Annotated in this window: 124 protein-coding genes, 4 tRNA genes and 1 pseudogene (2 of these 129 running past the window's edge); 53 read left to right on the forward strand and 76 right to left on the reverse strand. The window is 38.2% G+C overall.

From position 1 onward, the window contains the following. From murA to CVT05_RS02700, 15 genes are all read left to right on the forward strand, one after another. Positions 1-6: the final stretch of a UDP-N-acetylglucosamine 1-carboxyvinyltransferase gene (murA, locus tag CVT05_RS02630; RefSeq protein WP_107697741.1), read on the forward strand. Its footprint begins 1,263 nt before the window's first position; only the last 6 of its 1,269 coding nucleotides appear in the window; its start codon lies beyond the left edge, outside the window; it ends in the stop codon at positions 4-6. Between the two features lie 2 nt (positions 7-8). Beyond that, positions 9-1,169: a molybdopterin molybdotransferase MoeA gene (locus tag CVT05_RS02635; protein WP_087585867.1), complete on the forward strand. Its 1,161-nt coding sequence runs from the start codon at positions 9-11 to the stop codon at positions 1,167-1,169. Between the two features lie 50 nt (positions 1,170-1,219). Continuing rightward, positions 1,220-1,294: transfer RNA gene (locus tag CVT05_RS02640), tRNA-Gly, on the forward strand. A 65-nt stretch (positions 1,295-1,359) separates the two neighbouring features. Continuing rightward, positions 1,360-2,166, forward strand: coding sequence for a flagellar basal body P-ring formation chaperone FlgA (flgA, locus tag CVT05_RS02645; protein ID WP_107697742.1), 807 nt, complete (start codon positions 1,360-1,362; stop codon positions 2,164-2,166). Further along, the gene (locus tag CVT05_RS02650) at positions 2,163-2,714 is read left to right on the forward strand and encodes a UbiX family flavin prenyltransferase (protein WP_107697743.1); all 552 of its coding nucleotides are present in this window, start codon (positions 2,163-2,165) and stop codon (positions 2,712-2,714) included. Before flgA ends, CVT05_RS02650 begins: the two co-directional genes overlap by 4 nt. Beyond that, positions 2,711-3,181 (forward strand): pantetheine-phosphate adenylyltransferase, encoded by a 471-nt coding sequence (gene coaD, locus CVT05_RS02655; protein ID WP_012001782.1) that lies wholly within the window; start codon positions 2,711-2,713, stop codon positions 3,179-3,181. Before CVT05_RS02650 ends, coaD begins: the two co-directional genes overlap by 4 nt. A gap of 1 nt (position 3,182) precedes the next feature. Continuing rightward, positions 3,183-3,770, forward strand: a complete 588-nt coding sequence (tmk, locus tag CVT05_RS02660) for a dTMP kinase (protein WP_107697744.1) — start codon at positions 3,183-3,185, stop codon at positions 3,768-3,770. A 28-nt stretch (positions 3,771-3,798) separates the two neighbouring features. Next, entirely contained in the window at positions 3,799-5,025 is a 1,227-nt protein-coding gene (gene hisS, locus CVT05_RS02665; RefSeq protein WP_107697745.1) for a histidine--tRNA ligase, read from the forward strand. Further along, a complete protein-coding gene (gene speA / locus CVT05_RS02670; protein WP_107697746.1) occupies positions 5,022-6,857 on the forward strand; it encodes a biosynthetic arginine decarboxylase in 1,836 nt (611 codons plus the stop codon). The genes hisS and speA overlap by 4 nt, the downstream gene beginning before the upstream one ends. A gap of 11 nt (positions 6,858-6,868) precedes the next feature. Next, positions 6,869-8,047 carry a pyridoxal phosphate-dependent aminotransferase gene (locus CVT05_RS02675; RefSeq protein WP_107697747.1) on the forward strand — a complete coding sequence of 393 codons (1,179 nt, stop codon included), beginning with the start codon at positions 6,869-6,871 and terminating at the stop codon, positions 8,045-8,047. Then, complete coding sequence (thiS, locus tag CVT05_RS02680; protein WP_103628245.1) at positions 8,047-8,250, forward strand: sulfur carrier protein ThiS; 204 nt, start codon at positions 8,047-8,049, stop codon at positions 8,248-8,250. The genes CVT05_RS02675 and thiS overlap by 1 nt, the downstream gene beginning before the upstream one ends. A gap of 7 nt (positions 8,251-8,257) precedes the next feature. After that, positions 8,258-9,109, forward strand: coding sequence for a sulfur carrier protein ThiS adenylyltransferase ThiF (thiF, locus tag CVT05_RS02685; protein WP_107697857.1), 852 nt, complete (start codon positions 8,258-8,260; stop codon positions 9,107-9,109). Beyond that, a complete protein-coding gene (locus CVT05_RS02690) occupies positions 9,110-9,874 on the forward strand; it encodes a thiazole synthase (protein ID WP_107697748.1) in 765 nt (254 codons plus the stop codon). Further along, positions 9,874-11,028: a 2-iminoacetate synthase ThiH gene (gene thiH, locus CVT05_RS02695; RefSeq protein WP_107697749.1), complete on the forward strand. Its 1,155-nt coding sequence runs from the start codon at positions 9,874-9,876 to the stop codon at positions 11,026-11,028. The genes CVT05_RS02690 and thiH overlap by 1 nt, the downstream gene beginning before the upstream one ends. Next, entirely contained in the window at positions 11,021-11,629 is a 609-nt protein-coding gene (locus CVT05_RS02700) for a thiamine phosphate synthase (protein ID WP_107697750.1), read from the forward strand. Before thiH ends, CVT05_RS02700 begins: the two co-directional genes overlap by 8 nt. A 36-nt stretch (positions 11,630-11,665) precedes the next feature. On the opposite strand, the gene CVT05_RS02705 is transcribed toward CVT05_RS02700, so the two are convergent. The 11 genes from CVT05_RS02705 to CVT05_RS02755 all read right to left on the reverse strand — a co-directional run bounded on the left by CVT05_RS02705 (position 11,666) and on the right by CVT05_RS02755 (position 23,136). Then, positions 11,666-12,106: a hypothetical protein gene (locus CVT05_RS02705; protein WP_199906725.1), complete on the reverse strand. Its 441-nt coding sequence runs from the start codon at positions 12,104-12,106 to the stop codon at positions 11,666-11,668. Between the two features lie 130 nt (positions 12,107-12,236). Beyond that, the gene (gene mog, locus CVT05_RS02710; protein ID WP_107697751.1) at positions 12,237-12,776 is read right to left on the reverse strand and encodes a molybdopterin adenylyltransferase; all 540 of its coding nucleotides are present in this window, start codon (positions 12,774-12,776) and stop codon (positions 12,237-12,239) included. An 11-nt stretch (positions 12,777-12,787) separates the two neighbouring features. Then, positions 12,788-14,440, reverse strand: coding sequence for an ATP-dependent metallopeptidase FtsH/Yme1/Tma family protein (locus tag CVT05_RS02715; protein WP_107697858.1), 1,653 nt, complete (start codon positions 14,438-14,440; stop codon positions 12,788-12,790). Next, a complete protein-coding gene (gene mtaB, locus CVT05_RS02720) occupies positions 14,427-15,665 on the reverse strand; it encodes a tRNA (N(6)-L-threonylcarbamoyladenosine(37)-C(2))-methylthiotransferase MtaB (protein WP_103604616.1) in 1,239 nt (412 codons plus the stop codon). Before mtaB ends, CVT05_RS02715 begins: the two co-directional genes overlap by 14 nt. Continuing rightward, on the reverse strand, positions 15,665-17,254 hold the full coding sequence (locus CVT05_RS02725) for a mechanosensitive ion channel domain-containing protein (protein ID WP_103604615.1): 1,590 nt from the start codon (positions 17,252-17,254) through the stop codon (positions 15,665-15,667). The genes mtaB and CVT05_RS02725 overlap by 1 nt, the downstream gene beginning before the upstream one ends. Beyond that, positions 17,251-18,288, reverse strand: a complete 1,038-nt coding sequence (gene aroB / locus CVT05_RS02730; protein ID WP_107697752.1) for a 3-dehydroquinate synthase — start codon at positions 18,286-18,288, stop codon at positions 17,251-17,253. Before aroB ends, CVT05_RS02725 begins: the two co-directional genes overlap by 4 nt. A 2-nt stretch (positions 18,289-18,290) precedes the next feature. Next, the gene (locus CVT05_RS02735; RefSeq protein ID WP_107697753.1) at positions 18,291-19,709 is read right to left on the reverse strand and encodes a COG3400 family protein; all 1,419 of its coding nucleotides are present in this window, start codon (positions 19,707-19,709) and stop codon (positions 18,291-18,293) included. A 93-nt stretch (positions 19,710-19,802) separates the two neighbouring features. After that, positions 19,803-20,363, reverse strand: a complete 561-nt coding sequence (locus tag CVT05_RS02740) for an ABC-type transport auxiliary lipoprotein family protein (protein WP_107697754.1) — start codon at positions 20,361-20,363, stop codon at positions 19,803-19,805. After that, positions 20,360-21,292, reverse strand: a complete 933-nt coding sequence (locus tag CVT05_RS02745) for an MlaD family protein (RefSeq protein ID WP_084107989.1) — start codon at positions 21,290-21,292, stop codon at positions 20,360-20,362. Before CVT05_RS02745 ends, CVT05_RS02740 begins: the two co-directional genes overlap by 4 nt. Then, entirely contained in the window at positions 21,293-22,033 is a 741-nt protein-coding gene (locus CVT05_RS02750; RefSeq protein WP_107697755.1) for an ABC transporter ATP-binding protein, read from the reverse strand. It lies immediately after the preceding gene. Next, positions 22,030-23,136 (reverse strand): MlaE family ABC transporter permease, encoded by a 1,107-nt coding sequence (locus tag CVT05_RS02755; RefSeq protein ID WP_107697756.1) that lies wholly within the window; start codon positions 23,134-23,136, stop codon positions 22,030-22,032. Before CVT05_RS02755 ends, CVT05_RS02750 begins: the two co-directional genes overlap by 4 nt. 79 nt (positions 23,137-23,215) lie before the next feature. Between CVT05_RS02755 and tgt the strand changes: the two genes are divergently transcribed. Further along, positions 23,216-24,346, forward strand: coding sequence for a tRNA guanosine(34) transglycosylase Tgt (gene tgt, locus CVT05_RS02760; protein WP_107697757.1), 1,131 nt, complete (start codon positions 23,216-23,218; stop codon positions 24,344-24,346). Continuing rightward, a complete protein-coding gene (locus CVT05_RS02765; protein WP_107697758.1) occupies positions 24,336-25,034 on the forward strand; it encodes a CorA family divalent cation transporter in 699 nt (232 codons plus the stop codon). Before tgt ends, CVT05_RS02765 begins: the two co-directional genes overlap by 11 nt. Before the next feature lie 162 nt (positions 25,035-25,196). On the opposite strand, the gene rplS is transcribed toward CVT05_RS02765, so the two are convergent. The 17 genes from rplS to CVT05_RS02850 all read right to left on the reverse strand — a co-directional run bounded on the left by rplS (position 25,197) and on the right by CVT05_RS02850 (position 37,904). Further along, complete coding sequence (gene rplS, locus CVT05_RS02770; RefSeq protein WP_021090978.1) at positions 25,197-25,553, reverse strand: 50S ribosomal protein L19; 357 nt, start codon at positions 25,551-25,553, stop codon at positions 25,197-25,199. A gap of 8 nt (positions 25,554-25,561) precedes the next feature. After that, positions 25,562-26,254, reverse strand: coding sequence for a tRNA (guanosine(37)-N1)-methyltransferase TrmD (trmD, locus tag CVT05_RS02775; protein ID WP_107697759.1), 693 nt, complete (start codon positions 26,252-26,254; stop codon positions 25,562-25,564). Continuing rightward, entirely contained in the window at positions 26,251-26,781 is a 531-nt protein-coding gene (gene rimM, locus CVT05_RS02780; protein ID WP_107697760.1) for a ribosome maturation factor RimM, read from the reverse strand. Before rimM ends, trmD begins: the two co-directional genes overlap by 4 nt. Next, complete coding sequence (locus tag CVT05_RS02785; RefSeq protein WP_021091005.1) at positions 26,774-27,016, reverse strand: KH domain-containing protein; 243 nt, start codon at positions 27,014-27,016, stop codon at positions 26,774-26,776. The genes rimM and CVT05_RS02785 overlap by 8 nt, the downstream gene beginning before the upstream one ends. Further along, complete coding sequence (gene rpsP, locus CVT05_RS02790) at positions 27,016-27,243, reverse strand: 30S ribosomal protein S16 (protein ID WP_009293992.1); 228 nt, start codon at positions 27,241-27,243, stop codon at positions 27,016-27,018. Before rpsP ends, CVT05_RS02785 begins: the two co-directional genes overlap by 1 nt. 72 nt (positions 27,244-27,315) lie before the next feature. Next, a complete protein-coding gene (ffh, locus tag CVT05_RS02795; RefSeq protein WP_107697761.1) occupies positions 27,316-28,656 on the reverse strand; it encodes a signal recognition particle protein in 1,341 nt (446 codons plus the stop codon). 62 nt (positions 28,657-28,718) lie between these two features. After that, complete coding sequence (locus CVT05_RS02800) at positions 28,719-29,477, reverse strand: RluA family pseudouridine synthase (protein WP_107697762.1); 759 nt, start codon at positions 29,475-29,477, stop codon at positions 28,719-28,721. Continuing rightward, positions 29,474-30,610, reverse strand: a complete 1,137-nt coding sequence (gene waaA / locus CVT05_RS02805) for a lipid IV(A) 3-deoxy-D-manno-octulosonic acid transferase (RefSeq protein ID WP_107697763.1) — start codon at positions 30,608-30,610, stop codon at positions 29,474-29,476. The genes CVT05_RS02800 and waaA overlap by 4 nt, the downstream gene beginning before the upstream one ends. An 8-nt stretch (positions 30,611-30,618) precedes the next feature. After that, positions 30,619-31,326, reverse strand: a complete 708-nt coding sequence (locus CVT05_RS02810; RefSeq protein WP_087576996.1) for a zinc ribbon domain-containing protein — start codon at positions 31,324-31,326, stop codon at positions 30,619-30,621. A gap of 17 nt (positions 31,327-31,343) precedes the next feature. Further along, entirely contained in the window at positions 31,344-32,066 is a 723-nt protein-coding gene (locus tag CVT05_RS02815) for a Nif3-like dinuclear metal center hexameric protein (RefSeq protein WP_107697764.1), read from the reverse strand. Between the two features lie 12 nt (positions 32,067-32,078). Further along, positions 32,079-32,933, reverse strand: a complete 855-nt coding sequence (glyQ, locus tag CVT05_RS02820; protein ID WP_107697765.1) for a glycine--tRNA ligase subunit alpha — start codon at positions 32,931-32,933, stop codon at positions 32,079-32,081. Between the two features lie 18 nt (positions 32,934-32,951). Next, positions 32,952-34,490, reverse strand: a complete 1,539-nt coding sequence (locus tag CVT05_RS02825; RefSeq protein ID WP_107697766.1) for an AbgT family transporter — start codon at positions 34,488-34,490, stop codon at positions 32,952-32,954. A 5-nt stretch (positions 34,491-34,495) separates the two neighbouring features. Next, the gene (locus CVT05_RS02830) at positions 34,496-34,915 is read right to left on the reverse strand and encodes a GyrI-like domain-containing protein (RefSeq protein ID WP_107697767.1); all 420 of its coding nucleotides are present in this window, start codon (positions 34,913-34,915) and stop codon (positions 34,496-34,498) included. A gap of 3 nt (positions 34,916-34,918) precedes the next feature. Further along, positions 34,919-35,392: a DUF3972 domain-containing protein gene (locus CVT05_RS02835; protein WP_107697768.1), complete on the reverse strand. Its 474-nt coding sequence runs from the start codon at positions 35,390-35,392 to the stop codon at positions 34,919-34,921. A 12-nt stretch (positions 35,393-35,404) separates the two neighbouring features. Then, positions 35,405-35,899 carry a 5-(carboxyamino)imidazole ribonucleotide mutase gene (gene purE / locus CVT05_RS02840; protein WP_107697769.1) on the reverse strand — a complete coding sequence of 165 codons (495 nt, stop codon included), beginning with the start codon at positions 35,897-35,899 and terminating at the stop codon, positions 35,405-35,407. After that, positions 35,896-37,155, reverse strand: a complete 1,260-nt coding sequence (locus tag CVT05_RS02845) for a peptidase U32 family protein (protein ID WP_107697770.1) — start codon at positions 37,153-37,155, stop codon at positions 35,896-35,898. The genes purE and CVT05_RS02845 overlap by 4 nt, the downstream gene beginning before the upstream one ends. Beyond that, positions 37,155-37,904, reverse strand: a complete 750-nt coding sequence (locus CVT05_RS02850) for a chemotaxis protein (protein ID WP_107697771.1) — start codon at positions 37,902-37,904, stop codon at positions 37,155-37,157. Before CVT05_RS02850 ends, CVT05_RS02845 begins: the two co-directional genes overlap by 1 nt. A 135-nt stretch (positions 37,905-38,039) precedes the next feature. On the opposite strand from CVT05_RS02850, the gene CVT05_RS02855 reads away from it, so the two are divergent. Both CVT05_RS02855 and glnA read left to right on the forward strand, forming a co-directional pair. Next, positions 38,040-38,819, forward strand: a complete 780-nt coding sequence (locus tag CVT05_RS02855; RefSeq protein WP_107697772.1) for a histidinol-phosphatase — start codon at positions 38,040-38,042, stop codon at positions 38,817-38,819. Between the two features lie 88 nt (positions 38,820-38,907). Beyond that, a complete protein-coding gene (glnA, locus tag CVT05_RS02860) occupies positions 38,908-40,338 on the forward strand; it encodes a type I glutamate--ammonia ligase (RefSeq protein ID WP_107697773.1) in 1,431 nt (476 codons plus the stop codon). Between the two features lie 162 nt (positions 40,339-40,500). On the opposite strand, the gene CVT05_RS09615 is transcribed toward glnA, so the two are convergent. Both CVT05_RS09615 and CVT05_RS09620 read right to left on the reverse strand, forming a co-directional pair. Continuing rightward, positions 40,501-40,836, reverse strand: a complete 336-nt coding sequence (locus tag CVT05_RS09615; protein WP_265094341.1) for a LysE/ArgO family amino acid transporter — start codon at positions 40,834-40,836, stop codon at positions 40,501-40,503. Further along, on the reverse strand, positions 40,776-40,964 hold the full coding sequence (locus CVT05_RS09620; protein WP_265094340.1) for a hypothetical protein: 189 nt from the start codon (positions 40,962-40,964) through the stop codon (positions 40,776-40,778). Before CVT05_RS09620 ends, CVT05_RS09615 begins: the two co-directional genes overlap by 61 nt. A 291-nt stretch (positions 40,965-41,255) precedes the next feature. Between CVT05_RS09620 and CVT05_RS02870 the strand changes: the two genes are divergently transcribed. Continuing rightward, positions 41,256-42,893, forward strand: coding sequence for a DNA polymerase III subunit gamma/tau (locus CVT05_RS02870; RefSeq protein WP_107697774.1), 1,638 nt, complete (start codon positions 41,256-41,258; stop codon positions 42,891-42,893). On the opposite strand, the gene ccoS is transcribed toward CVT05_RS02870, so the two are convergent. Together ccoS and CVT05_RS02880 are read right to left on the reverse strand one after the other, a co-directional pair. Then, positions 42,890-43,120 carry a cbb3-type cytochrome oxidase assembly protein CcoS gene (ccoS, locus tag CVT05_RS02875; RefSeq protein ID WP_087578757.1) on the reverse strand — a complete coding sequence of 77 codons (231 nt, stop codon included), beginning with the start codon at positions 43,118-43,120 and terminating at the stop codon, positions 42,890-42,892. The two genes, CVT05_RS02870 and ccoS, sit on opposite strands and share 4 nt — an antisense overlap. After that, entirely contained in the window at positions 43,120-45,501 is a 2,382-nt protein-coding gene (locus CVT05_RS02880; protein WP_107697775.1) for a heavy metal translocating P-type ATPase, read from the reverse strand. Before CVT05_RS02880 ends, ccoS begins: the two co-directional genes overlap by 1 nt. Before the next feature lie 300 nt (positions 45,502-45,801). Between CVT05_RS02880 and rho the strand changes: the two genes are divergently transcribed. Continuing rightward, positions 45,802-47,142, forward strand: a complete 1,341-nt coding sequence (rho, locus tag CVT05_RS02885; RefSeq protein ID WP_107697776.1) for a transcription termination factor Rho — start codon at positions 45,802-45,804, stop codon at positions 47,140-47,142. A gap of 129 nt (positions 47,143-47,271) precedes the next feature. On the opposite strand, the gene CVT05_RS02890 is transcribed toward rho, so the two are convergent. Continuing rightward, positions 47,272-47,484, reverse strand: coding sequence for a transcriptional regulator (locus tag CVT05_RS02890; protein WP_107697777.1), 213 nt, complete (start codon positions 47,482-47,484; stop codon positions 47,272-47,274). A gap of 160 nt (positions 47,485-47,644) precedes the next feature. Between CVT05_RS02890 and CVT05_RS02895 the strand changes: the two genes are divergently transcribed. Next, entirely contained in the window at positions 47,645-48,244 is a 600-nt protein-coding gene (locus tag CVT05_RS02895; protein WP_107697778.1) for an outer membrane beta-barrel protein, read from the forward strand. Positions 48,245-48,311: 67 nt separating this feature from the next. Here the strand turns inward: CVT05_RS02895 and CVT05_RS02900 are convergent, their stop codons facing one another. Next, positions 48,312-48,782 carry a GNAT family N-acetyltransferase gene (locus CVT05_RS02900; RefSeq protein WP_107697779.1) on the reverse strand — a complete coding sequence of 157 codons (471 nt, stop codon included), beginning with the start codon at positions 48,780-48,782 and terminating at the stop codon, positions 48,312-48,314. Continuing rightward, positions 48,782-49,885, reverse strand: a complete 1,104-nt coding sequence (gene nusA / locus CVT05_RS02905; protein WP_085657417.1) for a transcription termination factor NusA — start codon at positions 49,883-49,885, stop codon at positions 48,782-48,784. Before nusA ends, CVT05_RS02900 begins: the two co-directional genes overlap by 1 nt. A 172-nt stretch (positions 49,886-50,057) precedes the next feature. Here nusA and CVT05_RS02910 point away from each other — a divergent pair, with 172 nt between their 5' ends. The 8 genes and pseudogenes from CVT05_RS02910 to CVT05_RS09450 all read left to right on the forward strand — a co-directional run. Then, positions 50,058-50,300, forward strand: a complete 243-nt coding sequence (locus tag CVT05_RS02910) for an HP0268 family nuclease (RefSeq protein WP_002941786.1) — start codon at positions 50,058-50,060, stop codon at positions 50,298-50,300. Continuing rightward, a complete protein-coding gene (miaB, locus tag CVT05_RS02915; protein WP_107697780.1) occupies positions 50,300-51,601 on the forward strand; it encodes a tRNA (N6-isopentenyl adenosine(37)-C2)-methylthiotransferase MiaB in 1,302 nt (433 codons plus the stop codon). Before CVT05_RS02910 ends, miaB begins: the two co-directional genes overlap by 1 nt. After that, positions 51,582-52,361 carry a lysophospholipid acyltransferase family protein gene (locus CVT05_RS02920; protein ID WP_107697781.1) on the forward strand — a complete coding sequence of 260 codons (780 nt, stop codon included), beginning with the start codon at positions 51,582-51,584 and terminating at the stop codon, positions 52,359-52,361. Before miaB ends, CVT05_RS02920 begins: the two co-directional genes overlap by 20 nt. After that, on the forward strand, positions 52,351-52,797 hold the full coding sequence (locus CVT05_RS02925) for a hypothetical protein (RefSeq protein ID WP_103582729.1): 447 nt from the start codon (positions 52,351-52,353) through the stop codon (positions 52,795-52,797). The genes CVT05_RS02920 and CVT05_RS02925 overlap by 11 nt, the downstream gene beginning before the upstream one ends. Positions 52,798-52,857: 60 nt before the next feature. Next, positions 52,858-53,862, forward strand: coding sequence for a hypothetical protein (locus CVT05_RS02930; protein ID WP_107697782.1), 1,005 nt, complete (start codon positions 52,858-52,860; stop codon positions 53,860-53,862). Then, positions 53,859-54,380 (forward strand): hypothetical protein, encoded by a 522-nt coding sequence (locus CVT05_RS02935; RefSeq protein WP_107697783.1) that lies wholly within the window; start codon positions 53,859-53,861, stop codon positions 54,378-54,380. The genes CVT05_RS02930 and CVT05_RS02935 overlap by 4 nt, the downstream gene beginning before the upstream one ends. Next, on the forward strand, positions 54,373-54,909 hold the full coding sequence (locus CVT05_RS02940) for a hypothetical protein (RefSeq protein WP_087580004.1): 537 nt from the start codon (positions 54,373-54,375) through the stop codon (positions 54,907-54,909). The genes CVT05_RS02935 and CVT05_RS02940 overlap by 8 nt, the downstream gene beginning before the upstream one ends. A 417-nt stretch (positions 54,910-55,326) precedes the next feature. Beyond that, positions 55,327-55,479 (forward strand): annotated as a pseudogene (locus CVT05_RS09450) (2-hydroxyacyl-CoA dehydratase family protein); the annotation flags it as partial. Between the two features lie 171 nt (positions 55,480-55,650). Here the strand turns inward: CVT05_RS09450 and CVT05_RS02955 are convergent. Genes CVT05_RS02955 through CVT05_RS02970 form a run of 4 tightly spaced genes read right to left on the reverse strand, consistent with a single transcriptional unit; the run spans position 55,651 to position 58,602 of the window. Next, on the reverse strand, positions 55,651-56,274 hold the full coding sequence (locus CVT05_RS02955; RefSeq protein WP_107697784.1) for a tetratricopeptide repeat protein: 624 nt from the start codon (positions 56,272-56,274) through the stop codon (positions 55,651-55,653). Further along, on the reverse strand, positions 56,275-56,928 hold the full coding sequence (locus CVT05_RS02960; RefSeq protein ID WP_021090816.1) for a tetratricopeptide repeat protein: 654 nt from the start codon (positions 56,926-56,928) through the stop codon (positions 56,275-56,277). It abuts the gene before it with no gap. 10 nt (positions 56,929-56,938) lie between these two features. After that, positions 56,939-58,279: a dihydrolipoyl dehydrogenase family protein gene (locus CVT05_RS02965; protein ID WP_107697785.1), complete on the reverse strand. Its 1,341-nt coding sequence runs from the start codon at positions 58,277-58,279 to the stop codon at positions 56,939-56,941. A 2-nt stretch (positions 58,280-58,281) separates the two neighbouring features. Continuing rightward, the gene (locus CVT05_RS02970; protein ID WP_021090811.1) at positions 58,282-58,602 is read right to left on the reverse strand and encodes a hypothetical protein; all 321 of its coding nucleotides are present in this window, start codon (positions 58,600-58,602) and stop codon (positions 58,282-58,284) included. A 77-nt stretch (positions 58,603-58,679) separates the two neighbouring features. On the opposite strand from CVT05_RS02970, the gene CVT05_RS02980 reads away from it, so the two are divergent. Further along, a complete protein-coding gene (locus CVT05_RS02980; protein WP_087578743.1) occupies positions 58,680-59,231 on the forward strand; it encodes a tetratricopeptide repeat protein in 552 nt (183 codons plus the stop codon). A gap of 24 nt (positions 59,232-59,255) precedes the next feature. On the opposite strand, the gene prfB is transcribed toward CVT05_RS02980, so the two are convergent. After that, positions 59,256-60,356, reverse strand: a complete 1,101-nt coding sequence (prfB, locus tag CVT05_RS02985; RefSeq protein WP_107697786.1) for a peptide chain release factor 2 — start codon at positions 60,354-60,356, stop codon at positions 59,256-59,258. A gap of 121 nt (positions 60,357-60,477) precedes the next feature. Between prfB and panC the strand changes: the two genes are divergently transcribed. From panC to tilS, 3 genes are read left to right on the forward strand one after another with little or no spacing between them, the layout of a single operon-like run. Further along, positions 60,478-61,299, forward strand: coding sequence for a pantoate--beta-alanine ligase (gene panC / locus CVT05_RS02990; RefSeq protein ID WP_054196548.1), 822 nt, complete (start codon positions 60,478-60,480; stop codon positions 61,297-61,299). Between the two features lie 2 nt (positions 61,300-61,301). Then, a complete protein-coding gene (rimO, locus tag CVT05_RS02995) occupies positions 61,302-62,612 on the forward strand; it encodes a 30S ribosomal protein S12 methylthiotransferase RimO (protein WP_107697787.1) in 1,311 nt (436 codons plus the stop codon). After that, on the forward strand, positions 62,609-63,598 hold the full coding sequence (gene tilS, locus CVT05_RS03000) for a tRNA lysidine(34) synthetase TilS (protein WP_107697788.1): 990 nt from the start codon (positions 62,609-62,611) through the stop codon (positions 63,596-63,598). Before rimO ends, tilS begins: the two co-directional genes overlap by 4 nt. Positions 63,599-63,645: 47 nt before the next feature. On the opposite strand, the gene CVT05_RS03005 is transcribed toward tilS, so the two are convergent. Further along, positions 63,646-64,572, reverse strand: coding sequence for a ribose-phosphate pyrophosphokinase (locus tag CVT05_RS03005; RefSeq protein ID WP_072594149.1), 927 nt, complete (start codon positions 64,570-64,572; stop codon positions 63,646-63,648). 227 nt (positions 64,573-64,799) lie between these two features. Between CVT05_RS03005 and CVT05_RS03010 the strand changes: the two genes are divergently transcribed. Next, a complete protein-coding gene (locus tag CVT05_RS03010) occupies positions 64,800-65,159 on the forward strand; it encodes a DUF488 domain-containing protein (RefSeq protein WP_087579994.1) in 360 nt (119 codons plus the stop codon). A gap of 9 nt (positions 65,160-65,168) precedes the next feature. Here the strand turns inward: CVT05_RS03010 and CVT05_RS03015 are convergent, their stop codons facing one another. From CVT05_RS03015 to gmhB, 14 genes are all read right to left on the reverse strand, one after another. Further along, positions 65,169-65,990, reverse strand: coding sequence for a pyridoxamine kinase (locus CVT05_RS03015; RefSeq protein ID WP_107697789.1), 822 nt, complete (start codon positions 65,988-65,990; stop codon positions 65,169-65,171). Then, a complete protein-coding gene (locus CVT05_RS03020; RefSeq protein WP_107697859.1) occupies positions 65,991-66,857 on the reverse strand; it encodes a radical SAM protein in 867 nt (288 codons plus the stop codon). A 46-nt stretch (positions 66,858-66,903) separates the two neighbouring features. Then, the gene (gene hemE / locus CVT05_RS03025) at positions 66,904-67,926 is read right to left on the reverse strand and encodes a uroporphyrinogen decarboxylase (protein ID WP_107697790.1); all 1,023 of its coding nucleotides are present in this window, start codon (positions 67,924-67,926) and stop codon (positions 66,904-66,906) included. Between the two features lie 92 nt (positions 67,927-68,018). Continuing rightward, the gene (locus tag CVT05_RS03030) at positions 68,019-68,525 is read right to left on the reverse strand and encodes a YqhA family protein (RefSeq protein WP_087578735.1); all 507 of its coding nucleotides are present in this window, start codon (positions 68,523-68,525) and stop codon (positions 68,019-68,021) included. Between the two features lie 16 nt (positions 68,526-68,541). After that, positions 68,542-69,567: an aspartate-semialdehyde dehydrogenase gene (locus tag CVT05_RS03035; protein WP_021090917.1), complete on the reverse strand. Its 1,026-nt coding sequence runs from the start codon at positions 69,565-69,567 to the stop codon at positions 68,542-68,544. Between the two features lie 49 nt (positions 69,568-69,616). Beyond that, positions 69,617-70,771: a sigma-54-dependent transcriptional regulator gene (locus tag CVT05_RS03040; protein ID WP_107697791.1), complete on the reverse strand. Its 1,155-nt coding sequence runs from the start codon at positions 70,769-70,771 to the stop codon at positions 69,617-69,619. Positions 70,772-70,782: 11 nt separating this feature from the next. After that, positions 70,783-71,175 carry a hypothetical protein gene (locus CVT05_RS03045; RefSeq protein ID WP_107697792.1) on the reverse strand — a complete coding sequence of 131 codons (393 nt, stop codon included), beginning with the start codon at positions 71,173-71,175 and terminating at the stop codon, positions 70,783-70,785. Further along, positions 71,151-71,651 (reverse strand): LPP20 family lipoprotein, encoded by a 501-nt coding sequence (locus CVT05_RS03050; RefSeq protein WP_087576955.1) that lies wholly within the window; start codon positions 71,649-71,651, stop codon positions 71,151-71,153. Before CVT05_RS03050 ends, CVT05_RS03045 begins: the two co-directional genes overlap by 25 nt. A 44-nt stretch (positions 71,652-71,695) precedes the next feature. Next, positions 71,696-74,317: a DNA gyrase subunit A gene (gene gyrA / locus CVT05_RS03055; RefSeq protein ID WP_107697793.1), complete on the reverse strand. Its 2,622-nt coding sequence runs from the start codon at positions 74,315-74,317 to the stop codon at positions 71,696-71,698. A gap of 98 nt (positions 74,318-74,415) precedes the next feature. Continuing rightward, positions 74,416-74,811 (reverse strand): SseB family protein, encoded by a 396-nt coding sequence (locus tag CVT05_RS03060; RefSeq protein ID WP_107697794.1) that lies wholly within the window; start codon positions 74,809-74,811, stop codon positions 74,416-74,418. Between the two features lies 1 nt (position 74,812). Further along, complete coding sequence (gene gmhA / locus CVT05_RS03065) at positions 74,813-75,382, reverse strand: D-sedoheptulose 7-phosphate isomerase (RefSeq protein ID WP_107697795.1); 570 nt, start codon at positions 75,380-75,382, stop codon at positions 74,813-74,815. Next, complete coding sequence (gene rfaE1, locus CVT05_RS03070) at positions 75,357-76,775, reverse strand: D-glycero-beta-D-manno-heptose-7-phosphate kinase (RefSeq protein ID WP_107697796.1); 1,419 nt, start codon at positions 76,773-76,775, stop codon at positions 75,357-75,359. Before rfaE1 ends, gmhA begins: the two co-directional genes overlap by 26 nt. After that, positions 76,768-77,757 (reverse strand): ADP-glyceromanno-heptose 6-epimerase, encoded by a 990-nt coding sequence (gene rfaD / locus CVT05_RS03075; RefSeq protein ID WP_107697797.1) that lies wholly within the window; start codon positions 77,755-77,757, stop codon positions 76,768-76,770. Before rfaD ends, rfaE1 begins: the two co-directional genes overlap by 8 nt. Next, positions 77,754-78,269, reverse strand: a complete 516-nt coding sequence (gmhB, locus tag CVT05_RS03080) for a D-glycero-beta-D-manno-heptose 1,7-bisphosphate 7-phosphatase (protein ID WP_107697798.1) — start codon at positions 78,267-78,269, stop codon at positions 77,754-77,756. The genes rfaD and gmhB overlap by 4 nt, the downstream gene beginning before the upstream one ends. A 91-nt stretch (positions 78,270-78,360) precedes the next feature. Between gmhB and CVT05_RS03085 the strand changes: the two genes are divergently transcribed. Then, positions 78,361-78,663 (forward strand): c-type cytochrome, encoded by a 303-nt coding sequence (locus tag CVT05_RS03085; protein ID WP_103582705.1) that lies wholly within the window; start codon positions 78,361-78,363, stop codon positions 78,661-78,663. A 605-nt stretch (positions 78,664-79,268) separates the two neighbouring features. Here CVT05_RS03085 and CVT05_RS03095 read toward each other — a convergent pair. The 4 genes from CVT05_RS03095 to flgL all read right to left on the reverse strand — a co-directional run bounded on the left by CVT05_RS03095 (position 79,269) and on the right by flgL (position 84,089). Continuing rightward, positions 79,269-79,343 (reverse strand) — tRNA-Met (locus CVT05_RS03095). 26 nt (positions 79,344-79,369) lie between these two features. Beyond that, positions 79,370-79,444, reverse strand: a tRNA-Gln gene (locus tag CVT05_RS03100). 107 nt (positions 79,445-79,551) lie between these two features. Further along, the gene (locus CVT05_RS03105; RefSeq protein WP_413784137.1) at positions 79,552-81,732 is read right to left on the reverse strand and encodes a DNA translocase FtsK 4TM domain-containing protein; all 2,181 of its coding nucleotides are present in this window, start codon (positions 81,730-81,732) and stop codon (positions 79,552-79,554) included. A 41-nt stretch (positions 81,733-81,773) separates the two neighbouring features. After that, positions 81,774-84,089 (reverse strand): flagellar hook-associated protein FlgL, encoded by a 2,316-nt coding sequence (flgL, locus tag CVT05_RS03110; RefSeq protein WP_107697801.1) that lies wholly within the window; start codon positions 84,087-84,089, stop codon positions 81,774-81,776. 139 nt (positions 84,090-84,228) lie between these two features. Here flgL and CVT05_RS03115 point away from each other — a divergent pair, with 139 nt between their 5' ends. The 12 genes from CVT05_RS03115 to CVT05_RS03165 all read left to right on the forward strand — a co-directional run bounded on the left by CVT05_RS03115 (position 84,229) and on the right by CVT05_RS03165 (position 94,059). Further along, a complete protein-coding gene (locus CVT05_RS03115) occupies positions 84,229-84,975 on the forward strand; it encodes a YaaA family protein (RefSeq protein WP_107697802.1) in 747 nt (248 codons plus the stop codon). Positions 84,976-85,099: 124 nt separating this feature from the next. Further along, complete coding sequence (locus CVT05_RS03120; protein ID WP_012001719.1) at positions 85,100-85,402, forward strand: HU family DNA-binding protein; 303 nt, start codon at positions 85,100-85,102, stop codon at positions 85,400-85,402. Between the two features lie 68 nt (positions 85,403-85,470). Continuing rightward, a tRNA-Leu gene (locus tag CVT05_RS03125) sits at positions 85,471-85,557 on the forward strand. A 66-nt stretch (positions 85,558-85,623) separates the two neighbouring features. Continuing rightward, on the forward strand, positions 85,624-85,929 hold the full coding sequence (locus CVT05_RS09455) for a hypothetical protein (RefSeq protein WP_234400532.1): 306 nt from the start codon (positions 85,624-85,626) through the stop codon (positions 85,927-85,929). Positions 85,930-85,971: 42 nt separating this feature from the next. Further along, positions 85,972-87,393 (forward strand): response regulator, encoded by a 1,422-nt coding sequence (locus CVT05_RS03130; protein WP_234400533.1) that lies wholly within the window; start codon positions 85,972-85,974, stop codon positions 87,391-87,393. 98 nt (positions 87,394-87,491) lie between these two features. Further along, positions 87,492-88,397, forward strand: a complete 906-nt coding sequence (locus CVT05_RS03135; protein ID WP_021090876.1) for an AEC family transporter — start codon at positions 87,492-87,494, stop codon at positions 88,395-88,397. Positions 88,398-88,459: 62 nt separating this feature from the next. Next, positions 88,460-88,714, forward strand: coding sequence for a hypothetical protein (locus tag CVT05_RS03140; protein ID WP_021090687.1), 255 nt, complete (start codon positions 88,460-88,462; stop codon positions 88,712-88,714). A 9-nt stretch (positions 88,715-88,723) separates the two neighbouring features. Then, a complete protein-coding gene (locus CVT05_RS03145) occupies positions 88,724-89,386 on the forward strand; it encodes a response regulator transcription factor (protein ID WP_107686448.1) in 663 nt (220 codons plus the stop codon). Then, positions 89,379-90,548: a sensor histidine kinase gene (locus tag CVT05_RS03150; protein ID WP_107697803.1), complete on the forward strand. Its 1,170-nt coding sequence runs from the start codon at positions 89,379-89,381 to the stop codon at positions 90,546-90,548. The genes CVT05_RS03145 and CVT05_RS03150 overlap by 8 nt, the downstream gene beginning before the upstream one ends. 128 nt (positions 90,549-90,676) lie before the next feature. After that, positions 90,677-92,152, forward strand: a complete 1,476-nt coding sequence (locus tag CVT05_RS03155; protein ID WP_107697804.1) for an aldehyde dehydrogenase family protein — start codon at positions 90,677-90,679, stop codon at positions 92,150-92,152. Positions 92,153-92,330: 178 nt separating this feature from the next. Next, positions 92,331-93,047, forward strand: coding sequence for a metallophosphoesterase (locus tag CVT05_RS03160; RefSeq protein ID WP_107697805.1), 717 nt, complete (start codon positions 92,331-92,333; stop codon positions 93,045-93,047). Further along, a complete protein-coding gene (locus CVT05_RS03165; RefSeq protein ID WP_107697806.1) occupies positions 93,034-94,059 on the forward strand; it encodes a hypothetical protein in 1,026 nt (341 codons plus the stop codon). Before CVT05_RS03160 ends, CVT05_RS03165 begins: the two co-directional genes overlap by 14 nt. An 84-nt stretch (positions 94,060-94,143) precedes the next feature. Here the strand turns inward: CVT05_RS03165 and CVT05_RS03170 are convergent, their stop codons facing one another. Together CVT05_RS03170 and CVT05_RS03175 are read right to left on the reverse strand one after the other, a co-directional pair. Next, positions 94,144-94,971 (reverse strand): YihY family inner membrane protein, encoded by an 828-nt coding sequence (locus CVT05_RS03170; RefSeq protein WP_107697807.1) that lies wholly within the window; start codon positions 94,969-94,971, stop codon positions 94,144-94,146. Between the two features lie 3 nt (positions 94,972-94,974). Beyond that, on the reverse strand, positions 94,975-95,697 hold the full coding sequence (locus CVT05_RS03175; protein ID WP_107697808.1) for a plasminogen-binding N-terminal domain-containing protein: 723 nt from the start codon (positions 95,695-95,697) through the stop codon (positions 94,975-94,977). A gap of 113 nt (positions 95,698-95,810) precedes the next feature. Here CVT05_RS03175 and CVT05_RS03180 point away from each other — a divergent pair, with 113 nt between their 5' ends. The 4 genes from CVT05_RS03180 (at position 95,811) to CVT05_RS03195 (ending at position 101,208) form a co-directional block, all read left to right on the forward strand. Then, a complete protein-coding gene (locus tag CVT05_RS03180) occupies positions 95,811-96,980 on the forward strand; it encodes a peptidoglycan DD-metalloendopeptidase family protein (RefSeq protein ID WP_107697809.1) in 1,170 nt (389 codons plus the stop codon). A 9-nt stretch (positions 96,981-96,989) separates the two neighbouring features. Further along, positions 96,990-98,357, forward strand: a complete 1,368-nt coding sequence (gene mgtE, locus CVT05_RS03185; RefSeq protein ID WP_107697810.1) for a magnesium transporter — start codon at positions 96,990-96,992, stop codon at positions 98,355-98,357. Beyond that, positions 98,342-98,926 (forward strand): NUDIX domain-containing protein, encoded by a 585-nt coding sequence (locus CVT05_RS03190; RefSeq protein ID WP_107697811.1) that lies wholly within the window; start codon positions 98,342-98,344, stop codon positions 98,924-98,926. Before mgtE ends, CVT05_RS03190 begins: the two co-directional genes overlap by 16 nt. Before the next feature lie 161 nt (positions 98,927-99,087). Continuing rightward, positions 99,088-101,208 (forward strand): RNA degradosome polyphosphate kinase, encoded by a 2,121-nt coding sequence (locus CVT05_RS03195; protein ID WP_265094342.1) that lies wholly within the window; start codon positions 99,088-99,090, stop codon positions 101,206-101,208. A 144-nt stretch (positions 101,209-101,352) separates the two neighbouring features. Here the strand turns inward: CVT05_RS03195 and CVT05_RS03200 are convergent, their stop codons facing one another. The 11 genes from CVT05_RS03200 to CVT05_RS03250 form a co-directional block, all read right to left on the reverse strand. Beyond that, the gene (locus CVT05_RS03200) at positions 101,353-103,161 is read right to left on the reverse strand and encodes a menaquinone biosynthesis decarboxylase (protein ID WP_107697813.1); all 1,809 of its coding nucleotides are present in this window, start codon (positions 103,159-103,161) and stop codon (positions 101,353-101,355) included. 331 nt (positions 103,162-103,492) lie between these two features. Further along, positions 103,493-103,858: an Imm10 family immunity protein gene (locus CVT05_RS03205; RefSeq protein ID WP_107697814.1), complete on the reverse strand. Its 366-nt coding sequence runs from the start codon at positions 103,856-103,858 to the stop codon at positions 103,493-103,495. 2 nt (positions 103,859-103,860) lie between these two features. After that, positions 103,861-104,790, reverse strand: a complete 930-nt coding sequence (gene hemC / locus CVT05_RS03210) for a hydroxymethylbilane synthase (protein WP_107697815.1) — start codon at positions 104,788-104,790, stop codon at positions 103,861-103,863. Between the two features lie 8 nt (positions 104,791-104,798). Then, positions 104,799-105,230 (reverse strand): FxsA family protein, encoded by a 432-nt coding sequence (locus CVT05_RS03215; protein WP_107697816.1) that lies wholly within the window; start codon positions 105,228-105,230, stop codon positions 104,799-104,801. Then, positions 105,227-106,927, reverse strand: a complete 1,701-nt coding sequence (locus CVT05_RS03220; protein WP_107697817.1) for a proline--tRNA ligase — start codon at positions 106,925-106,927, stop codon at positions 105,227-105,229. Before CVT05_RS03220 ends, CVT05_RS03215 begins: the two co-directional genes overlap by 4 nt. Continuing rightward, entirely contained in the window at positions 106,917-108,200 is a 1,284-nt protein-coding gene (gene hemA, locus CVT05_RS03225) for a glutamyl-tRNA reductase (protein WP_072594950.1), read from the reverse strand. The genes CVT05_RS03220 and hemA overlap by 11 nt, the downstream gene beginning before the upstream one ends. Further along, positions 108,200-109,093, reverse strand: a complete 894-nt coding sequence (locus CVT05_RS03230) for a polyprenyl synthetase family protein (protein WP_107697818.1) — start codon at positions 109,091-109,093, stop codon at positions 108,200-108,202. Before CVT05_RS03230 ends, hemA begins: the two co-directional genes overlap by 1 nt. Positions 109,094-109,103: 10 nt before the next feature. Then, entirely contained in the window at positions 109,104-109,535 is a 432-nt protein-coding gene (locus CVT05_RS03235; protein ID WP_107697819.1) for a hypothetical protein, read from the reverse strand. After that, a complete protein-coding gene (locus tag CVT05_RS03240) occupies positions 109,528-109,782 on the reverse strand; it encodes a DUF2018 family protein (protein ID WP_107697820.1) in 255 nt (84 codons plus the stop codon). Before CVT05_RS03240 ends, CVT05_RS03235 begins: the two co-directional genes overlap by 8 nt. A 48-nt stretch (positions 109,783-109,830) precedes the next feature. Further along, a complete protein-coding gene (locus tag CVT05_RS03245) occupies positions 109,831-110,454 on the reverse strand; it encodes an HAD family hydrolase (RefSeq protein ID WP_107697821.1) in 624 nt (207 codons plus the stop codon). Continuing rightward, positions 110,451-110,783, reverse strand: a complete 333-nt coding sequence (locus CVT05_RS03250; RefSeq protein ID WP_107697822.1) for a hypothetical protein — start codon at positions 110,781-110,783, stop codon at positions 110,451-110,453. Before CVT05_RS03250 ends, CVT05_RS03245 begins: the two co-directional genes overlap by 4 nt. A gap of 107 nt (positions 110,784-110,890) precedes the next feature. On the opposite strand from CVT05_RS03250, the gene CVT05_RS03255 reads away from it, so the two are divergent. After that, on the forward strand, positions 110,891-112,162 hold the full coding sequence (locus CVT05_RS03255) for an O-acetylhomoserine aminocarboxypropyltransferase/cysteine synthase family protein (RefSeq protein WP_107697823.1): 1,272 nt from the start codon (positions 110,891-110,893) through the stop codon (positions 112,160-112,162). Between the two features lie 43 nt (positions 112,163-112,205). Here CVT05_RS03255 and CVT05_RS03260 read toward each other — a convergent pair whose 3' ends face one another. From CVT05_RS03260 to CVT05_RS03275, 4 genes are all read right to left on the reverse strand, one after another. Next, positions 112,206-112,382 (reverse strand): hypothetical protein, encoded by a 177-nt coding sequence (locus CVT05_RS03260; protein ID WP_199906726.1) that lies wholly within the window; start codon positions 112,380-112,382, stop codon positions 112,206-112,208. Between the two features lie 502 nt (positions 112,383-112,884). Further along, positions 112,885-114,327, reverse strand: coding sequence for a potassium/proton antiporter (locus CVT05_RS03265; protein ID WP_107697824.1), 1,443 nt, complete (start codon positions 114,325-114,327; stop codon positions 112,885-112,887). Positions 114,328-114,347: 20 nt separating this feature from the next. Continuing rightward, positions 114,348-114,785: a pyridoxal-5'-phosphate-dependent protein gene (locus CVT05_RS03270; protein ID WP_107697825.1), complete on the reverse strand. Its 438-nt coding sequence runs from the start codon at positions 114,783-114,785 to the stop codon at positions 114,348-114,350. Positions 114,786-114,816: 31 nt separating this feature from the next. Continuing rightward, a protein-coding gene (locus tag CVT05_RS03275; protein WP_107697826.1) for an ArsS family sensor histidine kinase crosses the window boundary here: on the reverse strand, positions 114,817-115,343 show its final stretch. The gene runs 715 nt beyond the window's last position; only the last 527 of its 1,242 coding nucleotides appear in the window; its start codon lies beyond the right edge, outside the window; the stop codon is at positions 114,817-114,819.

Below are 115,343 nucleotides of genomic sequence, written 5' to 3' on the forward strand. Positions count from 1 at the left end.
GAGTAAAAATGCTAGTAAATGAGGCACTTGAAGCTTTAAAAGCTAAATTTAAACCAAAAAATGAGAGTGAAATTTTACCTCTTAGTGAGGCTCTTGGTAAAACATTAGCAAATGACGTGATGGCCGTCAAAGACTTGCCTTGCTTTGACAACTCAGCACTTGATGGATTTGCGGTCAAATTTGATGAAAAAGATAAACCTTATAAGATCATCGCAAGCGCCTTTGCAGGCGACAAAGAGCAGCTAAGCATCGGCAAAAATGAGTGCGTGAAGATAATGACAGGTGCTAAGATGCCAAAGGGTGCTGACACGGTCATGAGGTTTGAAGACTGCATCGTTGAGGGCGAGTTTGTAAAAGCGCCAGAGAAGCTTAAAAAAGGTGATGCCTACCGCTTTAAAGGCGAAGAGGCGAAAATAGGCGAAATTCTCCTAAAAAGTGGTGAGATTTTAAATACAAGAAGCGTGATGATGTTAGCGGCTCAGGGCATAAGCTTTATAGATGTAAAAAAGCAGCCAAGCATTGCAGTTTACTCAAGCGGAAATGAGATCATTGAGCCTTGGCAAAGAGCGAGCGAAGATGAAATTTACAACGCAAATGCCTTTGGCATAACCGCACTTTTAAGCTCCATAAGTCAAAAAAGCTCATATATTGGCATCATAAAAGATGAACTTAGCGCCGTAAAAGAGGCATTTTTAAACGCTGCGAACTACGATATTGTTATCTGCTCTGGCGGAGCAAGCGCTGGTGAGGCCGACTTTATGAAAATAGCTCTAAGCGAGCTTGGATACAGCGAAATTTTCTCACATCTTGACATAAGGCCTGGCAGACCTTGCAAGGCTTATGAAAAAAATGGCAAGCTTGTTTTTGTGCTCCCTGGAAATCCAATGGCAGCATATCTATGCCTAATGATGCTTGTTTTACCACTTTTAAAAGACGAATGTTTTGTGACGCAAAAAGCAGCAAATGGTGAAAATTTAAAGGTAAAATCTGGCAGAGCAAATGCAGTTTTTGGCAATGTAACTGATGGCAAATTTATAGCAACTGATGGCGGAAAATATGGTTCAGGTATGATAAATCATATCTTAAAGAGTGATTTTGTTTTGATAACTCGCCCAGATCAAAGTGAAATTTTACAAAATAGTGAAATTTCACTCATAAAACTTCCATAATCCTTGACAAATGAAAAACAATCTGATAAAATGCGGACTTCATTTTGATTGCGGGAATAGCTCAGGGGTAGAGCACAACCTTGCCAAGGTTGGGGTCGCGAGTTCGAATCTCGTTTCCCGCTCCATCTTTTTTATACTCATTTTTTTATTTTCCACAAAACTTTTTGCAAATGAAGTCAGCATCTATCCGATGTATTGCGTTGTAAATGACCAAATTTCACTTAGCACTTTTGGCTTTGATGGCGAAGACAATGAAATTTTAAACTTAGAGGGCAAAAGAGCTGCCAAGATAGATAGCAAAAAGCTCTATGAAATTCTAACAGCAAATTTTAAAGCATATAATGACAAAAGCGGTGGAAGCGTTGCCTTTGTGAAAAACTGCTCTATTATGGATGAGATTCAAATGCGATTTTTAAGATCAATTAGCGATGAATATCCCGGTATCAGCATAAGTGATCTTAGCATCAGCCCACAAAATAAGCTTCCAACAAATTTCAAAGAGCTCTTCCTAAAAAATATCTTTTTAGGTGATCAAAATAGTCAAAAAGGTACATTTAGAGTATCATTTGAGGATGTTGATCTGAGTCTAAAAAGCATCTATTTTAAATTTAGCTTTAACGCTAAGATGCCAGCCTTCATAGCAATAAATTCAATGAATACAAACCACATTTTAAGCCTGCTTGACTATCAGCCAACGATGATTGAGTTTGGCAAATGGCCAAAAGATGCACTTTCTAACTCAAATAGCTTAGCTCTTATAACAAAAGTGCAGATAAAAAGCGGTGAAATTTTAACCAAGCATCAGTTTAACGCCATAAGCTTAGTCAAAAAAGGTCAAATGCTAAATGCGGTTTTGAGCGAGGATGGCGTTAAGATAATAGCTGAGGTAAAGGCTCTTGAGGATGGAAATTTAGGTGATATGATAAAGATAAGAACAAAAGATAATAAAATTTTACAGGCCACAGTTTCAGGTAAAGACGAGGCAGTGATAAGATGAAAAAGATAGTATTTGCAGCTACCGGAGCAAGCGGGGCTGGACTCTTTTTAAAGCTTGTCAAGGCTGCCAAAGATAGTTGCGAGGCGCACGTCATAGTTAGTAAAAATGCCATGAAAGTTTTGGAAGCTGAGGAAAATTTGAAGCTAAATTTAGATGATCTTGGCATAAAAATTTATGATGATCAAGACCTTAGCACAGGCCCAGCGTCAGGCTCGTTTGGCACGGATGCGATGATTATAGCACCCTGCTCTACTAATACTTTGGCAAAGGTCGCAAACGGCATAAGTGACACGCTCATCACAAGGTCCGCAAGTGTTGCGCTAAAAGAGAGACAAACCCTAGTTTTGGGAGTTAGAGAGATGCCGTTTTCCACTATCGCGCTTTCTCAAATGCAGCTTCTCTCATCTCTTGGAGCCATCATCGCGCCCCCAGTTTTAGGCTACTACGCAGATATAAAGAGCCTTGATGATATGGAAAATTTCATCATTGGCAAGTGGCTTGATGCTTTAAAAATCGAAAATAATCTTTACAAAAGGTGGCAAATTTGAAAAAATCTTGCATCTATCCAGGGACATTTGATCCGATCACAAACGGCCATTTAGACGTCATCATAAGGGCTACAAAAATTTTTGACAAAGTGATTGTCGCAGTTGCAAAAAGTGACAGCAAACAGCCGATGTTCGCACATGAAAAGCGTATAGAGATGGCAAAAGAGGCAGTTTGCGAGCTAAAAAACGTAAGCGTTCTTGGCTTTGATAACTTGCTTGTTGATTTTGCTAAATCGCATGGCATAAACACCGTCATCAGGGGTCTTCGCGCGGTTAGTGACTTTGAGTATGAGCTACAAATAGGCTATGCAAACGCTGCACTTTGGGACGAATTTGAGACAGTTTATCTTATGCCAAGCTTAAATAACGCCTTCATCTCAAGCTCGATAGTTCGCTCAGTTTTGCGCCACGACGGCGACGTGAGCAACCTAGTGCCAGCAAAAATTCTAAAAAATTTAAAGGCGTAAAATGTATGTTTTATTTGAAGGAATTGACGGCGTTGGAAAGAGTACGCAGATAGAAATTTTAGCTTCTAAATTTAGCGATGCCATCGTCACAAAAGAGCCGGGCGGTACGCAGCTTGGTGAAAATTTGCGAGAAATTTTACTAAACTCAAGCATAAAAATAGGCAAAAGGGCTGAAATTTTACTCTTTTTAGCTGACAGGGCCGAGCATTTTGAAAAGCTAGTCGAGCCAAATTTAGATAGGCTCATTTTAAGCGACAGAGGCTTTATATCAGGCATCGCCTACGCTTTGGCAAATGATGAAAATTTAGATGAAAACGTACTTTTAGAGATTAATAAATTTGCGCTAAATGATAAATTTGCAGACAAAATAGTCTTTTTTGAAGCAAGTGCTGAGCTAATAAATGCACGGCTAAAAAATAGAGGCACAAGCGATAAGATCGAAGCTCGCGGACTAGAGTATCTTTTAAAAGTGCAAATTTTAATGAAGCAAATTCTTATCAAAAATAGCTTTGAAACGCTTTTTGTAGACGCGTCTAAAAGCATAGAGCTAATTTCAAAAGAGATAGAAAATTTTATAAATTTTAAGTAAAATCACAAAAAATAAAAAGGATAATGCGATGATAACGGCACTTCGTGGCATGAAAGATATGCTTCCAGCTCGCGCAAAACTTTACGCACAGATAATCAAAACCTGCGAGGAAGTCGCAAAAAACTACGGATATGAGCAAATTTTGACCCCGCACCTCGAGGAGACAGCGCTTTTTAAAAGAAGTGTCGGCGAGAGTAGTGATATCGTGGGTAAAGAGATGTATCAGTTTGAAGACAAAGGCGGAAACGACGTTTGCTTGCGTCCTGAGGGCACAGCTGGCGTGGTTAGAGCCTTTATCGAGGCAAAACTTGACAGAGCAAATGTGACAAAACGCTGCTTTTATCACGGCTCGATGTTTCGCTACGAACGCCCACAAAAAGGCCGTTTAAGAGAGTTTCACCAGTTTGGCTGCGAGTGCTTTGGCGAGGGTAGCGTCTATGAAGATGCGAGCATTATCTTGATGGTGAGCGAAATTTTTAACAGACTAAACATAAAAACAACCCTAAAAATAAACTCCCTTGGCGACGAGAGCTCGATGAAGTCTTACAAAGAAAAGCTTGTTAAATTTCTAGATGAAAATGACGACAGGATTTGCGAGGACTGTAAAAGACGCAAGCTTTTAAATCCTATCCGCGTGCTTGACTGCAAGGTTGAGAGTTGCCAAGAAATTTATAAAAATGCCCCAGTGATCACTGATAACTTAAGCGATGAGGCGCAGGCTGATTTTGCAAAATTGCAAGAAATTTTAACGGCAAATGGCGTTAAATTTGAGATAGACACTAAGCTCGTTCGTGGACTAGACTACTACTGCAAAACGGCGTTTGAGTTTATAAGCAACGAGATCGGCTCACAAAGTGCGGTTGCTGGTGGGGGCAGATACGACAGACTTGTCGAGTACCTTGGCGGTAGAGCAAGTTATGGCGTTGGATTTGCGATGGGCGTTGAGAGGATAATGGAAATTTTAGGTGAAGCCGATGATGAGCGAGCCGGAATTTATCTTTGCGCGCTTGATGCGCCAAATTTAGACTTTGTCTATGCTCTTGGTTCAAAGCTTCGCAAAAAATATCATGTTGAAATTTCTTATGAAGCTAAAAAACTTCAAAAACATCTGCAAAATGCCGACAATAAAAATGCAAAAATTTTCCTTTGCGTGGGCGAAAATGAGATGAAAGAGAATAAAATTTGGTATAAAAATTTAGAGACCAAAGATGAAAAAACGATAAATTTAGATGAGCTTGAAAAGGAGCTGGGATGAATGATTTTGGACTTAGCATTTGGGGCAATTCAAATTTTGTTATAGAAGATGGCAAAGTCTGTATAAATGCAGCCAGCAAACCAGCGATCATAGACATCGTGCGTGATATCAGGGACGACGGATATAGAGGGCCACTACTGCTTCGCTTTCCACATCTTATCCAAAAGCAGATTGAACAGATCCACGCAAGCTTTGCAAAGGCAAAGAAAGAATTTGCCTACAAAGGCAGCTTTAATGCCGTATTTCCACTTAAAGTGAATCAATATCCTGGCTTTGTAAAAAATTTAGTCCGCCTTGGCAAGCCCTATAATTACGGCCTTGAAGCTGGCAGTAAAGCTGAGCTACTTTTAACAATGGCTTACAATAACGAAAAAGCTCCAATAACCGTAAATGGCTTTAAAGATAAAGAGATGATAAATATAGGCTTCATCGCCGCTGAAATGGGGCATAACATCACGCTAACGATCGAGGGCTTAAACGAGCTTGAAGCTATAATCGCCATCGCAAAAGAGCGCTTCAAACCAAAACCAAAGATCGGACTTAGGGTAAGATTGCACTCGACAGGATCGGGACTCTGGGCAAAAAGTGGTGGCATACACTCTAAATTTGGACTAACATCAACTGAACTGATAGAAGCTGTAAAGATGCTAAAAAAGGCAAATTTACTTGAAAATTTCACAATGATACACTTCCACATCGGCTCTCAAATAAGCGAGATCCATCCGCTCAAAAAAGCACTCATCGAGGCTGGCAATATCTACGCTGAGCTTAGAAAAATGGGCGCTTTAAATTTAAAAGCTATAAATTTAGGTGGTGGCCTAGCGATTGAGTACTCGCAATTTAAAGAGGAGAGCAGTAGAAACTATACACTAAACGAATATGCAAACGACGTTGTCTATATGCTTAAAACCATAAGCGAGCAAAAAAAGGAGATCGAGCCAGATATTTTCATAGAGTCAGGTCGCTACATCGCCGCTTCTCACGCACTTTTGGTTGCTCCCGTGCTTGAGCTATTTTCTCAAGAATACACCGAAGAGAAGCTAAATTTAAAGAAAAACAATCCAAATTTAATAACCGAGCTAGTTGATCTTTATAAATCAATCAAGCCTTCAAACGCCCTAGAATACCTACACGACGCTATCCATCACACAGAAAGCGTTTTAACGCTTTTTGATCTAGGCTATGTCGATCTTCAAGATAGATCAAACGCAGAGGTGCTTTTAAGGCTCATCAGCAAAAAAGCTGTCGTGATGCTTGGTAACAAGAGCAATTCAAGCGATCTGGCCAAAATTCAAAAAGAGGTTCAAGAGAGATACTTGCTAAATTTCTCTATTTTTCAAAGCTTGCCTGACTTTTGGGGTCTAAAGCAAAATTTCCCTATCATGCCACTTGACAGGCTCGATGAGCGCCCTACCCTGCCAGCTTCGATCTGGGATATCACTTGCGATAGCGACGGCGAGATCAGCTATGATGATGAGAAAAACCCGCTGCTTTTGCACGACGTGGACGTGGAAAAAGAAGATTATTTCTTGGGATTTTTCCTAGTTGGCGCATATCAAGAGGTTATCGGTATGAAACACAACCTCTTTACCCACCCGACAGAGGCCACGATAGAGCTTTCAAATGATGGCTACAAGATCACAAATTTACTAGAGAGCCAGTCGATCCTTGATATTATGGAGGATATGGACTATGATATCTACGAGATCCAAGACACCCTAAACGAGCGCTTAGAAAAATCAACTCTGATAAATGAGACACAAAAGAAGCAAATTTTAGGCGAACTTTATCTATTTTTAAATGATAATAGCTACCTAAAGACAATCAACTAAAAAGGACAAAAATGCAACTAGCAAACAGAATGCAAACATTAAGCGAATCAATCACGATCGCTATCAGCACAAAAGCCAAAGAGATGAAGGCTGCTGGTATCGATGTGATCTCACTTTCAGCTGGTGAGCCTGACTTTATGACTCCAAAAAAGATAAGAGAAACTGTAAAAAACGCACTTGATAACGATAGCAAAAGCGGCAAATACACGCCAGTACCAGGCCTGCCTGAGGTGATAGATGCCATTAGAGCAAAGCTAAAAAGAGATAACGGACTTGACTATAAAGCAAATCAAATCGTCACAAACATCGGCGCAAAACACTCACTTTTTAATGTATTTCAAGCGCTTATCAACCCAGGCGACGAGGTCATCATCCCATCTCCATACTGGGTGAGCTACCCTGAAATCGTTAAATTTTGTGGCGGCGTGCCTGTCTTTATCGAAGCAGACGAGAGCACAAATTTTAAGGTGACAGCCGAGCAGCTAAAAAAAGCGATCACGCCAAAAACAAAGGTCTTTTCGCTAAATCACCCGACGAATCCAACTGGAGCTGTCTATACAAAAGAGGAGATCGCGGCATTTGGCGAGGTTTTAAAGGGCACTGATATCATCATCACAAGCGATGAAATTTATGAAAAAGTGATCTACGGCAAGAAATTTCACGCAGTAGCCTCAGTGAGCGAAGATCTTTTCAAAAGAACGGTCACGATAAATGGACTAAGCAAGTGTGGAGCGATGCCTGGCTGGAGATTTGGCTATATCGCAAGCTCGATGGACTGGCTAATCGCTGGCATCAAAAAGCTTCAAAGCCAAAGCACAAGCAACATCAGCTCGATCGTGCAAATAGGCGCTATCCCGTCACTTCTTGGAGAAACTGACGACGATATCGAAAACATGAGAAAAGAGTATGAAAAAAGACGCGACGTGGCAGTTGAGATGATAAACGCTATCCCTGGGCTAAGCGTAGTTAAGCCTGATGGCGCGTTTTATCTATTTGTAAAATGCAAAGAGGTAGATGGCGACTCACTTAGGTTTTGCAAAAAGATGCTTGAAGAGGCGAACGTAGCGACCGTGCCAGGTGTGGGCTTTGGCATGGAGGGATACTTTAGAATTTCTTTTGCAACTGACATCGAGAGCATAAAAAAAGCGATCGAGAGGATCGCAAATTTTGTAAAAAGCTACAAAATTTAATGATCAAATTTAGTGTAAATGGCAAAATTTTCGAGCTTGAAAACGATATAAATGTTTATGAATTTTTAGCTCAAAATGGCTATGAGCTTAAATTTATAGCCCTTGAGCGAGACGGAGAAATTTTGCCAAAAAAGCTTTGGCGTGATAGCTTTATGAGCGAAGGCAAAGCTTATGAGATCGTCACTTTAGTTGGCGGTGGATGAGGAGAAAATGATAGAGATAGTACTAAATGGCGCAAAATTTAAGGTGCCAGTAAAAAGCCTTGGCGAGCTAAAAGAGCTTGCGCTTGGCGATAAAGATAGTGAAATTTATAAATTTTTAGAGAAATTTAACGCGACAAAGCCAGACATTTTTATCGTTGATGGCTTTGCTATAAAAGAAGATAGCGAGCTAAAAGATGGCTCAAATGTCGTATTTATAAGGCGTGGCGTGATGCCTGAGCGTGAAGTTTTACGCTCTATGATCGCTTCACGAAACAGCCCTGAGCTAAATTTAGCCCTAAGTAAAGCAATAATCGGCGTGGCTGGACTTGGTGGCCTTGGCTCAAATATCGCGCTAAGCCTTGCAAGAGTTGGCGTAAAAAAGCTAGTGCTTGCCGACTTTGACGTCGTTGAGCCAAGCAATCTAAACCGCCAGCAGTATTTCGTCCGCCACATCGGCTTAAAAAAGACGCAGGCGCTTAAAGAGCTGATAAATGACGTCAATCCCTTTGTCGAGGTCGAAACTCACGATATATTTTTAGATGAAAAAAACGTGGCTAGCGTCTTTGGCGAGTGTGAAATTTTATGCGAAGCATTTGACAATGTCGCTGGCAAGGCGATGATACTAAACGAAGCGGGCGCAAGCTTAAAAGATAAAAAGATCATCGGCGCCTCTGGCATGGCAGGATACTTTAGCTCAAATCTCATAAAAACCATAAAATTTGCCAAAAATGTCTATCTTTGCGGCGACCTCACAAACGAGGCAAAGATCGGTCAAGGGCTGATGGCACCACGCGTTGCGATCTGTGCAAATCACGAGGCAAATTTAGCCATTAGGCTACTTATGGGCTTGGAGGCGTAAGTGCAAAATGATAGCTTGATCCTTGGTGACAAGGAGTTTCAAAGCCGCTTCATCCTTGGCTCTGGCAAGTACTCGCACGAGCTCATCGACTCAGCCATAAACGAGGCTGGAGCGCAAATTTTAACCCTTGCTCTTAGGCGCATAAACGAGAGCAAAGAGCGAAATATACTTGACTTTATCCCAAAAGGCGTGACGCTTTTGCCAAACACAAGTGGCGCTAGAAATGCCAAAGAGGCCGTTCGTATTGCACAGCTCGCACGTGAGCTTAGGTGCGGCGAGCTTGTTAAGATAGAGATCATAACTGACTCTAAATTTCTCTTTCCAGACAACGCTGAAACGATAAAAGCCTGCGAAGCCTTGGCAAATGACGGCTTTGTGCCGATGCCATATATGTTTCCTGATCTAAACGCTGCAAGAGCGATGCTAAGTGCAGGAGCTAGTTGCATAATGCCTCTAGCTGCGCCCATTGGCTCAAACCAAGGGCTAATTTTTAAAGATATTATTGAAATTTTGATAAACGAGCTTGATACGCAGATCATAGTTGATGCAGGTATTGGCAGGCCTTCACAAGCGTGCGAAGCGATGGAGATGGGAGCGGCTGCGATCATGGCAAACACAGCCATCGCCTCATCTAAAAATATCCCGCTCATGGCAAGAGCCTTCAAAGAGTCCATCATCGCCGGTCGCAACGCCTATCTAGCAGGCCTTGGTGCAAAGAGCAAAAGCGCAAATGCCTCATCTCCGCTCACTGGATTTTTAGACTGATGAAATTTACAAGAACTGATCACATGCAGCTGCTGCCTCACATGCAGGATGTTGGCAGCGACATTATGGATGAGATTTTAAAAGAGCGAGCGAGCTATAAACCAGAAATTTACAGCGAAGCAGACGTAAAAGCAGCTCTTAATGCAAAGCACTGCTCGCTTGAAAATCTAAAAGCCCTACTCTCGCCTGCTGCAGCGCCATTTTTAGAGCAGATCGCCCAGCTCGCTCAGGCTAAAACAAGGGCAAATTTTGGTTCAAACATCACGCTTTTTACCCCGCTTTACATAGCAAACTATTGCGATAATCTCTGCGTTTATTGCGGTTTTAACGCTAAAAATAATATAAAAAGGGCAAAACTAAGCGACGATGAGATCACAAGAGAGTTAAGAGAAATTTCAAAGAGTGGCTTAGAAGAAATTTTAATCCTAACTGGCGAGAGTGAGACCAACTCAAGCGTCTCTTACATCGCAAACGCCTGCGCTTTGGCGAAGAAATTTTTTAAAGTCGTTGGGGTTGAAATTTACCCGCTAAACTCTGAGGGCTACGCCTTACTTCACAAAAGCGGCGCAGACTACGTGACCGTCTTTCAAGAAACCTACAATCCCACAAAATACGAGAAAATCCACATTGGCGGCAATAAAAGAATTTTCCCATACCGCTTAAATGCGCAAGAGCGAGCGCTTCTTGGAGGCATGAGAGGGGTTGGCTTTGCCGCACTTCTTGGCATAGATGACTTTAGGCTTGATGCCTTCGCGACCGCACTTCACGCAAGCTTAGTTCAAAAAAAGTATCCGCACGCCGAGATCGCATTTTCATGCCCAAGGCTTCGCCCTATCATTAACAACGACCGCATCAACCCGCGTGACGTGGGCGAGCGCGAGCTTTTGCAAGTGATCTGCGCTTATAGAATTTTCATGCCAACAGCTAGCATAACGATCTCAACCAGAGAAAAGGCGAAATTTCGCGACAACGCCGTAAAGATCGCTGCAAATAAGATAAGTGCTGGCGTAAAAGTGAGCATCGGCGCTCACGGCGAAGAGAAAAAGGGCGACGAGCAGTTTGAGATAAGTGATAGCAGAAGCGTGGATGAGATAAAAGCAATGATAAAAGCAAACGACCTAGAGCCCTTGATGAGCGAGTATGTCTATGTTTAAAATTCTCTGCGTGGCCGACTTTGAAAGCTATGATGGCGATGACTTTTTAAAGAGAATTCAGCTACTTTGCAAGGCTGGCGTGGATGAAATTTTGCTTCGTGCAAAGGGGCTAAATGAAGCTGATTTTTATGATCTTGCTAGGGTTGTGGCTCAAATTTGTGAAAACTACCGCAAGAAATTTATCATCAATCAATTTTTTGATGTAGCTTGCAAGCTAAAGAGTGACTTTTGGCTCACTTCAGCGCAGCTTGATTTTTTTAAAAATCACGGCATTTTTTTGGATGAATTTAGAAAAACAGCTAGAATTTACGCCCCAGCTCACGACCTAGAGCAGGCTAAAATTTCAGCCTCTATCGCTGACGTGCTCATTGCTTCTCATATATTTGCCACCTCTTGCAAGGCGGGCTTAGAACCAAAAGGGGTAAATTTTATAAGTGAGCTAAAAAGCTTTGATAAAGAAATTTACGCACTTGGCGGACTAGATAGCGGGAACTACAAAGAGACTATAAAAGCTGGCGCAAACGGCATTTGCTTCATGAGTTTAGCAATGAACGGCGATATGGAGCTTATAAAAAAGATAGTAGAGAGCAAAAACGGCTAAATTTAGTATAAATTACATAAAATAATACGTAAAATTTTACTCATTTTTGCTAGCGATATATGTTTTTATATCAAATATAAGTAGCGTCACAAGCGATGGCAGCATATAGGAGTTTAGCACTAAAAGCAGCGACTTTGTCAAATTTGACTTTATTAAAGTCTCTATGTCAAGGCTGCTGTTGTAGTTAAAAAAATATAGCAAGGCAAACTCGCCAACAAGAACTATGCGAGAGACCTTTAGCAAGATGTCATTTCCCAGTCTTGCAAATTTATCATCGACCACAAGCGACAAAGTGATCCATCCAAGCAGCCAAATTGCGCAGGCTAAAGCATAAACAGTAATGCTTTCATCAAATTTTTCAAGTAGTAAAAATACCAAGGGTTGCAAAAATACAAGGCTAGCGATAAACCAAAGAAGTGAGCTAAAGGCTAGCAGGCAAACACAGCCAAAGATAGAAATGGCCGGAGATAAAGCCAAAAACCTCTAACCCAAAATAATATGCTAGCGCATAGGATAAAAAAGAAAAAACAAGCCAAATTTTAATAACAAGTCGCCACCTATTTGCAAAGGCAGTGGCTTTTAAATTTAGGCTATCTGTCAAACCCATTTACGAGATTTTCTTTTGTTTTGGGCGGAAAACTTTCATCACGTTTTCATCAGTCTCGATAAATGCACCCTCTATGAGATCGATGCAGTATGGCACCGCTGGAAATACCGGCTCCAAGCACTCTTTTATCGCCTTTGGCTGACCTGGTAAATTTATGATGAGCGCGTGGCCTCTGATGCCTGCTGTTTGGCGTGATAGGATCGCTGTTGGGACGTATTTTAAGCTTGCTGCTCTCATTAGCTCACCAAAGCCTGGCATCATCTTCTCGCAAACCGCCTCAGTAGCCTCTGGAGTAACATCTCTCACCGCCGGTCCTGTACCACCGGTAGTTAGCACAAGGTCGCAGCCAAGCACGTCTACCATGTGCACAAGCCTCTCTTTTATCAGCTCAAACTCATCTGGTATAACCTCGTAAAAGTATTCACGCTCGCTCACTATCCAGCTATCAAGCACATCTTTGATCGCTGGACCTGATTTGTCCTCGTATGTGCCTTCGCTTGCGCGGTCAGAAAGGGTTAATATGCCTATTTTTGCTTTCACTTTTTTCTCCTTTAATGGTTTTCGTTTAAAATTTTTGCCAGCGTTTCTTTATCTACGCTCTCATATGCTAGCAGATATGAGCTTATCTTTGCGATTTGCTCATTTGTGCCTTTTAAAAAGGATGTGATCTCCTCTTTTGCTTGCTTTAAAATTTCTTCTACATCGTTTGGATTTGGCACAAAAGAGCTTCCCATGCCATATTCATAAACCATCTTTGAAGCGATCTCTTTGGCTAAATTTAGATCACTACTTGAGTTTGAAAAGATGTCGTTTTCATCTATCTCAAGCTTGCACATACCAGCGATGAGCACCTTGATACGAGATATCATCTGTGACTTTGACTCGATCTCTTGCTCTGTGGCCATAAACCTATCTTCTATAAGAGAAATTTTTTCAAATTTTACATCAAACCAGTAAGCACTTAGCGCCTTTGCTCCTTGATAAATGGCCTGTATCTTCTTCTCGTTTTCGCTATAGCTTAGCACCTTTTTCTTGCCGAGCAAGACCTTGTTTAAAACAGCCTCAAAATCTCTCATTTTAAGCACGCTCTCGCCGTTCCTTAAGGCATTTATCGCAGCTTCATTTACAAGCGTACTAAGTGCTGCACCTGAAAAGCCAACGCTCATTTTAGCGATATCCTCAGCCGCTACTTCGCAGTTTTTATCTTTTAGATATGTGTTTAAGATCGCCACTCTGTCGTTAAAATCAGGCATAGAAAGAAAAATTCTCCTATCAAAACGCCCTGATCTAAGCAGTGCCTCGTCGATCATTTCAATCCTATTTGTAGCAGCTATGACGATGACGCCTGAGTTATCTTCAAAGCCATCCATCTCGGTTAGCAGCTGATTTAGCGTGGCTTCTCGCTCGTCGTTTCTAGTCCCACCCCTGCTCTTACCAACGGCGTCTATCTCGTCGATAAAGATGATTGAAGGCGCATAGGACTTGGCTCTACTAAAAAGCTCTCGTACTCTCTTTGCACCCATGCCGACATAAATTTGCACAAAGCTTGCACCGTTTTGATAAAAAAATGGCACATTTGCCTCACCAGCAACTGCCTTTGCCACAAGCGTCTTACCAACGCCTGGAGGGCCGATCATTAGCACGCCTTTTGGCATTTTGATACCAAAATTTCTATATTTTTGTGGATTTTTAAGAAAATCAACTATCTCACTAAGCTCGCTTTTAACCTCGCTAATACCTGCCACATCGCTAAATCTCACATTTGAGATGACTGGCATCGTGTTTTGATTTAGCACGCTTTCTATCTCAAATGCGCCCTCTTTTTTGCTAAGCAAGCTCTCCTCTTTTTTCCTGATACTTCTAAAGATATAAGCGTACCAAAGCACGAAGCAGACAAAGATGATAAAACCCCAGATCATGCCAGGAGTGATGTATTGTTTAGTCTTTTCAACAGGCACTTTTTTGATAAGCTCTTTTAGATCGATACCTTCTTTTATGATCGAAAAACGATTGTTTTGTGCATAAAGAACGACTTCATCGTCATCGATTACAGCACGATCTATAAAATTTCCATCCATTAGCTGTATATATTGCGAATATGTGATGTTTCGTGGTTCTTTACTAACGGCAAATAACAGCACGCTGATTAATGCGACAGCTGCGATTATTAGGATATTTTTCTTATTAAATTTAAATTTTTGCATAATTGGCATCTGGCTTAACTTCATATTCGCTTACCTCCACCCACTCTTTTGTTATGTCTTTTTGGCTTAAAATTTTAGCTTTGTTGTAAAACTGATCAAAACCTTCGTAAAACTCACCATTTTTTTGCTCGACTAAAATTTTCAAAGCTCCGTTATGCTTTTTTCTAAAATTTTCATTATTTTGCAAAGCTATGCCTTGTAAAATTTTTAGCCTACTTTTTGCCACATCTCCGCTAACATCGCTTTTTAGTGTAGCTGAGTGCGTATCACGCCTTGGCGAATAGACAAAAGCGTGCAGATGTGTGATAGGAAATTTCTTAAAATTTTCCACAGCCTCTGTCCATATCTCCTCACTCTCACCAGGATGACCCACGATGTAGTCCGTGCCAAGGGCAAAGCCAAGTGAGCTAAGCTCATTAAAAAGTTCCAAATCACTAAATGCGTTATTTCGTCTTCGCATGATCTTTAGCATAGCCTGACTCGTGTGCTGAAGTGCGATGTGCAAATGACGCTCCAGCCACTCTTCTTTTAAAATTTCTCTAAAGCTCTCATCTATCTGGCTTGGCTCGATACTTCCAAGCCGAATGCGTCTAATGCCAGAAATTTTACCTAAGTTTGCCAAAAGCTTACCAAGAGAGCTATTTGTATCTTTGCCGTAACTGCCTATATTTGTGCCAGTTAGTACGAGCTCATTATAGCCGTTTTGGGCTAAAATTCTTGCCTCTTTTAATATCATAGCCTCATCCATGCTTCTAGCCTTACCACGAACCGAAGGGATGATGCAGTAGCTGCAGCTAAAGTTGCAGCCTTCTTGAATCTTTATAAAAGCCTTTGTGTGATTTTCATAATTTGTAACTATATTTTTATCGACTGAGTTTAAATTTCCAAGCTCAAAAAATGGCTTTTCTTGCTTTAAAAGCTCATTTAGATCGCTCTTTTTACTAGCTCCAAGTACGCCAAATATACCGCTATTAAAAAGCTCTTTGCCCTTGCTAACCGCTCCACATCCAGTCAGTACCACCTTTGCCCCGCGCCTTTTTACGCCGTTTATGTAGTTTCTGACACCGCTATCGGCAGAATTTGTAACTGTGCACGAGTTTATGACCACGATATCAGCGCTCTCTTCATCATTTGTGATCTCGTAGTCCTTGATGTAGCTTTTTAAAAGCTCAGTATCATAGATATTTGTGCGACATCCAAATGTTTTAAAAAATATCTTTTGCATTAAGAATTTTCGCTCTCTTGCTCGCTATGAGCGGTATGATCGCTTGGATTTTCTTTTTTGCCTATAAACATGGTTTGTGTTGGATAAGCGATCTTTATATCATCTTGAGCTAAAAACGCTTCTATAATCTCAGCGCTAATAGTGCTTCTAAGAGCCAAAGTCGCATAAGAATTTGCCATATACCAGCATGAGACATTTATACCATAAGGCTCAAAAAATGTATAAATTCTTGGCTCGACGTTTGGATTTTTGATGCTGTACTGGCTTCTTAGTTTATTCATCTGGCGTTTTGCGATATCAGTGTAGCCTTTTGAGTATTTTTTAACGACATTTCTTGCTAGATACACAGCCTTTTTATGATTGCTATCAAAGCTTATAACGATATCTATACCATCCCAAACGGTCTTCATACCATAATGAGCATAGTTTGCGATGAGGTCGGTAAAGATATAGTTATTTGGCACAAAGATAATTCTACCTGCACGGCGGTTTGTCTTATAAGTCGAGTAGCTAACATCCTCAAAAACGGTCAGCCTAAGTAAAGAGATATCGATCACATCACCCACAAATTCACTACCATCATGAAGCACTCTAATCCTGTCACCCACATGTATAGAGCCGCCAAACATGATCACCATCCAGCCAAGCATACTCATAAACATATCTTTCATCGCAATGGCGATACCAGCCGAAGCAAAACCTAGCACGGTTACTAGATATGTGACGTTTTCGATATACGAAAAAAGTAAGATTATAATGATAACGGTGATATTTAAAACGTTTAAAAATTTATTGACTGTGTAAAATCTCTCATTATCGGTAATTGTTCTTTTAACGATAAATTTAGCGATAAATGTTAGCCCGATCGTCAAAAGAATGATGATAGCTGTATAACCCATGCTTAAAAACTGAGCTTTTATATCAGAGGTGGTTAAATTTATAGCCTCATCAGCCCTTTTTTCATAGACATTATAAGTTGTATCCGCGATCTGTTTTGCAGCTTTAAAGTCACCTATTTCTTGTTTTATCAAGTTTAGGCTTTCTCTATTTTGCACATTTTCTTCTATCAAATTTAGTCTATTTAGTAAATTTTCTTTTGTTTCAAGCTTTTCTAAAAGCGTATCAAGCTCTTTTATATGCCTTTGATACTCGATCTTATCACTCTTTATCTTTTTGATATACGAAAAGCCAGATATAAGTGCAACAGGACTTGTTATCCTTGGTGGAGTATCCATTTCAGGGGCTGCTAGCATATTTGAAAATGGCGTTTTTTCATACTCTTTTAGTAAATTTATCTGCTCTTTTAGAGTTTGGATTCTCTTTATGATATCGCTGCCTCTTCTTGAGCTTTTGTCCAGTTTCTTTAGTTCATTTTCATTTTTTTCAAGCTCATCAATAAGCCTTTGATAAGTGTTATAGTTAGCATACCTTGTGATCCAGATATTGTTTTTTAAGGAGTTATCTAGATTTGAAATATCTTTAATAAGCTCGTTATTTTGTAAATTTTGTGAGACATTTTGCTCAAGCGTAACGTTTTCTTCAGCATAAAGGGTAAAGCAAAAAAGTATTAAAAATAGGATCTTTTTCATTTAAATTCTCTTAAAATTTTTAAAACGTCTTCTTTTTTGACGTCATTTTTGATGATCGCACTGCCGATTTTATCTGCAATGATGAAATTTATCTTATCATCTTTTGTCTTTTTATCCATAAAAAATGCCTCATAAAATGCATTTTCGTTTTGTATTTTATAACTTACCGGAAGATCAAATTTTACTAAAACCTGCTTGATCTCTTCAGTCTCTGCCTCGCTCATGAGTCCTAGTTTTACGCTTAAGCGATTTGCCATATTCATGCCTATTGCTACTGCCTCGCCATGTAAAAATTCTTTATAATTTGTCTCATTTTCTATAACGTGAGCAAAGGTATGGCCGTAGTTTAGGATAGCTCTTAGCCCCTTTTCCTTCTCATCTTGCTCAACCACTTTTGCTTTTAAATTTATAGACTTTTCAACCAGCTTAGCTAAATTTTCATCGTCTAAATTTACGCTCTTTAGCCAATCAAACATCTCTTTATCAAAGGTTATCGCCATCTTTAAAGCCTCAGCCACGCCAGCTGCAAATTCTCTTTTTGGCAACGTTTTTAAGAAATTTATCTCACAAAAAACTGCCTTTGGCTGATAAAAAGAGCCTATTAAATTTTTACCAAATTTATTATTCACACCCGTTTTTCCGCCCACACTCGCATCAACTTGCGCTAGAAGCGTAGTTGGGATATTTATGAAATTTATCCCTCTTTCATAGATGCTCGCCGCAAAGCCAGTCATATCGCTTATGACGCCACCGCCAAAGGCGATTAACGTAGATGAGCGATCAAATTTGCTCACAAAAAGCTGCTTCAAAATTTGCTCTACCGTTTCAAGATTTTTATACTCTTCGCCGTCAGGCACACTTATGATAAATTTCTCATCGCATTTTAAAACACTAAGTAGCTTTTTAAGATGAAGCCCCGCTACTTTAGCGTTTGTGACGATGCCAACCTTGCCTTTTATCTCTAGTCTCTCAAGCTCGTTTATATAAATTTTATAGCTTGACGCTTTTTCTTTAAGATTTAAATTTATCTGCATTTTTACTCACTTACTGGCACAAAAAGCTGTGCATTTTGGCTTAGTTTTTTATAAAGCCTATTTAAATTTGTCGATAAAAAGGCAAATGTCCCACCATTTGCCACGCTTTTAGTAAACATTACAAAATGAAGCAAATCTTTTGTATTTTTTAGTTTTACAAGCGGATTTTTAAGATTGTGATTTTCTATCTTTATACGCTTAGAAAATAGCGCGCTAATGCTCTCAAAATGCTCTCTTAACGCCTCATCATCGCTATGCTTATTATCAAAATAGTAAAATTTCATCTCCAAATCAAGCTGTGCACAGCAGTCTGTTATCACAGCTGATTGATTCTCCACTTCTTGACTTTGATCGCCTAGTATCACGCCCTCTTTTATATTTGAGAGCAAAATTTTGCCTGTTTTTAGCACTGGAAGTTTTAGCTCGTAAAATAGCTTTTTAAATTTAAAAAAGTATTTATCATCGCTTAAGATTAGGCCGATGTCGTGCTTTAAAACATCATATTTTATAGATTTGTTATCACTATTAAAATAATCCATCAAAACAATAATATTTTTCTCTTTTATAGCCTTTAGTCTCTCTAAATTTTCACCCAAAGTCGCATTTATGACTCTAAAAATAAGGCGTTTGTTATTTAGCTTTGAGTGCATGTATAGACTATCTTCTATAAGCTTATTAACGCGCTCTTTGCTCATTGATTTCATATCAATTAGTGCATAGATGTTGCTACCAAATGGACTTGGAAACTGACCGCTCTCGCGTTTAATAGAACGGTAAACATTTTGAAGTACGTTTGGATCGCCGACAATTAGCAAAATATCACTTGGTTGTATCATTACATTTGGCTTTGGCAAGATGATCTCGCTGCCTCGATATATGAGAGCTATTCGCCATTTCTTTTGAGCTACTGAGCTGATGTGACGATACATATAAGAGCTACCTATTGGCACCTTAACTTCCATGATCTCACCCTCACTAAGCCCGATATTATCGGCTAAAACTGGCAGATCTGGTAAATAGTCCATAAGCCTGGATGCTGCAATATCTCTGATATCAACTACACTTAAGTGTTTATCGCTTGCAAATATTTCTTTGCATTTTTCATCAAGCTCCCATGAGCTCATAAAAACAGTCTCGGTCTTTGTACTGATCTGTCTTAAATTTTCATAAACAGCAATCGCCTCATTTTTATCATCGCAAACTATACAAAACTGACTAAAATAGCCATCACTCACGCTTTTTAGCTTTGAGAGGCTAGTTGGGTCAAACTGGTAAAATGTAAAATTTTCATAATTTGATTTTTGGCTGTAATCCTCACTTGAAACAACGATATAGTGGTGTAAATTTGATTTTGTTTCAAGCAGTCTGTTTAAAAAATTTCTTGCGAAAGTTCCATCTGCGATTATTAAAATTTTCTTCATCAATTCTCCGTATTTTAAAGCTCACATTATAACAAAAGGTCTTTAAAATAAGCTATTTTGGCTATAAATTTAAAAATTTACAGCCAAGAAAATTTAAGAGATTATTTCAGAGATTAGCGTATCGATTGCTAAATTTGTAGCCTTGTTTATCGTATCAAAAATAGTACTTGAGCTTGGATCTGGACAGAAAATTTCTTTTGTGATCATGCCTGATTTTAGTGAAGTGTTTACATTAAATAGCTCATAAGCTAGCGAAACTTCGGCCTTGTCACCTCTTATTTGAAGAGAGATAATGCTTACTTTTAGTCTAAGATCTTTTGCATTTGGTGAAAATATCGGCTTAGCAGCACAGTTTGAATAAAGCCCTTTTACAAGCGATTTATAAACCATTTCACTTGGCTCAGAGACAAATTTAGCATCACTTAGGTATCTGATTTTGTTATTTTCAGCTACGATCAAAATTTTTCTAGTATCGACCATATCAAGAGCACTTACATTTTCGATGAAGACATTTTTTAGCTCTTTTTGCTTGTTTTCAGCTGAGCACTCTTTGTTTGAGTAGTGAATTTCATACATCGTTGCAACTGGCACATCCGTCTTTAGCGAGCAGCCAAGAAATAAAAGCGTAGCCGTTAGAAAGATTAAATTTCTCATTTTTTATCTCCTTTGTCGTTTGGCACTGGATTTGTAAAGAAAAACTCGTAAGGATTATCTTCAAGCCTTTGAAGCGCGCCTCTAAACTCACGAAGTGTCTTGTCAAATCCATTTAAAAAATCACTCGCTTCTCTTAATAATGGACTAACTGTATTTCTAAGGTCGTATTCGCCATCTTTAGCCTTTTTTGTGATGAGCTCTTGCAGAGAATTATATCCGGTGATAGCCGAATTTGCTGATACAAAAACTTGGTTTGCATTTGAAATTAGTCTATTTAAATTTTTAACCAATTCTTTTGTATCGGTTTTGTTTAAAGTATCTGTAAAATTTTTTACATTTTTAACGATACTATCAACCTCACTTAGCCCCTCTTCGTCTGTTAAAACTTGTGTAAATTTATCAATATTTTTAAGGACTGACTCTACGTGAGCAATATTTTCAGGCGAGAAAAAGTTATCGACTTTATCAAGTGTTTGATTTATCTTTAAAGTAATGTTTTCAGCGTTGTTTCCAAGCTTTGAAAAGAGGCTCTCTTCAAGCTGCAAGATAGGCTTTTGACCTGATGTAAAGTCTTTTGTACCACGGCTTATATTTATACTAGCCACACCGCTGATGGCCTGAACTTCTATACTTGCCACGCTATCAGCCTTTATCGGCAGATCTTCTCTTATCTTCATCGTAATGTTTATAAGAGCGTTTTTATCATCGACAAAATTTATATCACTAACACTTCCGGCTGGCACACCGATAAATTTAACTGTTGAATCAACCTTTAGACCGCTTGGTAGCTCAGTCGTGTGGATGTAGTACTCTTTAAAATCAACCTTTGTATTATTTTTACTAGTCATCCACCAGATAAATATCGCAAATGCTGTAAGGCAAGCCATAAAAAACATGCCAACAATAGTATAAGAATTTCTATTTTCCATCTACTTTTTCCTCATCTTAAATAGCTCTTCAAGTGGGTTGTTTTTAAGATATTCAAGCTCTTTTATATTCCCCTCAAAGGCTATTTTTTTGTTATCTATTATCAAAAATCTATCCAAAATATCAAAAATACTATCCGCATCATGCGTCACCATGACGACAGTTACGCCGATGCTATCACGAAGCTCTTTTATGAGCGCGTCCATCTGGCGTGAGCTAACAGGATCAAGGCCACTATTTGGCTCATCTAAAAATAGCACCCTTGGACTTAGCACCAAGGCTCTTGCAAGTGCAGCACGCTTTTTCATACCGCCACTTAGCTCGCTTGGATAGAGCATCGAGACCTCTTTTTTTAGCCCCACTTTTTGTATCCAAAACATCGCTATCTCATCGATCTGGCGCTTGTTAAATTTAGAGTATTCATGGAGCAAAACACCCACATTATCAAGGATCGTCATCGAGCTATAAAGCGCTCCAAACTGAAACATCGTCCCACTTTTTAGCTTTATCTCTTGCTGTTCTTGTTGGCTACTTTTCCACATATTGATGCCATCAAAAAATATATCGCCCTTGCTTGGCTTTTTTAGATATATCATAGTCTTCATAAGCGTCGTTTTACCAGCGCCACTTCCGCCTAAAAAGCCGTAAATTTCAGCCTCTTTGACGCTCCAGCTCACATTATCGTGCATTATCTTGTCGCCATAACTTGTCGTTATGTTTTTTCCAACTATTATCTCGTTCATATCTTTAGCCACATAAAAATTATCGCGAAAAATGCATCAAGCGCGATAACCCAAAATATCGCATTTACAACGCTAACGGTTGTCATCGCTCCAAGACTTTGGGCGTTTTGACTAACGCCAAATCCCCTCATGCACCCAATGATCGCTATCACCGCGCCAAAAAACGGAGCCTTTATCATGCCAACAGCAAAGTGCCTAAGCTCGACCATCTCGCGAAATCTATTAAGATAGTCGCTAAAGCTGATATCAAGAATAGTTTGACAAATGATCATCTGCCCTAAGATGCTTATGCTATCAGCTATAAAGATGATGACAGGCACGCAAAGCACCATGGCGATGATGCGTGGCAGCACCAAGAAGTTAAATGGCTCAAAGCCCATCGTCTTCATCGCGTCTATCTCCTCAGTTAGCTTCATCGCGCCAATTTGCGCGGTAAAGCTAGAGGCCGACCTGCCCGCCACGACGATAGCAGCGATGAGTGGGGCCACCTCTCTAAGCGTTAGCATGCCCATGATCTCGACTATAAATATACTTGCCCCAAAGCTTGCAAGCATCGCACTGCCAAGATAAGCAAGCACGACGCCTATCAAAAAAGCGGTGAGCGATACGATGAAAACAGCATTTACGCCACCATCTTTTATGTAGTTGCTAAATTCTCTAAATCTTAAATTTGCAGGATTAAATAAAATCCTCACACTCTTTATCAAAAACTCGCCCAAAAACGAGCCAAACTCAAGCAAATTTACAAATCCCTCGCAAATTTTCTCACCAAGGCGCGAGAAAAAATTTAGGCTATTGTGAGGCGGCATATAGTTAAAGTCGATATTCTCGTCATTTAAAAGATCGCTCATCGCCTTTATCTTCTCGTCATTTGTAATGATCTCAAATTTCTTGCCATTTAGCGTGTTTTTTAAAAGGATCAAAACAGCATAATCAATGCTCTTTAGCTCGCTAAAGTCAAATTTAACATTGCCGTTAAGCTTTTGGATTTTTTTAAAAATGCTTTGTAAATTTTTAGCCTCTTTGTAGCTAAACTCACCTGCAAATTTTATGGTCGCAGTGCCGTTTGCTTCGGTAAAAACGATATCATTTCTCTTTTGCAAAAAGTTCCTTTGCCTTAAAATTTCTGGATTATATTATAAATTTTGTTAAAATAAAAAATCAAAAATTTTAAGGACTTAGATGAAATTTGAAGTTATAAAAAAAGATGGCAACGCAAGGCGCGGCATCCTAACAACCGCTCACAGCGTGATACAAACGCCAGTTTTCATGCCAGTTGGCACTGTTGGCGCAGTTAAAAGCCTAGATGCCTTTGATATGAGTGAAATTTTAGACGCAAAGATAATTTTAGCAAACACCTACCACATGTATCTGCGCCCTGGCAGCAAGGTCGTGCGTGAGTTTGGCGGGCTTCATGGATTTTCTAAATTTGATCGCTCGTTTTTAACTGATAGCGGCGGATTTCAGGCATTTTCGCTTAGATCAAACACCAAAAACGACGATGGCGGAATAAAATTTAAGAGCCACATCGACGGCAGCACGCATTACTTCACGCCAAGATCCGTCCTTGACACGCAGTATGAGCTTGGCAGCGATATAATGATGATACTTGATGACCTAGTCGCCTTGCCTGCTGAGCCAAAAAGGATAGATCTAAGCATAAAACGAACGATAAAATGGGCAAAAGAGGCGATTGATTATCACAAATTTATGCAAAGCAAGGGCATTGGCTTGCAGCAAAATATCTTTGGTATCGTTCAAGGTGGCACCGACTATGAGGCACGTAAATTTTGCGCTGAAGCTTTAAATGAGCTGCCATTTGATGGCCTTGCAATAGGAGGACTAAGCGTTGGCGAGAGCAACGAGGCGATGTATGACACTGTTGAGGCGGTTATGCCATTTATGGATGAGCTAAGGCCGCGTTATCTAATGGGCGTTGGCACGCCAGAGGATCTCGTAGAAAACGTGGAGCGAGGCGTTGATATGTTTGACTGCGTCATGCCAACAAGAAACGCAAGAAACGGCACGCTCTTTACTAGCTTTGGCAAGATAAATATAAAATCAGCTAAATTTATAAACGACCACGCGCCAATTGACCCGCAGTGTCAGTGCTATACCTGCAAACGCTACTCCAGAGGCTATCTAAATCACCTTTTTAAGGCAAGAGAGCTCACATTTTTTAGGCTAGCAAGCCTTCACAACCTGCACTACTATCTAAATTTGATGAAAGAGATGAGAGAGGCAATAGAAAGAGGCGAATTTGCCAAATTTAAGAGAAATTTTTATGCTAAAAGGGTAAAAAATGAGCTATAAAAGTTCAGTTTGTGGATATTTTTATGGCGATGAATACGACTATATTTTGCTTGTTTCTTTCACGCAAAAACAAAGCTATAAATTTTTATTTAAAAATGGCAAAATTTATAAAGAAGACTTTGATCACGAATGTGATAAAAACGAGTTTGAAACAGCCCTTAAAAAGCTATGTAATGAATATGCAAATAAAATTTTAGAGCATCAAGAAGAACTAAACGAGTATGAAAAAATTTACGCTAGTCGAAAAAACTTTAACAAATTTATCAAAAGACACCACTTCTTAAAATACGAGATTAGAAAATTTCAAAACAAGATATCTCACTTTTATGAGACCCTTTCGATTTGTCAAAGTGAGCAACAAAATTTAAAAAAGGAGCTTAAAAATAGTACTCATGAGGCAAATGTTTTTAGAACAATGGCCAATGAGTATGCCTGCAGAATTGATGATATTTATACTTTTATACAAAGTATAAAAAACGACAAAATCAATCAAAACATTTACATTTTAACAATGATCTCAGCTGTAATGCTACCACTAAATCTAATAACTGGGTTTTTTGGCATGAATACACAAGGCTTGCCATTTAATGAAACTAAAAATGCCACCATGATAGTTGTGTCAATAATGTTTGGAGTGATTCTTTGTTGTGTTGTTTTTTTATTTTGGTATACAAATAAGAAGAAGTAGAAAATAAATAAATTTAGTATATATTTTAAATTTTTATAGCCAAGCGGTAAAAACAATAAAATAAATAGATTTTTTAATATTAAAAAACAAAAAAATATTTAAAAAATTAAATTTAAAAAGAAGATTAAAAGTCCTGAATAGACTTCAGGACAGATAGTAGAATTATTTTCTAAGTTCGCGGATCTTAGCAGCTTTACCACGAAGGTCACGTAGATAGAATAATTTAGCTCTTCTAACACGACCTTTTCTAAGAACTTTTATTTCTTCGATTGAGTCACTAAAAATTGGAAAAATTCTCTCAACACCAACACTGTTAGCACCGATTTTTCTGATGATAAATGTTTCCCCTGTGCCACTACCACGTCTAGCTATACAAATACCTTCAAAATTTTGAATTCTAGTTTTATCGCCTTCGTGAATACGAGTAGCAACACGCAATGTATCTCCTGCACGGAAGTCAGGAATATTTTTACTAGCAATTTGAGCATTTTCAAATGCTTCAATGTATTTATTTCTCATGTTTTTCCTTATTTATATGGCTTAAGCTTTTGATATAAATCAGGGCGAAAGAACCTTGTTTTGCAGTGAGCCATCTTATTTTTTAAAGTGTGGATTTTAGCATGGTTACCCTTTAAAAACTCTGAAACCACAAAGATCGATCTAAAATTATCAGGCTTTGTAAAAGATGGAGCTTCAAGCAAATTATCCTCAAAACTCTCAATTTCAAGGCTCATATCGTTTCCTAAAACTCCAGGTATATTTCTTGATATTGCATCACTTATACAAAGCGCAGGAAGCTCTCCACCAGTTAAAACAAAATCGCCTATGCAAAAAACTTCATCTGCCCAAAGCTCAACAACTCGTTCATCAAGGCCTTCATATCTACTGCAAACAAAACAAATGTGATCTTTTTTAGAGAGCCTCTTTGCGTCATTTTGATTAAATTTTTTACCAGCTGGTGTCAAAAATATCATGTGAGTATTTTTATCTTTTTCTTTTAAAAATTTAATCGATTCATCTAAAGGCTGTGGAAACATCAAAAGCCCTGCTCCGCCTCCGATCATATAATTATCAACTTTATTATGCTTATCTTTAGTAAAATTTCTTGGATTTATAAAATCAATTTCAATAAATTTATTACCAATTGCACGTTTTAAAATAGAATCACAAAAATAAGGTTTAACTAAATTTTCAAAAAGTGTAATAAACGTAAATTTCATGAATTTTCTAAAATAGCTCTAGCATCTTTTACCAAAATCTCTTCATTGTCTAAATTTACACTTATAATAAAATGCTCTAAGTATGGAATGTAAAAATTCTTTGGATTACCGCCCATAATAAGCTCTTTGTCTGTTTTTATGTATAAAAGTGAATTTGAAAAATTATCTTGAATATCCTCTACAATGCCTAAAATTTTGCCATTTTCTACAACTTTTAAGCCAATAATATCAAACTGAAAAAATTCATTTTTTTTTAATTTGCAGTTTTTTCTAGTAAGCTCTTTTGTGGTGTATATGGTTCTATTTACAAGTGTTTTAGCAAGGTCTAAGTCATCAAAATTTTCAAACAACACTAGCTCTTTTTGTCTATTGTAGTCTTTTATGGTCAGCTGATCATTGTTTTTGTCAAAAAAGGTTGCACCTTTTTTAAACTGTTCTGGGAAGTCGCTCTTATTGTAAAGCTTTAAGTAGCCCTTTAAACCAACACATCTTCCGATTGTAGCGACTTCAACAATATCACTATTCAATAGCTTTTACCGTTACTCTATAGCTTGTATTATCTTTGGCTTTACAACCAATAATAACGGTCTTTATAGCGTTTATCATTTTGCCATCTTTGCCGATAAGTTTTCCCGTATCAACCTTATCAGCACTTATAATTATCTCAGCAAAATTTTCACCAAGTTCCTTGCGATCAACACTTACTTTATCAGGAAAATCGGCAATCAACTTGGCATATTCGTATAAAAAATTTTTAACCATTATTTTGTAATTTGTGCAACTCTATCGCTAAGTTTAGCACCAACGCTTTTCCAGTAATCTAATCTCTCTTTGTTGAAATTTATAACATTTGGCTCAACCATAGGATTGTAATAGCCAATACTTTCTATCCAGCCACTATCACGTCTTTTTCTGCTATCTGTAACAACTATACGATAAAAAGGTCTTTTCTTACGTCCCATTCTTGTTAGTCTTACTACTGTTGCCATATTATATTTCTCCTCTTGTTTTTAAATAAAGCTTAAATTTAGATAACAAATATCCAAATTTAAACCCTTTTATCAAACAGGTCTTTTTAAATTTGCTTGAGAAAGCATATTTGCAAGTCCTTTTACTCCACCTTTTCCTGAAAATTTCTTAGCAAGTTTTGAGGCATTTTCAAACTGCTTTAAAAAACGATTTACTTCTACCTGAGAAAGTCCAGAACCAGTCGCTAAACGTCTTTTTCTACTATTATTTAAAAGTTCAGGATTTTCACGCTCTTTTTGTGTCATAGAGTTTATCATAGCCTTAATATGTAAAATTTCTTTTGAATTGTCAAGATCTATATCTTTTATTTGATTTGCAATATTTGAAAGTCCAGGTATCATCCCCATTAAAGACTTCATACTACCAAGCTTTTTAACACTTTCCATTTGTTCTAAAAAGTCATTAAAATTAAACTGTCCTTTTTTTATCTTTTGATTTAGGCGTTTTGCCTCTTTTTCATCTATAATAGTCGATGTTTTCTCTACCAAAGTGGCCAAGTCACCCTCACCCATTATACGGCTTACAATGCGGTCTGGTATAAAACTCTCGATATCAGCTACTTTTTCGCCAGTACCGACAAATCTAAGTGGGATATTTAGCTGTTTTGCAATGCTAATAGCTACGCCACCCTTTGAGTCAGAGTCAAATTTAGAAAGAATAACTCCAGAAATTCCTAAAATTTCATTAAAACTTGTAGCTGTCTTTACGGCGTCTTGACCACTCATGGCGTCAGCTACGTAGAAAATTTCATGTGGATTTATCGCATTTTTTACATCTTTTATCTCTTGCATCAACTTTTCATCGATCGCAAGACGACCAGCGGTATCCACTAAAAGCACATCATAAAGACCACTTTTTGCTTTTTCTAGTGCTTCTTTAGCTACTTTTATAGGGTTATTTTCATTTTCTATATAAAAAAGATCGATCTCGTTTGCAACGCAGAGCTGTCTTAGCTGCTCGACAGCCGCCAACCTTTGCAGGTCACAAGCCGCAACTAAAACTTTTTTCTTTCTTAGCTTTAGGTAGTTTGCAAGCTTGATAGTTGTCGTTGTTTTACCACTACCTTGCAAGCCAGCCATCAAAACAATAGTCGGTGCAACTGGTGCATAGACAAAGCCTTGGTTACCAGGAGCTGTTAAGATAGTCGTTAAATTTGACTTTATCGCATCTAAGAAATTCTTTTGGCCTACGCCAGTTTGCTTTAGTTCGCTTTCGATAGACGCGAGTAGATCTTTGGTGACTTTATGGTGAACATCAGCTTTTAAAAGAGCTTTTTTAAGCACGTCAAGTGCGTTTTTTAGAGCTTTTTCATCATCTACAAAACGTATCTTACTAACGGCTAATCTAAAAGACTCGCTAATTTGTTCGAACACTAATCACCTTTCTAAGTTGTTATTAAAGGGCGTATATTACTAAATAATTTCTTTATTGCTCTTTAAATTTCAAATTTATTAGACAGCTCAAATCCAAGAGAATTAAATTCTCTTGGGATTGGCGCTTTAAATTTATAGTTTAAAAGAGCGATAGAATAAGCATGTAAAAACATTCTATTTGCCCTATTTTTACCGTATTTCTCATCGCCAACGATAGGTAAATTTAAACTAGCCAAATGCACTCTTATCTGGTGTGTTCTGCCTGTTTTTATGGCAACTTTTACAAGCGTTTTTTTGCCCACAACCATGAGTGGTGAAATTTCGCTGATCGCCTCTTTGCCATCTTTTGATATCTTTGAAAAGGCGCCATTTTTATTTTTTATAGTTAAGATCGGCTCATTTACGACCACTTCCTCGCTCATGATGCCCCTAACTGCAGCCACGTAAATTTTCTCAACCTTCATCTTTTTAAACTCACTTATCGCAAGCGTTGCGAATTCATCATTTTTTACAAGAAGCAGTACGCCACTCGTGTCTTTATCGAGTCTATGAAGGAGTGGAAATTTATAAATTTGACTAATTTTTTCACTAGTTATGGTAGCTGGCTTACTGATTGCTATTAAATTTTCATCTTCAAAAATAATGCTTGGCTTTGGCATCTCTTCGACGCTAAATTTGGTATTTTCACTCATTAGTGCTCGAGCTATCATCACTTTTTGGCCTTTAGCATAGACTAGACCGCTATCTATTAGCTCCTTTGCCTCGTTGTTTGAGATATTTTTTTGTTTGGCTAAAATTTTATACGCTTTTTCTTCGCTCATAAAGTGCTCCTTATATCTTCTATGATCGCATCAGCGCTTGCTTGCACGGCGATCTTGCTCTTTTTGGCACCACTATCTATTATGCTGCCAATCTCGCTAGCTTTTGCGATGTGGATGTTTTCAACTAGGCTAAATAACGCCTTTTGATTAAATATAAACTCACCGCTGATTATTACTGGGTTAAACTGTGCGCACTCGATTGGATTATGCCCGCCGATATTTGGCACAAAACTGCCTCCAAGCACTACTATATCGCTAATAGCATAGACATTTACAAGCTCACCTAAAGTATCAAGCAAATTTACTTTAGCTTCAAATTTATATGTTTGACTAAATTTCGCAAAGCTAAAATCATGCTTTTTAGCGTAGTCGCCTGCTATCTTCTCAACCTCTGCAAATCTCTCAGGGTGGCGTGGCGCGATGATTAAAAGATCGTTTTCTTTTAAATTTAAATTTTGCAAAATCAACTCTTCTTCGCCAACATGCGTACTTGCTAATACGATCACTCTAGCTTTTGGCTTTTCATAAATTTTACTCACGCTTGGCAAAAATGCAGCTTTTATGTTGCCAATGACCTCTATTTTGCCTGCTCCAAGTGACTTTAGGTGCTCTTTATCAAGCTCACTTTGAGCGTAAATTTTATCTATAAATTTAAAAAGATATCTGTAAAAAAAGCCAAATTTCAAGTAGCTTTTGTAGCTTCTATCTGAAATTCTAGCGTTTATAAGGATCACGCGACTGCCTTTTAGCTTCGCCATGAAAACCAGCATAAGCCAAAGCTCAGCCTCAAAAATAACTAAAATTTTGCTCTTTTTTAGCCAAAATGGCAAAAAAATTTCAAATGGCAAAAATCTCGTGTTAGAGCAAATTTTACTTGCCGCTTCAAAGCCCGTATTTGTCACCACACTTATAGCTTTACTATCAAATTTTTGCATCAAAGGTTTGAGTGCTTGCACCTCGCCAAATGAACAAGCATGAAAATGTACATCTGTATCTTGAAATTTAGGATTATTAAAGAGGAAAAAACGTGCTGGAATCGACTTATGATACTTTTTTTTAAAACTTAAAAAAAATAAAAAGATAGCCCCAAATAGATAGAGTATTGAGGCTAGAAAGTAATATATTATTATCACGAAATGTGTTATTGCTCTTGTTTATATAAGATTCTGCCACAATGCGGACATGTAACGATATCTTCACCCTTGATAACAGCAGAGAAAGTTTTATCGTTTATCTGCATAAAGCAGCCATAACAAGCTTGTTTTTTTACAGGAACAACGGCTGTGTTGTGAGCCCATTTTCTAATTTTTTCATAAAATGCCAAAATTTTTTGATTCATAGTGGCGATAAGCTTGTCTTTTTTAGCATAAACTTCTTCACGTTCTTTCCCGATATTTTCAAGCTCAGATGAAGTTTTGCTTTTTATATTTTTTAAATTCTCTTCAAGTTCAGCTTTTTTTGCACCAAGCTCATCTTTTTGACTATTTTTACTATCTATTAGCTTCTCAAGTCTAGCGATCTCCTCATTTGCAGCCTCAAGTTGCTCTTTTGCAATATCTTCTTCAAGACTTAGAGCTTTTATCTCCTTTTCACTTTTTGCGCTTGAGCTTTTTTTAGCCACATCTTTTATCTTAGCACTAAACTCGGCTATATGAGCATTTGTTCCTGATTTTTGAGATTTTAGGTCATTTACCTCTTCATCTAGTCTTTCTATATTAACCGTTATGTTTTCGCACTCTTCTTCTATATTTTTATAAGCCTTTTCTATGTCTTGAATGCGTGGTATAAAGCCATCTATTTGTTTATCAAGGTCAGATAATTCAACTAATTGTTGTAAGTATTTATTCATAATGTTTCCTTTTTTTGTTAGCAATATGTAAATGGATTTTTAGAATTGCGTATTATAACTTCAATTTTCAGATTTTGCAAATATTTTGCTAAAAAATCACCAAAACAACGTTCACTTTCATAGTGATTTATATCGATTAAATTTAGCCCATTTTCCTTTGCATAAAGAGCTTGATGATACTTTAGATCACCCGTTAAAAAGACGTCAGCTTTTACATCTTGGATGAGATCTGCGCCACTTCCGGTGCAGATACAAATTTTAGAAATTTCATCTTTTGCATGAACCACTCTTAAATTTTCTAGCCCAAGTTTTTCTTTTACAAATTTGCAAAGCTTGCTAAATTTCATCTTCACATCAGCGTAGATCAAAAAACCCTCTTTGCTTGAAATTTCTAGCCCCAAAACCTGCGTTACAAATTTTTCATTTAAAAATGCAAGGTCAGCATTTGTGTGAAGCGAGATGAGCAAAATATTTTTTATCATCATCTCTCTTATAAGTGAGCTTGGATAAAGGCTGTAGTCTAAGCTCTTTAGCCCCTTAAAAATGAGAGGATGATGAGTGATAATAAGCGAATTTTGCAAGACATTTTGCAAAAGTTTGCTATCTAAATCAAGACTTAGATAAATTCGCTCAAATTCGCTATCAAATGAGCCAACTTGAAGGCCACTATTATCCCAAGGCTCTTGGCTCGCAAACGGGCAAATTTCATCTAAAATTTTATAAATTTCAGCTATTTTCATAAAATTTTACTTTTACTCTAGGCTCTCTTTATAAGTTAGCGCACACTCTTTTGCAAGCTCTCGAATTTTTAGGATGTAGTCTTGCCTTTGCGTTACACTAATCGCTCCACGCGCATCAAGAACGTTAAAAGTATGCGCTGCTAGCATGCAGTAATCATACGCTGGCAACGAAATTTTAGCCTCTAAGCAGCGTTTGCACTCGTTAAATGCGTTTTCAAACTGGTTAAAAAGCATATCTACATTTGCTACTTCAAAGTTATATTTACTCCACTCGTACTCACCTTGTTCGTGAACGTCGGCATAGGTTACGATGTTTCCATCCCTGTCGTCCCAAACGATGTCGTAGACACTATTTACATCTTGTAGATACATGGCCAAACGTTCAAGGCCGTATGTTATCTCACCAGAGATCAGCTCGCATGCGATGCCACCCACTTGTTGAAAATACGTAAACTGCGTCACCTCCATGCCGTCTAGCCAGACCTCCCAGCCTAGCCCCCAAGCACCCAGCGTTGGGCTCTCCCAGTTATCCTCGACAAAGCGGATGTCATGATCTTTTAAATTTAACCCAAGTTTTTCAAGGCTTTTTAGATAAAGCTCTTGGATATTTTCTGGACTTGGCTTTATGAGTACTTGAAACTGATAATAAGCGCCTAGGCGGTTTGGGTTTTCGCCGTATCTGCCATCAGTCGGACGGCGGCTTGGAGCTACATATGCAGTCGCCCATGGCTTTGGTCCAAGGCTTCTTAAAAATGTCGCTTGATGATAGGTACCGGCGCCCGCAGGCATATCGTATGGCTGAAGTATAACGCAACCTTGCTCTTGCCAATAGTTTTGAAGGGTTAATATTATTTGTGAAAATGTCATTGCTTTCCTTTTAAAATTTTACTTTACATAGTGTATAACTGCACCAGGTCCTAGTGGTAGATCAAAAATGTACCAAAACGACATTAGCGCTGTCCAAGAAATTAAAAATGCAACCGTATAAGGAAGCATAATAGAAACAACTGATCCGATTTTTAACTCTTTATTGTATTTTTGCATAAAAGCTACTATCAAAACAAAAAACGGCATCAAAGGCGTTATGATATTTGTAGTAGAGTCGCCTATTCTAAAAGCAGCCTGTGTAAGCTCTGGCGAGAGTCCAAGATTCATAAACATTGGTACAAAAATCGGAGCCATCATCGCCCACTTTGCAGAATCAACAGCTATAAATAAATTTATAAAAGCGATCAAAAAAATAAAAACTATGATAAGACTAAGTCCAGTTAATCCGACCTCTTTTAGAAAAATAGAACCTTTTATAGAAAGCACTAGCCCAATATTTGAGGTATTAAAAAGATATGTAAATTGGGCTGCGAAAAATATCAAAACCAAAAAACCTGATAGCTCAGAAATAGATTGCTCCATAAATTTTATGGCATCATTACTGCTTTTTATACTCCTGGCGCCTACACCGTAAGCTACGCCTACCACTATAAAAAGCAACATCATAAAAACAACAATAGAATGCATAAAAGTAGACTTCATAAAGCTTTCATTGCCTTTTGCTCCAAATAAAGAGTCAGAAGGCAAAATAGCCACAAGCAGTAAAATCACAAAAACAATCAACGCTATTAGTGAAAATTTTAAGCCACGTTTTTGCTCTACACTTATCTCACTATGCTCTTTTAGGCTAAAATCACCCAAAAAATCAAATTTACCAAGCCTAGGCTCTACGATTTTATCTGTTACAAACCAGCCAACAAAGACGATCAAAAATGTCGAAGTGATCATAAAATACCAATTTGCAGTTGCTAACACTACATAATCTGGATTTAACACGCTAGCTGCTTGCATAGAAAATGCCGCAAACATCGGGTCATTTGTACCGATTAATAAATTTGCCGACCAGCCACCGCTAACACCAGCAAAAGCAGCAGCTAATCCAGCAATTGGATGGCGACCAAATCCAGCAAATAAAATAGCTCCGAGCGGGATTAGCACGACATAGCCAACCGAGGAAGCAACATTTGACATTACGCCAAGGAAAATAACGATTGGAGTTACCCATATTTTGGAAGATTTTAAGGCAATCTTTGTCATAAGTGCTGATAAAAGTCCAGACTTGTCTGCAATACCAATACCTAGAATAATCGCAAAGACTACTCCCAAAGGATAAAAATTAGTAAAATTTTTAAGCACAGACGAAACAAAAGATCTAAGACTATCAGCAGAAAGCAAATTTATAACATTTGCATTAAGCTGTGATATTTGTCCATCTTTGATAGCCTGATAGCTTACACCAACGCCCATCTTTTCTAATACAAACGATATTATTATCGTAATAATCGAAAGATAGATAAAAAGCATAGTTGGATTTGGTAATTTGTTACCAAAATTTTCGATAAAACTTAAGATTGAACTATTATTTTTTTTATTCATTTTTCCTAACCCAAAATAGAAATATAAATTTTTATCTCGTCGCTGCTGTAAAGCTCAAAGTCCGTTTCATAGGCTCTTTTTAGCTCACTACTTTCAAAATATTTCCAAATTTCACCCCAAAATTTTGCTATGTTTTGTGGCTCCCTTGCAAAACTAAAAACGGCATATTTGCCACTTTTTATCTCTAAGATTTTATCACTTTTGTGGCTTAATCTTGTGCCGATGAAGTTATCGTAATGTCCGTTAAGATCGCTTTCATAGTTGCAGTAAACGCTATAAATTTCACTCTTGCCATCATAGTATTCGCTCATAAATTTAGACCATAAAGCTGGAATTTTACCCTTACCGCCTATCTCATCTTCATTTTTAGTGCGAGTTTTTACTCCGTAAATTTCAAAACTATCCTCTAAATTTATAATCTTCATAAACTACTTTTGTCCGTTAAAATTTTCAACCGCTTGGTTCCACATTAGCTTGTATTTTCGTTTTAGAAATTCAACTTCATCTTGTGAAATTTTAAGCTGTTTTGTAAGCGTCTCGACCGTTTTTCTATCTTCGTCATAGAGCTCTTGCATAGAAATAAGCGCCTCTTTTAAAAATTTATTCTCATTTCTTAGGGTTTCAAGCGTCTCATCCTTTGCGTCAAGTACCTTTTCGTGTAAATTTAATATCGTTCCAATCGTCTTTTCAACAAAACTGATACCATCTTGGCTTTGCGACTGCAAAGATAAATTTTGCGAAACACTAGGCACAACACTCATCGTTCCTTCGCTCGCTTCTATCAAAATTTCTCCATTTTCCTCTTTGGTTTTCAAAACGCCACGATTTATCATATCTTCGATAACTTCACGCTCCAAATGCACAAGTTTGCAAAATTCATCAACACCAAGATAGGTCTGCACCGCTTCTCCTTTTTACAGTATCACTTCAACCTTTGAAGAGTCTTCCTCTAAAGCCTTTATCTTCGCCTCTCTGTCAGCTTTTAGAGCACTTGCTAGACTATCATCTTCAAGGGCTAAAATTTGCACCGCCAAATAGGCTGCATTTATCGCTCCAGCTTTTCCGATAGCTAAGGTTGCCACTGGCATACCACTTGGCATTTGCACAGTTGAGTAAAGTGCATCAACGCCACTTAGAGCCGAACCTGCCATTGGTATGCCGATCACTGGTTTTGCAGTATTTGCAGCGATCGCTCCAGCCAAGTGAGCCGCCATACCAGCAGCTGCGATAAAGACTTTTGCACCCTTTTTCTCAGCATTTGCGACGTACTCACTAGTTCTTTTTGGACTTCTGTGAGCTGAGCTGATTATCAGTTCATATTTTACGCCAAATTTTTCAAGAGTTTTTGCCGCCTCGCTAACGATCTCATAGTCGCTTTTACTTCCCATTATAATAGAAACAAATTTCATATTTTCTCCCTCAAAAAGCTAAATTTTGGTAGCTTAATACCAAGACTTATCTCATTTTCATTGCCACTGTGAATTTCACTCATAACCTTACCTTTTTTGGTGATGAGCTGCTTAAATTTGATAAATTTCTTGCCATCTTGTGAATAAACCTTTGAGATTTCATTCTCGCTATCTTCTATAACCGATCCAGTAGGAGCCACGATCTCATAGCTATTGCCTGGAAAAATTTTATATTTACACTTGAAAAACTCGCCATCTTCGCTTATTGCATTTACCTGATGCGTGCCCTCTTCTAGGCTACTAACGTGATTTTGTGTATCTATTCTCTCATAAGGCCTATGCACCAAATATCCATCCGTAAAGCCACGATTTTTTAGTGTATTTATTTCGTTTTCATAAATTTGTGCGTCAAATTTATCATCCATGGCATCATCTATCGCCATTTTGTAGGCTCTTGCTGTGCAAGCTGCGTAGTACTCGCTCTTTGTGCGACCTTCTATTTTTAGGCTATCTATTACGCCACTATCAACGATCTCTTTGATGTGCGATATTAGGCAAAGATCTTTTGAGTTCATAATATGAGTGCCATGCTCGTCTTCCTCTAGGCGGAAAAGCACGCCACTCTCTTCGTTTTTAGCGTAAAGTTCATACTTAAACCTGCAGTCGTTGGCACAGCTGCCGCGATTTGACATACGCCCGCTTTGCACCGAGCTTACTAAGCACCTACCAGAATAAGCAAAGCACATCGAGCCATGTACAAAGATTTCAATATCAAGAGTTGGAATTTCTTCTTTTATCTTTATGACATCTTTTAAATTCATCTCGCGTGCCACGACGATACGTTTTGCGCCCATGTCATGATAAATTTTTGCATCAAGCACGTTCATGACATTTGCCTGAGTTGAGAGATGTATCTCGATATCAGGCGCAATAGCCTTTGCTAGGCTCATGACTCCTGGAGTTGCGATAATAAAGGCATCTGGCTTCATCGCCGAGATAGTCTGCAAGTGCCTTTTTAGTGGCTCGATCTGCGAATTAAAAGGAAAGGCATTTATGGTCGCATAAAATTTCTTTCCTTTTGCATGTGTGTAGTCTATCGCCTCTTTGAATGTTTCAAGGTTAAATTCCCTTGCTGATCTAGTCCTTAGTGAAAAACTAGCCACCGATCCATAAACAGCGTCGGCTCCATACTCAAGGGCGATTTTAAGTTTTGTTAAATTTCCAGCTGGAGATAAAAGCTCAGGCCTTTTTAGCACTATTTTTTACCTAGACTTTCTATCAAGGCTTCGATGTCGTCGTTGCTGACAAGGTTTTCTGTTGTTGTATCACCAGCGATATGAACAGCAGATCCCACGCGCTTATCATCATCGATACGACCTTCAAACAAGGTATTCATATATTTGCTAAGCGCCCTCATAACGTTGATAACACGCTCGATCTTTTGTCTGTGGATGTCTTGATACTGCATCATATCCATAGCCATCATGATCTCATCTTGTCCCATTTGTAAATTTGAGATGATATTATCAACCGTGCCAAGAAGTGCGTTGTTTTTCTCCAAAGCCTCGCTAAATGCGGCAATATTTGGAAATTTCTCACTTAGTGTCGTAAATAGTTCGATGTTTGAGTTTATCGCGTCTTTTAGGCTATTTGAGTCGCTCTCAGCATCCATAAAAAAGTTATTTATCGTCTCAAGCTTGTCAAACATCTGAGTAGCTTTCTCTTCGCTATCTCTTGTCACATCGTCAAGCTGGTGCACCATTTTGTGGTCTTCAGTCGGTGGTGGTGGTGGCCAAACGCCGTCTGCACTCACTCTGTAGTTTTCGCCATGTTTTGAACTATTTGCTTGTGGCTCATCTGCTTTAGCACTCATTGCCTCTGCAACTTCTGCTACCTCGTCTGTTTCCTCTTTGACGTCCGCGACCTCTTGGCTGGCATCTTTAGTATCACCTAAATCATCCTCTAATCCGCCCGCCATAAGTGCGTCAAGTTCCTCTTGGGTCATAAAAGCTCCTAATAAAATTTGGCTTGATTATATAGGATTTAAATAAAAAGTAAGTTTAAAGGCAATACTTTTATCTTTAAATTTATAAATTTTTAGATAGCATTTTTAAAAATAAACGACCTTAAAAGGCTAAAAATGACCGTCGATCTTCACAACCATACGCCACTTTGCAAGCACGCAGTTGGCGAGCCAAGAGAGTATGTGCAAAACGCAATAAAAGCTGGCACAAAATACTTTGGCTTTAGCGATCACGCACCGATGAACTACGATGAAGCTTACAGAATGAGCTTTGATGAAATGCAAGGATATGAAGACGAAATTTTACATTTAAGAGATGAATTTAGCAGTGAGATAGAAATTTTGCTTGGCTATGAGATGGATTTTTTAGATGGATTTATGGATGAGCGAGTTTTTGCTAGAAAGGTCGATTATCTAATAGGCTCTGTGCATTTTTTTAACGGCTGGGCATTTGACAATCCAGAATTTATCGGTGGCTACGAGGGCAAAGACTTGGATCAAATTTGGCAAGAGTATTTTGATCATGTAGAAAGATCAGCCAAGCTTGGCAAATTTGACATTATGGGGCATATCGATCTTTTAAAACTTTTTAAATTTTTACCAAAAAAGGATGTTAGAATTTTGGCTAAAAATGCAGTAAATGCGATAAAAGAAGCAGATTTAGTTGTTGAGATAAATGCTGCTGGCTTTAGAAAGCCTATCGGCGAGCAATATCCAAGCATAAATTTACTTGAGCTAATAGCCGAAAAAGATATAACCATCACCTTTGGCTCAGATGCTCACGCAAAAGAAGATATCGGTAAAAATGGTGAAATTTGCGAGCAAATAGCCAGAGATTTAGGTTATTCAAAATGTGCTATTTTTAAAAATAGAGATAGAGAATTAGTAAAATTTTAGATTGGGTTCAAATAAAATATAAATTTAATCTTAAATATTAGGTTTTATGATAGAATACGAAAAATTTAAAAATTAAAAGGAGAAAAAAGTGGGAAAATTCGTCCAAAATATAGATCATTTTTTTGATTTTTGTAAAGAAAATGAAGTCAAATTTGTAGATTTTAGATTTACCGATCTAAACGGCGCTTGGCACAGCATAAGCTACAACATAAAAGCTGTTACGAAAGAAAATTTCATAAATGGCATCCCGATGGACGCTAGCTCTATGCATGGCTGGCAACCAATCGATAAGAGCGATATGATAATGAAGCCAGAAGCTACAACTGCATTTTTAGACCCATTTACTTCTGATATTACAGTTGTTGTTTTTTGCGATATTTACGACATTTACAAGGGTCAAATTTATGAAAAATGCCCTCGCTCAATAGCCAAAAGAGCAATGCAGTACGTAAAAGATAGCGGTCTTGGTGATGAGGCGTATTTTGGCCCTGAGAATGAATTTTTTGTCTTTGACAACGTCAAAATCATCGATAGCCCAAACTGCGCGATGTATCAAGTAGATAGCGAAGAAGGCGAGTGGAACGATGCTACTGACTTTAAAGATAGCTACAACACAGGTCATCGCCCACGCAGAAAAGGCGGCTACTTGATGACTCAACCAATCGACAGCATGGTAGATCTAAGAGCCGAGATGATGCAAGTTCTAGAGCAAGTTGGTCTTGAAGTCTTTTTAGGACACCACGAAGTTGCTCAAGGACAAGGTGAGATCGGCGTGAAATTTGGTAACTTAGTCGAAGCCGCCGATAATGTCCAAATTTATAAATACGTCGTTCGCATGGTTGCTCACCTAAACGGCAAGACAGTTACATTTATGCCAAAACCACTTTATGGCGATAACGGAAGCGGCATGCACGTTCATCAATCAGTCTGGAAAGATAGTAAAAATTTATTCTATAAAGAGGGCAACTACGCAAATTTAAGTGACTTTGCAAGGCACTACATCGGCGGCGTTTTAAAACACGCAAGGAGCGTTGCAGCCTTCACAAACCCAAGCACAAACAGCTACAAACGCCTAATCCCAGGCTTTGAAGCGCCATCTATCCTCACTTACTCTAGCCAAAACCGCTCAGCGAGCATCCGCATACCTTACGGCGCTGGCGAGAAGTCAGTTAGAGCTGAGATGAGATTTCCAGATAGCACAGCAAACCCTTATCTAGCCTTTTCAGCGATGTTAATGGCAGGACTTGACGGCGTTAAGCACAAATATGAGCCAGTTGGTCCTATGGATGAAAATTTATTTAAACTTCATCTTGATGAGATCAGAGAGCGTGGCATCGAGCAGCTTCCACACACACTTCGCGGTAGCTTAGAAGCACTAATTCGCGATAATGAATACTTAAAACCAATAATGACCGATCTTTTCATAGATACCTATCAACACTTTAAATTTGAAACTCAAGTTTGGCCTTACGAAGCGCGCCCAACCGCTTATGAGTTTAAAACTTGCTTCTCTTGCTAAAACGCAATCTCCAAGCTCATTTTGGGCTTGGAGACTTTTTTAATCAAATTTAAAACATAAAATCTCCGTCGTACATATCAATGCATCTTACATTGATAATATATAAATTTTTAATACATATAAAAATACAAAATATTTAGCGTAAAATTTTATGTATTTTATCTATACTTTGGTAAAAAGTAAACTAAAAGCGATTAGAAGCATAATAATCCCAACAAAAATTTCTAAAATTTTCCATGAAAATTCTTTTGCAAAAACTGGAGCGAGAACTCTTGCTCCATATCCTAAAGAAAAGAAGAAAAATAGCGATGCAAGACTAGCACCGATGCCAAAAATTATATTTTCATCTCCAAATTTTGTTGAAATAGATCCTATTAAAAGCATCGTATCAAGATAGACGTGAGGATTTAGCCAAGTAAAAGCAAGCGTCAAAAGCACTATTTTGCTAAATTTGGACTCGTGTTGCGCACTAGGAAGAAGGCTTTTGGGATTTTTAATGCACCATACAAACTCTTTAGACTATAGACAAATAAAAAGATAAAGCCACCATATATGGCAACCTGTTTAAAAAACTCAAATTTTTGTAGCACTTTTGCAAAACCAAAAACTCCAGCAAATATAAGCAAGGCATCACTAAATGCGCATATTAAGCAAACTGCAAAAACATGTTCCTTTTTTTATACCCTGCTTCAAAACAAATGCATTTTACGCGCCGATAGCCAATATTAAAGATAAACTTGTAAAAAATCCACTCCAAAATGCAGACATTTTCATCCTTTTTAAATTACCAATTATCTAAAATTTAACTAAATGCAACCTAAAAACATAAAAATTTTAACCCAATTTAAAGATATAAATAATCATAAATTTATGCCTTTTTTTATAAAATCCTTGAACTTTATAAAAAGGATACCGCATTGCAAGCACTAGCTTTAAAATATCGCCCTAAAAATTTTGATGAACTTATCGGTCAAGAAGCCGTTAGTAAAAGTCTTATACACGCACTTGACGAGGGTCGCATAAGCCACGCATATCTATTTTCTGGGCTTAGAGGCAGTGGAAAAACTTCAAGTGCTAGGATATTTTCAAAAGCTTTAGTGTGCGAAAAAGGACCTACTTCAAAACCATGTGAAGTATGCCCACAATGCATAATGGCAAATGAGTCAAGACATATGGACATCATCGAAATGGACGCTGCTAGCCACAGAAAGATAGATGATATAAGAGAGCTAATAGAGCAAACAAAATATGCTCCAGCAATGGCAAGATATAAAATTTTTATAATCGATGAAGTGCATATGCTAACTAAAGAGGCATTTAACGCTCTTTTAAAAACGCTTGAAGAGCCACCAAGCTATGTAAAATTTATCCTAGCGACGACTGATCCATTAAAACTCCCAACAACGGTGCTTTCAAGAACGCAGCATTTTAGGTTTAAGCAAATAAGCAGATACAGCATCATTAAACATCTTGAGTTTATTTTAAGCAAAGAAGGCATTAGCTACGAAAAAGAGGCACTTGAAATTTTAGCAAGAAGTGGCGGAGGATCGTTAAGAGATACTTTGACACTTCTTGATCAAGCTATCATTTACGGGGCAAATAATGTCACGGCAAATGGCGTAGCATCGATGTTAGGACTTCTTGATCCAGAAAAGATCGAAGAGATAATAGCTCATGTTTTAAATCACGATAAAAATGCGATCAGAGTGCTTGTAAGCGAGCTTGAAAGCTACGATCCTGAGATGATAATAGATGAAATTTTGGCAAATTTAAAGCAAAAATTTATAGAAAACGACTCAAAAATTTCACTACTTGTTTATGAGAGATTTTTTAGGATTTTGGCACAAGCTAAAGGTATGCTAAATGTAAGTAGTGACAATGGCTTTGTGCTAATGCTAATGCTTTTTATGATGATAGAAGCGCTAAATTTACAAGATATTGATGATGCTATAAATGAAGTGATCTCAAAAAATAGTGAAAATTCCACTCAAATCACAGAAGTCATCACTCAAAAAAGCCAAGTAGCTTCTACTAAAATGCAAGGTCCATACGAACTCTTCTTAACAAAAATTTATGATAGAAATTACGATCTTGGCGAGTTTTTTAAAGAATTTGTAGAATTTAGCTTCTTTAATAACAATGAACTTGGACTGATAGTAAATGCAAAAGATGAAAATCTTGAATATTTTAAGAAAAATTGGAAAATTTTAAATGAGATATTGCATACGCTTTTTGGACAAAATGCGAAAATAGTAAATGCAAAGAGTGATGAGCAAAAAGTACAAACTAAGACGCCTAAAGCCTCTTTAGAAAATAATGAAAAAAGCGAACTAGACGAGCTTGATGAGGAAATTTCAAGACTAAATGCAAATAATGTTGAAACTAAAAATGAGCCAAAAGCAGAGATAAAAGGCGAGCTGCAAAACGAGAAAAATAACTTTGCTTTGATGCTAAATAAAGAGCCAAAAACGCCAGAAGAGCTTCAAAGACAAAGAGAACAAGGGGTCCTAAAAGAGGCCAATAGACTTTTTGGCGAGCCAACGATTGAGAGCTAAATTTTATCTTTATTAGATTTTGCTCTTTTTTTTAGGGCTTCTTTTTTGCGAAGCTCTAGCTCATAAGCTTCATTTAGTGCATCTTCATCGTCCAAATTTGCTCCGTCTAAAAATTTTCGGTAGTCTTCAAATTGCTTATTTTTTATCCCCCAAAGCACGCCAAAAAGCAAAAATGCTCCCATCAAAACTGAGATAAAAACTAGCATCGCAAGTGTCGCACTATCCATTATTTTTCCTTAAATTTTCTAACAATATAAAGTGAGTTTAAGATAACACTTAGCGAGCTAAGCGACATAAAAAGTGCAGCAAATAGCGGAATGACATAGCCACACACAGCAAATGGCAGAGCAAGAACATTATAAAGAAGACAAAAGAGCAAATTTTGCTTTATCGTTTTGTAAGTAAATTTTGAGATTTTTATGGCCTTTGCTAGACTTTTTAAACTATTATCAAGTAGCACTACATCGCTTCTTTCTAGGCTTATTGCCGCCCCGCTTCCCATACAAATGGCAACATGAGCAAGGCTAAGCGCTGCTGCATCATTTATGCCATCTCCTACCATTAGAACCTTTTTGCCCTGCTCTTTTAGTTCGCTTATAAATTTAGCTTTCGTTTCAGGCAACATCTCTGCTCTAAACTCACTCACGCCAAGCTCATCTGCCACATTTTTTACCACTTTTTGCACGTCGCCACTTAAGATACACACTTTCATGCCAGCGCTCTTTAGCTCGTCTATCAAGGTCTTTGCTTCGGGCTTTACACTATCTTTTAGGTAAAATTTCGCCACTAACTCACCATTAAGCCCCACAAAAAAGCTCACATTTTCTTCAGCTTCATCAAAGCTAATACCATTTTCAACTAAAAATCGCTTGCTTCCTGCATAAAATTTTTTACCCGAAATTTCAGCCTCAACACCCTTTGCCACGCTTAAATTTGTATTTTTAAGCTCTATTTTCCTTGCACCTTTTTGCTTTAGAAATTTAGCCACTGCCACGCTTATTTGATGATTTGATATAAGAGCTAGCGAATAAATTTCATCTAAACTTATGCTCTCTTTTATGAAAAAATCACTAACTTTAAATTCTGCCTTTGTAAGCGTGCCAGTCTTATCAAATACCGCTACATCGCACTTTGCAAGGCTTTCAAAAAATTTAGCCTCCTTAAAAAGCACTCTATTTTTAAAGGCCACACCAAGGGCACAGACACTACTAACTGGCGTGGCAAGCGCAAGCGCACAAGGGCAAGCGATCACGATGACGCTAACAGCCGTGACAATAGCTTCTGAAAAGCCAAATTTAAAGTACCAAAACCAAAATGTAAAAAATGCCAAAGTTAGCACGCTAAGAGAAAATTTAGAAGCGATTTTATTGACTACTAGCTCGATATTTGGCTTTTTTAGCTCTGCAGTTTGGAGCAAATTTATAAGCTGATTTAGATAAGAATTTTTAAAAATTTCCTTTGCTTCATAGATGATTTGTCCATTTTGGCAAATGACGCCACTTTTTACCTCTTGCCCTACTCCCAAGGTCACAGGCAGGCTCTCTCCCGTTAGACTTGAGCTATCCACGCTTGCCTCACCACTAAGCACCACTCCATCAAGTAGCGCCCTCTCGCCAGATCTTAGCACGATCTTTTCGCCCAAATTTACATCTCTTGGCTCTTTTAAAACATCCTTGCCATCCTCCAAAATACATACCTTTGTAAGCAGCATATCATTTAAGAAATTTGAAGTCTCAAGTGCCTTTTTCTTACCCAAAATTTCTAAAAATTTACCGATAAAAACAAAGGTGATGATCATCGCAACTGAATCAAAATAGCTCTCGCCACTCCTCGTAAACATCGCAAAAATAGAGTAGATATAGGTTATGCTAGCTCCCGTGATAACAAGCAGATCCATATTTGGCGAAGCGTTTTTTATGGCTATCTTTGCCCCTTTGAAAAACTCGCTACCAGTATAAAAAAGTACAGGCGTTGCTAATACAAACTGCGCAAATCTTAAAATATCTTTTATATCGCCTCTTATACCACTAAAATACCCGCTATACTGAGCAATGGCCAGCCACATAATATTCATCGTAGCAAAGATACCAACTAGCGCTTTTGTGTAAAATTTCCTTCTTTTCTTAGCTAGCTCGTCCTCTTTTTGACTCGTAGCATATGGCTTTGGGACGTAGCCAACGGCATAAATTTTTTCAATTATTTGCTCTACCAAAAGCTCCTGCTCATCAAAAATAATGACCGCTTTTTGATTAAGCGAGTTGATATTTACCTCCAAGACTCCAGACAAGCTAAAAAGTGCCTTTTCAAGTAGCCAGATGCAAGCTGAGCAAGTGATACCATCAATTAAAAATGAAATTTGACTAAAGTCGCCCTCTTTTGTCACAAGCTCGCTAAAATTTGCCGCTAAATTTTTGATATTTGCACCGTTGTTTGCCGGTGTAAGTGTATTTTTACCAAGACGTTCATAAAACTCACTAAGCCCATTTTCATTTAAAATTTCATAAACGCCTTTGCAACCAACACAGCAAAATTTAAGTCCGCTTTCATTTGAGATCATCACGCTTTCATCAAATTTTAATCTACAATGAGCACATCTACTTTGTGGCATTTTTACTTTCTTTTATCTAAAATTTTTACCAATATTATTGCATCGCATGCCTATTACGCACCATAATTTAAATACATAAATTTGAAGCAAACAAACTGCAAAAATAGGCACAAATTTCTTCTTTTATTATCGTTATAAAATGGCGAGATTATAGCAAATCAACCATTTTTGAGCAAAAATTTTATTTTATGCCATTTCTTGACAACAAAGTTTTATTTTTATAAAATGCCAAAACTTTCAAAAACTTCTTTTTGAAACCTAGAAATTCTGCAAAATTATCCCCGCATTTAAAGAGGAAATATGGAAAATAACCAAACCGAGCAAAGTGTTGCTCAAAACACAAAAACTACAAAAAAACATCAAGCATCAAGAACACACATACCAGTAGACGGACACAAGATTGAAGAGCTAAGAACGCTTAGCTTAGACGAGCTAGTACAGATCGCAAATAGCGTCGGTGTCGAAAATCCACGCGAATTTCGTAGGCAGGATTTGATATTTGAGATACTAAAAACCCAGACAAAACAAGGCGGCTTTATACTATTTACTGGAATTTTAGAGATCACAAACGAAGGTTATGGCTTTTTAAGGGCTGTTGATGCGAATTTAAGCGACAGCTCAAACGACGCATACGTTTCAAACTCACAGATCCGCAAATTTGCACTTCGTGTGGGCGACATCATCACAGGTCAAGTAAGAGAACCAAAAGATCAAGAAAAATACTATGCTCTTTTAAAGATCGAGGCGGTAAACTATATGCCTCTAGCAGACGCTAAAGAGAGGCCATTATTTGACAACCTAACCCCACTTTTCCCAACTGAAAAGCTAAATTTAGAATATGATCCGATGAAACTAACAGGCCGTGTGCTTGACCTTTTCACGCCTATCGGTAAAGGTCAGCGTGGCCTCATCGTCGCACCCCCAAGAAGCGGTAAAACTGAGCTTATGAAAGAACTAGCCCACGGCATCGCTAAAAATCACCCAGAAGCCCAGCTCATGGTACTTTTGGTTGATGAGAGACCAGAAGAAGTTACCGATATGCAGCGCTGCGTAAAAGGCGAGGTTTTTAGCTCGACATTTGATCTACCAGCGCTTAATCACGTCCGCGTAGCAGAGCTAGTCATCGAAAAAGCAAAACGTCTAGTTGAGATGGGCAAAGATGTCATCATCTTGCTTGACAGTATAACCCGTCTAGCGCGTGCCTACAACACAGTGACCCCACCAAGCGGTAAGGTGCTAACAGGCGGCGTGGACGCAAACGCACTTCACAAGCCAAAACGTTTCTTTGGCGCAGCCAGAAACATCGAACATGGCGGCTCTCTAACCATCATCGCAACCGCTCTTATCGACACTGGCTCACGCATGGATGAAGTTATATTTGAAGAGTTTAAAGGCACTGGAAACAGCGAGATAGTGCTTGACCGCAACATCTCAGACCGCAGAATTTACCCAGCTATCAACGTACTAAAATCAGGTACCAGAAAAGAAGAACTACTTCAAAAACCTGACGAGCTTCAAAAAATTTGGGCTATCCGCTCTGCGATTGCGACAATGGATGATGTTGAAGCGCTTAAATTCTTATACGCAAAAATGCTAAAAACAAAAGATAATAAAGAGCTTCTCTCTATCCTAAACGAGTAAATTTAAATGAGCTTGAAGCGCTTGCTTTGAGCTCAAATTTCTTCACTTAAAATATCCAGCTAAAAATATCTTAGAAATTTGAATTTTCTAGCTCTTGCAATTATAAAAGAGATTACGATTTTTAAACGATTATTTACTAAATTTTTCTATGTCTTGATTGATTAAATTTTCATATTCACAAAGCTCGTTGTAAGTCTTCTTGCTCTGCTCGATAAGCTCGTCAAATTTAAATCCAAGCATCACGATACGATAAAGGTTGGGCTTGTGTTTTCGCCAGTTGTAAAGCGTTGCGACATCAACGTCTAAATGATAAGCCATATCACGTTTTGTCATCTTAGCCACTTTACACTCCTTCTTTTTGAGTGATTTTATAAATTTTATTCTGATAAGAAAACAATTGAATTATTTTATGTTCTTTATTAATTTCATTGAATATTTAAACTTTATTTAATATAAGAAAATTTAAAATAGCCGCGTAACATTTTTTAAATAAGGAGTAAAAATGAAAAATGTAGTTTTAAAAGTTGCTTTAGGTTTAAGCCTAGCTAGTGCCGCTGCTTTAGCGCAAGGAGCGTTTGTGGGAGTTGAAGGAGATTATTCTTTTAATTCAAATTTAACAGCAAAAAGCGACAATGGCAAATCAAAAGCTAAAAAAGCACAACCAGGTCTTGGCATAAAAGCTGGTTATGACTTTGACGTAGCTAGAGTTTATGGAGCTTACATATATGACTTTCAAGCCAAAAAGTCACTTGGTGACGAAGATGGCACAATAATAAAATGGAAAACCCATAAATTTATAGTTGGGGCTGACTATACTCCAAGCGTAGCAAAAGATCTTAAACTAGTTCTTGGTGGCTACACTGGTTTTTCAAAGCTTAAAATGGATGTATTTGACACACATGATGGCTCTGAAAAAGGCAACTCAACTGGCTGGATACTAGGTGCGAAAGTTGGTGCAGAATACTCTATCAATGAAAACAATGCGGTTGAGTTTGGTTTAAAAGCTGATAGAACAAAATATCGCTCTATAGCAAAATATGATAATGCAAAAATAAAAGAGACAAACATCGGTCTCTATATGGGATATACATATAAATTTTAATCACTCACAAGCTCAAATTTCAAAGCAAATTTGAGCTTTTAACCAACTGCTCTACTTTTAAAATAAGCTATAAATTTTCTAAATTTTCGCCGTCTAAGCGGTAGGTTCTCCACTCAAGAGATTGATTTTTAGCGCCCATGCTCTCATAAAATTTGATGCTTGGCTCATTCCAGTTTAGGCAGCACCACTCAAGCCTTTTTAAATTTTCATCCTTGCAAATTTGAGCTAGAAATTTAAAAAAAGCCTTGCCGATGCCTTGATTTCTAAACTCTTTTTTGACGTAGATGTCCTCAAGATAGATCCCGCCAAGCCCCAAAAATGTAGAAAATGTGTAAAAATAGATAGCATATCCTATCGCCCTACTCTCACTCTCACAAACAAGGGCTTTTGCGTGATTTTTATTAAAGATGGAGTCTGCAAAAATTTCATTAGTAAAAGTGACTTGGTCACTCATCTTTTCATAGCTCGCAAGCTCTCTTACAAGCTCGCAGATCACGTCTATATCAGCTCTCGTTGCTTTTCTTATTTCAAATTTCATTAGTTATCACCAAAGAGTGCTTTTAGATCTTTAACCATTTCGCCATTTTCGCCGCTGCTGCTAGTTTTTGAGCCAAGCTCATTTAGCTCGATCTCATAGCCAGTTAGCATGCTTGCAAGGCGGATATTTATGCCATTTTTACCGATCGCCTTACTCTTTTGCTCGCTCGCAAGTGTCACGATCGCCTTGTTTTCTTCGATCTTTACTGATGTGATGATAGCAGGTGCCATAGCGCGAGCTACCAAGATCGCTGGCTCAGTGGTATATTCGATCGCATCGATGCTCTCACCATGAAGCTCTTTACTTACAGCATTTATCCTAACGCCCTTTGTGCCGACCGTTGCACCAACTGGATCGATGTTTGGAGTAGTTGAGATGAGCGCTACTTTAGCTCTTTCACCAGGAATTCTCGCACTTCCTTGAATGATAATGCCACCATCTTTTATCTCAGGTACCTCTGAAGTTAGTAGAGCTTCAAGAAATTTTGGCGAAGTCCTTGAAAGCTCGACCTTTATACCTAAATTTTTATCTGTAAAAACTTTTCTAATGACTGCTTTTACCACGTCACCCACTTTAAATTTCTCACCTTTTATGCGGTTTTTGCGTGGCAAGATGGCACGAAGCTCGTCTATCTCGATAAATGTGTTTTCGTCATTATCGACTCTGACAACTGGTCCAAAGACCATGTGACCGCTCATTTCATTATATTTTTGTAAAATTTTCTCTTCCACTAGGCGCTGGATGTGATACTCAAGCTCCTTGTGAAGTGTTTGGGCTGCGGTCCTTCCAAGGTTATCAAGACTTAGCTCGTAAGTGAGCTCATCTCCGATCTCTACGCCACTGTCTATCTTTTTAGCCTCTTTTAAGCTTAAAAAGTGCTCATTGTCTTCTTCAAGCCTCTCATCGTCGTTTGCTACGATTGAAATTTTTTGATAAAGCTTTAAATTTTTATTTGCATCGATACTCACATCATACTCATAATTTTCGCCATAAACTCTTTTTGCAGTGTTTATCAAAGCTCTTATAACGCGCTCTTTTACATCTTCTATCTCTAAATTTTTCTCATTTGCAATTGACTCGATGATATCTGAAATTCTTTCCATTTTTTCTCCATTGTAACGATAAATTTCGGGGATTTTTCGTGAGGTTTTGAAATTATACATAAGCCATACTTTTAATAACTTTAAGCTTATTATCAACTTTTATTTAATCCTTTTTTTATGATGTTTTGGATATATTGACCGATTAAAATTTAAGATTTTGAAAGGATTAAAAATGGAGCTAAAACTTGCAAGAGCCGAATTAGACGCAAAGCCAAAAACGATTTCACTAGAAAAAATAGAGGCAGCTGTCGAAAAAGAGGGTCAGAAAATTTTCTATTTTGATAAAGAAAACACACACAAACAACTAATCGCCTTAGTAGAGCATTTTGAAGAAAAAGGGCTAAGCGTCTATCACAGAACCGTAAAATACGGACTTGATGATAGCGACTACATGTATGAAGTGCATATACTTTAATGAGTAAAAAACTCTTTATCCAAACTCTAGGCTGTGCTATGAATGTTCGTGACAGCGAGCATATCATAGCTGAGCTCTCACAAAAAGAAGACTACTCCTTAACACAAAATATAGAAGAAGCTGATTTAATCCTTATAAATACTTGCTCGGTTCGTGAAAAGCCAGTTCATAAGCTCTTTAGCGAGGTCGGAGCCTTTGAAAAAGCCAAAAAAAGAGGAGCTAAAATAGGTGTTTGCGGTTGCACTGCAAGCCATTTGGGTAGCGAAATTTTTAAGCGCGCACCTTACGTTGACTTTGTCCTTGGCGCAAGAAATGTTAGTAAGATCACAAAGGCGGTAAATACGCCTAAATTTATCTCAACCGACATCAACCACGACGAGAGCGAATACGCATTTGGCGAGTTTAGAGGCTCACCATATAAAAGTCATATCAACATCTCGATCGGATGCGATAAAAAATGCACCTACTGCATCGTCCCACACACCAGAGGCGATGAAATTTCTATCCCTTCAAGCCTCATCTTAAAAGAGGTAGAAAAGGCTGCAAAAAGCGGTGCAAAAGAGATATTTTTACTAGGGCAAAATGTCAATAACTACGGCAAAAGATTTTCAGGCGTGCAAGAAAATATCGATTTTAGCGACCTGCTAGTAAAGATAAGCGAGATAGGTGGCGTTGAGAGGATAAGATTTACAAGCCCACACCCACTTCACATGGATGATAAATTTCTTGAAATTTTCACTAATAATCCAAAAATTTGTAAATCAATGCATATGCCGCTTCAAAGCGGAAACACCAAAGTTTTACGCGAGATGAAGCGCGGATACACAAAAGAGTGGTTTTTAGACCGCGCGCTAAGACTTAGAAAGATGTGCCCGGACGTGAGCATCTCAACTGATATCATCGTCGCATTTCCGGGCGAGAGTGATAGTGAATTTGAAGATACGATGGATGTGCTTGAGCAAGTTAGATTTGAGCAAATTTTTAGCTTTAAGTATTCACCTCGTCCGCTTACAAAGGCAGCTACTTTTACAAATCAAATAGATGACAAGACCGCTTCAGAAAGGCTTACTCGCCTACAAAATCGCCACAATGAAATTTTAGACGAGATCGTGGCGGCACAAAAAGATAAAATTTTTGATGTATATTTTGAAGAGCTAAGAGCAAATGGCGGCGTTGCTGGGCGAAGCTTTAATAACTTTTTAGTTCAAGTTGATGGAAGCGAAGAGCTTCTTGGCACTACACAAAAAATCAAGATCACAAACCCAAAACGAATGGTTTTGTATGGCGAGCTGCAAATTTAAAAATATCTTTGAAAAGCTCGCCACAAGCATTGGTGTCTTTTTCATCTATATTTTAATGTGGCTCATTTTCCTAACCTGCAAAAAGAGCTACACTCCAAATTTCTTACCACAAAATAGCTGCGTAGTCGTCTTTTGGCACGGCAGACTTAGCTTCATGAGCTTTGCTTACAGGCAGTGGTGGAGCAGACAAAATAGAAAACAAGGCAAAGTGATAATCAGCGACCACAAAGATGGCGAACTAATCACTAAAATAATCAAATTTTTTGGCATCGGTACCATTAGGGGTAGTAGCTCAAAAGGCGGCGCAAGGGCGCTTATAGAAGCCTTAAGAGAAATAAAGCAAGGCCACGACGTCATCATTACGCCAGATGGCCCAAGAGGACCAAGACACAGCGTAGCAGACGGAGCCGCGGCAATCGCACAAAAGTCATCTTGCGAAATTTATGCTCTAAATTTTGAAGCAAACTCATTTTGGGAGTTTAAAAGCTGGGACAAGATGATACTTCCAAAGCCATTTTCAACTATAAATTTTAGCCTCTCAGCTCCTTTTAGTGTGGAAAATTTGGAGCAAAAAGAGGCAAAAGAAAAGATACAAAATGAGCTTTGGCAAGCCTCACAAAATGACGGCGGAAAGAGCATTTTGCAAAACCAAGAGGATTTTAGATCAAATTTAAAAATTTGGTGGAAAAAGTACGCACATAAAAATCCGCAAATAAGCGATGAGATAAAAGAAATTTTGGACGAAATTTATGAAAAATAAACTATCTATTTTTATAGCCATCTTTCTAATTGTTTTATTTGGACTATTTTTTTATAGCGACAACTCCTACAAGCTCGCCCTTGAAGCAAAATTTTTATACGAAAACAAAGAATATGAAAAAGCCTTGAATTTAAGCCAAAAAGCACTTGATATAGATATTTATAACAAAATGGCAAATACTGTACTAAACCAAAGCAAGGCTGCTATCAAATTTAGCTCATACATAAAAAACGGCAAAGAGTATCTTGAGCGTATCAAAAAAATGAGCCAAAGTAGCGTAAGCAAGGCTGATAGCGAACGCATTAAGATGATGTGTGATGTGATGATAGAGGATTTTGACGACCTTAAAAACTCGGCCCTACTTGATAATGAACTAAAAAATGAAGCTTTAAATACAAAAGAGATTTTCGTTAAACTTAAAAACGAGCTGTTTTAAACTTATTTAATCCCTTTTTAGCTACCATAACGAAAATTATGCACTAAATTTAGGAGATTTATGTCTTTTAGCGTCAAAAAGCTTTTTTCTAACCTTTTTTTAAGCGTCGTGTTGGAGGGCAATGAGTGCATATTTTTCGGTCAGGTCTTTAGAAATGGCAAACTTTTAAAAACTATAAACGCTAAATTTGCAGATATAAATATCGATAATATTGATGAAAAAATCATAAAATACATAGAAGAGCAAGAAAAAACATATTTTGGCGTATATGTCTCAGTTTTTTTTAACGACGACTCGCAAGGCGCGCTTCCTAGTGTTAGCTTCAATGAATACAAAAAATTTAATATAAATACTAAAAATCTTACAAGCCTTATCATGCAGGATAGCTGGAGTATTTATGCAAATTTAAATGCTATAAAAAAATATAAAAATTTATTTGGACAAGATAGTGTAGATCTCATCTACTCACCTATTGCCCTACTCTTTCACGAGCTTTTAAAACGCGGAATTTCTCCAAAAACTACACTTTATCTTTATATCCATGCACATTCGTTTACGCTTGCGATCTTTAAAGATAAACAAATGAAGTTATCCACTTTTTTAAATATGTCTGGCATTGAGGAAACCAACCAAGAAGCTGAAAGCCTAAAAGAAGAAGATATAACAGATATTGACAACTTAATCATTAAAGAAGAAAATGACGCAACATCGCTTGATGATTTTAAAAGTTTAGATGATTTTTTAAGTGATGATAAGCCAAAAGAATTTGAAGATCTAAATTATGAACTAAATATGCCAGCTTCTACAAATGTAGAAAAATCGGTTGCTATTTTTGGGTATGACATGAAGATGTTTGATTACATCGTAAAGGCTGTAAGAGAATTTTACGAAAATCCTCTCTACAGCGGTGATTTTATTGAGCAAATCATTGTTTTTGAAAATACGAAAACAAGTGCAACCTTTTTACAATATCTGCAATCCGAGCTTTTAGTGGAGACTTCGGTGTATCCAGTGAATACAAATCATATTATGAATGAAATCATGCAAGAAGAGATAATATTATGAGATTTAGCTTTATTGCCCAAGAGCCAAGACCACTTATATCTATCTTTAGCAAAATTTGGCTAAGCCTTATAAGCTTTGTGTTTGTAGCTCTTTTGGCAGCAAATTTCTTTATACTCTATAAAAATTATTCAATTGAAAAAAATATAAATTTTTTATCAAATAAGCAAAAAGAACTTAGTCGAAAAATAGTCACAACAGATGAAATTTCAGCTAAGCTCGCCGTACAAATAGAATCTGCAAATGATATTTTCACATCAAATTCTATTCTCAAGCAAAGCTTGCACAATCTTTTTGATCTAGTGCCTGACAGTATAACGCTCGAAGAGGTTTTTATGGATAAAAACTCACTCATCATTCGTGGCATAACGCCGACAAAAGATGTATTTAACCAGCTTCTAGCTTCACCTTTAAGATCTATTTTTACAACTTCAAATACTAGCTTTTATCAAAGTAAAAACGGCTGGTATGGCTTTATAAGTACAAATAAAATTGATAATTCTGAGGGATATAATGAGTAAAAAAGATACGAGCTTAGAAAAAATAGATCCCGTCAAGCTTTTACTTTTTATATTTGCTTTTATCGTAGTTTGTTTCATTATGATATTTGGTTTTATCGTGCCAAATATAAAAGAATTTAAAAGCCTAACTAGGCAAAATTATTCACAGACCTCATCTTATACAAAAGTAAAAAATGAATTTGAAGCCAAATTTAAAGCCCTTGAAGCAACTAAACAAAAAGATGGAGCTATCATTTCAGCTTTTGAGACTAAATTTGATAAAGATAAATTTATAGAATTTGCCTCCAAATTTTTCAGTGAAGTAAGCCTTAGTAAAATAGAAGAAAGTGATAATAACGCTAGTGAAAAATTTTTTAGATTTCGCCTAAATGTAACTAGCTCTCTAAGGACACCACAAAAATTTTATGACTTTTTAGATGCGCTTAGCAGCTATGACAGTATCGTAAAGACTGAATTTCCTATCGTCATGAAAGGCGAAAAGGATAAAATCCATACTACTTTTAATATAAAAGTTTTTGGGTTGAAGTAAAATTTTAGATTTCATTTAATAAAAAGCTACAAATAGATAGCATTTCTCTCAAGTTCTTAGTTGTAGAAATTATATTTTTATAGACATAAATTTATGTATTTCATCGGTATTGATATAAGCTGAACATCTACAAAAGTAGCAATACTAGATAATCAAGATAATTTTTGTGATCTATTTTTTTTGTTATCAAGTAGTTTTAGTGCCATAAAAATAGTACGCGATATAAAAGAAATTTTAGAACAAAAAGGCTATCAATATGCTTCAATCGTAGCTACTGAATATGGAAGAGTAAGTGTAGAAGCGGGTGTAGTAGTTTTTGAAAACCGTACAGGAACTAAAAATTTAAAAATAATATGAGTACACAAGGCGACCTTGTAGAAAATATCGCCAAACATTACATAAAGATGTCCCTCTTCAGTAATGTACAAAAACGACGCAAGATCTGATGCTATCAAAAAATTTGTAGATGAATATAAAGTAGATGGTGCAATAGATATCGTTTTAAGTGGCTGTCACACTTATGCAATAAAAACAAACAAGATAAAAGAAGCAGCAAAGAAGCTGGTGTAAGCTATATGAGTCTTGAAACTGACTACTCCAAACAAGATGTATGTTGGCCAGATCTGTACACGCTTGGAGGCATTTTTAGAATTTCTCAATTAAAATATAAAATTTTAAAAGGCTCAAGAAAGAGCCTTTGTTGATTTGTTACGAATTTTTAGAACAGTATTTTGACTAGTATTACTTTTTATCCACACATTTGCCAAGTTGGCAGGCTCTTTTGTAAAGTGCGTCTGCCTTTGTTTCATCGCCGCTTAGCTTTGCAAGCAAAAAGCACGACTGAGCATACTCAAGTTCGCAACTCTTTGCCAAAAGCCTTAGCACTCTAGACTCAGCCTTGGCTCTATCTATCTTATGAGTCTTTAAATTTTCGCTTTCGATGTAGGATTTTAGCCCCATAGCCTCATTATAGCAGCCAACGCCGTCGCCGCTATCACAAGCTAGTTTATAAAGCTTTAGAGCTTTTTCCATATCTTTTTGCTCATCAATCAGCCCTTGCTCATAAATTTGACCTAAATTTGAACAAGCCGTCGCAAGCCCAGCATTGCAAGCTTTTTCGTAGTAGCCTTTTGCTTTTACAAAGTCCTTTTCGTTGCTAAAATTTACAGCTAGGTTGTTACAGTCGATGCTATTTCCACCCTCGCAGTTTTGCATCATCTTCTCTTTTTCAAGCTCAAGACGCTCTGCCCTAGCCTCTTCATCACTTTGCCAAAAGCCAAAGCTTACCATCTTTTGCCAAGACCAGCAACCACTAAGCATAAAGCCCATAGCCAAAATAAGACCAAAATTTAAGACCTTTTTCACTTACATTCCTAGCTTTGTGCCTAGTCTTTTCATCTGTGGGCATGCCTTGCTTAGCCCACGAAAGCAAGCGACTTTATAAATTCCATAAGCCCTTTTTTCGTCTTTATTGACACCAAGACCAAGCTCATACATCGCTCCGATATTGGCGCAACTTGGCAAATCGCCAGCATTGCATGCATTTGTATAAGCTTGCATTGCTAAGTAATAATCTCTCTTAACGATTTCGCCTTTTCTATAAGCATTGCCTAAGTGATAGCAAGCTTGCATGCCTCCGCCATTACAACTTTCTTTATAAATAGAAATTGCCTTTTTTGGATTTTTTTTAACTCCGAGTCCAAGCTCATAAAGAGTGCCCAAATTTGCACAACCGACTTGTACTTTAGCATCGCAAGCTTTTTTATAATTTGTTAAAGCATTTTCATATTCTTTTAAAAGCTCGTAATTTACACCCAAATCGTTGCAAGCTTCCGCATCGCCTTCTTCGCATTTTGGTATTAAAATTTCGATCGCATTTCTTGAAATTTGCTCTTTATTTTGCACTATTTTTTCATCCTTTGGTTGCTGCCACGAATCATCTTGTTTTTGTCCTACACCAATCACATTTAAGCAGCCAGTGAAAAATAAAGCCGATAAAAGCAATAAATATTTTTTCATTCTTTTCCTTTTAAAATTGTCCAAACAAGTCATTTAGTGCTTCACTGATACTTGGATGAGTGAAAATTTGATTTTTAAAGAAATTTGCATTTGCTTTTAAATTCATTGCAATTGCGATTTCATTTATCAGCTCATTTGCATAGATGCAGTGAAAGCTAGCACCCAAAATTTCGCCGCTTTGTGCATCAACGATAGCTTTTAGCATACCTACATCGTGATTTAGGACTTTTGCGCCTGGTACTGTTGCCATGCTAAGCTTTAGCTCTTTAAAATTTAGCCCAAGCTTGCTAGCCTCTTTTGCATTTACTCCAACTCTTGCTAATGGAGTGTCGGTAAATAGCACATTTGCATGAATACTTCTATTTTTGGTATTTCTCTTTTTATCACCAAAAATTTGTGAATAAACTATCCTAAAATCATCCAAGCTCGTGTAAGTAAAAAGCTCTCCGCCGCGCACGTCGCCTACCGCATAGATGTTTGGCATATTTGTTTGAAGATTTTCATTTGTCTTTATAAAGCCTTTTTCATTTAGCTCAACTCCAGCAGCTTTTAAATTTAAATCATCCACATTTGCCACTCTGCCAAGCGCGAGCAAAAATGCATCAGCTCTAAGGCATCTTTGCTCGCCATTTTGCTTGAAATTTAATACATTTTCTTTAATGCACTCTATCTCGCAACCCTCTAAAATTTCAACGCCTTGGACTCTAAGAGCTTCTTTTACGCTATTAGCTATATCATCATCTTCGTTTTTAAGTAGTTTTGAACGCCCTATGATAGTCACTTTTGAGCCAAAATTTGCAAACATCGATGCAAACTCTATACCGATAAAACCACTACCGATAATGACAAAATGCTTTGGTAAATTTTTTAGATCAAGCAAAGTTTGGCTTGAAAATACATTTGAGCTTACAACCTCAAAAGGAGCATCTACTTCTTTTGAGCCACTATTTATAATGATAAAGTCGCCCTCTATTATCTTTTTCTCGCCGCTTGGCGTTGTTACAAGTACACTATTTTCACTAGCAAATGAGCCAACACCATCGATCACATCGATATTTTCTTTATCATTTAGCATTGCATAGTTTTTAGCATTCAAAGCTGAGATTAGCTTATTTTTATTTTCCACGCTAAGCGTGTAATATTCGCTTTCAACGCTATTATTTACAAATTTTGCCTCTTTAGCGGCTGTTATTAGACGTTTGGTTGGTATGCAGCCAACATTTATGCAAGTGCCTCCGTACATCTTTGGTGATCTCTCTACAAGAGCCACTTTTTTGCCAAGTGCGGCAGCCTTAACCGCTAGCGTTTTGCCAGCCTTTCCAAAACCAATAATTACAATATCATATTTCATTTTCAGTCCCTTATCTTTCCCATTACATAGTAAGTTGTTTCATTTATCTTTTTTAGCTCCATTTTATATTTATTAGCCCAGTTTTTTATAATCTCATCAACTCGCTCTTTTATTTCATTAACGGTAGCTACATTTTTTATCTTTAGTCTATCTTCACTTCCACTCATCGCCACAAAACAAAGGTGCGGCTTTAAATGATCGTTTAGTTCAATTATACTCTTTGGCAAAAGACCATCAGTATTGTTTAAAATTCTACACATTTGAGCAGTGGTCGTTTCATTGACGTTATAGCCAAGCTGGATTAAAAGTGCATTATGATCCATATCGTTCCTTTTGCTTAAAATTTGCGGGCATTATAAGATAAAATTGGATAAAATCGCCTAAATTTTCAAGGACAAATATGAAAAAATTTATCATTTTTGTGTTTAGTGTTTTGCTATTTTGGGGATGTTCGTTAGATCAAATTTCACAAAATTTTGGCCTCAGTGAGCCACCACTTGATCCAGAGGTCGAGCAAATAGCAGACGCCATCTATCTATACAATGAAGGCAACTATCCAAAGGCTTGTAAGAGATTTTATGATTATGCAAAAGATGGAAATGTTCTAGCCATGCAGCAAACTGGCATTTGTTTTCGTGATGGCAAAGGCTTTAGCAAAGATATCTTAAGAGCACTTTTTTGGTTTGAAACAGCTGGCAGATACGGCAATATAGACGGGCTAAGAAGTGCTGGATATATCTACGAGTACGGCCTTGGGGTCAATAAAAATTTAGAAAAAGCAATATATTTTTACGAAAAAGCCACAAGCCTTGGCTCAAGCGAGGCCAGCTACGATCTGGGGCTTATCTATCTGGGCAAAAATGACTATAAAAAAGCGAGAATTTATCTTGATGAAGCTTGCTTTAAAGGTAAAGAAGAAGCTTGCACAAAGCTAAAAGAGATGAAATTTTAGCTCTCATCTCTTTTTATAAATTTATTACGCCTCAGCCTTTTGAGCGATCAAGACGCCCTCTATCATCTTTTTGATATCTCCATCAAGTATCGCATCAGTTTGCGAGTATGCCTCGCCACTGCGGTTGTCTTTTACCTGCTGATATGGGAAAAGCACGTATGATCTTATCTGGTGTCCCCAGCCGATCTCGCTCTTTTCCACGCTGTTGCTCGCCTCTTGCTGCTTCATCAGCTCAAGCTCGTAAAGACGAGATTTTAACATTTTCATCGCTGTAGCTCTATTTTTGTGCTGGCTACGGTCGTTTTGGCACTGCACGACGATACCAGTTGGTATATGTGTGATGCGGATGGCAGATTCAGTCTTATTTACGTGCTGACCGCCTGCGCCACTGGCTCTATAAGTGTCTATCTTTAGATCTTTTTCCTCGATCTCGATCTCTATGTCATCATCTACTTCAGGGCTTACCATAACGCTTGAAAAGCTTGTATGACGGCGCCCTGCACTATCAAATGGACTTGTGCGAACGAGCCTGTGGATACCATTTTCTGCTTTAAAATATCCATAGGCATTTTCACCTTTTACGATAAAGCTCACGTCTTTTAGTCCAGCCTCATCGCCCTCTTGAAAGTCAAGAGTCTCGACTTTAAAGCCCTCGCGCTCGCAAAATCTAAGATACATCCTATAAAGCATGCTCGCCCAGTCGTTACTCTCAGTGCCGCCAGCTCCAGGATGGATCGATACGATCGCATTTTTGCCGTCATCCTCGCCACTTAAAAGCATAGAAATTTCAAGATTTACTATCTTTTCATCTAAATTTTTAGCGTCATCAAAAAGAGAATTTATAGTCTCCTCGTCATTTTCAGAATTTGCTAGCTCAAAAAGCTCCTTCGCATCGCTTACTGCCTGATTAGCGTCGTTAAATTTTGCAAGCATATTTGAAATTTTTGTCTTTTCTTTATTTAGCGCCCCTGCTCTTGCGATATCTTGCCAAAAATCAGGATCTTGCTCAGTAGCCTCGATCTCTTTTAGTCTAGCCTTGATCTCTTCAGGCTTTACGATAGAGCCTATATTTTCAACTTTTGTTTGTAGCTTCTTTAAAAGCTCGTTGTATTCGTAACTATCCAAGTTTTTCTCCAAAATTTTTTGCCGATTTTAGCCAAAAGTTGCTTACATTTTTAAATTTACGCCCTTTTAATCCTTTTTTGTTAAAATGCCAAGTTAAAATTTCAAACAAAAAGAGTCAAAAATGCAAATCATAAGAACTATAAAAGAACTTCAAAATTTCGTCTCTAGCACAAGCTCAAAGATCGGTTTTGTGCCAACCATGGGCGCACTTCATGACGGACATGTTAGCCTTATCAAAAAATGCGTGAGCGAAAATGAGATAAGTATCGTCTCAACATTCGTTAATCCAACTCAATTTTTACCAGGCGAAGATCTGGACAAATACCCAAGAAACGAACAAAACGACATTAAAATTTGCGAGCAAAATGGCGTTAGCGCTATTTTTATCCCAGATGCTAATGAGCTTTACTTTGAAGATGAGCCTCTAATCATCGCTCCAAAGAAATTTTCAGCTATCTTAGAGGGCAAAACTAGGCCAGGCCACTTTGATGGCGTCTTAAGAGTGCTAAATAAGCTATTTCGACTAACTCGTGCAAATAGCGTCTATATGGGCAAAAAAGATACACAACAATTAATCATCGTGCAAAACATGATAAAGACATTTTTTCTTAATACCAGCCTAGTGGCTTGCGATATCGTTAGAGAGCCGGACGGACTTGCACTTTCAAGTAGAAATGTCTATATCTGCGACGAAGATAAATGTAATGCTCTAAGGCTTTCAAGATCGCTAAATAAAGCACAAAATTTGATCCAAAACGGCGAGGAAGACACAAGTGAGATCAAAACAAAGATGCTTGAAGTGTTAGAGCCATTAAAGGTTGATTATGTCGCCATTACGGATAGAAATTTAAATGAAATTTCCAAAATAGAAAAAAATAACACCATCATTTTAGTAGCAGCTTACGTTGGTAAAACTAGGCTAATAGACAACATCTGGATCTAAAAATGCCAAAACTTCACTTAATTTCACTTGGCTGTAACAAAAATTTAGTTGATTCTGAGATCATGCTTGGTAGACTGCAAAACTACGATATCACGGATGATATCAGCGATGCTGACGTCATCATCGTAAATACCTGCGGCTTTATAAAATCTGCCAAAGAAGAGAGTATCCAAACCATACTTGAAATGCACGAAGCCCGCAAAAATGGCTCTTTGCTGGTAGTGACTGGCTGTCTTATGCAGCGCTACAAAGACGAGCTTATGAAAGAGCTGCCTGAAGTTGATCTCTTTACTGGTGTGGCCGACTACGACAAGATAGATGAGATCATCTTGAAAAAGCAAAATTTATTTAGTCCGCAAACTTATCTGCAAGCAAATGAAGAGCGTGTGATAACTGGCTCAAACTACCACGCCTACATCAAAATTTCAGAGGGCTGCAACCAAAAGTGTAGCTTTTGCGCGATACCGACATTTAAAGGCAAGCTAAAATCGCGCTCGCTTGAAAACATCATAAATGAGGTCAAAAATCTAGTCAAAAAAGGCTACTACGACTTTAGCTTTTTATCCCAAGACTCAAGCTCATATATGCGCGATCACGGTATTAGCGACGGGCTTATAAATTTAATAGATGAGATAGAAAAGATAAAAGGCGTAAGGAGTGCTAGGATACTTTACCTCTACCCAAGCACGACCAGCAAGGAGCTAATTGAACGTATCATCGCTTCGCCTGTCTTTCACAACTACTTCGACATGCCCATCCAACACATCAGCGAAGACATGCTAAAGATAATGAAGCGTGGAAGCGGTGCTAAAAAGATAAAAGAGCTTTTAAATTTGATGAGAAATGCCGAGAATTCATTCTTACGAACTGGTGTCATCGTGGGACACCCGGGCGAGAGCGAGGATGATTTTGAGGAGCTTTGCAAGTTTTTAGAAGAGTTTAAATTTGATAGAATTTCCGCCTTTGCCTACTCGAAAGAAGAAGACACTGCCTCTTTTGAAATGGAGCAAATCCCAGCTAAAATCATCTCAAAAAGACTAAATAAGATAGAAAAGATCACTAAAAAAGCGATAAATGAGAGCTTGCAAAAAGAGCTTGGTAAGCAAATTTATGCTTCTCTTGAGGGCGAAAGTAGCGAGGGAGAGATGTTTTACGCGGCCAAAAAAGATATCTGGGATAAAGATATAGACGGCGAAATTTTAATCAACGAAAGCGACTTAAAAGAGCTTGAGATCGGCTCGCTCTATCTTTGCGAAGCAAGCGACGTGGTCGATCAAAAGCTAATCGCACGAATCATCAAAAAAGTAAAATGATAAGCAAAAATGTGCGAGAAAAGCTAAACTTAGGTGCAAACCTGCTTGCATTCTCGCACGGTATAGACAGCACTGCACTTTTTTATATTTTAGAAGAGGCTGGGATCAAATTTGATCTAGCGATGGTTGATTACAATGTTCGAGAGCAAAGTAAAAGCGAGATAAAAAGTGCAAAAGAGCTCGCAGATAAATTTGGTAAAAAAATTTATACCAAAAGCGTTTTTTTAGATAAGTCAAATTTTGAAAAAAACGCGCGCGAGGTAAGATATGAGTTTTTTGGAGAGATTTGCCAAAAATTTGGCTACGAAAATTTAATCCTAGCTCATCAGTTTGACGATAAATTTGAGTGGTTTTTGATGCAGCTTAGTAAGGGTGCTGGACTAAAAGAGCTCTTTGGCATGAGTGAGCTTGAAAAAAGAAAGCACTTCTGGCTAGTTAGGCCGCTTTTAAATTTACGCAAAAAAGAGCTTCAAAGCTATCTTGACGAGAGAAATTTACACTATTTTATCGATGAGACAAATTTAAAAGGTGAGTTTAAAAGAAGCTTCATGAGGCTAAATTTTAGTGAGCCATTTTTAGATAATTATTTTAATGGCGTAAAAAAAAGCTTTGAGTTTTTAGAAGCCGATAGACAAATTTTAATGCCAAATATCACAAAAATAAGTAATGAAATTTTTATCATAAAAAATGATAGCAACGTTGTGCGAGGTGTCGATATGGCGGCAAAAGAGCTAAACGTGCTTCTAAGCAAAGCTCAAAAAGATGAGCTAAGTGCAAATTTAGCAAAGCAAACAAGCGTGGTGCTAAGTGGCAAGATCGCTGTCGGATACGCAGATGCTTACCTTCTAGTAACTCCATTTTGTAAAGCCATAATGCCAAAAATTTTTAAAGAGAAGGCTAGAATTTTAAAAATTCCAGCTATAAATAGAGGCTATCTTTTTGCTATAAATTTTGATTTATCAAAATTAAATTCTAATAAATATTGAAAGATTTGGCTTTTGCCTGAAACACTCAAAACAAAAGCCAAGATTAATTAAAATAAGCTATTTACGCTTTCATTGTGATATACACGGCGTATCACTTCACCAAATAAAGAAGCCGCACTTAGCACTTTTATACAAGGTAGCTCCTCTGCTAAAGGTATCGTATCTGTTACCACTAGCTCATCTAAAAAGCCTAGTCTTAGCCTATCGTAAGCTGGCCCACTAAGGACTGGGTGCGTACAAAACGCCATAACGCTAGTTGCGCCACGCTCTTTAAAAATTTCAGCTGCTTTTACGATCGTGCCAGCTGTATCGATCATATCATCAACCAAAATCACATCTTTGCCATTTACGTCGCCAATTATATTCATCACTTCGCTCTCGTTTGCTTTTTCGCGGCGTTTATCAACAATAACCATGTCAAGATTTAGATTTTTAGCCAAGGCTCTAGCACGAGCCACGCCGCCTACATCAGGGCTTGCAACGATTGGATTTGGTAGATTTTTAGCTCTTACGTAGTCATTAAAAATGATGCTTCCATAAAGGTTATCAACCGGAATATCAAAGAATCCTTGAATTTGTCCTGCGTGAAGATCCATAGTGACGACTCTATCGATACCTGCTGTTTGCATCATGTTTGCCACTAGCTTTGCAGTGATCGGCACTCTAGGAGCTGCTTTTCTATCTTGTCTAGCGTAGCCAAAATACGGCACAATCGCTGTTATAGAGCTTGCACTACTGCGTCTTAAAGCGTCAGTTAAAATAAGTAGTTCCATTAAATTTGTATTTGTCGGTGCACATGTTGGCTGAATGACAAAAACATCTTTTCCGCGCACGCTCTCGCCGATTTGCACGCTGATCTCTCCATCGCTAAATCTTTTTATGCTTGCCTCGCTAAGAGGAAGTGAAAGATATTGCGAAATTTTCTTTGAAAGCTCAATATTGGCCGTTCCTGAGAAAATTTTATAGCCTCTCATAATGATAACCCTTTTAGTGATTTTTATGTTGGGATTTTATCAAAACGAGCTTTAATTTAAATTTATTCTTTTTAGGACTATTTTCTAGCCCTAGTTTAATTCTTATCACCACAATCAAAAATTTGAGCTTTGATTTTACAAACCTTAAAATTTAAACAAGTATAAAAAATATAAGATAACTAAGAATATTTTTTTATTTATAAACATTATAGGACTACAATCACAACATGTTTAAAGCTTATAGAATTTATGATTTTATCAAAGATGATAGTTTGGATATGAAGGCGGCTTTTGTTGATAGACTCTATCCAAGAGGCATAAGAAAAGAGATATTTTCAAATTTCCTTTGGTTAAAAGATATCACACCAAGCACTGCTTTAAGAGAGTGGTTTCATGAAGATAGAGAAGCCAGATTTGATGAGTTTTGTGAGAAATTTGAGCTCGAGCTTGATAATGAAAAAGCGCAATCTTGCTTTAAAATGCTAAAAAAACTAGAAAAAGAGCATGGCGATATAGCACTTCTAACAGCTAGCAAAGATATAAATCTTTGCCATATCGTTGTGTTATTAAAAATTTTAAATAAGTAGTTTGCCAGCCTATTTTGCAAGAGTGCCAAGTATCTTTTCAAACTGTACACCATACCATGTGCGGCTCTTATCTTTTAGCGTGATTTTAATGCTGCTAAGCACAAAGTTTGCTGCCTTTTTGATGGCATTTTGCATGCTTTCGCCATTTACTAGTGAGCCAAAAAGCACAGAAGCAAATATATCTCCAGTTCCACTCGTGTGAAATGGCAAAAATTCGTGAAAATACTCTACCTTCTCTTTTGTCTTTGTGTCGTAAGCTATGATGCCACATTCATTTTGCTTGTATCTAATGCCCTTTAGCACAATCTTTCTAACTCCAAAGCTAGCTAAGCCTTCAAGCAACTCTAAAATATAATCTTGCTTATAGTCACTGCCTAAAAACGGCATCCCGCACATAAAGCTTGCTTCAGTTATATTTGGCGTGATGACGTGAGCCTTTGTGCAAAGCTCACGCATTTTCATAACAAATTTTTCATCAAATCCATGGTAGAGCTTGCCATTGTCGCCCATGCAAGGATCTACAAGTATTAGTGAAGAGTCATTAAACTCATTAAAAATTTTCTCTATCAGCTCAAGCTGACTAAAGCTACCTAAAAATCCGGTATAAATTCCATCAAATGCGATATTTTCTTTGTGCCATACTCGTGTTATTGCGTCAAATTCATCAGTCAGATCACGAAATGTGAAATTTTTAAAGCCAGTATGAGTCGAAAGTAGCGCAGTAGGCAATATGCACGCCTCAATGCCTTGAGCGCTAATTATTGGAAGTGCAACGGTAAGGGAACATTTACCAACGCACGAGATATCTTGTATTGTAAGGATTCTTTTCATTTATGCTCTTAGTTTGTAAAATTTTACCCCAGCAACATCGGCTAGATAAACCACATCTTGTTGCAAGAGCTTGTTTAAAATTTGCTTTGAGTGCTCTGAGAAATTTTCTTCAACATTTGCGATAGTTTGCGGACGACGCCTTAGCATTTCTAAAATTTCTTCCTCACTAAAGTTATACTTTTGCTCTATTTTGTGAGCTTTAGCTATATTAACCGGTACGCCACTTATCTGCTTGGCTAGCTCCTCTAGTTTTTTGGCGTCTACACCCTTTACATTATAAGCTGGTGGGCGATCTATCGTGCCAATATCCACTCGGTGCGGAGCTATCTCATTTATCGCTGTATTTAGAGCTATAAATTCCTCTTCTTTGTCGTTAAATCCAGTCACAACCAAAATTTCAAGCACAAGCTCGCCCTTAAATTCCTTGCAAAATTTAGCCATCGCTTTTATGAGCTCGCTAACTTCTATACCGCTTTTGTTGCGGTCTATCTTTTTAAATGTGCTTTGCACCGCGCTATCAAGGCTAAATTTCACTATATCAAGCCCATTTAGCGCTTCACAAATTTTTGGATCACACACGCCTGAGCCATTACTCAAAATGAGTGTTTTTGCGCCACCTTTTAGCTCATTTACTTTTGCTATCAGCTCTTTTAAGTACGGGTAAAGAGTTGGTTCACCATTTGCTGTAAGAGTGATGACGTCGATGTTTTGATGAGTTTTTAATGCTTCTTTTAAATCGTTTATGATCTCGTCAACACTTGGCGGATTTTCTATCGAATTGACTGTTTTTGCGCCACTTAGCTCGCAATAAACACAGTCAAAATTACATGATTTTTGCTTTGGGCTTAGATCGATGCCAAGGCTCATGCCAAAACGGCGAGAATTTATCGGTCCAAAGACGATGCAAGGCTTATTACCTTGCACTTTTTGTCTGCACCTGTTTTATGAAATATTTTGCATTCTCAACTGGCACATCAGGCAAAATTCCATGCCCAAGATTGAAAATATGAGGCGCGCCTTTCATCGTGCTTAAAATTTTATCTACACCCTCATCTATGGCCTTTTTGCTATAAAGCCTTGTTGGCTCCATATTGCCTTGAAGGACGTATCTTGGGCTAAGTTTTGCTTTGGCTAGCTCGATCGGTGTACTCCAGTCAACGCCAAAAACGTCAAATTTACCTGAAATTTTATCCAGATAGCCGCTTATCCCTTTTGGGAAAACGATGACCGGAATTTCTGGAAATTCAGCCTTAACGCTATCAACTATTTTATTAATGTAGTTAAATCCAAACTCAAAATAAGCCTGCTCCTCAAGTGCAGCTGCCCAGCTGTCAAAAATTTGCACCGCATTTACGCCTGCTCTTATCTGCTCTTTGACGTAAAGGATGAGAGCTTGCGTCACTTTTTCTAAAATTTGATGCAAAAATTCTGGATTTTGATAGAGCATTTTTTTGCAGACCGCATAAGTTTTACTGCCACCACCCTCGATCATGTATGTAGCTATCGTCCAAGGTGCGCCGCAAAAGCCAATGAGCGCCTTATCTTTGGCTAAATTTTCTCTTGTAAGTTTGATCGTATCATAGACGTATGCTAAATTTTTAGTCGATTTTTCGATACTTAGTACGTCAAGTGCAGCTTTATCACGCAAAGGCTCTGTAAAAACTGGACCCTCACCCTTTTCAAAACGTAGATCCATGCCCATTTCAAGAGGCACAACGAGAATGTCGCTAAATAAAATCGCCGCATCAACGCCAAGAATTTCAACTGGTTGAAGCGTAACTTCGCTAGCCTTTTTGTAGTCTTTGCAAAGAGATAAAAAATCCCCTGCTTGCGCACGTACTCGCATATACTCTGGTAGATATCTACCAGCCTGGCGCATCATCCAAACAGGCGTATAATGGGTAGGTTTTTTAAGGCATGCGTCTATAAAAATCATTAAATTTCCTTTAAATTTTTAAAGGGATATTACCTAAAAATAGCTAAAGAAAAGATGTAGGGGAAATTTTAAGCGTAAAAACGCTTAAAATTTTAGTGATCTCCCTTGTGAAGGAAGTAAAGTCCAAGGCAAAGTGCAAGGATAGAAGCCGCAAGATATGCCATCTCAAGCGGAGTTGTGAAGTTTGCGTGAAGCACCCTTTGGAAGAAATTTACGATTAAGACCATGACGATCACTTTGCCAAGCTTATCTTTTAGCTCATCAAGCGAATGCACTTCAAGCACCTTACTCTGCTTTGACTGCTTTAACTGTGTGATCTCTGAGATGAAAAGCTCGTAAATTCCAAAGCTAAATATATAAAGAACAAGCGCCATCAAGTATAGATCGATCGCTCCAACGATCTCGCCAACGACTTCTGAGTGAAAATTTTCAACGTGAAAATCTGCAGCAAAGAAATATTTATAAACTTCTAAAAGTACCTTGCCGACGTCATAGCTTGCGATTATGAAAAGCACGATCGCACCTAAAAGTCCAAAAACTACTGGAAAAAGTGTAAAGCTGTTGCTTGCAAGCAAAATTTTTTCAAATATCTTACGCAATAAAAATCCTTTTTATTTACTCTTGCATCGCGATCCACTTTTGCGCGATCCTGACGGCATTTGTCGCAGCCCCTACGCGTATCTGATCGGCACTGCACCAAAGATGAAGCACATTAGGTCTGTAATTATCAACTCTGATCCTACCGACATAAGTCTCATTTGTATCGCTTGAAATGATAGGCATCGGATACTCTTTATTTGCCGGATTATCGACTACGACGACGCTTGGAGCTTTGCTTAAAATTTCTCTTGCTGCATCCGCACTTACATCTTTATCAAAGTGGATAGTGATCGCCTCTGAGTGGCTTCTAAGCACTGGCACACGCACACAGGTAGCGCTAACTTCTATATCTTTGTGAAGAATTTTTTGCGTCTCATTGACCATTTTCATCTCTTCTTTTGTGTAGTCATTGTCCAAAAAGACATCGATGTGAGGGATCACATTTAGCGCTAGGCGGTGCGCAAATACCTTTGGCTCGCACTCATCAAGCTTAAACTCAAAGAATTTTTGCATCTGAACAACAAGCTCTTCCATACCCTCTTTGCCAGCACCGCTTGCTGCTTGGTATGTAGAGACATCAACTCTATTGATACTAAAAGCGTCGTTTAGTGGTTTTAAAATTTGCACCATTTGGATGGTTGAGCAGTTTGGATTTGCGATGATACCGCGATTTTTCCACATAGCAATGTCGCTTGGATTACACTCTGGCACAACAAGAGGAATGTCTTTATCCATCCTAAAATGGCTGGTGTTATCGATGACTACTGCGCCACTATCAGCTGCAAATTTGGCAAACTTTTCTGAGACTGAACCGCCCGCACTAAAAAAAGCAATATCTATCTCGTGCTCGCTAAAAACCTTTTCGGTTAGCTCTTTTACTTTGTAATATTTGCCATTAAATTCGATCTCGCTACCAGCACTTTTTGCACTAGCAAGCGGCAAAAGCTCTCCAACTGGGAAATCAACCTCCTCCATCACTCTAAAAAGCTCTTCGCCGACCGCTCCAGTAGCGCCAACGACAGCTACGTTAAATTTTCTCATCTGCTCTCCTTATCTTTTTTAATTTTCGTAATTTTACTTAAATTTATGGCTATTTTTTGTTTCTGGCTTGTAAAAATAGATCATTTGGCAAAATTTCATCACCCTCGCTTAGTATCGCCGCTCTTTGCACGACTGAGATGAGCTCTCTTATGTTGCCTGGATAGTCGTAGCCCAAAAGCTCCTCTTTTGCCGCTTTTGAAAAATTTTTAGCCTCAAAGCCATACTCTTTGCAACATTTTTCTAAAGTATCCTGCGCGATAGGCAAAATTTCATCCTTTCGCTCGCGAAGTGGCTGGATAAAAAGTGGGATCGTGTTTAGGCGGTAGAAAAGATCCTCTCTAAACCTACCTTCCCTCATCGCAAGCTCTAAATTTGCATTTGTAGCGCAGATGATGCGAACGTCTATCTTTTCGCTCTTTGTGGCACCAAGTCTTGTTATCTCGCGCTCCTGCAAGGCACGAAGCAATTTTGGCTGTAAATTTATAGGCATCTCGCCGATCTCATCTAAAAATAGCGTTCCTCCATTTGCCAGCTCAAACTGCCCTTTTTTGGTAGTCGCAGCATCAGTAAAGGCACCCTTTTCAAAGCCAAAAAGCTCACTTTCTATCAAATTTTCAGGAATCGCCGCCATATTTAAAGCAACAAATGCTGCATCTTTTCTAGGTGAGTTTGCGTGGATAAATTTAGCAAAGACCTCCTTACCAACGCCGCTTTCGCCACTAAGCATTATTGAAGCATCGGTTCTTGCAGCTTTTAGTGCGATATTTAGCGTCGCTTCAAGTGCCTTTGAAGTGGCTAAAAAGTCGTTATTTTCGCTTTTTATTTCTATTTTTTTTATAGTTTTTGGAGTTTTTTGCTTAAGAAGCTCGACCCTTTTTATCGCCTCGTAAAGCGTTGAGACGTCAAACGGCTTGGTTAAAAAGTCCTTTACGCCGAGCCTAACGCTTTCTATCGCCTTATTAAGTGTCGCGTTTCCTGTCATTATGATGACGTCAAATTTGCCGTTTAACTCCTTAATAAACTCAAGTCCGTCCATTTTTGGCATGTTTATGTCGGTGATTATTAGATCAGTGTCGTCGCTTAGCTTTTTTAGAGCCTCAACTGCGCTCTTATAGCTCTTGATGTTTAGCTCTTCATACTCGCCAAGCGCGATCTCAAGCGACTTTCGCATATTGATGTCATCTTCTACTATGACGATATTCATTTGATCTCTTTTTATTGAAGTATGCCGATGATAGCGGATTTTGGCTTAAATTCCACCATAAATCTAACTGGCAAAATTTTCAAATTTGAGGCATTTGAGATCTGTGCATTTTTGATATTTAGTTCATTTTTTATCATTACTTTTTTTAAAGCAAAGCAGTCAAAAATTTCATCTTTGTGTAAATTTAAAAAGCCAAGAGTTGTGGTGTTTTCATCTTTAAAAGCATCTATCTGGCAAAGAAATTTTGGTTTTGGATTTGGCGAGAGAGTCATCGCCTTAGAAAATGAAATTTCTTCAAAGGCAACTATTTGATTTTTCGTATCAACCTTCGCCCAGAAGATAAACTCCTCCAGGCAAAAGGCGAAATTTAAAAGTATTGTTAGTAAGAAAAGACTTCTCGCCACTTATCTTCGTCTATCTTAAGCTCCATATTTACCTTATAAAGCCCATCTTTGAAATTTTCATTCACGATCCTTGCGTTTTTAACAAGTCCTTGAACCTTTGAAGTGATAGATGAGTCGTTTAGCATCGCGTCTCTTACGGTATCTTCAGCGTTGATCTTTACGCCATAAAGCTTACCAGCAAGCTGCGAATAAGCATCAGCCATAGCTGCTCTTTTTGCAAGAGTGACTGACTGAGCATAAGAGAGCGAATTTAGCGGAGCTATGCCCTCGCCTGTGGCTCTAAAAGTGGTCTCTTTTGGAGCGCTATCATATATCATCTTCTCTTTTCTCATCACCTCTCTAAGATCGTCTTTATCGACCTTTTGGATGACTACGTTGCGGTTTGATGTGCTAGTTGGCTCGCCCATAAAGCCGTTAAATGAGCAACCGCTAAAAATAGCGACCATCAAAGCAAAAGATAAATTTTTAACCTTCATAAACAACCTTTTTTATGCTTTTATTTAAAATTTAATAGCAAAATTTATTCCAAAAGCCCCATATCTTCGCTTGGTGCTTCGTCCTCATCCTCGCCATCATCTGCCTTAGGGCATCTTGCGATACTTACAACATCATCGCCATCGACATTTACGACGATCACACCACTTGTGTTACGTCCTGCTTTGCGGATGCTTTGCATATCGACTCTTATCATCTTACCACTTGATGTTAGAGCCATAAGATCTTGCTCTTCATCAACCATCACAACGCCCACAAGATCGCCTGTTCTACTTGTTAGCTTCATGCAGATGACGCCTTTGCCGCCGCGGTTTGTCAAGCGGTACTCATCAGCGGTTGTGCGCTTGCCGATACCTTTTTGAGATATGCTTAAAATTTCTTGATCATTGCTTTCAATTACTGCTGCACCTACGACCTCATCGCCTGGCTCTTTAAATTTAATGCCAGTTACGCCGTGTGCAGTTCTTCCCATTTGGCGAACTTTGCTGATCTTAAATTTAAGACACATACCCTTTTTGGTAACGACAAATAGCATTGTCTCATCGCTTGAGTTTGCATCCTCTTCGGCATTTACATTATCTTCGTCGATCTCGTTTTGAAGCTCTTCAACTTCAAGCACCTCTGTCTCAACGCTTAGCTCATTTTCTGGGTCAGTTACTGGCATATCATCGTATGTTTGAGCGATGAGCGCAGTTACTAGCTCGTCGTTCTCATCAAGACTTATCGCTCTTACACCAACTGAGCGAATGTTTTTAAACTCACTTAAATTTGTGCGTTTTACGATGCCATTTTTAGTAAAGAATGCTAGCGATTTGCTCTCGTCAAAGTCAGTCGTTGGGATGATCGCTTTGATCTTCTCATCAGGCTGCAACTGGATCAAATTTACAACTGCCTTGCCCTTTGCTGTGCGGCTTCCCTCTGGGATCTTATAGACTTTTAGCCAATATAGCTGTCCGCGGTCAGTCACAAACATAAGCGTATCGTGGGTATTTGAAGTAAAAAAGCTCTCTATAAAGTCATCATCGTATGTCGTGACCGCTACTTTGCCCTTGCCACCGCGTTTTTGCTTCTCATACTGCTTGCTTGGCACACGCTTGATGTAGCCGCGGTGAGTTATGGTTACGACCATATTTTCATTTGGTATGAGATCTTCGATGTCGATATCATCGTAGTCATCAACGATCTCAGTAATTCTTGGTACCTTAAATTTATTTTTGATCTCAAGAAGCTCTTCTTTGATCAAATTTTCAAGCAATGTCTCACTCTTTAAAATTTCATCAAGTCTTGCGATCTCAGCCATAAGCTCAGCTAGCTCGGCCTCTAGTTTTTCTCTCTCTAGGCCTGTAAGCTTGCTTAGACGCATATCAAGGATAGCGTTTGCTTGAAGTTCTGAGAGGTTAAATTTACTCATCAAGCCTTCTCTAGCAACCGCTGTATCAGCACTATTTCTAATAAGCTCGATCACCTCGTCGATATTATCAAGTGCTATCTTTAGACCCTCTAAAATGTGGGCTCTTGCGCGCGCTTTTTCAAGCTCAAATATCGTCCTTCTAATGATAACTGTTTTTCTGTGATTTAAAAATAGCTTAAGTAGCTCGATAAGGTTAAATACCTTTGGCTCTTTGTTATTAATAGCAAGCATAATAACGCCAAAAGTGCTCTCCATCGTGGTTGATTTAAAGAGATTATTTAGCACGATGTCGCTCATAGCGTCGCGTTTTAGCTCAATGACTACGCGGATGCCGTCCTTATCAGACTCATCTCTAACCTCGCTGATGCCCTCTATCTGCTTATCTTTTACAAGCTCAGCGATCTGCTCAATAAGCCTTGCTTTGTTTGTTTGATATGGTAGCTCGTCGATGACGATGACGTCTTTGTTTGGCTTTTTTTCTATGTGAGTTTTGGCTCTTAGTTTGACCCTGCCACGACCTGTGCGGTAGGCTTCTATGATGCCTTTTTTGCCAAAGATGATACCGCCAGTTGGGAAGTCTGGACCTTTTATGAATTCCATCACCTCTTCAAGTGTAGCCTCTTTGTTTTCAAGAAGTAGCAAAAGACCGTCTATTAGCTCATCAAGGCTGTGTGGTGGGATATTTGTCGCCATACCAACCGCAATACCGCTTGAGCCGTTTAGCAATAAATTTGGCACACGGCTTGGAAGTACATCTGGCTCAACCTCTCTATCATCGTAGTTTGGCACAAAATCAACCGTGTCTTTGTCGATATCTTTTAAAAGCTCTTCAGTAAGTATTGTCATTCTAGCTTCTGTATAACGCATCGCAGCTGCGCTGTCGCCATCAATCGAGCCAAAGTTTCCTTGTCCGTCAACTACTGGATAACGCATAGAAAATTTCTGAGCCATACGAACAAGTGCGTCATAAACCGCTGTATCACCATGTGGGTGGTACTTACCGATGACTTCACCGACGATACGAGCTGACTTCATATAGGCACTTCTGCTGCCAACGCCAAGATTATCCATAGCGTATAAAATTCTTCTATGTACTGGCTTTAATCCGTCTCTAGCGTCAGGCAAAGCACGTCCGACGATGACGCTCATGGAGTAGTCAAGATAGCTAGTTTTTATAGACTCTTCGATATCAACTGATGCGATATCTTGGGTTAATTCAAGTAGATTGTCTTTCATTTTTTTCCTTAAATTTAGCTTGACTGATTTTAGCTTAAAATTAATAAAAACTTGCTAAATAGCAAATCAGCGACTTTGGCAATAGAACTATGAAAATTTTAGTCTAAAATTTTTTCTATCTGCTCTTTTTTAAGAATAAAATCATAGCTAAAAGCATCAACCACGACGCCAGCATAGCTACTCTCTTTTAGCATCGCAAGATACTCTTTTAGACTTATCTCTATGCTTTCTTGCTCGCTGTCATTTCGCCAAAGCTTCATCGCCTCTTTGCTTGTAAATGCCGGAAAATAGCTAAGCTTCTCGCCCTCATCTTCAAGTAGGATAAATTTGATATTTGAGCCCTCCTCCTCATAAACTACGCCACCATCAGGCTTTGCGAGCGCTTGGTTTAAAAGCACCGGAGCAAAAAAGGTAGCTTTTTTTAAAGCCGCTATCAAATTTATCTCATTTTGCTGGCAAGGATCATTTAAAAATTTATCCATCGCTTCTTGCATTTTAGCCCCTAAAAGCCTCGTCTACAGCCTGGCAGATCGTGTGAATAAAAAATATGTGCGACTCTTGTATCCTTGCAGTATCGCTTGAGCTAACGACTAAATTTAGATCACAATCCTCATTCATAGCGCCACCACCTTTGCCGCTAAGTCCAAGCACTGATGCGCCCATTTTCTTGGCACTTTTTATAGCTTCAAGGACGTTTTTGCTGTTGCCACTTGTTGAGATAGCCACGAGCAAGTCACCAGAGCGAGCTAAAGCCTCAAACTGGCGTGAGAAAACGTAGTCAAAGCCGTAGTCGTTGCCAATGGCTGTAAGTGCCGAAGTATCAGTAGTTAGCGCGATGCCAGGTAGTGGCTGACGCTCGCTTTTATATCTGCCAGTTAGCTCGGCTGCAAAGTGCTGAGCGTCCGCCGCAGAGCCGCCGTTACCGCAAATGAGCACCTTTTTGCCATTTTTTAGCGTATCAGCCACCATCTGGCAAGCACGCTCCAAGCTACCTAGCAAATTTACATGCTCGCTAAAGGTCTTTTGGTGAGCCTCAAGCTCATTTTTTATCATCGTTTTTAGCATCTTTTATCCTTTTTATTATCCCTGTTGTACTTTTGCCCTCGACAAAGTCGATCAGCCTGACCTCTTTTACGATCTCGCTGCCAACGACCTCTTTGCCCTTGTAGTCAGCCCCTTTTACAAGCACATCTGGCTTTATCTTTGTTATCAAATTTAATGGCGTATCCTCATCAAATATCACGACATAATCAACAAATCCAAGCCCGCTTAGCACGCAGGCTCTGTCATCTTGCGAGTTTATAGGCCTAGCCTCGCCTTTTAGCCTCTTAACTGAAGCGTCCGAGTTTAGCCCAACAACCAAAAGATCGCCAAGCTCCCTTGCGCGCGCTAGGTATTTTACGTGCCCAGCGTGCAGGATATCAAAGCAGCCATTTGTGAAAACGACCTTTTTCTTGCCCTTTTGGCTCAAAATTTCTTCTAGCTCCTCAATACTTTTAAGCTTGTGCTCGAAATTTGCTCCAAATGAGCTATTTAGCAGCTGCTCGATCTCGCTAAAGCTAGCCGTTGCGCTACCAATCTTGGCCACTACGACGGCTGCTGCGAGGTTTGCTATCTTTATCGCCTCTTTTATATCAGCCCCGTTTGCTAGCATGTAGCCAAGTGTAGCAAGCACCGTATCTCCAGCGCCAGTGACATCAAAGACCTCTTTTGCCTTGGCCGCAAATATGTGCAATTTGTCATCATATAGCGCGATGCCCTCTTCTGAGATCGTGATGATCGAATAGGTCAAATTTAGCTCGTCTTTTAGCTGTTTTATCGCTTTTTCAAGCTCAGCCTTGTCTTTTATCTTTAAATTTGTAGCCTCGCTCGCCTCTTTTTTATTTGGCGTTAGAAGGGTTGCATTTTTATACTTTGAGTAGTCGCTGCCTTTTGGGTCTATGAGCACTGGGATATTTAGCCTCACGCACTCGTTTATGATCTCTTGGCAGACCTTTTCGCTAAGCACACCTTTGCCGTAGTCACTTAGCAAGACGGCCTTGAAATTTACAAGGTTTTCTTTTACTTTTGAGACGAGCTCATCTTCTAAATTTATCTTGATAACGCTCTCTTTATCGATCCTGACAACTTGCTGGTGCGATGCCATTATGCGGCTTTTTATCGAGCTTTCACGTCCTTTTTCGGTAAGGATCAGCTCATCTTTTACGTTTAACTCAGCAAGTCTCTCTTTTATCTTTTTGCCAGCCTCATCATCTCCTAGGACACTAGCCACGCTCACATTTGCGCCAAGAGAGAGTAAATTTCTCACCACGTTGCCAGCGCCACCAAGCGTGTAGGTTTCGTTATTTATCTTTACCACCTGCACTGGCGCTTCAGGCGAGATACGGTCGCAACTACCCCAGATGTAGTGATCTAACATGAGATCGCCGACGACTAAAATTTTAACTCTCTTAGCCATTTAGCTCTTCCTTATAAATTCTCTTTATCTCTGGTAAGTAGTCTTTGATCGCTTCTTCCAGGCTCCAAGTCGCGCTAAAGCCAAATGCTTCGCGAGCTGGAGCAACGTCGGCCTCTGTGTGAAACTGATATGAGCCGATAAATGGGTTTTTGATGTATTCGTTGCCTAAATTTACGCCGATCTCACGCTGCAAGATGTCAGCGATATCTTGAAAGCTCCTTGCTTTGCCAGTAGCTGCGTTATAGACGCCACTTGGCGCGTCAAGTGCTTTTATATTTGCATCAATGATATCTTTTATGTAAACAAAGTCACGTTTGATCTGGTCGCTGCCTTCAAAGAGTCTTGGAGTCTTGCCAGCTAAAATTTGTAAGCCAAACTGAAGTACCATCGAAGCGGTTTTATTTTTGAAAAACTCACCCTTGCCAAAGACGTTAAAATACCTCAGCCCAACCACGCTCACGCCACGCTTTGCGTAAATTTTATTGATATTATCCATGCTTAGTTTGCTAAAGCCATAAACGTTATTTGGCGCTTCGCATTCACCAACGGTTTGTGGGCTCTTTGCGTTGCCATAAGTGGCGCCTGAGCTAGCGTAAATCATCTTTGCGCCCAAACTCTCGCAGATATCAAGCAAATTTACAAAGGCGTTTACATTTGTTTTTATTAGCTCGTCTTGCTCTTTTACGGTCGTATCTGAGATCGCTGCCTCGTGGTAGATGACGTCTGGGCGAAAGCTCTTTATCTTTTCAAGCGTGCTAGAATCGTTGATGTCGCCGGCGTAAATTTCACCCTTAAAGCCTAGTAAATTTTTAAAATGACCAAAGCTTTTTAGGTTGCCGTTGCTAAATGTCTCGTCGTTTCTAAATTTATCCACGACAAGCACGTGAGCATCTTTAAAATTTTCGTCAAAATAATGCGCCAAGGCTGAGCCGATAAAGCCAGCGCCACCAGTTATAACTATCTTTTTTCCATTTAAATTCATAGTGATTTTTCCTTTTTTAGCTTATTTAAAACATCTTTTACATTTTTAAAATTTATCCCATCAAGCAAGAAATTTCTACCAACCCCTGCCCTTTTGCCAGCCTCAACGTCGCTTGACTTATCGCCTATCATGAGCGAGTTTTTAATATCTATATTAAACTCTTTGCAAGCATCAAGTATCATCTTTGGATTTGGTTTTCTACAAGCGCAATCCATCTCTGGGGCATGTGGGCAAAAGTAGACTTTGGTGATAAAAATTTGCTCTTTTTTGAAAATTTCTAGCATAAATTTAGTTAGAGTCTCAAACTGCTCCTGCGTGTAGTAGCCTCTTCCGATACCTGATTGATTTGTCACGACAAAGAGCTTGTAGCCAGCCTTGGCAAATTCTCTTAACGCATCAAAAATGCCATCGATAAATTTAAAATCTTTTATCTCGTAAACATATCCAGCATCTTCGTTTATTACGCCGTCTCGATCTAGAAAAAGTGCTTTAATAGGCTCATTTTTATTCATTTGGTGATTATAGCCAAAATATTTTAACTAGCTTCTTGCGAATTTACCTTTTTGTACTATAATGCATAAACTTTTTTACAAAGGATGAAAAATGAAAAAATTACTAATTGTTTCTAGCGTTGCGGCTCTACTTTCAACTGCTGCCTTTGCTGCAGATGGTGCTGCTATCTACAAAAAATGCATCGCCTGTCATGGTGCAAAAGCTGAAAAAATGTTTAATAATAAAGTTCCAGCTTTAACATCTCTTGATGCAGCAGCTATCGAAGAGGCACTAAAGGGTTATAAAACAGGAGCAAATAAATTTGGTCTTGGCGCTATGATGAAACCAATCGCTACTCCAATGAGCGACGAAGATGTAAAAGCAGTAGCTGAATACATCCAAACTTTAAAATAATAATTAGGGGCATTCGCCCCTCCTACATTTTAAATTTATACTAATAATCCATAAAACAATACTAGGTGGAAATTTCTCTTTTTATATTTAAAAGCTATGAAACCTATTTTTACTAATCTTTTTTTTTACATATTAAAACAAAACTATTCTAGTCTTCAAAGCCATAAAACAACGCTTAGAAATAGCTAAGAGCGTAAGTAAAATAGAGGCTCGCAAACTCTTTACTGAAACAAAAGACAACCAAGTGCTTCGTATGGCTTACTACTGGGTATCTCAAGGTGCTTATGATAACTGCAAAGACCTACCCTTAAACAAGTGCCCTATAACTCATCTAAACCACGATACAGCAAATCGTATGTAGTGGGCTGTAAGAAACCATCTAGGATATAAGGGAGAAAACAACACTCACGGACTATACGTATTACGCCATACAGTGGCTTCTAGGTTAGTGAGTTTGAAGGGATTTAATGCTCATAAATTGATGGCTTTTATGGGTCATACGGATATTAAGAGTAGCTTACACTACGTTCATCTCAATGTTGATGATATACGCTATGGCACAGGGGTTGGTGCATAGTTAAAAGATGGCAAAAGCAATGGGCATTTGGTTGCGGAGGACGGATTTGAACCGCCGACCTTCGGGTTATGAGCCCGACGAGCTACCACTGCTCTACTCCGCGATAAGTATTATTTTGGATTTAAAAAGTGGATGGGGTAAGAGGATTCGAACCTCTGAATGACTGGACCAAAACCAGTTGCCTTACCGCTTGGCGATACCCCAATGTTTTTAAGAGTTGTAATTATATAGATTTTAATGTGCTTTGTCAAGACTTTTTAGAATTTTAATAAAAATTAAAATTCTAAAATTAAAGCAATTTATGACTTTAGCTATAAAATTTCTCTTTGTCCTTTTGCATTCACTGGGCTTAAAACACCCATTTTTTCCATTTGCTCTATTATGTTTGCAGCTTTGTTGTAACCTATTTTTAGACGTCTTTGCAGATAACTGATCGACGTTTTTTGCTCACTTAAAATGATCTCTTTGGCTTCTTCGTAAAGCTCGTCAAGCTCATCTTCTCCTAGAGTACCAGCGGCCACACTTCCGCTTGTGCCTTCTTCTATTAAAAATTTCTCATCATAAACTACATCTTGTTGCTCTTTTAAGAAATTTACGATTGTCTCTATCTCTTTTTCGCTCGCAAAAGGCGCATGCAGTCTTATCACACCAGGACTTCCAGGAGGCGTAAACAGCATATCTCCGCGTCCGAGCAAGCTCTCAGCTCCCATTTGATCCAAGATGACCTTACTATCGATTCTCTGCCCTACCCTATAGCTTATCCTACTTGGCAAATTTGCCTTTATAAGGCCAGTCACGACATCAACGCTTGGGCGCTGGGTTGCCACTATCAAGTGTATGCCGCTAGCTCTTGCCATCTGTGCTAGACGGCCGATATAAAGCTCCACATCCTTGCCACTAGTCATCATGAGATCAGCAAGCTCGTCAATGATCACAACGATGTACGGGAACTGCTCGCCGCCTTCCTCTTTCATCTTTTCATTGTAGCTCTCTATATTTTTCGTACGAGTTTGGCTCATTATCTTATATCTTCGCTCCATCTCAGCGACCATATTGGCAAGTGCAGTGATCGCCTTTTTAGCCTCTGTGATAACAGGTGTCAAAAGATGCGGAATATCGTTATATATGCTAAATTCAAGCATTTTTGGATCTATCATCATTAGACGTAAAGTTTGTGGGCTATTTCTATAAAGCAGGCTTAAAAGCATCGCATTTATACCCACACTCTTACCTGATCCCGTTGTGCCTGCGATTAGCAAATGAGGTAGTTTTTTAAGGTCAGTCACAAAAGGAGCACCAACGATATCTTTGCCAAGCGCCATAGTCAGCGGGCTACTTGCATTTTTAAAGACTTCGCTCTCTAAAATTTCTTTTAGGTATATAGTTTCTAAGTTTTGATTTGGTACCTCGATGCCTACCACATCTTTACCAGGGATCGGCGCTTGGATACGGATCGTTTGAGCCTTTAGTGCCATCGCTAGGTCATCTTGAAGTGTTAAAATTTTACTTACCTTGATATGTGGAGCTGGACGAAACTCAAATGTCGTGACGATAGGCCCAGTATAAGTTCTAACCACATCGCCGTCTATTTTAAACTTACGGAGTTTATCAAGCAAATTAGAAATTTGCTGATCGATTTCCGTTTCATTTACACTATGTGAGCGTTTTGGCGGATCGTTTAAAAATTTAAGCGGTGGCAAGACAAAATTCTTTGGCTTTTCCACATTTCCTCGCTCTATTTGATCAAGCAACTTCTTGTTTTCAGCCACTTCGTTTAAAATTTCAACTCCGTTTATAGTTGAGGCCCTGCTCTCTTTTTCTGACTCAGGCTCTAGCTCTTCATCTAAATTCTGCTCATCATCATTTAGTACCTGAGCTTCTATAAGTTCTTCTTCTTTTATATCATTATTCTTTTGTTTTTTGCGTTCGATTTTTGGAAGTTGTTTTTGTTTTATCTCTTTTAAATTTCTCTCTTCATGGACTTTTACCTCTTTATCCACAAAAGCCTTTCTTAAAACAATGATAAAATTTTCCCTAAAAGCAAGCCCAAGTGAGATAATAAACATCATAAGTATAGCAACCGCAGTGCCGATAGAGCCGATCACCTCTTTTAAAGCACTAACTATAAAATTCCCAATTATGCCGCCATTTACACTTGAAGCACTCAAGGCTTGAAACATCAAAAAAGCTATAAAAAATAGAAAAATTCCTACCAAAAACTGAGCAAAATCAAAGTCAAATTTCTTAAAATTTTTATAGACAAAATAGCCTAAAATGATCAATAAAAATGGATAAACATACGCGATAAGTCCAAAATATTTGATATTTAAAATACCAAGGCTTTGTCCAAGCGAGCCAACAAAATCAGCAGTTGGAGCAGCTGTAGCGATACCAAAATATATAAAAATGCAAACAAAAATTGTAAATAAGATATGTCGTAAAATTTTAGATCCTTTATAAAAAAGGCTTATTATAGCACGCTTGAGTTTAATTTTAAAAAATCAGCAAGCTAGGCGGCCTGCTGATTTAAATTTTAATTTAAATAATTTAGCAAGCTTAGTTGATTTATCTTTGCACTTGCTTGTAGGGTTGCTTGATAAGATAGTGAAAGCTGCGTAAATTTCAGATATGACTCCGCATAGTCTGCGTCAATTACATCATTTTTAACAGTTAGCACATTCACTTTCATTACTTCGGCTCGCTCTTTTGTAGCGGTTAAAAGTCTTGATTGAGAGCCGATCTTTGTAAGCTCTTTATTTGCATGATCTATTAGATGATCAAGCCTTTGTAATGCGCCTTGCATACCAGTATTTCGTGGGTCATTGCTATTTGCATCAGCTCTATAATATCCCTTTCTAACAGCTTCGATCATATTATCAAGGTCTTGAAAAACGCTCGTACTTGGCTCATCAATAGTTAAAGCATTATTTTCGTTAAAGCTAAAGACAGAACCCTTTCCTTGAGGGTGGCCAGCATTACCAGCCGTATCTCTACCAGTGCTATCGCCATCAAATTTATCGCTATTTTTTGCATCATGCATAGTTACTTCTATGTTTGTTACTGATTTTGTCTTATCAGTTAAAACCATTCTGCCACGATCATCTAAAGTTGTCTCTACCGCGCCCTTTGTTTTTGATAAAGCCTCTTTATAGGCATTATAGTTTTGATCTCTTTTTACTTTTTCTATATCTGTATCAAAATTTGCGTTTTCTGCATGTGGAGGGTTTGGAATATTATCGCTTGCTGCCATAGCAACGATATCCATGAGCTGCCTATAAGTAAAATCACTAGCATAAGTTCTGTAACTTCCAAACTCATCTGAGTTATAAACAGTTAAAGTCCTAGGTGCAGAAGGCGTGCCACCTGGTGGTGTAGATGTTATTTCAAATTGCACTGGAGTATTTGTGCCCCCTGCTGTACCCATTTTTACCTTTATGTCATATTTTGTACCAGTGATTGACTTTACTTGTAAATTTATCTCTTGGTTGTCGATATTAAAAAGCTCTCTCTTTCTAGCGTCAACATCTTTTGGATATAAATTTCTATCGTAGCTCTCTTTTGTACCAGAGACTTCGCTTAGCTTTGTCTGATCTGTTGCATATTCGCCCGTTCTTCTAGCTACTTGAGGTAAATTTGCGATTAGCTCATTATCCTTTCTTTCAAATCTAACCTTATCATAGTCAAGTGCATTTGTCGCATTTCCATCTTTATCAGTATATTTGCTCTTTACAAACTCAGTGATATGAACCGTTTTTGGAACGTTATTTGCCATAGTTTCAAGATCTTCAAGAGAATTTACCGCATCAAGTGCGTTGTTTTGAGCGATTGCGCCGCGATTTGGTGCTACTGATGTGGCTGCAACCATATGAAAGTCAATAGTTTGATTACCTTTAGTAAGATCTTTTATATTAAATTGTCCATCGTTATTTATGCTTACATCAACAACTTTTGTTGTTTTTGTATTGCCAAATTCCATGCCGATTTTTTCCATAAGTCCAGCCATTGTTGTATTTGCACTCATCTTAAATTTGCTAGTAAATGTCGTGCCGTCTGGCTTTTTGCCTTGCATGAAAAAATATGTATCTGGAAAATTTACATTTGAATTATCTAAAAAATCATAATCCGGATTTATTGTGCCATTGTAAGAGCCGTCACTTCTAACCACTGAATCACTAGCGTAATTTAGCCCGATCATATTTTTTATCTTGCTGTTATCGTTTAGAAATTTTGGCGCATAAGAGATATCGGTTCTAGTTTGATCAGCTAAACGAACATTTGTGGTCAAAATTTTACTGTAATCACCATCTTTTCCTAAAAATAGATCATATCCTGGGATATTATAAGGAAGCTCGACTTGTGCTCCAGCCGATGTTTTCATATAATCACGATTGCCTTGATACTTTCCAGCGCCATCTATTGGCTTTGTATCAACAGCACTTCCAGAAAACAAAAACTGCCCATTAACCGAAGTGTTTGCAATATTCACAAGGTGATTTTTTATGCCTTGAAGATCATTTGCCAAAGCTTCTAGCGATGTCTTACTATGCACGCTGCTAGCTGCTTGGACTACTTTTGTCTTAAAATTTTCAAGCTGTTTTTCAAACTCTTGCAACGCATTATCTGTATTTTTTGAGAAATTTACAGATTTACCAGTGGCATCAACTACTTGAGTGAGAGTAGTTACTTCATAATCAAGCCTCATCGCATCATTATAAGTCGCAGCACCATCGTATGGATCTTGAATTTTCAAACCATTTGAGAGCTGCTTATAGCTTTTATTTACACCGGTCATATTTTTTTGGTAGTCATGCAGAGTCTGACTAAAACGTAGTTGGTTTGTTATTCTCATAATTTTTTCCTAAATTTTTATTCACTCTAAGCAAAAATGATTCCGCTTGTTTTTATATCGGTAAAAATTTGATTTTTTTTAGCACAAAAAGTTTATTGTATAATCCAACAAAAATTTATATATAAAATAGGTAAGAAAAATGGCACTAAAAATTCTCTTTTCTCCAAGCGAAAGTAAAATTTCTCTAAATACGAATAATAAATTTAATGGCAAGGATTTGATATTTCCAGAGCTTTTTGACAAAAGAGTTGAAATTTTAAACAGATATGATGAATTTTTAAAAAATGCAAATTTAGACGAGATAAAAAAGCTTTTTGGGCTAAAAGAGCTTGAAGAGAGTAAGCAGCTGCGAGAAAGCCTATCTCAAAAAGGCAGCATAAAAGCTATCTTAAGGTATGATGGCGTGGCTTATAAACATCTAAACTATCGTGGTTTAGACAATAAGGCGCAAAAATATATAGATAATAATGTTTTAATCTTTTCAAATTTATTTGGGCCTATCTTAGCAAAAGATGAGATACCAGAATACAAACTAAAGCAAGGTGAAAAGCTAGGTGGCTTTGAAATTTCAAAATTTTATGAAAAAAATTTTAGTAAAGCGGTTGATGAGTTTTTGCAAAATGATGAGATTTTAGACCTTAGAGCTAAGTTTTATGAAAAATTTTACACTATAAAAAAAGAATACATAACTTTTTGCTTTATAAAAAATAAAAAAATAGTGAGTCATCACGCAAAAGCATATAGAGGCGAAGTCTTGCGCCAGATAGCAAATAAACTTATAAAAAATAAAGATGAATTATTGAGCTTAAATTTTAAAAATTTAAAGCTTATTGATATGAAAAAGGTTAGTCTAAAGACCGAGCTTATGTTTGAAATTTGCGAGTAAATTTTTAAAAAAATCGCATTTTTTGTTAAAAAAACGTAAAAAAGAGCTAAATTTAGGGAAAAAGTATTGTATTTTTTTTTAAAAGAGTGTAATATAGCCACATAACTTCTTAAAAGGATGGTTCATGAAAAAAGCTGAATTTATTCAAGCTGTTGCCGATAAGGCTGGTCTTTCAAAAAAAGATACTCTAAAAGTTGTTGATGCTACTTTGGAGACAATCCAAGCAGTTCTTGAAAAAGGCGATACAATTAGCTTTATAGGCTTTGGTACTTTTGGTACTGCTGACAGAGCTGCAAGAAAAGCTAGAGTTCCTGGAACTAAAAAAGTTATCGATGTTCCTGCTAGCAAAGCAGTTAAATTCAAAGTTGGCAAAAAACTTAAAGAAGCAGTTGCTGCTGGTGCTGCTAAAAAAGGTAAAAAGAAATAATTTCTTTTTAGGGGAGCAAGTCTCCCCTTTTTCCTCTCACACAAAAATTAACTTTCAATCTTACTTTAGCCCGAGTGGTGAAACTGGTAGACGCGCCAGACTCAAAATCTGGTAAGGGCAACCTTGTGTCGGTTCGAGTCCGACCTCGGGCACCATTATACGCCTAAATACTTTATAAATTTATCCGATATTATCTTCAACATCTTTAAAAAGGACTTTAGATGAATATTACACCTTTAAAATATAACTTTATAAATTTAAAAGATTTAAAAAATCCTACAGATATGCTCCATGCCTTTAAGGATAAACAAGGCTTAGAGATAAATAACGAACAAATTTCAAATTTAAAAGAAAGTATCAAAGCAAGCAAAGTTATAAATGTCACTGATGCTGAGATCAAAGAGCAAAATAGGCACAAAATCCTACAAAAAGTAGAAGAAATTTTAAATAACTACTCAAAAAATCTCATCTACAGTAACAATAAAATCCACTCCAATGAACTTTCTAGAGGCTATCATTTTAGTTAAAATTCCTACTTTAAAAATATAAAAGCTTCAGATAGCAGCAGTATGCTATCTACACTAAAAAGTGGATACTTAGAAAATACAAAATTTAAAAATTTAAACGATTACGCTTACTCAAACACTTTAAAAACAAAATATGGAGAAGTAGAAGTATTTTTAGATATTTACGGCGATAGCGACAAACTTGGCACTACAAAATTAGAAAATAATAGCTATCTTTTTAGCTTTGATAGCAACAATGACGGTGTACTTGACCAAAAAGACATACTCTTTGATAAGCTAAAAGTAAGGGGCTATGACAAAGACGGAAATGAAAAAATAGCAAATTTAAGCGATGTGATGCCAAGGGTTGATCTTAGGCAGTTTATCAGCACAAACATCATAAATCACAATCAAATAGAAAGAGAAGAGCTAAATCGTAAAGCAACGATCACAAATAATCCCAATCTTTATGTGGATACAAAAGATATTGATTATAGACACTCTTACTATGCCTCAGATCCAAATACTTTGTTCGCTGCAGAAAACAGATATGAAAAGATAGAGAAAAATGATATAAATAATTTCTTTAAAAAATATGCCCAAAATGACGGCTGGGTCGATCTAAGACACAATAATATCTTTGGCAAAGATAGCTCTTTTAAAAATTTTGCCTATCTTAAAGTGGGCTTTGATGATACTGCAAGATTAAGCGAGTTTAATCCGATCATTGAGCCGAGCAAAGACTACAAAAAAGATGAAAATTTCTCATATACAAAATTTCAAAAAGATAGTTTTATGAAATTTTACAAAGATTATAACGCTGAGTTTGACGCATATAACAAGATGATAGAAAATCTTGGCAATAATTTAAAGAAATTTGAAGAAAATGCGGACGCTTATATATCAAAGCTTGAGAAGACAAAATCAGCCAAAATGATCGCGATGGAAAATGAATTTAAACAAGCAACTGGACTTGAGTTTAGTATCTCGAATTTAAAAAAAGTAAAAAAGGCTTTTATAACAAATGAAGCCACAGCTGCCGCATCTTTGCAAGATAGCGATAGCGTCATAGCTATGAAGCTAAACAAAGATGGCACCATAAGGCTAAAATTTGATAGTGGTAGAGAGATAGACGTAAAAGAGCTTTATAACGATACTGGCAAGCTAAATACATCAAGTGAGCTAAAAACTAGCACAAATTTAGAGGCAAAAGAGATGAATAATGTGCAGCTAAATAGCTTGGATTTTAAAGATATTGGCTTCATGCAAGGTGATAAAATCGTAAGTCTAAAAGATGCCGGAGCGATCGCTATTGCCAATCTATCTAATAAATTTGAGAGTAAATTTTTAATCAGTCTAAATAATGGCAAAAGCATATCTACAAGAGAAATTTATAATATCAGCTATCTTGAGAATGATTTAAAGAGTAAAGAAAAGATAGATGAGAGAGATAAATTTTATAAAAAGGTTGACATCAAGGCATAAATTTTGAGAGCAAATTTTAAAAAAGGTTTATTGTAATTTAATCTTATGGGTCCTATAATCAATTTTCCGTAAAAATTTAGATTTATAAAGAGAATGCTATGAACTTTACTCCACTTTTTGCAATATTTTTTATAATCGCAACTGGTTTTTTTGCTAAAAAAGTCGGCATTGTTGAGCAAAAACATTCTATCCCATTTGTGGATTTTGTCCTTTGTTTTGCAATGCCTGCGCTAATCTTTGACAAAATTTACCACGTAAATGTCGATGCCTCGCTTATAAACACGATCCTTATCGGCTTTGCTTCAACCGCCATTAGCGCCGCTTTGGCATTTGTCATAGGCAGGGTTTTTAAATTTACCAAAATAACAACCGTCAGTATGGTCATGCTAAGCCTTTTTGGTAACACCCTATTTGTCGGTATGCCTGTCATTCAGGGCTTCTTTGGCGATGCGATGGTAAATGAGGTCATCTTTTACGACCAAATAGCCACTGGTATCCCACTTTCGATCCTTGGACCACTCATCCTATCTTTTGCCGCACCAGAGAAGGTTTCATTGTTTCAAAATACAATGAAAATTTTAAAATTTCCACCATTTATAGCGCTTATCATGGGTCTTATCTTAAAAGAAGTCCCGCTTCCAGATTTTATCTTTGCGCCACTTAGGATGTTTGAAGGCAGCGTCACTCCAGTAGCACTTTTTGCGATCGGTGTTGGCCTTAACTTTAGTAGCATCACAAGCTCATATAAAGGCGTTAGCGTCGTGCTTTTGTGCAAGATGATCTTACCAGCTATCGTATTTTTCATCATATTGAAAGTCTCAGGTATCCAGATGAGCAAAACTTGGGTCGTTGGTCTCTTTCAATGTGCGATGCCGACATCAGCCCTTGCAAGTGCGATGGTCATAAAAGCTGGACTTGATAGCTCGCTAGCCATCTCATCAGTGGCCATAGGCGTGCTATTTTCATTTATCACGCTTCCAGTTATATATTTTGTATTTGCGTAAATTCACGCTCACTTAACACTAAAGAGATAGTATTTCATCATATTTCATTTAAAGGAGACGTTATGAAGAAATTACTACTAGTTGCACTTGGTGCTATGTTTATGCTTGGTGGTCTTGCAAATGCTACTGAAATGATGAAAAAAGATGACATGGGCAAAGACGAGATGATGAAGAAAGAGCAGATGATGAAAGATGACATGGGCAAAAAACCCATGGTAAAAAAAGATGAGATGAAAAAAGACGACATGGGCATGAAAGACGAAATGAAAAAAGACGACATGGGTATGAAAAAAGACGAAATGAAAAAAGGCATGTAAAGGTGCTTAATGGTTAGAATTTTGCTCGTTGAAGATGATGAAATTTTACTTGATCTCATCAGTGAGTATCTAGTTGAAAATGGCTATGAGGTCACTACTTCAGATAACGCCAAAGAAGCGCTTGATCTCGCCTACGAGCAAAATTTCGACCTGCTTATACTTGACGTCAAACTCCCACAAGGAGATGGCTTTTCACTTCTTTCTTCCTTAAGAGAGCTAGGTGTTAGCGCACCTAGCATCTTTACCACGTCACTAAATACCATTGATGATCTTGAAAAAGGCTACAAAAGTGGTTGCGACGACTATCTAAAAAAGCCATTTGAGCTAAAAGAGCTACTTATCCGCATACAAGCGCTTCTAAAGAGAAATTTCTCACATCACAGTGGCGATGTGATCAAAATTTCAGATGAGCTTAGCTTTCATCCGCAGAGCAAGACACTAAGCAAAGATGGTAAAAATGTAAATATCTCGAGTAAAGAGAGCGACCTACTCGCCCTATTTTTACAAAACAAAGGCAAAATTTTAACCAAAGATGAAATTTTTAATAAAATTTGGAAATTTGACGAGGAGCCAAGCGAACTTAGCCTTCGTGTCTATATCAAAAATTTACGCCAAATTTTAGGCAAAGAGGCCATTTTAAATAGGCGTGGAGACGGCTACATCTATGTCTGAAAAGACGCAAATTTTATTTAAAATTCTATCCCTTTATCTTGTTAGCTCTGTGCTATTTTTAGGATATTTTTTCATCAATGACTACAAAAATAAAAAAGAAGCGCTCATTTTAAACGAGGTTAAGAGCCTAAAAGAGATAAAAATGGGCATTTACATGAAAGCTAGAATGAATGGACTTGACTCAATTTCAAGTCTAACAAAAGAAAAAGGCGTGCACGCTTGCATTGTGCTAAACAATGGCGAGAAAATTTATAAAGACTTTGACTGCCAAAAGATCGACAAAAGCAAAAATGTAAATTTGATCAGCGGCAAGGTCGCGATATTTGAAAAGATCCAGTACATGGATGACAACACCACAGACGAACTCTCGTACGCAGATATTTTTCTAGTTGGCAAAGATATCAACGGCGAAATTTTATCCTTGCAAATTTCGACCACACTAAAGGCACTCTTTTTCTTTTTTGCCCTGCTCTTTGTCGCCCTTTATCTAGCAAAAGTAAGCCTAAGACCGCTTTATGAAAAGATAGATACGCTAAACCGCTTCATAAAAGACTCCACGCACGAGATAAATACGCCACTTAGCGTCATCTCTATGAGCATAGAAACGGCTGATCTTGACAACCTAAATGAGCGAAATTTAAAGCGTTTTAACAACATTAGCCTTGCCGCAAAGAGCCTAAATAACATCTATGACGCGCTCGTTCATCTAAGCTTTAACCTAGATAAGCCTAGCAAAAAAGAGCCGATAGATCTAAATTTACTAACCACACAAAGGTTAAACTACTTCTCGCCATTTTTTGCCAAACGCGGACTTAAGATAGATGCCAGCCTAAAGCCCAGCTTCATAAATGCAGACCTTGAGGATATGAGCAAAATTTTAGATAATCTCCTAAGTAATGCCGCAAAATACGCAGCGCAAAATTCAGAAGTACGCATCGTTTTAGAGCCAAATTTCTTTAGCATAAGCAACACCGGTCGAGGCATCAGCAAAGAGGATCAGATGAAAATTTTTGACCGCTATACGAGATTTAACGACGATCAAGGCGGCTTTGGCATAGGGCTAAATTTAGTTAAAGAGTGCTGCAAGAAAAATGATATCTTCGTAAAATGCCAAAGCAAACTTGATGGCGAGACTACGTTTTCGCTCTCTTGGCAAAATTAAATTTAAAAAATCATCCTACTCTAAACAATAAAATTTATTAAAAAATAGAATTTATGTCCAAAATTTATTTTTGATAAATTTTATTAATATTATAATCCTTTTACAAAATCTTAATAAAGGAGAAAAGTATGAAACTACTAGAAAAATATGGGCTTTTCATAAATGGTGAGTGGCGTGACGCAAAAGACGGTGCTACACTTGATGCAAAAAATCCAGCAAACGGCGAGCACCTTGCAAAGATCGCTGATGCTACCGAAGAAGATGTAAATGACGCTGTACGTGCTGCACGTGAGGCTTTTAAGAAATTTAAACATACTACAATTAGCGAGCGTGCAAAGCTACTAAACAAGATCGCTGATATCATTGATGAAAACAAAGAGCACTTGGCAAAAGTTGAGAGCATGGACAACGGCAAGCCGATCCGCGAGACGCTAAATGTTGATATTCCTTTTGCGGCAGAGCATTTTAGGTACTTTGCTGGCGTCATCATGGGTGAAGAAGGCAGTGCAAACGTACTTGATGAGAAACAGCTCTCTATCGTTTTACGCGAGCCAATAGGCGTTGTGGGTCAGATCGTGCCTTGGAATTTCCCATTTTTAATGGCAGCTTGGAAGCTAGCTCCAGTGATCGCAGCAGGCGATGCAAGCGTGTTTAAGCCTTCAAGCGAGACAAGCCTAAGCGTGCTTGAGCTATTTAGGCTGATAGATAAAATTTTGCCAAAAGGTTTAATAAACATCATAACTGGTAAAGGCAGCAAGAGTGGTGAGTGGATCAAAAACCATCCAGGCCTTGATAAGCTAGCATTTACTGGCTCAACCGAGATCGGCCGTGATATCGCCATAGCAGCGGCTCGCCGTATCATCCCAGCCACACTTGAGCTTGGTGGCAAGAGCGCAAATATCTTCTTTAGCGACGCAAATTTAGATAAAGCGCTTGATGGCCTTCAGCTTGGCATTTTGTTTAACCAAGGTCAAGTTTGCTGCGCAGGTTCAAGAATTTTCGTAGAAGAGAGCTTTTACGACAAATTTATAGAGGCTGCAGTTAAGAAATTTAGCACCATAAAAGTTGGCGATCCGCTAGATCCTAGTACTCAAATGGGCTCACAAATCAATAAAAAACAAGCTGAGCAAATTCTAAACTACGTCGAGATCGGCAAAAAAGAAGGCGCAAAAGTGGCAGTCGGTGGCAAAGCCTACACAGCAAATGGTTGCGACAAGGGCGCATTTGTCGAGCCAACGTTGCTAGTTGATGTGACAAATGATATGAGAGTAGCTCAAGAAGAAATTTTTGGACCAGTTGGCGTTGTCATCAAATTTAAAGATGAAGCCGAACTCATCAAAATGGTAAATGATAGCGAATACGGCCTAGGTGGCGGAATTTTCACGCAAGACATCACAAAAGCACTTCGCGTTGCAAGGTCTATGGAGACTGGCAGAGTCTGGATCAACACCTACAACCAAATCCCAGCAGGCAGCCCATTTGGCGGATACAAAAACTCAGGTATCGGCCGCGAAACTCACAAGATCATCCTTGAGCACTACACTCAAATGAAAAACATCATGATCGACCTAACCGGTAAGGTCAGCGGCTTTTACGCACAATGATTTTAGGGAGCTTAGGCTCCCTTCTACTTTAAATTCCTTAAATTTTAAATATCTTTTACTAGGTTTTAACTTTATATATCGCTAGCATTACGCCAATATAGTACAGCTATACAAAAGTGTTTTCTTAACACTACATTTTTAAGTTTAATAGACTAAAATTTGGCACAAAGGAGAAAAATTGAGCAAGCAAATTTATATCATAGGCGATGTGCACGGCTGTTTTAATACACTTTTAGAGCTTATCAAGCAGTTTCCAGACAAAGAAAAATCACAAATTTGCTTTGTCGGAGATGTGATAGATCGGGGGCTTTTTAGTTGCGATGTAGTCGAGCTTATCATACAAAATAACTATAAAATGGTAATGGGAAACCACGAAAGAAGGTTGCTAAGCAATAAATATGAATTTTTAAACAACCAAGCACCATTTGACACGAGTTGGTTTTTCAACAATGGTGGCGTGGCGACATATGGATCATACCTTGGCCAAAGCGTGGGGTTCAAGCAAAGGCATATTGATTTTTTAGATCAAAGGCCAGTTTATATGGAGTTTAAAGAGTGTAAAAACCAAAATGGCGAGCATTTAGTCGTCTCTCACTCGGCCGTTGGTAAATTTTGGGACTTAAGAGATGATGATAGATCAAGAGACGAGTTTAGAAGGCATGCACTATCAGGCAGAGGCGATATGACGCAAGTAAAAGGCGTATTTAATGTCTACGGACACACACCAGTGCGCAAGGCTAGGCTCTATACAAATAGCGCTAATATCGACACTGGCTGTGTTTATAATCAAGAAGGATACGATAAGCTTTGTGCTTTAGAATTTCCATCGATGAAAATTTATACGCAAAAAAATGTTGAAAATTTTAACAAAAAGGATAAAGATGTGGTTTTCTAAAAAGAGTTCTAGCTTTGCAAGCAGAGTTGATAAATTTTGGAGCGAATTTGGTAAAAATTTAGACGCCATCAAACAAAATTTAGAAGATAAAAATTTTGAAGCTGCGAGTAAAATGACCGAAGAGGCGCTAAATTTATGTTTAGTTGATCCGACATTTATGATAGGACTTATAGACGACAAGATCGATCTAGTACTCACTCCAGAAGGACTTAAACATAGGCTTTTGTGGCTTAAATTTATCAAATCACGCACGCCAAAAGAGTATGGGGCAAAGCTTACTTGCACACTTGGCAAACCACGTGCACCACGAAACGTCGCTACTATACAGATGTATGGCGTAAGCGTTGATGCAAATGAGGTCATGGTCTATGCAAAATTTAATGACAAAAGCGTAGATATGTGCCTATATAACGAAACTCTAAGTAAGCTTAAAAGTGAAGATGAAAATAAGGCATATACATTATCGCTCATACTTTGTGACAACGTAGTTGGCGAGATGATCATGATAAATATGCTTGGAGAATTTGAGATAATAGACAAACCAAGAGAAAAAGGCGTGCCACTGATCGACTTTGCCGATCTTATAGATGAGAAATTTGGTAAAGAAGCCTCAAACGAGCCGCTTAAGAATTTTATAGTCTATGAGCTAGAACCTCGCTCAAACAAGCTACGTGACGACGTTTTCACAGGATATACATCTATTAGCGAGCTACTAAACGAATACTACGACGGCGCAAGCGATACCTATAACGAAGCTTTTGAGCTTGGCATAAATTTTTGCTTTTTAGCCATATCTCACGGTGGCGACATACAGTTTGGCGTTGATAGCAAAAATAAAATTTCAGATGCGCTAAAAGAGAGTGAAATTTGCGAGATCATAGGTGAAGCAAATGGCGAGATGCGATCTTACATAGATCTTATCTGCTTTGACAAAGACGAGCTAGAGAAAAAGGCTAAAGAATTTAGCAAAGATCTTGGCGTAAAGATAGAAATTTGCGAGTTTAAACGCTGATTTTACATAAGATTCTACATAAAATAATACAAATCACGCCAGCTGATAAATTTATAAAAATATATTGCCAGCTGGTACTAACTATTAAATTTGTCTTTTAAATTTTGAGCTGTTTGAGAGATAAGCACAAAGCTTTAGCCCATATAAAAAGATGATCCACGAGATGTAGATCCAGACAAAGAAGAAAAGCACTGCTGAAAACGAGCCATAAACGCTTAGATAGGTTTTATTATAAAGGACATAATAGACAAAGGCCGACTTGCCAATATACCAAACAAGCGAGGCGGCAAATGAGCTAAAAAATGCGCTCTTAAATTTTATCTCGTCATTTACTGAGATGAGATATGTGATGCAAAATATCGCCCAAATGATGAGATATGGGAATATGCTTAAAAAATTTATCGAGTTTGTGATCACGTTTGAGTTTAGCATCTCTTGAATGAGGCTTGAAAGATAAAAACTACCAGCAAGACCAAGTGGCGCGAGTGTGATAAGCGTCCAATACGAGCTAAGTGCTGACCAAAATCCTCTAGCCTTATTTGCACGTGTCACTTTCAAAACTACATACTCGTAGTCGCTAAAGAACATGGCTGATGTAAATATCATCGCCACAAAGCCAACTAAGCCTAAATTTCCGCTATTTTGTAAGAAATTTTGCAAATAGTTCGAGATGATCTCTTGGTTACTTGGCAAAAGAGCCGAAAATATAAAGTCCTGAATCTTGGCGTAATAATCCTCAAAACTAGGCAGTTTTGTAAAGATAGAAAACGATATAAGAAGTATCGGAATGATCGATAAAATCGTATGAAAACTAAGGCTTGAGGCGTAGTGAAAGAGCTCTTTGTCCTTAAGCGTTGGGAGCAAATTTAAGAACTCTTTTAAGCTTTGCTTACTTAAGGACAAACGGCTCATTTATCAGTTATCTTCTTCAAAAAGTTTTTCGTAGTGAGCGTCGTAGTTGTTGATATGCTCACTATTTAGCTTCCAAAACACAGTGTCTATGTCGCTAACTCTTGTATAAAATGGTAGCTGATAGTACTCAACCTCGCCACTTTTAAATTCTTTTAGTACTTTAAAGCTTTGACAATCGGCAAAAACACTTCTGCCATCCATTGCTACGAAAATTAGACCGGCTGCACTTTGAGCGCACATTTTTCTAAAGTCATCTCTGTTTGGATTTGGCTTGTATTCGTAGCTTAGATACGCTCCAATAAGATCTGGATGAATAAATATCATATTTGGAAACGCAGATGTGATCTCTTCGTAAATTTCTTTATTTGGCACGATGATTAATGAGCGGTTATAAAGATAGTTTAGCACGACCATATCGCCATTTGCAGGTGCAATGCCTGGAAGCGGGAGAGCCTTTTGCTCAAGCAGATCAAACACCTCAAATCTAATCTTAGCAAAGCCAGAATTTTTTGATATAACACTAACTCTTGCAATGATAGAGCTATCAGTATCAAATTTATGAAGTACGACACCACTTGAGCCGATTAAAATTTCTGGACTATCAACTATCGTCGCTGTGCCATCACTATCGACGCTAATTATAGGAGTTCTATACTCATTTAAAGAAAAATCAGCCCCAAAAGCAAAGCCAAAAACTAGCGATAAAATCACAAATATACGTTTCAAAAATATCTCCTAGGTTTAAATTTTTAGAGCGATTATAGCCTAAAATGCTTTATCTTTTGCAAAATTAAAGCAAGTTTTAGTTAAAATCCCACCAGCTTTTTAAAAGGACATTAATGCCTCGTATTTTTATAATTTTTGCAATATTATCTATAAATTTATACGCTATAAAGCCAAGTGTCGAAGAGCTTAGCTGGCCAAATGGAAGTAACTTCTTAAATTTCTTAGAGACAAACAAAATCCCACTTTCACTTTACTATAACTTAGCAACCGAAGATCAAGAGCTAACAGAAGAGATCATCGCTGGCACAAAGTATCAAATTTATAAAGACGACAACGGTAACACTAAACAAGTACTAATCCCTGTTAGTGACGAGCTTCAAATGCATATTTTTAGAGATGACAATGATAAATTTAAGCTCGAATTTCTTCCCATCTCTTATCAAAGTGAGGATAAATTTTTAGCCTTAAAGGTGGACAAATCAGTCTCAGAAGACATTTTTGACTACACTGGCTCTGGCACATTAGCTCTTGGCTTTAAGGAAATTTTTAAAGGAAGTGGCATTGATTTTAAAAAGATAAACAAAGGCGATACGATTGCTATCGTTTATAATCAAAAAATACGCATGGGCCGCTCTTTTGGCACTCCAGAAATTTATGCTGCGATGATAGAAACAAAAAATAAACGATACGTTATGTATAAATTTGAAGATAAATTTTATGATAAAAACGGTAAGAAAAATGATAAATTTTTACTAGTCCGCCCTCTTGCAAACGCTAGAATCACATCAGCTTTTACCCTAAAAAGATGGCACCCTATTTTACAAAGATATAGAGCGCACCTTGGCGTTGACTACGGTGCTCCAAAAGGAACACCAATCAAAGCCGCAGGCGATGGCACGGTTAAATTTGTCGGACAAAAAAGTGGATATGGCAGAACCGTTATCATCTCTCATGCTGGTGGCTATGAGACACTTTATGCTCACCTAAATGGCTTTGCTAAAGGCATAAAAGGTGGTCTAAAAGTCAAGCAAGGTACGCTCATAGCCTACGTTGGAACAAGTGGTATGAGCACAGGACCGCACCTTCACTTTGGTCTTTATAGAGACAATAAACCTATCAATCCAGAAAGTGCAATAAAGGTTGTTAAAAGCCTTGAAGACAAGAAAGAATCAGCCAAATTTAAAGCAGTTGTTAGCAAAAATGACGAGCTAATAAAAAATGCTTTAAGCAATGAAAAAGAGTATCACAAAGTGGAATTTTTTCCTAATGTAATAGAATTTTAAGGGTAAAACTTGAGCCAAGAACTAGAAGAAGCAAAAGAGCTGATAGATCAGCATTTAGATGAAAATTTAGAAGACGGCGAGCTCTCTGCATACGAGCTAGCCCAGCACCTAAAAACACTTAAAAAGCACGACGAGGAGCTTTTTGCCAAGTATCTTGAAAAGCTAGATCCTGAAATTTTGGGTGACGTGGCGATAGAGTTACCTGATCACATGCTAAAAGACGTGATCGACACGCTCCCGGCTGAAAAGATCGTAGAAGCGCTCGAAGAGCTAGAGAGTGACGATGCTACTGACCTACTCCAATACATCGAAGATATCGATGAGGACAAGGCTAGAGAGCTTTTTAACGAGCTAGATAAAGAAAATCAAAACGAAATTTTAAGACTTAGAAGCTACGATGAGGATAGAGCTGGTGCGCACATGCAAACAGAGCTATTTTCAGCTCATCTTGAAGAGAAGCTTGGCAGCGCAGTTGCAAGACTAAGACAAGAGAAGCAAGAAGGAAAACTAGAAAACGTCTCACAGCTTTTCATCATCGATAAAAATAGCGTCTTGCAATACGCCATCCCGCTTGAAGATCTCATCCTTTTTGACTTCACAAAAACGCTAAAACAAAATATCGAATCAACCCAGATCGACCACTACAAGCCTCACATGGCAAATGATATGGATCTCATGCAAGATGTCGCTGATATGTTTCAAGAGTACGATTTAAATGTTATTGCAGTTACAAGTAGCACTGGAATTTTGCTTGGTCGTATCACGTCTGATGACATCCATGACTACATCCAAGAGAGTGCAACAGAGCAAATTTATAACCTAGCCGGCGTTGATGACGAGTCAGAAGAGGACGATACGCTTTTTAAAGCTGGTCGTGGTCGTGCGGTTTGGCTTGGCGTAAATTTACTAACAGCTCTTTTTAGCTCGTCTATAATCGGACTTTTTGACGAGACAATCGCAGCCTACGTCGCTCTTGCTGTTTTAATGCCAATAGTTGCATCAATGGGCGGAAATACCGGCACACAAGCGCTTGCCGTTACGGTTCGTCGATTGGCACTTGGCGAGATCGAGTTTAAAGATGCCAAAAATGTTTTAAAACGCGAGGTTAGTATTTCACTCATAAATGGACTAATCTTTGGTGTGGTAATGGGCATAATCGCCTCTGTTTGGTTTGACAAAGGTATGCTTGGCGTTGTTATTGGGCTTAGCATGGTTACGAATTTATTCTTTGCTGGCTTTTTTGGCACGATCATACCTTTAACGCTAAGGCGCTTTAACATAGATCCTGCAGTCGGCTCAGCCGTCATTCTTACTACTTTTACTGATGCGATAGGATTTTTTAGCTTTTTAGGACTTGCAAAATGGATACTACTATAACTAATTTAGAAATTCTACCTCTTGATGAGTCAAAATACCTAAAGCCATTTAAGATGAAATTTATGCAAAATGGTGTCCAAAGAGACTGGGACTGCGTAAAAGTGATGAATAGTGTTAGTATTTTTTTATATCACGAGCAAAAAGATGCCTTTTTGTTTGTAAAGCAGTTTCGTCCTGCTGTTTGGTACTCGCAAGAGAAAGAAGGCATCAAGACAAATGAGCAAGGCTTTACTTACGAGCTTTGCGCAGGGCTTATGGATAAAGGACTTAGCGAAGAGCAAACAGCTAGAGAAGAGGCGGTCGAAGAAGTGGGCTATGAGCTAAAAGATATAGAGCGCATTACTATGACATACGGTGCTTTTGGCTTTGGAGGCAACACACAAACTATGTTTTACGCAAAGATCGATGAGAGCATGAAGGTAAATTCTGGCGGTGGCGTCGATGGCGAAGATATCGAGCTTGTTTTCATAAAACGAGAAGATATGATGAAATTTGCCTTTGACGAGAGCAAAGTCAAGGGTTTTGGGCTTATCTTTGCTTATTTGTGGTGGGAGAAATTTAAAAGCTAAAACGATATCTTTTTAATAAGCGCAAAAACAACGACTACCACTAAAAAGATACCAACTAATATCACATAATCAGACATAATAAGCCTTTAAATTTAAGTTTTGGCTTATTGTAACCAAAATTTTAAATAAAGTAAGAACTTTATAACCGCATTTATCATAAAATAACCAAAAAACACAAGGAGAAGATGATGAGCGAAAACGAAACTCTTTTTATAAACCGAGAATTAAGCTGGCTACGCTTTAATTCAAGGGTGCTCGCTCAGTGTGAAAAGGAAATCCCTTTACTTGAAAAGCTAAAATTTATAGCTATTTATATGACAAATCTAGACGAGTTTTATATGATAAGAGTCGCTGGCTTAAAGCAGCTTTTTGCAGCTGGAGCTACTACAAGCAGTGGCGATGGCATGAGCCCACTTGATCAGCTAAGAGAGATTAGAAAATATTTACAAAATGAGCAAAATTTAGTAGAAGATCACTATAAAAAAACAGTAAATGCTCTTAGCAAAGAGGGGCTTTTTATAAAAAATTATGACGAGCTTGATGATAGCTTGAAGCAAAAGTGCGACGAATACTTTTTCTCAAATATCTTGCCAGTCATCGTGCCTATCGCTGTCGATGCGACTCATCCATTTCCGCACCTAAACAACCTTAGCTTCTCGCTTGCAGTTAAGCTTGCTGATATCGAGCATCCAGAAATTTTAAAATACGGCATGATAAGAATTTCAAGAGTCTTGCCACGTTTTACACAGCCAAGTAGCAATGTTTTTGTGCCGATTGAAACGATCGTACATCGCCATGCAGAAGAAATTTTTCCAGGGTATAAGCTACTTAGCTCGGCTGCTTTTAGAGTGACAAGAAACGCTGATATCGTCATCGAAGAAGAAGAAGCGGATGATTTTATGATGATACTTGAGCAAGGACTAAAGCTTCGCAGAAAAGGGGCTTTTGTTCGTATGCAAATTGATAAAAACGTAGACGCTGATATCTTGGACTTCTTAAATTTTCATATGAAAATTTTTCATAAAGATGTCTATTTTTCAAGTATTCCGCTCACTCTTAGCTCACTTTGGGAGATAGCTGGAAGTAAAAATTTTACCCACCTGGCAAATGCGCCTTACGTTCCAAAAACGCTACCGCCATTTGGCAATGGTATCTCAGTATTTGACGCCATAGATAAAGAAGATGTGCTCTTAGTGCATCCATTTGAGAGTTTTGATCCAGTTGTAAGCTTTATAAAAGAAGCTAGCAAAGATCCAAAAGTCATATCTATTAGAATGACACTTTATAGAGTCGATAAAAGCTCACCAATAATTCAAAGCCTAATAGACGCCGCAAGTGACGGCAAGCAAGTAACTGTAATGGTTGAGCTAAAAGCAAGGTTTGATGAGGAAAATAACCTGCACTGGGCAAAGGCGCTTGAAGACGCTGGAGCGCACGTGATATACGGCATCACAGGCTTTAAGGTGCATGCAAAAGTTAGCCAGGTCATCCGCCAAATCGGCGATAAGCTTAAATTTTATATGCATTTTGGCACAGGCAACTACAACGGCAGTTCGGCTAAAATTTATACTGACGTTAGTCTATTTACGAGCAAAGAAGAATTTAGCCAGGATACGACTTCGTTTTTTCACATCCTCTCAGGATATAATAAAAATCGCCGTTTAAACGCTCTTAGCATGTCGCCTTTTCAGATAAAAGAGCGCATTATCGAAAAGATAAGGGTGGAGGTTAGCAAAGGTAGTGAAGGCAGGATCATCGCCAAAATGAATGCTCTGATCGATGAAGATGTGATAAATGAGCTTAGCCGCGCATCAAACGCAGGCGTGAAGATCGATCTTATAGTTCGTGGTGTGTGCGGACTAAGGCCTGGCATAAAAGGCAAAAGTGAAAACATAAAAGTTCGCTCTATTATAGGCAAATACTTAGAACACGCTAGAATTTTATATTTTAAACATGCTCAGCCAAAAATTTACATCTCAAGTGCTGACTGGATGCCAAGAAATTTAGAGCGTCGCTTAGAGCTTATGACGCCTATTTTTGAGCCAAGACTTCAAGAGAGACTACTTGAAATTTTAGAACTTCAGCTAAGCGATAATGACCTAGCTTTTGAGCTACAAAATAGCGGTGAATACGTAAAAGTAGCAAGAAGTGAAAATGAAAAAGTAATATCTTGCCACGAAGTTTTGGAAAACTATATATCTAAAATTTACAAATCCGTAAAAAAAGATACAGATAAAGCAAAAGCCGATATGCTCGCAAGCAAGCTCTTAAAAGAGAGCTAAAAACAAATTAAGCTTTTAGACTGGGTCTAAAAGCTATTTTTAAATTAGCATAAAAACACTAGCGTTTGATTAAGCAAGTCTTATTAAAAATTTCAAATCCACAGCAAAAAGCAAAATTTATAAATTTACTTGAGTACCTCAAAGCTAGCCAAATATTTCAAATTTTTTAAATAACTCTGGCTCGTCTTTTACGATACCGCGCTTAACTAGATCAGCAACTACTTCGCGGTCACAATCCGTTTGTAGCGGCCAGCCTCTAGTATATCCTTCGCGCTCATCTTTACTAGTGGCATCTACGCAGAAATTTTCACCATCTATGAAAATATCACGCAAAGCATCGATATTGTTTGTCACACGCCAAAGTAGCATATATTGGTTTTCAAGGTGATTTTGCATATCCACTACAATGAGGAGTTTGAAGAATTCTCTAAATGCCAAAAGCTTTTCAAAAAGCTCTTTTACCACACAGTCTTTTTCAAATTTCACCACACAAATAGGTGTTTTGGTATCCGTTTTAAACTGCTTAAGCTCTTTTACATTTGGCGTAACGCTTTGAAATTTAGCCAAAAGCTCACTGTCGCTTAAAGCCATAGGGATAAATTTACAAAAGTCTTGCGTCGCATCTACGCCGAGTTTGCCACCAAAACACGAATTTGGACTAGCATGATCAAGCTGATCGCACACACCTTGGCTTATTAGCACACTCTGGCTACCAAAACGATTTAAAACAAAGCTAGTAAATTCATCATAATCTTTAAGTTCAGGCGCATCGGCTTCAACAAAAATGGCATGTTTTACAAAGCTCATCTGTCCAACGCCCCAAAATGCGTGCATGGCCTGCTTTGCATGAGCTGGATAGAGCGTATTTATCTTGGCCAAGATTAGGTTGTGAAAAACGCCATTTTCAGGCATATTGTAGTCCAGTAGTTCAGGCACGGTTGTTCGCAAAAGTGGCAAAAAAACCCGCTCAGTCGCCCAGCCCATATATTTATCCTCAAGTGGCGGCTTTCCAACCACAGTCGCGTGAAATATAGGCTCACGCTTGCTAGTTATCGCCGTTACATCCATCACCGGAAAAGGCTCGATAGGCGTATAAAAGCCCGTGTGATCGCCAAATGGCCCCTCGAGTTCGCTCTTAGTAGTATCCACGAAACCCTCTATCACGTAGTCTGCATCGTGCGGGACGCAAATTTCATTCGTTAAGGATTTTACAAGTTTGGCTGGCTCTTTGCGGATAAAACCATAAAGCAAAAGTTCAAAAACTCCCTTTGGAAGCGGTGCTTGCCCACACCAAATATAAAGCGGATCACCGCCAATGGCTACTGAAACTGGCATCTTTTTGCCTGCACGCTTGTACTCGTGAAAGAAATTTGCACCGTCTTTGTGGATCTGCCAGTGCATGCCAAGGCGGTTTTTGTCATAAATTTGTAGGCGGTACATACCTAAATTTTGCAAAGCGCCGTCTAAGCTTTGCGTATAGACCTGCCCCATCGTAATAAAAGCGCCACCATCATGTGGCCATGTTTTTAGTGCTGGAAGTGATAGCAAATCAGCATCTTCACCTATAAATTTTACCTGCTGGCACTCGCCCTCGCCTTTTAATCTCTTAGTGAAAATTTTTCTCATATTAAAAAGATAGGTTAAAAAATCAAGCTTTTCTTTGAGATTATGAGGTTTTCTGGGCTTTAAAAGCTTTTCTATCTCATCTGCGATCTCATCAGGCTTTAGCCCAAAGATAAGCTCAAGCGCGTGTTTTGAGCCATAGATATTTGTAAGCACTGGTGCAAATTTACGCCCAGTTTTTTTGCAAACTGGGTTTTTAAAAAGTAGCGCTTGCGAGCCCTCACGCTTAACCTCGATATAGCTAGCGTGTGCGATCTCAAGATCAATGTCTGTTGGCTCATCGATAACACGAAGTAGATTATTTTCTTTTAAAAGCTTGATGTAGTCCATATTTTGCCTTTTTGATTTTTGGGCGATTTTAGCCAAAAATAGCTGAAAAAGGCGAAGCAAAGCGGATGGCTATTATCTACCGCACACACCGATAGCTATCAGAATATTTGATCGTTATCTCGGAGCCACCTTTGCGATATTGCTTCGCCGTTTAAATAGACGCAAGATCTAAATTTATACTCCATTGTCGAATGTCTGTAAACTAGCGTTCAACGCACAGCCACACATGGCCGGCATACTTATGTTTTTTCAAAGTAATTCATTGCAAATTTTTTGTTAGGTTAAGCACTAGATGGTATCGTGGTTCTAAAAACGGCAGTAATTTTTTAAATTACTCCAATATGCTACATTTTAGCAGTTGGCCAAATATCTCTTTGCTATATTTCATAAAGCGCTCACTAAGCTTAACACCCTCTATATCAACGCTAATAACGCTATCTTGCACCTCAAAAATGATAGTTTTATCAGTGATCTTAACCCGCTTGCAAGCGTTGTAGCAAATGTCGCCATTGCACTCGGCGTATAGGCCGTTTATCTCGGCGTTTTCGTTGTCGCCTTTTTTTAGTTTGATCGGTCTTTGAAAGATTATGTAGTTTTTGTAGTCATATTTGTCGTCTGCAAGACCGATCATATAGTAGTTGTCTTTGCTATTTTTGGTAGCGCTTAGGGCTTTTGCTTTAAAATTTAGCTCAAACACGCTTACGCCATCTCTTCAGCGCGCCTTAAAAGCTCTTTCGCCCCTTTTTCTATAAATTTATGCGCCAGCTCCTTGCCAACGCTTTGAAATTTATCTTTGCTAACTTTTAAGCTATCTTTTATAAACTCGCTTCCATCAGGCAGGCCAACGATCGCATCGATAGAAATTTCATCGCCTTTTAGCCTTGCGCTTATGCCTATTGGCACTTGGCAGCCACCCTCCAAAACGCTTACAAAATCACGCTCTATAGTCGTTTCTATAACCGCATTTTCGTCGTTTAAAAAAGAGATCTCATCTAAAATTTTCTTCTCATCTCTAGCCTCTACCCCAAGAGCACCCTGCCCCATTGCAGGTATCATCTCGTCAAAGCCAAATGTGTAGATGTGCGCCACTTCAGCCTTGATATTTAAGCGATTTATGCCAGCCATCGCCAAAATAATCGCGTCAAATTCGCCCTCTTTTAGCTTTCTAAGCCTAGTTTGCACATTTCCACGAAGCGAAATGATCTCAAGATCAGGCCTCATGATAAGTAGCTGCATCTTGCGGCGTAGGCTCGTTGTACCAACTTTAGCGCCGTGCGGTAGGTCACTAAATTTAGCAAATTTCTCACTTATCATCGCATCTCTCGTATCCTCACGTGAGCAAATCGCTGCTAGTTTAAGTCCTTCTGGAAAGACTACTGGCACATCCTTTAGGCTATGCACCGCGATGTCAGTCTCGCCTTTTAGCATGCTATCTTCAAGCTCTTTTGTAAAAAGCCCTTTGCCGCCGATCTTAGCTAGCGGCGTATCAAGGATCACGTCGCCCTTTGTCTTCATGCCAATAAGCTCAACTTTTATATCGTTATGTTTTGATTCTATTCTAGCTTTAATATGCTCGCTTTGCCAAAGCGCTAAGATACTCTTTCTAGTTGCTATTTTTATCTCTTTCATCGTCTCTCCTAATTTACTCTTTTTGGCTCTTCTATGACCTCAACATCGATGATCTCGCCATCATCTTTTTTAGTACTTTGTTCGCTAAAATTTTGAAATTTAAACTCCTGATAGCTCTCGTTTTTGGCTGCATTTTTCTTAAACACTAAAGAAAAAACGACTACGGCTATACCAAAAATATCTGTTAAAATTCCTGGCAAAAACAAAAGCATTCCGCCAAAGCTAAGTCCTAACTGGCTAAATAAATTTCCGCCAAGAAAGCTTTTAAACGCCACTTGAGGCGAATTTAAGCTAGAAAATCCAGCATTTAAAAGAAGTGCGATACCCACAAATCCAGAGACCAGCACCTCAAAAAAGTAGTTTAAAAAGCCAAATTTATCAACAAAAAGATAGATAAATATCGCTTCTATCAAAAAAAATAAAAATGCAAAAAATCTCATAAGCTTTCTTTTATCTTTTTAAAGGCTTCATTTGCGTCGATCGTTTCTTTGCTTAAACCATCTCTTGTTATAAACTCAACCTTGCTATTTGCAAATTCTTTACCTACAAGTAACGCATAAGGAAAGCCGATAAGCTCAAAGTCATTCATCTTAACGCCAAATCTCTCGTTTCTATCATCGATAATGACGCTAACGCCAGCTTTTTTAAGGCTCTCATAAAGCTCAAATGCAAATTTTACGCCCTCTTCATCTTTTAAATTTGAAATTATAATCTCGACATCAAACGGTGCGCACTCTTTTTTCCAGATGCAGCCCTTCTCATCGTGGCTAGCCTCTATCATTACGGCTATTAGTCTACTGATGCCGATGCCGTAGCAACCCATCAAAAATGGCTTAGCCTTACCGTTTTCATCAAGATATGTCGCATTCATCGCAGCTGAATATTTATCGCCTAGTTGAAAGATATGACCAACTTCTATACCCTTGCTAAGTTTTAAATTTCCGCCACACTCTGGGCATTTATCACCCTCTTTTACCTTTACAAGGTCTTTAAATCTCTCTTCGTTAAATCCGCTAACACTAACGCCAACGAAGTGGTAATCCTTTTCGTTGGCACCACATATCATATTATTTGCGCCTTTTAGCTCGTTGTCTATGTAAAATTTCACATCTTTTAGCCCAACTGGCCCGCAAAATCCAGCCACAAGCCCAGCTTTTATAATCTCTTCTTCGCTAGCATCGACAAGTTCAAGCGCCTTGCAAGCATTTTGTGCCTTTGTCTCTTGAAGCTCATCATCGCCCCTTACAAAAAAGACCACAATCTCTTCTTTGTCTTCATAAATAGCTTTTTTAATAACAGCTTTTATGCAGTAAAACTCGCTAACTTTAAAAAACTCAGCCACACCTTTTATAGTCTTTGTATCTGGTGTTTTAAATTTAGCCGCGTCAGCCTCTGGCGCTTCAGTATCGGTTGTTCTAGCTTTCCTTCTAGCAGCCTCTATATTTGCAGCGTATTTACAAGCCTCACAGCAAAGGATGTCATCTTCGCCATTACTTGCAAGCACCATAAATTCTTTACTGCCGCTACCACCGATAGCTCCACTATCAGCCTCAACGGCTCTAAAATTTAGCCCCAAACGAGTGAAAATTTTACTATAAGTTGCCTCCATAAGGTCAAACTCACGCTTAAGATCCTCTTTGCTTGAGTGAAAGCTATAAGCATCTTTCATTGTAAATTCTCGTCCTCTTAGCAAGCCAAAGCGTGGTCTTGCTTCGTCACGAAATTTAGTATTTATCTGGTATAAATTTAGTGGTAGCTGCTTGTAGCTAGTCACCTTGCCGCGTACCAAAGCAACGGCTGCCTCTTCATTTGTAGGGCTTATAACAAAGTCATTTTCTTTTCTATCTTTAAAGCGCAAAAGCTCCTTACCAAAGACGTTGTAGCGACCACTTTGCTTCCAAAGCTCGCCTGAAGTAACCACGCTAAAGCTCACCTCTAGCGCTCCAGCCTCATTCATCTCCTCTCGTGCGATACGAGAAATTTTCTCATGCATGATCTTTCCAAGCGGTAGATAGTTATAAAGACCAGAGCCTATCTGCTCGACAAATCCACCTCTTATTAAAAATTTATGACTTGGTAAAGAGGCGTCTTTTGGTGCTTCTTTGGTCGTTGGTGCATAAAATTTACTAAATCTCATCTATATCTCCCACTTGAAAATTTTGCTCTTCTTTTATATCAAATAAAAATCTAACTCCATTTGAAAGCTCGCTAGATCTCTCCTCATCCGCAAGGCTTTTTAGCTTCATCGTTGGCTGATGTAAGAAGGCTTTAAAAACTTGATGAATGAGCTTTTGTGCCTCCTCATAATCACTATGCTTTAAATATCCTTTTTTTATCGCTTTTTCTAGCTCGTTTTTAGCGCAAATTTCAGCTTGTTTGCGGATCGATTTTATTAGTGGCACACTCATATCTTCTTTTAAAATTTTTAAAAATTCGCTTGTGCCTTGACCTACGATCGAATAAGCTTTTTGTGCTTGCTCCTCTCTTAGGGCTAAATTTTTCCTTACTATCTCCTCTAAACTATCGACCGTATAGACGCTAATAAATTCTGTATTTATAAGATCAATATCCCTTGGTACGGCAATATCAAAAAAGTATCTGTGAAATTCTCTCGGTTCGATTATAGCGTTTGTGATGATAGCGTGCGGGGCTGCGGTGCTTGAAAATATTAGATCGTAATTATTTACATACTCTTTTAATTTTAAAATGCTATCCCAGCTAGCGTTGTCACCAAGGCTATCAACTAGCTGCTCAACACGCTCGGAGCTTCTGTTTATAATGATCACCTCTGCGCCACTTGAGATTAGGTGTTTTGCTGCTAGTTCGCCCATTTCGCCAGCTCCTACGACGATAGCGGTTTTGCCTTCAAGCGTACCAAAAATTTCTTTTGCTTTTGCTACGGCGACACTTGAAACGGAGATAGGGTTTTTAGAAATTTGAGTTTCATTTCTAACTTTAGCAGCACATTTACATGCATAGTGGATGATTTTACTGATTTGTTCGCCGCAAGCTGAGCTATCGTAAGCAAATTTAAAAGCATTTTTTAGCTGGCCAACGATCTGCGTTTCGCCGACGACTAGGCTATCAAGCGAGCTTGCCACGGCAAAGAGGTGGTGCACGGCTCCGCTATCTTCATAAATATCAGCCCTCTCATAAAGCTCATCTTCAAAAACACCTGAAAATACAGACATGCATCTAAACGCATGCGTCGTTGCACTTTCTAGATCACTAACGCTTGCAATTATCTCGACGCGGTTGCATGTGTTTAAAACCATACATTCGTTTATACTTTTGTTTGATCTTAGTAGTTTTAAAATTTGCTCTTTTTTCTCATCGCTATCGAATGCAAGCTTTTCTCTGACTGAAATATCAGTATTTTTATATGTAAAACTTATATCTAAATAGTGCATTAAAATTCCCTATCTATCATGCTTTTTATGATCCCTTCAAGCTCGGCGTTTTTATACTCTTTTATCGATTCTATCGCTTCAGTCCCAAGCCTTTTTGCTTCATTCACCGCTTTTTGAAGCGAATTTGTCTTAACAAATTCCTCTTTTAGCCATGAAATTTCACTCGCGTTTAGCTTCTTTGCCCAAAGCGATCTAAGCTTTGCTTGATTAGCCCCATCTAAGCTCTTATAAAGATAAATGTAAGGAAGCGTTGTTTTGCCCTCGACAAAGTCGTTAAGCGCTGGTTTGCCAAGCGTTTTTTCATCTTGAGTGATGTCTAAGATATCATCAACGATCTGAAATGCAAGACCTAAATTTTTGCCATAAATGCCAAATTTATCGCTATCTTTGCCAGCTAGCTTTGCCCCACAAATAGCCGTGGCCTCTATCAAAACAGCTGTTTTATAATAGATCATTTTTAAGTATTCTTGCTCGTTTTCATTAAAATTTTCAGCCATTTTCACATCCATCATCTCACCGATGCTTAGCTTACTGACTGCGTCTGAGATGACAGCTGCGATGCTTGGATCAAATTTTGTAAGCTCAAAATAAGCCTTTGAGTAGAGGATGTCGCCTAGCATGACTGAGTTTTTACTGCCAAAAAGTGCGTTTATGCTTGGCTTGCCACGTCTTATATTTGCCTCGTCTATGACGTCGTCGTGAAGCAAGCTTGCAAGGTGGATGAGCTCGATGATAGCGCAAAGCTTAAGTGAAATTTCACTCTCGCCTGCGATCTTTAAAAGAAGTTTTGAGCGAAGCTTTTTGCCAGAGCTTATCTTTAAAAACATCTCAAACGCCTCTTTGTAGCCAAGCTCGCTTATAAATTTACTCATTATTTCATCGATTTTATCCATTTTTATCCTTCTATTTATCCTCGTGCGGATCTCTAAAACCCACATCCACACGCTTGCTCTCATCTAGCAGCGCCACCCTAAAATGCGCCTTTTTGTCCCTAAAATCAATAAATGATATATAAAGGCTTACGCTCTCATTTGGCGGCATCGTAAAATCAGGCAAAACTCGCTGCATATAGGTGTTTTGTCCTTGTCTTAGCGAAAAGACCATCTGCCTTGGATAGCGCCTAAAAAAGCTTTGCACGGTAATATTTGTGCTATCAAATAGCGTCCAGCGAAAGTCAAACGTTTCAACCCTTTGGGTTCTCTTTTCAGTTATAAAAACTCTAGCCCACTCATCTTTTTTAAGCTCAAATGTATGCACTGAGCTTGGATCAAAATTTGGCTCCTTAGCAAAGACAAGAGCAGCCAACAAAGCAATGAGTGCAAAAATCTTACTCATTTTGGCTTAAAATTTCTCCGCTAAGCTCGATATATAGGTCATTTATTCCGTTATAAACTTTATCTTGCTCTAAGGCTATAAAATTTCTGATCTCGTCCTCACTAACGCCATGCTTTTCGCAAAGCTCACTCATAGCCACAAATTTCTCAAAAATTTTATCTATCTCGTTTTTAACTAAAACGGCATTTGCGTTAAATAAAATGTCATAAAATTTATCCCTCGCACTGCCCTCAAATATATCTATCATCGCTGTTTCTTTGAAAATTTCTTAAGATTATAGCCAATTAAAACTAAGTTAAAAATTTAATATTATCTCCCAAGCCTCGCTGACATTTTTGGCGTTATAAGTCGCAGTTTTGCTCTCCTCGCCAAATCCCCAGCAAACTTGCACATAAGACATATTTGCATTTTTAGCCGCAAGCTCGTCTTTTAGGCTATCTCCAACAAAGATCGCCTTGCTGGCTCCAGTTTTACTAACAGCTAGGTGAAGCATCGCAGGATCAGGCTTTTGCGGTATCTCTTTGCTAGCACCGATGACCTCGTCAAATAGCTCATAAATTTCATTTTTCTTTAAAATTTTCTCTAGCGTTTCGTGCGGTGCATTGCTTGCCAAAACGACCTTATAGTGAGCCTCTCTGCACTTTTGCAAAAGCTCTTTTACACCATCATATGTAGTCGCACACTCATCGTAAAATTTCTTAAATTTCTCTTCAAAGCCCTCTTTTAAACTCTTGCTTGGCGTGTCTATGCCGTAAAACTCAAGGGCCAAATTTCTACCTGGCTCGTTGATCGCTTTTATGATAAATTCCTTATCAAGTGGCGCTAAGCTTAGCTCATCTCTTACTTCATTTACCGTCTTATATATCGCCTCGCCGCTATCGATCACTGTGCCATCCATATCAAAAATAACTACTTTCAATCCTCATCCTTAAATTTATTTTTATGTTTTTCTTTTTTATATGTCTTTTGATTTTTTAGCTTATCAAGTAGATTTGCCACCTTTAAAAGCTCCTCTTTTGAAGCATTTTTGATAAGCAAATTTATAAAATTTTCTAGCGCCTTTGAGTATGGCTGATCAAGATAGACAGCCTCTACTTTTTCCATGATCTTTGCGTTTTTCTCGACTCTTTGGCGAAATTCAGCCTCGTCAAAGTCGTCTCTTTTTAAGCCATTTATCGCTGATTTTGCAAATTTTTCTAGCGCACGAAGATATTTTACACGTTTAAATTTGTCCGTGACTTGGTTCAAATTTTTCCTTTTTTTTGGCAAATTATATCAAAATTTGATTTTATCCCCTAAATGTTGGCTTTGCTAATGTATAATTTACGCCAAAATTACTTAAACAAGGAGCAAAAATGAGGCAAGAAACCGCTGCGATCCACGTAGGCTACGACACAAACGAGGGCTTTGGCACGATGGCTGTGCCTATTTTTCAAAGCACGGCTTACGACTTTGGAAGCGCCGAGACAGCCGCAGCTAGGTTCGATCTAAAGGATGGCGGCCACATCTACACAAGACTTGGCAATCCAACGACAGATATCTTTGAAAAAAGGGTCGCTGCACTTGAGGGTGGAGCCGCTGCGATAGCGACTGCAAGCGGTCAGTCAGCTTTGTTTTACAGCATCATAAATTTAGCCCAAGCAGGCGATAATATCATCATCGCTAAGAAAATTTATGGCGGCACGACGGTGCTTTTTACGCACACACTAAAAAGATTTGGTATAGAGGCCAGAGTCTTTGATAGCGACACAGCTGATGATCTGGAGAGTTTGATAGATGATAAAACGAGGGCTATATTTTTTGAAACGCTTTCAAATCCGCAAATTTCTATCCCAAATATCGAAAAAATCGTAGAAATCGCAAACAAATATGGCATCATCAGCATCACTGATAACACCGTGCCAACGCCTATCATCTTTCAGCCACTTCGCCACGGCGTCGATGTTTGCGTGCATAGCGCTAGCAAATATATGAGCGGTCAGGGCCTTAGCCTAGCAGGTGTCGTTGTAAGCGCAAATCACCTAAACGAGAAGCTAAAAGGCAACAAGAGATATGAGCACTTTAACGTGCCAGACGCGAGCTATCACGACATCGTCTATGCTGATATGACGGATCGTTTTGATATCTACACGCTAAGAATGAGGCTTGCTATCGTGCGCGATATCGGTGCTGTGATCTCTCCGTTTAACTCTTGGCAGCTTATACAAGGGCTTGAAACGCTTGCTGTTAGAGTTGAAAGACACTCGCAAAACGCGCTAAAAGTGGCTAAATTTCTAAACTCTCACAAGCATATAAAAAGTGTGGCTTATCCTGGACTTGCCGACAACGTAGATCACGCAAAGGCACAAAGATACTTTAAAGACGGCATGGCAAATGGGCTATTTTGCTTTGAGACTGATAGCTTCGAGCGCGCAAAAAAGATGCTAGAGCGCGTAAAACTCTTTAAGATCGTGGTAAATATCGGCGATACAAAGTCGCTCATCACACACCCAGCATCAACTACACACCAACAGCTAAGTAGTGAAGAGCTTATAAAAGCTGGCATCACAAAAGAGCTAATAAGAGTTAGCATAGGCCTTGAAAACGCTGAGGATCTGATCGCTGATTTAGCTCAAGCTTTAGAATAAAGAAATTTCTAGCTCATTTTTGGGCTAGAAATTTAAATTTTACTCAAGCTTGCCACATATCCTCTCGCACTCTTTTTGCTTGCCTTATAAATTTTATAACGAAAAAGATGACAAGTAGCGGCACGCTTATATACCAAAAGGCAAAAAAAGCGAGCAGAAAAAACATAAATAAGAGTGTTGCAAAATATACCAAGACCGCAAGGATGATACTAACAAGCATTTTGCCTCCCATTTTGCTAGTGCTTTAGTGATTTTATAAAAAGCAAAATAAAATGAAACTGAACGGATTTGTTTTGGCCTTAAAATTTGAGCTAAGCTGCAAGCGAAGCCAAATTTTTAGTAGGTAACTCTTGCGAGTAAATAGAATTTCAAAAATTTGTAAAAATATAAAATCCCATTTGTGATACTTCTATTCAAAAGGGAGACAAGGGGACTCAAGTTACGGTCTGCTTGCAGTTGCGAGCTTGCGAAGCAAAGCCGTCCCCTTATCCCCCTTTAATCCCTCAATCACCTCGCACATCAGAGGTAGCACACAAAGGTGCTAACGCACCGCATGCTATTAAAAACTCTGGCAAATTTTAAAATTTATGAGCGAGCATATCACGGCTCTAAATTTAGTGCTAAACGAAGTGTAACCTAAATTTAGTAGTCTGCTAAGGCGAGTGAGTAAAGTTTTAAAATTTAAAAAGAGAAATAAAATGTGGCAATTTTTATCAAAAATTTTAATAAGTTAAATACTTAATCGTATCTTGATAAAGCACTTGATTTTCGCATTGTATCAGTAACAGGTCATTTTCTTCAAAGATTGTTGAGCCAGTTGGCTTTTGATACTCGTTTTTACGCTTTATTAGGATTATTAAAAACTCAGTTGGAAGCTCTAGCTGAGCCAAATCTTTGCCAATTAGTTTTGAGCCATAGTGGATGGTATGCTGACGAAGTGTGTAGCTTAAGATCGGAGAGTTTTCTACTGCCTTAACATCCTCTTGCTCACTCTCTTTGACCTTAAATTTATCAGCTGCAAAGCCAAGCGACATGCCCTGTATCAAAATAGAAATCAAAACCATAAAAAATATAATGTTAAAAATCATATCTGCATCACGTACGCCATCGACATAAACATAGGTAGCTAGCACAACTGGCACAACGCCTCTTAGCCCAACCCAGGAGATAAAAATTTGCTCATTTATCTTAAATTTTGAAAATGCAAGCGATGCAAAAACACCAAGTGGCCTTGCAAAAAACATAAGCCACAAGGCCAAAACAAGCGCCATTAGTGCTGTTGCTGGAAGCTCGGAAGGATTTACCAAAAGACCAAGTGTTAAAAAGACAACTATTTGCATCGTCCAAGCGATACCGTCATGAAAACCGACTAAATTTTTCTTATGAGAAAACTCTTTTTTATTTATAAAAATTCCAGCTATATAAACAGCCAAATAGCCATTGCCACCAACCTTAAAGCAAAGCGTGTATAAAAGCAATATCCAAGCGATAGAAAAAACTGGATAAAGGCCCCAACTTTTTAGGCGAAGTCTATTAAAAATGGCTGGCAAAGCAACACCAAATAAATAGCCCATGGCAATACCTATGCCAAACTGCTTAACTAGCGTAATAGCCCACTCAGATACTGTCGGCATGGTATTTAGTGAGATCATTTGAACGATCGTCATAGTTAGAAATATCGCCATTGGATCGTTTGAGCCAGATTCAAGTTCAAGCAATGGCGCAATGCTATTTTTAAGTGAAATTTTCTTAGCTCTTAGTATGGCAAATACCGCTGCTGCATCTGTTGAAGAGATGATAGAACCTAGCAAAAAGGCTTCCGCCCAAGTAAAATCAAGCAGATATTTTGCAACTGGAGCGATGGCTAGCGCGGTTAAGAAAACGCCAAGTGTAGCGAGCGCTAAACCTCTGCCAAAAATAGGCTTAATCGCTGCAAAATCAGTATCTAGCCCACCAGCATAAAGTATAAATATGAGTGCCAGCATGCCGACATTTTGAGCGATCACTTGATCATCAAAATTTACACCGAGCAGCCCATCTGAGCCAGCTAGCATACCAACGCCTAAAAATATTATTAAAGATGGAATTCCAAATTTATCAGAGATCTTACTTAAAAAAATGCTAGTTATAAGCAAAACCGCAAAAAATAGTAGTAAATTCTCCAAACAAACTCCACAAAATTATATTAAATCATGCTTTCAAAAGCTTCAAATTTTTCTTGATTTGAAAGCATTTCAAGCAATACGCCATAATTGTCTTTTATCTCATCTTGAAGCTTAGTAGTAAGCTCTTTAGCGTTTATTCCGTCTTTTGGATAGCTTACTATCAAATCAATTGGCTCAGCGTTTAAAAACTCTTGAATACCTGATAATAGTTCGCTAGCTCCTCTTTCATTTGTTCCATGAAGCACGACTACATAATGCTCATTCTCTCTTACAACAACGTCAGTTTGTCTTAAAAATTTTTCAAAGAGTTCACTATACTCTTTGGTACTTGGCAAAGAAAAATATATTAAAGATAAATTTTTTGCATAATCTTTTACATTTTTATAACGATTTATAAAAGCTATTTCAATATCTATTATTGATAAGATATCATCTGGTGAGAAAATTTTTGCTGCCATTTTTAGCCCTTTTTTGTTTATTATGTTTTATTTAAGTCACTATTATATCTTGTAAATTTTCAAAAACAAAGACATTCATTCCATTTTTATATTCATATCTAAATTTGAGTCCATGAGCATCAAGTATATTGCTAACTATATATAAACCTAGTCCAAAACTTTTTTGCGCATCCTCTCCTTTGATGAATGGTTGGATATAAAAATCAAGATCATTTTTTAGCTTCTCGCCTTGAGTTATAAATTTCATATGATCCTTGCTAACAACGATATTTACATGCTTATCAGTTGAATATTTTATGCCATTGTCTATCATATTTTTTATAGCGACTGAAAATAGCTTGAAATCAACAAGCACCCTAACCTCATCAAGCTCACTGATACCAACACACTCTTTTTCTACCATGGCTATATCGATAGCCTCATCGATGAGATCCCTCATAAAACATGGCGTTTTATTGCTAAGTCCTATTTTTGATGTTATCTGCTCTATCGCTGCAAGTTCGTTTATTAAATTTTCAAGCTTGTGAAAGACAGAGATTAGCCTTTCTTGATTTTTAC

The organism is Campylobacter concisus, from assembly GCF_003049705.1.
Classification (GTDB): domain Bacteria; phylum Campylobacterota; class Campylobacteria; order Campylobacterales; family Campylobacteraceae; genus Campylobacter_A; species Campylobacter_A concisus_AR.

Coding starts and splice junctions, on each gene's coding strand:
- rpsP (WP_009293992.1), bottom strand. CDS start 27,243: ATGGCAACAGTAGTAAGACTAACAAGAATGGGACGTAAGAAAAGACCT.
- CVT05_RS02785 (WP_021091005.1), bottom strand. CDS start 27,016: ATGGTTAAAAATTTTTTATACGAATATGCCAAGTTGATTGCCGATTTT.
- glyQ (WP_107697765.1), bottom strand. CDS start 32,933: ATGACATTTTCACAAATAATATTAACCCTTCAAAACTATTGGCAAGAG.
- CVT05_RS02750 (WP_107697755.1), bottom strand. CDS start 22,033: ATGAACGAGATAATAGTTGGAAAAAACATAACGACAAGTTATGGCGAC.
- CVT05_RS03270 (WP_107697825.1), bottom strand. CDS start 114,785: ATGGCAGCAAAAATTTTCTCACCAGATGATATCTTATCAATAATAGAT.
- CVT05_RS03155 (WP_107697804.1), top strand. CDS start 90,677: ATGAAACTACTAGAAAAATATGGGCTTTTCATAAATGGTGAGTGGCGT.
- CVT05_RS02855 (WP_107697772.1), top strand. CDS start 38,040: ATGACCGTCGATCTTCACAACCATACGCCACTTTGCAAGCACGCAGTT.
- purE (WP_107697769.1), bottom strand. CDS start 35,899: ATGAAATTTGTTTCTATTATAATGGGAAGTAAAAGCGACTATGAGATC.
- CVT05_RS09455 (WP_234400532.1), top strand. CDS start 85,624: ATGAATATTACACCTTTAAAATATAACTTTATAAATTTAAAAGATTTA.
- CVT05_RS02675 (WP_107697747.1), top strand. CDS start 6,869: ATGCAACTAGCAAACAGAATGCAAACATTAAGCGAATCAATCACGATC.
- CVT05_RS03130 (WP_234400533.1), top strand. CDS start 85,972: ATGCTATCTACACTAAAAAGTGGATACTTAGAAAATACAAAATTTAAA.
- CVT05_RS03215 (WP_107697816.1), bottom strand. CDS start 105,230: ATGAGATTTTTTGCATTTTTATTTTTTTTGATAGAAGCGATATTTATC.
- rho (WP_107697776.1), top strand. CDS start 45,802: ATGGAAAATAACCAAACCGAGCAAAGTGTTGCTCAAAACACAAAAACT.
- CVT05_RS02745 (WP_084107989.1), bottom strand. CDS start 21,292: ATGGAAAATAGAAATTCTTATACTATTGTTGGCATGTTTTTTATGGCT.
- CVT05_RS03135 (WP_021090876.1), top strand. CDS start 87,492: ATGAACTTTACTCCACTTTTTGCAATATTTTTTATAATCGCAACTGGT.
- thiF (WP_107697857.1), top strand. CDS start 8,258: ATGATAGAGATAGTACTAAATGGCGCAAAATTTAAGGTGCCAGTAAAA.
- CVT05_RS03145 (WP_107686448.1), top strand. CDS start 88,724: ATGGTTAGAATTTTGCTCGTTGAAGATGATGAAATTTTACTTGATCTC.
- thiS (WP_103628245.1), top strand. CDS start 8,047: ATGATCAAATTTAGTGTAAATGGCAAAATTTTCGAGCTTGAAAACGAT.
- CVT05_RS03190 (WP_107697811.1), top strand. CDS start 98,342: ATGGATACTACTATAACTAATTTAGAAATTCTACCTCTTGATGAGTCA.
- CVT05_RS03085 (WP_103582705.1), top strand. CDS start 78,361: ATGAAAAAATTACTAATTGTTTCTAGCGTTGCGGCTCTACTTTCAACT.
- CVT05_RS03255 (WP_107697823.1), top strand. CDS start 110,891: ATGAGGCAAGAAACCGCTGCGATCCACGTAGGCTACGACACAAACGAG.
- flgA (WP_107697742.1), top strand. CDS start 1,360: ATGTATTGCGTTGTAAATGACCAAATTTCACTTAGCACTTTTGGCTTT.
- CVT05_RS02800 (WP_107697762.1), bottom strand. CDS start 29,477: ATGAGCGAAGAAAAAGCGTATAAAATTTTAGCCAAACAAAAAAATATC.
- thiH (WP_107697749.1), top strand. CDS start 9,874: ATGAAATTTACAAGAACTGATCACATGCAGCTGCTGCCTCACATGCAG.
- miaB (WP_107697780.1), top strand. CDS start 50,300: ATGAGTAAAAAACTCTTTATCCAAACTCTAGGCTGTGCTATGAATGTT.
- CVT05_RS02895 (WP_107697778.1), top strand. CDS start 47,645: ATGAAAAATGTAGTTTTAAAAGTTGCTTTAGGTTTAAGCCTAGCTAGT.
- CVT05_RS02850 (WP_107697771.1), bottom strand. CDS start 37,904: ATGACCCAAGAGGAACTTGACGCACTTATGGCGGGCGGATTAGAGGAT.
- hemA (WP_072594950.1), bottom strand. CDS start 108,200: ATGCACTATTTAGATATAAGTTTTACATATAAAAATACTGATATTTCA.
- CVT05_RS03120 (WP_012001719.1), top strand. CDS start 85,100: ATGAAAAAAGCTGAATTTATTCAAGCTGTTGCCGATAAGGCTGGTCTT.
- CVT05_RS03040 (WP_107697791.1), bottom strand. CDS start 70,771: ATGAATATCGTCATAGTAGAAGATGACATCAATATGCGAAAGTCGCTT.
- CVT05_RS03010 (WP_087579994.1), top strand. CDS start 64,800: ATGTTTAAAGCTTATAGAATTTATGATTTTATCAAAGATGATAGTTTG.
- CVT05_RS02965 (WP_107697785.1), bottom strand. CDS start 58,279: ATGAAATATGATATTGTAATTATTGGTTTTGGAAAGGCTGGCAAAACG.
- CVT05_RS02935 (WP_107697783.1), top strand. CDS start 53,859: ATGAGATTTAGCTTTATTGCCCAAGAGCCAAGACCACTTATATCTATC.
- trmD (WP_107697759.1), bottom strand. CDS start 26,254: ATGAAATTTACGTTTATTACACTTTTTGAAAATTTAGTTAAACCTTAT.
- CVT05_RS02735 (WP_107697753.1), bottom strand. CDS start 19,709: ATGAAGAAAATTTTAATAATCGCAGATGGAACTTTCGCAAGAAATTTT.
- tgt (WP_107697757.1), top strand. CDS start 23,216: ATGAAATTTGAAGTTATAAAAAAAGATGGCAACGCAAGGCGCGGCATC.
- CVT05_RS02635 (WP_087585867.1), top strand. CDS start 9: ATGCTAGTAAATGAGGCACTTGAAGCTTTAAAAGCTAAATTTAAACCA.
- gmhB (WP_107697798.1), bottom strand. CDS start 78,269: ATGAATAAAAATGAGCCTATTAAAGCACTTTTTCTAGATCGAGACGGC.
- CVT05_RS02715 (WP_107697858.1), bottom strand. CDS start 14,440: ATGCAAAAATTTAAATTTAATAAGAAAAATATCCTAATAATCGCAGCT.
- CVT05_RS02830 (WP_107697767.1), bottom strand. CDS start 34,915: ATGAAGATTATAAATTTAGAGGATAGTTTTGAAATTTACGGAGTAAAA.
- CVT05_RS02650 (WP_107697743.1), top strand. CDS start 2,163: ATGAAAAAGATAGTATTTGCAGCTACCGGAGCAAGCGGGGCTGGACTC.
- CVT05_RS03240 (WP_107697820.1), bottom strand. CDS start 109,782: ATGATAGATATATTTGAGGGCAGTGCGAGGGATAAATTTTATGACATT.
- tilS (WP_107697788.1), top strand. CDS start 62,609: ATGATAAGCAAAAATGTGCGAGAAAAGCTAAACTTAGGTGCAAACCTG.
- nusA (WP_085657417.1), bottom strand. CDS start 49,885: ATGGAAAGAATTTCAGATATCATCGAGTCAATTGCAAATGAGAAAAAT.
- hemC (WP_107697815.1), bottom strand. CDS start 104,790: ATGAAAGAGATAAAAATAGCAACTAGAAAGAGTATCTTAGCGCTTTGG.
- CVT05_RS02900 (WP_107697779.1), bottom strand. CDS start 48,782: ATGAAATTTGAAATAAGAAAAGCAACGAGAGCTGATATAGACGTGATC.
- CVT05_RS02880 (WP_107697775.1), bottom strand. CDS start 45,501: ATGCCACAAAGTAGATGTGCTCATTGTAGATTAAAATTTGATGAAAGC.
- hemE (WP_107697790.1), bottom strand. CDS start 67,926: ATGATTTTTATAGACGCATGCCTTAAAAAACCTACCCATTATACGCCT.
- CVT05_RS02700 (WP_107697750.1), top strand. CDS start 11,021: ATGTTTAAAATTCTCTGCGTGGCCGACTTTGAAAGCTATGATGGCGAT.
- hisS (WP_107697745.1), top strand. CDS start 3,799: ATGATAACGGCACTTCGTGGCATGAAAGATATGCTTCCAGCTCGCGCA.
- CVT05_RS02980 (WP_087578743.1), top strand. CDS start 58,680: ATGAAAAAATTTATCATTTTTGTGTTTAGTGTTTTGCTATTTTGGGGA.
- CVT05_RS02740 (WP_107697754.1), bottom strand. CDS start 20,363: ATGAGAAATTTAATCTTTCTAACGGCTACGCTTTTATTTCTTGGCTGC.
- CVT05_RS03260 (WP_199906726.1), bottom strand. CDS start 112,382: ATGCTTGTTAGTATCATCCTTGCGGTCTTGGTATATTTTGCAACACTC.
- aroB (WP_107697752.1), bottom strand. CDS start 18,288: ATGCAGATAAATTTAAATCTTAAAGAAAAAGCGTCAAGCTATAAAATT.
- CVT05_RS02825 (WP_107697766.1), bottom strand. CDS start 34,490: ATGAATAAAAAAAATAATAGTTCAATCTTAAGTTTTATCGAAAATTTT.
- CVT05_RS02815 (WP_107697764.1), bottom strand. CDS start 32,066: ATGAAAATAGCTGAAATTTATAAAATTTTAGATGAAATTTGCCCGTTT.
- CVT05_RS03035 (WP_021090917.1), bottom strand. CDS start 69,567: ATGAGAAAATTTAACGTAGCTGTCGTTGGCGCTACTGGAGCGGTCGGC.
- CVT05_RS02920 (WP_107697781.1), top strand. CDS start 51,582: ATGGCGAGCTGCAAATTTAAAAATATCTTTGAAAAGCTCGCCACAAGC.
- CVT05_RS02970 (WP_021090811.1), bottom strand. CDS start 58,602: ATGGATCATAATGCACTTTTAATCCAGCTTGGCTATAACGTCAATGAA.
- CVT05_RS02925 (WP_103582729.1), top strand. CDS start 52,351: ATGAAAAATAAACTATCTATTTTTATAGCCATCTTTCTAATTGTTTTA.
- CVT05_RS02765 (WP_107697758.1), top strand. CDS start 24,336: ATGAGCTATAAAAGTTCAGTTTGTGGATATTTTTATGGCGATGAATAC.
- CVT05_RS02725 (WP_103604615.1), bottom strand. CDS start 17,254: ATGAAAAAGATCCTATTTTTAATACTTTTTTGCTTTACCCTTTATGCT.
- CVT05_RS03200 (WP_107697813.1), bottom strand. CDS start 103,161: ATGGACTACATCAAGCTTTTAAAAGAAAATAATCTACTTCGTGTTATC.
- CVT05_RS03115 (WP_107697802.1), top strand. CDS start 84,229: ATGGCACTAAAAATTCTCTTTTCTCCAAGCGAAAGTAAAATTTCTCTA.
- CVT05_RS03050 (WP_087576955.1), bottom strand. CDS start 71,651: ATGAAGGTTAAAAATTTATCTTTTGCTTTGATGGTCGCTATTTTTAGC.
- CVT05_RS02930 (WP_107697782.1), top strand. CDS start 52,858: ATGTCTTTTAGCGTCAAAAAGCTTTTTTCTAACCTTTTTTTAAGCGTC.
- CVT05_RS03180 (WP_107697809.1), top strand. CDS start 95,811: ATGCCTCGTATTTTTATAATTTTTGCAATATTATCTATAAATTTATAC.
- CVT05_RS03230 (WP_107697818.1), bottom strand. CDS start 109,093: ATGGATAAAATCGATGAAATAATGAGTAAATTTATAAGCGAGCTTGGC.
- CVT05_RS02810 (WP_087576996.1), bottom strand. CDS start 31,326: ATGAATAAATACTTACAACAATTAGTTGAATTATCTGACCTTGATAAA.
- ccoS (WP_087578757.1), bottom strand. CDS start 43,120: ATGGATAGTGCGACACTTGCGATGCTAGTTTTTATCTCAGTTTTGATG.
- CVT05_RS02910 (WP_002941786.1), top strand. CDS start 50,058: ATGGAGCTAAAACTTGCAAGAGCCGAATTAGACGCAAAGCCAAAAACG.
- CVT05_RS03220 (WP_107697817.1), bottom strand. CDS start 106,927: ATGAGATTTAGTAAATTTTATGCACCAACGACCAAAGAAGCACCAAAA.
- panC (WP_054196548.1), top strand. CDS start 60,478: ATGCAAATCATAAGAACTATAAAAGAACTTCAAAATTTCGTCTCTAGC.
- rplS (WP_021090978.1), bottom strand. CDS start 25,553: ATGAGAAATAAATACATTGAAGCATTTGAAAATGCTCAAATTGCTAGT.
- CVT05_RS02940 (WP_087580004.1), top strand. CDS start 54,373: ATGAGTAAAAAAGATACGAGCTTAGAAAAAATAGATCCCGTCAAGCTT.
- CVT05_RS03235 (WP_107697819.1), bottom strand. CDS start 109,535: ATGAGTAAGATTTTTGCACTCATTGCTTTGTTGGCTGCTCTTGTCTTT.
- CVT05_RS03165 (WP_107697806.1), top strand. CDS start 93,034: ATGTGGTTTTCTAAAAAGAGTTCTAGCTTTGCAAGCAGAGTTGATAAA.
- CVT05_RS03150 (WP_107697803.1), top strand. CDS start 89,379: ATGTCTGAAAAGACGCAAATTTTATTTAAAATTCTATCCCTTTATCTT.
- CVT05_RS03015 (WP_107697789.1), bottom strand. CDS start 65,990: ATGAAAAGAATCCTTACAATACAAGATATCTCGTGCGTTGGTAAATGT.
- flgL (WP_107697801.1), bottom strand. CDS start 84,089: ATGAGAATAACAAACCAACTACGTTTTAGTCAGACTCTGCATGACTAC.
- CVT05_RS03170 (WP_107697807.1), bottom strand. CDS start 94,971: ATGAGCCGTTTGTCCTTAAGTAAGCAAAGCTTAAAAGAGTTCTTAAAT.
- CVT05_RS03060 (WP_107697794.1), bottom strand. CDS start 74,811: ATGCAAGAAGCGATGGATAAATTTTTAAATGATCCTTGCCAGCAAAAT.
- mtaB (WP_103604616.1), bottom strand. CDS start 15,665: ATGCAAAAGATATTTTTTAAAACATTTGGATGTCGCACAAATATCTAT.
- CVT05_RS02960 (WP_021090816.1), bottom strand. CDS start 56,928: ATGAAAAAATATTTATTGCTTTTATCGGCTTTATTTTTCACTGGCTGC.
- gmhA (WP_107697795.1), bottom strand. CDS start 75,382: ATGCTAAAAACGATGATAAAAAATGAGCTTGAGGCTCACCAAAAGACC.
- CVT05_RS03005 (WP_072594149.1), bottom strand. CDS start 64,572: ATGAGAGGCTATAAAATTTTCTCAGGAACGGCCAATATTGAGCTTTCA.
- speA (WP_107697746.1), top strand. CDS start 5,022: ATGAATGATTTTGGACTTAGCATTTGGGGCAATTCAAATTTTGTTATA.
- CVT05_RS03140 (WP_021090687.1), top strand. CDS start 88,460: ATGAAGAAATTACTACTAGTTGCACTTGGTGCTATGTTTATGCTTGGT.
- rimO (WP_107697787.1), top strand. CDS start 61,302: ATGCCAAAACTTCACTTAATTTCACTTGGCTGTAACAAAAATTTAGTT.
- rfaD (WP_107697797.1), bottom strand. CDS start 77,757: ATGAATTTAAATGGAAAAAAGATAGTTATAACTGGTGGCGCTGGCTTT.
- gyrA (WP_107697793.1), bottom strand. CDS start 74,317: ATGAAAGACAATCTACTTGAATTAACCCAAGATATCGCATCAGTTGAT.
- CVT05_RS03020 (WP_107697859.1), bottom strand. CDS start 66,857: ATGAGCCTTGGCATCGATCTAAGCCCAAAGCAAAAATCATGTAATTTT.
- rfaE1 (WP_107697796.1), bottom strand. CDS start 76,775: ATGGCTAAGAGAGTTAAAATTTTAGTCGTCGGCGATCTCATGTTAGAT.
- tmk (WP_107697744.1), top strand. CDS start 3,183: ATGTATGTTTTATTTGAAGGAATTGACGGCGTTGGAAAGAGTACGCAG.